General features: G+C 65.3%; 100 protein-coding genes and 3 tRNA genes (2 of these 103 running past the window's edge). 58 read left to right on the top strand and 45 right to left on the bottom strand.

Features of this window, described 5'->3' with window-relative positions:
• The 3 genes from ASD75_RS14520 to ASD75_RS14510 form a co-directional block, all read left to right on the top strand.
• On the top strand, window positions 1–1326 hold the 3' portion of the coding sequence (locus ASD75_RS14520; RefSeq protein WP_056746623.1) for a SurA N-terminal domain-containing protein. Its footprint begins 603 nt before the window's first position; 1326 of the gene's 1929 nt are visible here — the last part of the coding sequence; its start codon lies off the left edge, out of view; its stop codon occupies window positions 1324–1326.
• A 49-nt stretch (window positions 1327–1375) separates the two neighbouring features.
• Window positions 1376–1451 (top strand) — tRNA-His (locus ASD75_RS14515).
• 191 nt (window positions 1452–1642) lie between these two features.
• Window positions 1643–1846: a hypothetical protein gene (locus tag ASD75_RS14510; RefSeq protein ID WP_056064167.1), complete on the top strand. Its 204-nt coding sequence runs from the start codon at window positions 1643–1645 to the stop codon at window positions 1844–1846.
• A 137-nt stretch (window positions 1847–1983) separates the two neighbouring features.
• Here ASD75_RS14510 and ASD75_RS14505 read toward each other — a convergent pair.
• Window positions 1984–2060: transfer RNA gene (locus tag ASD75_RS14505), tRNA-Arg, on the bottom strand.
• 192 nt (window positions 2061–2252) lie between these two features.
• On the opposite strand from ASD75_RS14505, the gene ybaL reads away from it, so the two are divergent.
• Window positions 2253–3992 (top strand): YbaL family putative K(+) efflux transporter, encoded by a 1740-nt coding sequence (gene ybaL, locus ASD75_RS14500; RefSeq protein ID WP_056746621.1) that lies wholly within the window; start codon window positions 2253–2255, stop codon window positions 3990–3992.
• 191 nt (window positions 3993–4183) lie between these two features.
• On the opposite strand, the gene ASD75_RS14495 is transcribed toward ybaL, so the two are convergent.
• The 4 genes from ASD75_RS14495 to ASD75_RS14480 form a co-directional block, all read right to left on the bottom strand.
• Complete coding sequence (locus ASD75_RS14495) at window positions 4184–6058, bottom strand: M14 family metallopeptidase (protein ID WP_056746618.1); 1875 nt, start codon at window positions 6056–6058, stop codon at window positions 4184–4186.
• Window positions 6059–6196: 138 nt separating this feature from the next.
• A complete protein-coding gene (locus tag ASD75_RS14490; RefSeq protein ID WP_056746616.1) occupies window positions 6197–7285 on the bottom strand; it encodes an endonuclease/exonuclease/phosphatase family protein in 1089 nt (362 codons plus the stop codon).
• Between the two features lie 24 nt (window positions 7286–7309).
• Complete coding sequence (locus tag ASD75_RS14485; protein ID WP_369817493.1) at window positions 7310–7891, bottom strand: nucleoside-diphosphate sugar epimerase; 582 nt, start codon at window positions 7889–7891, stop codon at window positions 7310–7312.
• Between the two features lie 55 nt (window positions 7892–7946).
• Entirely contained in the window at window positions 7947–9737 is a 1791-nt protein-coding gene (locus ASD75_RS14480) for a DEAD/DEAH box helicase (RefSeq protein ID WP_056746613.1), read from the bottom strand.
• 298 nt (window positions 9738–10035) lie between these two features.
• Here ASD75_RS14480 and ettA point away from each other — a divergent pair, with 298 nt between their 5' ends.
• Together ettA and ASD75_RS14470 are read left to right on the top strand one after the other, a co-directional pair.
• Window positions 10036–11697 carry an energy-dependent translational throttle protein EttA gene (gene ettA / locus ASD75_RS14475; protein WP_056064117.1) on the top strand — a complete coding sequence of 554 codons (1662 nt, stop codon included), beginning with the start codon at window positions 10036–10038 and terminating at the stop codon, window positions 11695–11697.
• A 59-nt stretch (window positions 11698–11756) separates the two neighbouring features.
• Complete coding sequence (locus ASD75_RS14470) at window positions 11757–14285, top strand: DUF1631 family protein (protein WP_056746610.1); 2529 nt, start codon at window positions 11757–11759, stop codon at window positions 14283–14285.
• Window positions 14286–14352: 67 nt separating this feature from the next.
• Here the strand turns inward: ASD75_RS14470 and ASD75_RS14465 are convergent, their stop codons facing one another.
• The 3 genes from ASD75_RS14465 to ASD75_RS14455 all read right to left on the bottom strand — a co-directional run bounded on the left by ASD75_RS14465 (window position 14353) and on the right by ASD75_RS14455 (window position 17295).
• On the bottom strand, window positions 14353–15774 hold the full coding sequence (locus ASD75_RS14465; protein ID WP_056746608.1) for a TAXI family TRAP transporter solute-binding subunit: 1422 nt from the start codon (window positions 15772–15774) through the stop codon (window positions 14353–14355).
• A 216-nt stretch (window positions 15775–15990) separates the two neighbouring features.
• On the bottom strand, window positions 15991–16488 hold the full coding sequence (locus ASD75_RS14460; protein WP_056746606.1) for an EF-hand domain-containing protein: 498 nt from the start codon (window positions 16486–16488) through the stop codon (window positions 15991–15993).
• 9 nt (window positions 16489–16497) lie between these two features.
• Window positions 16498–17295: a lectin gene (locus ASD75_RS14455; RefSeq protein ID WP_056746603.1), complete on the bottom strand. Its 798-nt coding sequence runs from the start codon at window positions 17293–17295 to the stop codon at window positions 16498–16500.
• A 237-nt stretch (window positions 17296–17532) separates the two neighbouring features.
• On the opposite strand from ASD75_RS14455, the gene ASD75_RS14450 reads away from it, so the two are divergent.
• The gene (locus ASD75_RS14450; protein ID WP_056064104.1) at window positions 17533–19116 is read left to right on the top strand and encodes an EAL domain-containing protein; all 1584 of its coding nucleotides are present in this window, start codon (window positions 17533–17535) and stop codon (window positions 19114–19116) included.
• Window positions 19117–19157: 41 nt separating this feature from the next.
• Here the strand turns inward: ASD75_RS14450 and ASD75_RS24190 are convergent, their stop codons facing one another.
• From ASD75_RS24190 to ASD75_RS14400, 10 genes are all read right to left on the bottom strand, one after another.
• A complete protein-coding gene (locus ASD75_RS24190; protein ID WP_056064101.1) occupies window positions 19158–20747 on the bottom strand; it encodes a methyl-accepting chemotaxis protein in 1590 nt (529 codons plus the stop codon).
• Between the two features lie 370 nt (window positions 20748–21117).
• Window positions 21118–22668: a methyl-accepting chemotaxis protein gene (locus ASD75_RS14440; protein WP_082522468.1), complete on the bottom strand. Its 1551-nt coding sequence runs from the start codon at window positions 22666–22668 to the stop codon at window positions 21118–21120.
• 382 nt (window positions 22669–23050) lie between these two features.
• On the bottom strand, window positions 23051–24058 hold the full coding sequence (locus ASD75_RS14435; RefSeq protein ID WP_056064097.1) for a P1 family peptidase: 1008 nt from the start codon (window positions 24056–24058) through the stop codon (window positions 23051–23053).
• Window positions 24059–24135: 77 nt separating this feature from the next.
• Window positions 24136–24507 carry a copper-binding protein gene (locus ASD75_RS14430; protein WP_056064094.1) on the bottom strand — a complete coding sequence of 124 codons (372 nt, stop codon included), beginning with the start codon at window positions 24505–24507 and terminating at the stop codon, window positions 24136–24138.
• Window positions 24504–25052 carry a DUF411 domain-containing protein gene (locus ASD75_RS14425; RefSeq protein ID WP_233250591.1) on the bottom strand — a complete coding sequence of 183 codons (549 nt, stop codon included), beginning with the start codon at window positions 25050–25052 and terminating at the stop codon, window positions 24504–24506. Before ASD75_RS14425 ends, ASD75_RS14430 begins: the two co-directional genes overlap by 4 nt.
• Window positions 25053–25068: 16 nt before the next feature.
• On the bottom strand, window positions 25069–25575 hold the full coding sequence (locus tag ASD75_RS14420) for a plastocyanin/azurin family copper-binding protein (RefSeq protein ID WP_056746743.1): 507 nt from the start codon (window positions 25573–25575) through the stop codon (window positions 25069–25071).
• Between the two features lie 14 nt (window positions 25576–25589).
• Window positions 25590–26972: a multicopper oxidase family protein gene (locus tag ASD75_RS14415; RefSeq protein WP_056746602.1), complete on the bottom strand. Its 1383-nt coding sequence runs from the start codon at window positions 26970–26972 to the stop codon at window positions 25590–25592.
• A 1-nt stretch (window position 26973) separates the two neighbouring features.
• Window positions 26974–28401, bottom strand: coding sequence for a TolC family protein (locus tag ASD75_RS14410; protein ID WP_056746600.1), 1428 nt, complete (start codon window positions 28399–28401; stop codon window positions 26974–26976).
• Complete coding sequence (locus ASD75_RS14405) at window positions 28398–28868, bottom strand: hypothetical protein (protein WP_146871845.1); 471 nt, start codon at window positions 28866–28868, stop codon at window positions 28398–28400. The genes ASD75_RS14410 and ASD75_RS14405 overlap by 4 nt, the downstream gene beginning before the upstream one ends.
• A 104-nt stretch (window positions 28869–28972) precedes the next feature.
• Complete coding sequence (locus ASD75_RS14400; protein WP_056746598.1) at window positions 28973–29476, bottom strand: hypothetical protein; 504 nt, start codon at window positions 29474–29476, stop codon at window positions 28973–28975.
• 195 nt (window positions 29477–29671) lie between these two features.
• Here ASD75_RS14400 and ASD75_RS14395 point away from each other — a divergent pair, with 195 nt between their 5' ends.
• Window positions 29672–33229 (top strand): EAL domain-containing protein, encoded by a 3558-nt coding sequence (locus tag ASD75_RS14395; protein ID WP_235511625.1) that lies wholly within the window; start codon window positions 29672–29674, stop codon window positions 33227–33229.
• 43 nt (window positions 33230–33272) lie between these two features.
• On the opposite strand, the gene ASD75_RS14390 is transcribed toward ASD75_RS14395, so the two are convergent.
• From ASD75_RS14390 to ASD75_RS14380, 3 genes are all read right to left on the bottom strand, one after another.
• Complete coding sequence (locus ASD75_RS14390) at window positions 33273–33911, bottom strand: YitT family protein (protein ID WP_056746596.1); 639 nt, start codon at window positions 33909–33911, stop codon at window positions 33273–33275.
• Between the two features lie 184 nt (window positions 33912–34095).
• On the bottom strand, window positions 34096–34977 hold the full coding sequence (locus tag ASD75_RS23930) for a DUF3703 domain-containing protein (protein WP_200947602.1): 882 nt from the start codon (window positions 34975–34977) through the stop codon (window positions 34096–34098).
• Between the two features lie 3 nt (window positions 34978–34980).
• On the bottom strand, window positions 34981–35652 hold the full coding sequence (locus ASD75_RS14380) for a cation transporter (RefSeq protein WP_056746595.1): 672 nt from the start codon (window positions 35650–35652) through the stop codon (window positions 34981–34983).
• Between the two features lie 73 nt (window positions 35653–35725).
• On the opposite strand from ASD75_RS14380, the gene ASD75_RS14375 reads away from it, so the two are divergent.
• The 4 genes from ASD75_RS14375 to ASD75_RS14360 all read left to right on the top strand — a co-directional run bounded on the left by ASD75_RS14375 (window position 35726) and on the right by ASD75_RS14360 (window position 38888).
• Window positions 35726–36190, top strand: coding sequence for a Cd(II)/Pb(II)-responsive transcriptional regulator (locus tag ASD75_RS14375; protein WP_056746741.1), 465 nt, complete (start codon window positions 35726–35728; stop codon window positions 36188–36190).
• A 157-nt stretch (window positions 36191–36347) separates the two neighbouring features.
• Window positions 36348–37148: an ABC transporter permease gene (locus ASD75_RS14370; RefSeq protein WP_015014693.1), complete on the top strand. Its 801-nt coding sequence runs from the start codon at window positions 36348–36350 to the stop codon at window positions 37146–37148.
• 40 nt (window positions 37149–37188) lie between these two features.
• Window positions 37189–38202 carry an MlaD family protein gene (locus ASD75_RS14365; protein ID WP_056746593.1) on the top strand — a complete coding sequence of 338 codons (1014 nt, stop codon included), beginning with the start codon at window positions 37189–37191 and terminating at the stop codon, window positions 38200–38202.
• The gene (locus tag ASD75_RS14360; RefSeq protein WP_056746591.1) at window positions 38199–38888 is read left to right on the top strand and encodes a hypothetical protein; all 690 of its coding nucleotides are present in this window, start codon (window positions 38199–38201) and stop codon (window positions 38886–38888) included. Before ASD75_RS14365 ends, ASD75_RS14360 begins: the two co-directional genes overlap by 4 nt.
• Window positions 38889–39023: 135 nt before the next feature.
• Here the strand turns inward: ASD75_RS14360 and ASD75_RS14355 are convergent, their stop codons facing one another.
• From ASD75_RS14355 to ASD75_RS14330, 5 genes are all read right to left on the bottom strand, one after another.
• On the bottom strand, window positions 39024–39401 hold the full coding sequence (locus ASD75_RS14355; protein ID WP_082565025.1) for a hypothetical protein: 378 nt from the start codon (window positions 39399–39401) through the stop codon (window positions 39024–39026).
• A gap of 147 nt (window positions 39402–39548) precedes the next feature.
• Window positions 39549–39734 carry a hypothetical protein gene (locus ASD75_RS14350; RefSeq protein WP_056064060.1) on the bottom strand — a complete coding sequence of 62 codons (186 nt, stop codon included), beginning with the start codon at window positions 39732–39734 and terminating at the stop codon, window positions 39549–39551.
• Window positions 39735–40522: 788 nt separating this feature from the next.
• Window positions 40523–40612, bottom strand: a tRNA-Ser gene (locus tag ASD75_RS14340).
• An 85-nt stretch (window positions 40613–40697) separates the two neighbouring features.
• Window positions 40698–41615 (bottom strand): SPFH domain-containing protein, encoded by a 918-nt coding sequence (locus ASD75_RS14335; RefSeq protein ID WP_056746586.1) that lies wholly within the window; start codon window positions 41613–41615, stop codon window positions 40698–40700.
• A 40-nt stretch (window positions 41616–41655) separates the two neighbouring features.
• Window positions 41656–42081, bottom strand: coding sequence for an NfeD family protein (locus ASD75_RS14330; protein WP_056746584.1), 426 nt, complete (start codon window positions 42079–42081; stop codon window positions 41656–41658).
• A 146-nt stretch (window positions 42082–42227) separates the two neighbouring features.
• Between ASD75_RS14330 and ASD75_RS14325 the strand changes: the two genes are divergently transcribed.
• Both ASD75_RS14325 and ASD75_RS14320 read left to right on the top strand, forming a co-directional pair.
• Window positions 42228–44594: an arginine/lysine/ornithine decarboxylase gene (locus tag ASD75_RS14325; RefSeq protein WP_056064046.1), complete on the top strand. Its 2367-nt coding sequence runs from the start codon at window positions 42228–42230 to the stop codon at window positions 44592–44594.
• A gap of 180 nt (window positions 44595–44774) precedes the next feature.
• A complete protein-coding gene (locus tag ASD75_RS14320) occupies window positions 44775–45335 on the top strand; it encodes a fasciclin domain-containing protein (RefSeq protein ID WP_056746581.1) in 561 nt (186 codons plus the stop codon).
• 89 nt (window positions 45336–45424) lie between these two features.
• Here the strand turns inward: ASD75_RS14320 and ASD75_RS14315 are convergent, their stop codons facing one another.
• Both ASD75_RS14315 and fabI read right to left on the bottom strand, forming a co-directional pair.
• Window positions 45425–46288 carry a DNA ligase gene (locus ASD75_RS14315; protein ID WP_056746579.1) on the bottom strand — a complete coding sequence of 288 codons (864 nt, stop codon included), beginning with the start codon at window positions 46286–46288 and terminating at the stop codon, window positions 45425–45427.
• A gap of 95 nt (window positions 46289–46383) precedes the next feature.
• Window positions 46384–47184, bottom strand: a complete 801-nt coding sequence (gene fabI, locus ASD75_RS14310) for an enoyl-ACP reductase FabI (protein WP_056064037.1) — start codon at window positions 47182–47184, stop codon at window positions 46384–46386.
• Window positions 47185–47288: 104 nt separating this feature from the next.
• Here fabI and ASD75_RS14305 point away from each other — a divergent pair, with 104 nt between their 5' ends.
• The 4 genes from ASD75_RS14305 to ASD75_RS14290 are packed head-to-tail and all read left to right on the top strand — an operon-like array spanning window position 47289 to window position 52948.
• Window positions 47289–49118, top strand: coding sequence for an extracellular solute-binding protein (locus ASD75_RS14305; protein ID WP_082565033.1), 1830 nt, complete (start codon window positions 47289–47291; stop codon window positions 49116–49118).
• 11 nt (window positions 49119–49129) lie between these two features.
• Complete coding sequence (locus ASD75_RS14300; RefSeq protein WP_056746577.1) at window positions 49130–50173, top strand: microcin C ABC transporter permease YejB; 1044 nt, start codon at window positions 49130–49132, stop codon at window positions 50171–50173.
• Window positions 50174–50195: 22 nt separating this feature from the next.
• Window positions 50196–51242, top strand: a complete 1047-nt coding sequence (locus ASD75_RS14295) for an ABC transporter permease (RefSeq protein ID WP_056746739.1) — start codon at window positions 50196–50198, stop codon at window positions 51240–51242.
• On the top strand, window positions 51239–52948 hold the full coding sequence (locus tag ASD75_RS14290; RefSeq protein WP_369817492.1) for an ABC transporter ATP-binding protein: 1710 nt from the start codon (window positions 51239–51241) through the stop codon (window positions 52946–52948). The genes ASD75_RS14295 and ASD75_RS14290 overlap by 4 nt, the downstream gene beginning before the upstream one ends.
• Window positions 52949–53078: 130 nt before the next feature.
• Here the strand turns inward: ASD75_RS14290 and ASD75_RS14285 are convergent, their stop codons facing one another.
• Window positions 53079–53678, bottom strand: coding sequence for a lipocalin family protein (locus ASD75_RS14285; protein ID WP_056746575.1), 600 nt, complete (start codon window positions 53676–53678; stop codon window positions 53079–53081).
• Between the two features lie 329 nt (window positions 53679–54007).
• On the opposite strand from ASD75_RS14285, the gene ASD75_RS23385 reads away from it, so the two are divergent.
• Window positions 54008–54631, top strand: a complete 624-nt coding sequence (locus ASD75_RS23385) for a hypothetical protein (RefSeq protein ID WP_082565024.1) — start codon at window positions 54008–54010, stop codon at window positions 54629–54631.
• A 63-nt stretch (window positions 54632–54694) separates the two neighbouring features.
• Here ASD75_RS23385 and ASD75_RS14275 read toward each other — a convergent pair whose 3' ends face one another.
• Window positions 54695–55045, bottom strand: coding sequence for a FlxA-like family protein (locus tag ASD75_RS14275; protein WP_056746573.1), 351 nt, complete (start codon window positions 55043–55045; stop codon window positions 54695–54697).
• Between the two features lie 75 nt (window positions 55046–55120).
• Window positions 55121–56020, bottom strand: coding sequence for a LysR substrate-binding domain-containing protein (locus tag ASD75_RS14270; RefSeq protein ID WP_056746571.1), 900 nt, complete (start codon window positions 56018–56020; stop codon window positions 55121–55123).
• A 125-nt stretch (window positions 56021–56145) separates the two neighbouring features.
• Between ASD75_RS14270 and ASD75_RS14265 the strand changes: the two genes are divergently transcribed.
• The 8 genes from ASD75_RS14265 to ASD75_RS14230 all read left to right on the top strand — a co-directional run bounded on the left by ASD75_RS14265 (window position 56146) and on the right by ASD75_RS14230 (window position 65271).
• The gene (locus tag ASD75_RS14265; RefSeq protein WP_056746569.1) at window positions 56146–57135 is read left to right on the top strand and encodes a tripartite tricarboxylate transporter substrate binding protein; all 990 of its coding nucleotides are present in this window, start codon (window positions 56146–56148) and stop codon (window positions 57133–57135) included.
• A 32-nt stretch (window positions 57136–57167) separates the two neighbouring features.
• The gene (locus ASD75_RS14260) at window positions 57168–58079 is read left to right on the top strand and encodes an alpha/beta fold hydrolase (protein WP_056746567.1); all 912 of its coding nucleotides are present in this window, start codon (window positions 57168–57170) and stop codon (window positions 58077–58079) included.
• A gap of 33 nt (window positions 58080–58112) precedes the next feature.
• The gene (leuC, locus tag ASD75_RS14255) at window positions 58113–59531 is read left to right on the top strand and encodes a 3-isopropylmalate dehydratase large subunit (protein ID WP_056746565.1); all 1419 of its coding nucleotides are present in this window, start codon (window positions 58113–58115) and stop codon (window positions 59529–59531) included.
• Complete coding sequence (leuD, locus tag ASD75_RS14250; protein ID WP_056746563.1) at window positions 59528–60193, top strand: 3-isopropylmalate dehydratase small subunit; 666 nt, start codon at window positions 59528–59530, stop codon at window positions 60191–60193. Before leuC ends, leuD begins: the two co-directional genes overlap by 4 nt.
• 174 nt (window positions 60194–60367) lie before the next feature.
• Window positions 60368–61222: a hypothetical protein gene (locus ASD75_RS14245; protein ID WP_056746561.1), complete on the top strand. Its 855-nt coding sequence runs from the start codon at window positions 60368–60370 to the stop codon at window positions 61220–61222.
• A 23-nt stretch (window positions 61223–61245) separates the two neighbouring features.
• Entirely contained in the window at window positions 61246–61707 is a 462-nt protein-coding gene (locus ASD75_RS14240) for a hypothetical protein (protein WP_056746559.1), read from the top strand.
• Window positions 61708–61834: 127 nt separating this feature from the next.
• Window positions 61835–63070 (top strand): hypothetical protein, encoded by a 1236-nt coding sequence (locus ASD75_RS14235; protein WP_156401022.1) that lies wholly within the window; start codon window positions 61835–61837, stop codon window positions 63068–63070.
• The gene (locus ASD75_RS14230) at window positions 63055–65271 is read left to right on the top strand and encodes an ATP-binding protein (protein WP_056746555.1); all 2217 of its coding nucleotides are present in this window, start codon (window positions 63055–63057) and stop codon (window positions 65269–65271) included. The genes ASD75_RS14235 and ASD75_RS14230 overlap by 16 nt, the downstream gene beginning before the upstream one ends.
• 115 nt (window positions 65272–65386) lie before the next feature.
• Here ASD75_RS14230 and ASD75_RS14225 read toward each other — a convergent pair whose 3' ends face one another.
• On the bottom strand, window positions 65387–66280 hold the full coding sequence (locus ASD75_RS14225) for a LysR family transcriptional regulator (protein ID WP_056746553.1): 894 nt from the start codon (window positions 66278–66280) through the stop codon (window positions 65387–65389).
• A gap of 106 nt (window positions 66281–66386) precedes the next feature.
• Between ASD75_RS14225 and ASD75_RS14220 the strand changes: the two genes are divergently transcribed.
• From ASD75_RS14220 to ASD75_RS14205, 4 genes are all read left to right on the top strand, one after another.
• Window positions 66387–67751, top strand: a complete 1365-nt coding sequence (locus tag ASD75_RS14220) for an acyclic terpene utilization AtuA family protein (RefSeq protein WP_056746550.1) — start codon at window positions 66387–66389, stop codon at window positions 67749–67751.
• Between the two features lie 11 nt (window positions 67752–67762).
• Window positions 67763–68134 (top strand): hypothetical protein, encoded by a 372-nt coding sequence (locus ASD75_RS14215; protein ID WP_056746549.1) that lies wholly within the window; start codon window positions 67763–67765, stop codon window positions 68132–68134.
• A gap of 42 nt (window positions 68135–68176) precedes the next feature.
• Window positions 68177–69169 (top strand): tripartite tricarboxylate transporter substrate binding protein, encoded by a 993-nt coding sequence (locus tag ASD75_RS14210; RefSeq protein WP_056746547.1) that lies wholly within the window; start codon window positions 68177–68179, stop codon window positions 69167–69169.
• A gap of 198 nt (window positions 69170–69367) precedes the next feature.
• Window positions 69368–71488 (top strand): alpha/beta hydrolase domain-containing protein, encoded by a 2121-nt coding sequence (locus tag ASD75_RS14205; protein WP_056746545.1) that lies wholly within the window; start codon window positions 69368–69370, stop codon window positions 71486–71488.
• Between the two features lie 169 nt (window positions 71489–71657).
• Here the strand turns inward: ASD75_RS14205 and ASD75_RS14200 are convergent, their stop codons facing one another.
• Entirely contained in the window at window positions 71658–72551 is an 894-nt protein-coding gene (locus tag ASD75_RS14200; RefSeq protein ID WP_056746543.1) for a LysR family transcriptional regulator, read from the bottom strand.
• A gap of 124 nt (window positions 72552–72675) precedes the next feature.
• Here ASD75_RS14200 and ASD75_RS14195 point away from each other — a divergent pair, with 124 nt between their 5' ends.
• Genes ASD75_RS14195 through ASD75_RS14185 form a run of 3 tightly spaced genes read left to right on the top strand, consistent with a single transcriptional unit; the run spans window position 72676 to window position 74584 of the window.
• The gene (locus ASD75_RS14195; RefSeq protein WP_056746539.1) at window positions 72676–73542 is read left to right on the top strand and encodes an MBL fold metallo-hydrolase; all 867 of its coding nucleotides are present in this window, start codon (window positions 72676–72678) and stop codon (window positions 73540–73542) included.
• Window positions 73543–73588: 46 nt separating this feature from the next.
• Window positions 73589–73924 (top strand): hypothetical protein, encoded by a 336-nt coding sequence (locus ASD75_RS14190; protein ID WP_235511632.1) that lies wholly within the window; start codon window positions 73589–73591, stop codon window positions 73922–73924.
• Between the two features lie 3 nt (window positions 73925–73927).
• Window positions 73928–74584: a DsbA family protein gene (locus tag ASD75_RS14185; protein WP_056746537.1), complete on the top strand. Its 657-nt coding sequence runs from the start codon at window positions 73928–73930 to the stop codon at window positions 74582–74584.
• A 78-nt stretch (window positions 74585–74662) separates the two neighbouring features.
• Here the strand turns inward: ASD75_RS14185 and ASD75_RS14180 are convergent, their stop codons facing one another.
• From ASD75_RS14180 to ASD75_RS14170, 3 genes are all read right to left on the bottom strand, one after another.
• Window positions 74663–75229: an ATP-binding protein gene (locus ASD75_RS14180; protein ID WP_056746535.1), complete on the bottom strand. Its 567-nt coding sequence runs from the start codon at window positions 75227–75229 to the stop codon at window positions 74663–74665.
• Between the two features lie 237 nt (window positions 75230–75466).
• Window positions 75467–76426, bottom strand: coding sequence for an NAD(P)/FAD-dependent oxidoreductase (locus ASD75_RS14175; protein WP_056746525.1), 960 nt, complete (start codon window positions 76424–76426; stop codon window positions 75467–75469).
• Window positions 76389–76877, bottom strand: coding sequence for an Rrf2 family transcriptional regulator (locus tag ASD75_RS14170; protein ID WP_056746524.1), 489 nt, complete (start codon window positions 76875–76877; stop codon window positions 76389–76391). The genes ASD75_RS14175 and ASD75_RS14170 overlap by 38 nt, the downstream gene beginning before the upstream one ends.
• A gap of 193 nt (window positions 76878–77070) precedes the next feature.
• Here ASD75_RS14170 and ASD75_RS14165 point away from each other — a divergent pair, with 193 nt between their 5' ends.
• Window positions 77071–77793, top strand: a complete 723-nt coding sequence (locus ASD75_RS14165; protein WP_056746521.1) for a class I SAM-dependent methyltransferase — start codon at window positions 77071–77073, stop codon at window positions 77791–77793.
• 121 nt (window positions 77794–77914) lie between these two features.
• Here the strand turns inward: ASD75_RS14165 and ASD75_RS23740 are convergent, their stop codons facing one another.
• Window positions 77915–78838, bottom strand: a complete 924-nt coding sequence (locus ASD75_RS23740) for a nucleotidyltransferase domain-containing protein (RefSeq protein ID WP_156401021.1) — start codon at window positions 78836–78838, stop codon at window positions 77915–77917.
• Entirely contained in the window at window positions 78835–79725 is an 891-nt protein-coding gene (locus ASD75_RS14155; protein ID WP_156401020.1) for a pentapeptide repeat-containing protein, read from the bottom strand. Before ASD75_RS14155 ends, ASD75_RS23740 begins: the two co-directional genes overlap by 4 nt.
• Window positions 79726–80274: 549 nt before the next feature.
• On the opposite strand from ASD75_RS14155, the gene ASD75_RS14150 reads away from it, so the two are divergent.
• The 6 genes from ASD75_RS14150 to ASD75_RS14125 all read left to right on the top strand — a co-directional run bounded on the left by ASD75_RS14150 (window position 80275) and on the right by ASD75_RS14125 (window position 87629).
• Window positions 80275–81513: an ROK family transcriptional regulator gene (locus tag ASD75_RS14150; RefSeq protein WP_369817491.1), complete on the top strand. Its 1239-nt coding sequence runs from the start codon at window positions 80275–80277 to the stop codon at window positions 81511–81513.
• Window positions 81510–83087, top strand: coding sequence for a sugar ABC transporter ATP-binding protein (locus ASD75_RS14145; protein WP_056746515.1), 1578 nt, complete (start codon window positions 81510–81512; stop codon window positions 83085–83087). Before ASD75_RS14150 ends, ASD75_RS14145 begins: the two co-directional genes overlap by 4 nt.
• Complete coding sequence (locus ASD75_RS14140; protein ID WP_200947601.1) at window positions 83068–84114, top strand: ABC transporter permease; 1047 nt, start codon at window positions 83068–83070, stop codon at window positions 84112–84114. The genes ASD75_RS14145 and ASD75_RS14140 overlap by 20 nt, the downstream gene beginning before the upstream one ends.
• Before the next feature lie 193 nt (window positions 84115–84307).
• The gene (locus ASD75_RS14135; RefSeq protein WP_056746514.1) at window positions 84308–85288 is read left to right on the top strand and encodes a substrate-binding domain-containing protein; all 981 of its coding nucleotides are present in this window, start codon (window positions 84308–84310) and stop codon (window positions 85286–85288) included.
• 113 nt (window positions 85289–85401) lie between these two features.
• Window positions 85402–86412 (top strand): sugar phosphate isomerase/epimerase, encoded by a 1011-nt coding sequence (locus ASD75_RS14130; protein WP_056746513.1) that lies wholly within the window; start codon window positions 85402–85404, stop codon window positions 86410–86412.
• Window positions 86413–86465: 53 nt separating this feature from the next.
• The gene (locus ASD75_RS14125) at window positions 86466–87629 is read left to right on the top strand and encodes a Gfo/Idh/MocA family protein (protein ID WP_056746511.1); all 1164 of its coding nucleotides are present in this window, start codon (window positions 86466–86468) and stop codon (window positions 87627–87629) included.
• A 41-nt stretch (window positions 87630–87670) separates the two neighbouring features.
• On the opposite strand, the gene ASD75_RS14120 is transcribed toward ASD75_RS14125, so the two are convergent.
• Both ASD75_RS14120 and ASD75_RS14115 read right to left on the bottom strand, forming a co-directional pair.
• On the bottom strand, window positions 87671–88027 hold the full coding sequence (locus tag ASD75_RS14120) for a hypothetical protein (RefSeq protein WP_056746509.1): 357 nt from the start codon (window positions 88025–88027) through the stop codon (window positions 87671–87673).
• A gap of 287 nt (window positions 88028–88314) precedes the next feature.
• The gene (locus tag ASD75_RS14115) at window positions 88315–89799 is read right to left on the bottom strand and encodes a PLP-dependent aminotransferase family protein (RefSeq protein WP_056746734.1); all 1485 of its coding nucleotides are present in this window, start codon (window positions 89797–89799) and stop codon (window positions 88315–88317) included.
• A 170-nt stretch (window positions 89800–89969) separates the two neighbouring features.
• Between ASD75_RS14115 and ASD75_RS14110 the strand changes: the two genes are divergently transcribed.
• The 12 genes from ASD75_RS14110 (at window position 89970) to ASD75_RS14055 (ending at window position 106777) form a co-directional block, all read left to right on the top strand.
• Window positions 89970–90782 carry a c-type cytochrome gene (locus tag ASD75_RS14110; protein ID WP_056746507.1) on the top strand — a complete coding sequence of 271 codons (813 nt, stop codon included), beginning with the start codon at window positions 89970–89972 and terminating at the stop codon, window positions 90780–90782.
• A gap of 14 nt (window positions 90783–90796) precedes the next feature.
• Entirely contained in the window at window positions 90797–92077 is a 1281-nt protein-coding gene (locus ASD75_RS14105) for a cytochrome c (protein WP_056746505.1), read from the top strand.
• A 59-nt stretch (window positions 92078–92136) separates the two neighbouring features.
• Window positions 92137–92538, top strand: a complete 402-nt coding sequence (locus ASD75_RS14100) for a thioredoxin family protein (RefSeq protein WP_056746498.1) — start codon at window positions 92137–92139, stop codon at window positions 92536–92538.
• Window positions 92539–92739: 201 nt separating this feature from the next.
• Window positions 92740–96090 carry a DEAD/DEAH box helicase gene (locus tag ASD75_RS14095; RefSeq protein ID WP_056746733.1) on the top strand — a complete coding sequence of 1117 codons (3351 nt, stop codon included), beginning with the start codon at window positions 92740–92742 and terminating at the stop codon, window positions 96088–96090.
• Between the two features lie 375 nt (window positions 96091–96465).
• Window positions 96466–97062, top strand: coding sequence for a ribosome maturation factor RimP (gene rimP / locus ASD75_RS14090; protein ID WP_056746496.1), 597 nt, complete (start codon window positions 96466–96468; stop codon window positions 97060–97062).
• A gap of 80 nt (window positions 97063–97142) precedes the next feature.
• A complete protein-coding gene (gene nusA, locus ASD75_RS14085; protein WP_056063891.1) occupies window positions 97143–98627 on the top strand; it encodes a transcription termination factor NusA in 1485 nt (494 codons plus the stop codon).
• 24 nt (window positions 98628–98651) lie between these two features.
• Window positions 98652–101525, top strand: coding sequence for a translation initiation factor IF-2 (infB, locus tag ASD75_RS14080; RefSeq protein WP_056746494.1), 2874 nt, complete (start codon window positions 98652–98654; stop codon window positions 101523–101525).
• Window positions 101526–101543: 18 nt separating this feature from the next.
• Window positions 101544–101915 carry a 30S ribosome-binding factor RbfA gene (gene rbfA, locus ASD75_RS14075; RefSeq protein ID WP_008904004.1) on the top strand — a complete coding sequence of 124 codons (372 nt, stop codon included), beginning with the start codon at window positions 101544–101546 and terminating at the stop codon, window positions 101913–101915.
• Between the two features lie 3 nt (window positions 101916–101918).
• Entirely contained in the window at window positions 101919–102920 is a 1002-nt protein-coding gene (truB, locus tag ASD75_RS14070; protein ID WP_056746492.1) for a tRNA pseudouridine(55) synthase TruB, read from the top strand.
• Complete coding sequence (typA, locus tag ASD75_RS14065; protein ID WP_056063883.1) at window positions 102917–104740, top strand: translational GTPase TypA; 1824 nt, start codon at window positions 102917–102919, stop codon at window positions 104738–104740. The genes truB and typA overlap by 4 nt, the downstream gene beginning before the upstream one ends.
• Window positions 104741–104810: 70 nt before the next feature.
• Complete coding sequence (locus tag ASD75_RS14060) at window positions 104811–105686, top strand: DMT family transporter (protein ID WP_056746491.1); 876 nt, start codon at window positions 104811–104813, stop codon at window positions 105684–105686.
• The gene (locus tag ASD75_RS14055; RefSeq protein ID WP_056746490.1) at window positions 105683–106777 is read left to right on the top strand and encodes an enoyl-CoA hydratase/isomerase family protein; all 1095 of its coding nucleotides are present in this window, start codon (window positions 105683–105685) and stop codon (window positions 106775–106777) included. The genes ASD75_RS14060 and ASD75_RS14055 overlap by 4 nt, the downstream gene beginning before the upstream one ends.
• Window positions 106778–106817: 40 nt before the next feature.
• Here the strand turns inward: ASD75_RS14055 and ASD75_RS14050 are convergent, their stop codons facing one another.
• From ASD75_RS14050 to smpB, 4 genes are all read right to left on the bottom strand, one after another.
• Window positions 106818–107723, bottom strand: coding sequence for an anti-sigma factor (locus ASD75_RS14050; protein ID WP_056746489.1), 906 nt, complete (start codon window positions 107721–107723; stop codon window positions 106818–106820).
• Between the two features lie 23 nt (window positions 107724–107746).
• Window positions 107747–108304: an RNA polymerase sigma factor gene (locus ASD75_RS14045; RefSeq protein ID WP_056746488.1), complete on the bottom strand. Its 558-nt coding sequence runs from the start codon at window positions 108302–108304 to the stop codon at window positions 107747–107749.
• Between the two features lie 34 nt (window positions 108305–108338).
• Window positions 108339–108710, bottom strand: a complete 372-nt coding sequence (locus tag ASD75_RS14040; RefSeq protein WP_056746732.1) for a hypothetical protein — start codon at window positions 108708–108710, stop codon at window positions 108339–108341.
• 220 nt (window positions 108711–108930) lie between these two features.
• The gene (gene smpB, locus ASD75_RS14035; RefSeq protein ID WP_056746487.1) at window positions 108931–109404 is read right to left on the bottom strand and encodes an SsrA-binding protein SmpB; all 474 of its coding nucleotides are present in this window, start codon (window positions 109402–109404) and stop codon (window positions 108931–108933) included.
• 130 nt (window positions 109405–109534) lie between these two features.
• Between smpB and ASD75_RS14030 the strand changes: the two genes are divergently transcribed.
• Window positions 109535–109975 (top strand): type II toxin-antitoxin system RatA family toxin, encoded by a 441-nt coding sequence (locus tag ASD75_RS14030; RefSeq protein ID WP_056746485.1) that lies wholly within the window; start codon window positions 109535–109537, stop codon window positions 109973–109975.
• Entirely contained in the window at window positions 109968–110333 is a 366-nt protein-coding gene (locus ASD75_RS14025) for an RnfH family protein (protein WP_056746483.1), read from the top strand. Before ASD75_RS14030 ends, ASD75_RS14025 begins: the two co-directional genes overlap by 8 nt.
• A 42-nt stretch (window positions 110334–110375) precedes the next feature.
• On the opposite strand, the gene ASD75_RS14020 is transcribed toward ASD75_RS14025, so the two are convergent.
• Complete coding sequence (locus ASD75_RS14020; RefSeq protein ID WP_056746481.1) at window positions 110376–110903, bottom strand: DUF4124 domain-containing protein; 528 nt, start codon at window positions 110901–110903, stop codon at window positions 110376–110378.
• A gap of 108 nt (window positions 110904–111011) precedes the next feature.
• On the opposite strand from ASD75_RS14020, the gene guaB reads away from it, so the two are divergent.
• From guaB to ASD75_RS14005, 3 genes are all read left to right on the top strand, one after another.
• Window positions 111012–112487 (top strand): IMP dehydrogenase, encoded by a 1476-nt coding sequence (guaB, locus tag ASD75_RS14015; RefSeq protein WP_055398151.1) that lies wholly within the window; start codon window positions 111012–111014, stop codon window positions 112485–112487.
• 93 nt (window positions 112488–112580) lie between these two features.
• Window positions 112581–112838, top strand: coding sequence for a type II toxin-antitoxin system Phd/YefM family antitoxin (locus tag ASD75_RS14010; RefSeq protein ID WP_056746479.1), 258 nt, complete (start codon window positions 112581–112583; stop codon window positions 112836–112838).
• A protein-coding gene (locus ASD75_RS14005) for a type II toxin-antitoxin system VapC family toxin (protein ID WP_056063857.1) crosses the window boundary here: on the top strand, window positions 112835–113048 show its start. 221 nt of this gene lie beyond the right edge of the window; the window shows 214 of its 435 coding nt (coding positions 1–214); the start codon lies at window positions 112835–112837; its stop codon lies beyond the right edge, outside the window. The genes ASD75_RS14010 and ASD75_RS14005 overlap by 4 nt, the downstream gene beginning before the upstream one ends.

Below are 113048 nucleotides of genomic sequence, written 5' to 3'. Positions count from 1 at the left end.
TTCGCCAGCAAAGTCACCCCGACAGATGCAGACCTGGAGGCCTACTACAAGGCCCATCCCGCCCTGTTCCAGCAACTGGAACAGGCAGCCATCGAATACGTGGTGCTGGATCTCGACAGCGTGCGGGCGTCCATCACCCTGGGTGAAGACGACCTGCGTACTTACTACAAAGAGAATGTGGCTCGCATGACGGCGAAGGAAGAGCGCCGCGCCAGCCACATCCTGGTAAACGCTCCCAAGGATGCATCCGCCGCGGACCGCGAGAAGGCCAAGGCCCGTGCCACTGAACTGCTGGCCCAGGTGCGCAAGGCTCCCGGCAGCTTTGCTGATGTGGCCAAGAAATCCTCTGACGACAAGGGCTCGGCCGTTGCGGGCGGAGACCTGAACTTCTTTGCCCGGGGTGCGATGGTCAAGCCCTTTGAAGAAGCTGCGTTTGCGCTGAAAAAGGGCGAAATCAGTGATCTGGTGGAAACCGAGTTTGGTTATCACATCATCCAGCTCACCGACATCAAGACACCCCGCCAGCCCAGCTTCGAAGAACTGCGCCCCACCATGGAAGCAGAGCTCAAGCAGCAGCAGGCGCAGCGCAAGTTTGCCGAGGTGGCAGAGTCCTTCACCAATGGTGTGTATGAGCAGGCAGACAGCCTCCAGCCCGTGGCCGACAAGCTCAAGCTGAAGATCCAGACTGCCAAGGGCGTGACCCGGACCCCTGCCGCAGGTGCTAAGGGCCCTCTGGCCAACGCCAAGTTCCTCGAAGCACTTTTTGCTACCGACTCGCTGCAGAACAAGCGCAACACCGAGGCGGTGGAAGTGGGCCCCAGCCAGATGGCTGCCGGTCGTGTGACCACCTACACCCCTGCATTGACACTGCCCTACGACGAAGTGAAGGCCCGTGTTCGCACCTTGTATGTGGCTGAGAAATCTGCCGAACTCGCACGCAAGGAGGGCGAGGCCAAGCTCAATGCATGGAAGGCTGCCCCATCTTCTGCCACAGGCTTGGCCGCAGCGACCGAAGTCTCCCGCGAACAGACCCAGAACCTGCCGCGTGCCCTGATCGACGCCGCACTGCGGGCTCCCTCCGAAACGCTGCCAGGCTGGACGGGGGTGGATTTGGGCGCTGCGGGTTATGCCGTGGTCAAGGTCAACCGCGTCGTGCCGCGCCAGGCACCGGATGCGCAGCGTGCGCAGCAGGAGCGCCAACAATACGTGCAGTGGTTGGCCACGGCCGAAGGGCTGGCGTACTATGAACTGCTCAAGCAGCGCTTCAAGGTGCAGATCAAGGCACCACGTCCTGAGGCAGCGGCAACAGTGACTGCAGAAAATTAAGCGATTTGATGTCCGGGGCCAAAATCCCGGGCTATAATACAAAGCTACGGTGGCTGTAGCTCAGTTGGTAGAGTCCAGGATTGTGATTCCTGTTGTCGTGGGTTCGAGCCCCATCAGCCACCCCAAAATAGCAAAGCGCTGCAGCAGAAATGTTGCAGCGCTTTTTGCTTTGGGGCTGTATGGAATCTCGCCTTGCGCATGCCCCCCTGTGCAGCGTTGTGCGTCAAGGGGGTTTTCTCACCATCAAAGCCCCGCCTCTCGCTCACCACAGCCCCACACGGCGCATACTGCATGCTCCACTTTTTGGGAGTTTCTGATGAGCCTTGTGATTCGCGACGCGTCGCCCAGTGAAAAGCGCGGCAACGCCATGTCTGCGGCCTTGGCCAAAGAGCAACTTCAATACGCGGTCCAGATCGTGCGCGACGTGTTGCCGCAGAGCGCTGGCGATGCGGCATTGATCGGCGCCGTGGTGCAGGCCATTGCCATGAATTACGCCGCTGTGCCGCAGCCCAATCGTTAGGGTTGGGGCTGTACGCAACGAGGTGCTTGATCCACATCCGTCATCCAGCCCGCGCGCGCATTGCTTGGCTGTTCCGCACTCGTCAGCATGGATCGATTGGTATGAGTGGGGAGATTGAAAGCTACCAGCTGGGCGGCTGGCCTGCCCGGAGGGACTCGAACCCCCGACCTATAGCTTAGAAGGCTATTGCTCTATCCAGTTGAGCTACGGGCAGATGGATGTTGGCCGGCTGTGTGGCCGGACGGGCTTGCGGAGTGTCCGCATCTGCGTAACGCAGGACGCTAATCATACCCGCCCTGGCCCGTGCTCTTGGCGCTGCTGCAGGGGCGATTTTGCTGCCGGGATGGTGATGCGGTTATAACCGGGCTATCCCCCTTGACAGCCCGCCTCACTGGAGCATTTGCCCATGCCACACAGCGTCACGCTGATCCACACCATTGCTGCCGCCTTGGGCCTGGCGTTGGTGCTGGGCTTTCTGGCCGCCCGTCTGCGGCTGCCAGCATTGGTGGGGTACTTGCTGGCTGGGGTGGCAATCGGCCCGTTCACTCCCGGTTTTGTCGCAGATGCGGCCCTGGCCAGCCAGCTGGCGGAGATCGGTGTGATGCTGCTGATGTTTGGCGTGGGCCTGCATTTTTCGTGGGGCGACCTGCTGGCCGTGCGCAAGATTGCCGTGCCGGGTGCTGTGGTGCAGATGATCGTGGCGACGTCGCTGGGTATGGCGTTGGCCCTGTGGTGGGGCTGGGGCATGGGTGGTGCCCTGGTTTTTGGTCTGGCACTGTCGGTGGCCAGCACGGTGGTGCTGTTGCGTGCGCTGGAGACCCTGGGGATTCTGGACAGCTACACCGGACGCATCGCAGTGGGCTGGCTGGTGGTGGAGGATCTCGCCATGGTGCTGGTACTGGTGCTGCTACCCCCGCTGGGGGGATGGCTGGGAGGCGGCACCGGGGCCGACCTGGATGCTGCGCAGCTCTGGCGCACGCTGGGTTGGACCCTGCTGCAGGTCGGTGCGTTTGTAGTGCTGATGCTGCTGGTCGGGCGCCGGCTGTTTCCTTGGCTGTTGTGGCAGGTGGCTCGCACAGGCTCGCGTGAGTTGTTCACGCTGTGCGTGGTGGCCGCAGCGGTGGGCATTGCGTACGGGTCGGCTGCGCTGTTTGGCGTGTCGTTTGCGCTCGGGGCCTTCTTTGCCGGCATGGTCATGCGCGAGTCCGAGTTCAGCCACCGCGCTGCGCATGAGTCGCTGCCTTTGCGCGATGCCTTTGCCGTACTCTTTTTCGTGTCGGTCGGCATGCTCTTCAACCCTGCCGTCTTGTGGGAGCGCCCACTGCAAGTGTTGGCAGTGGTCGCCATCATCATGCTGGGCAAGACGGTGGCCGCTGCGGGCCTGGTGCTGGCGTTCCGTTACCCGCTCAACACAGCGCTCACCGTATCGGCCAGCCTGGCGCAGATTGGTGAGTTCTCGTTCATTCTGGTCGCACTGGGTTCTTCGTTGGGGCTGCTGCCGCCAGAGGGGGCCAGCTTGGTATTGGCGGGGGCCCTGTTCTCCATGGCGCTCAACCCGCTGTTGTTCCGTGCCATTGCGCCGTTGCAGGGCTGGCTGCGCGCCCGATCGGCGCTTGCGCGGCGGCTGGAGCAGCGGGATGACCCTTTGGCCGAACTGCCCACCAGCACCGATTCGCGTTACCTCGCGAGGCAGGTGGTTCTGGTGGGGTACGGCCGGGTAGGGCGGCGTGTGGCGGCAACGCTGGCGGCCAACGATATTCCGTTTGTGGTGGCGGAGCAGAACCGGGAGCTGGTGGAAGCCTTGCGGGCCGATGGCGTGGCCGCCGTGTTTGGTGACGCGGTGGAGCCTGCCGTGCTGATCCAGGCCCACATTGCGCGGGCCGCCATGCTGGTGGTAGCCACCCCGGACGCGCTGCAGGTGCGCCAGATGATCGAGACGGCGCAGACTCTGAACCCGGGCATCGACATCGTGGTGCGCAGCCACAACGAGGACGAGGCCCAGCGGCTGGTGCTGGAATGCAGCCATGCCCAGGTGTTCCTGGCAGAAGATGCCTTGGCACAGGCCATGGCACGCCATGTGCTGGAGCGTGCCCGGGACCGCCAGGCCCGCGCCACGCGGCCTGCGCCACTGCATGGATCGGCATGATTTGAAAGAAATCTGCCTGTAGCGCTAGAAGAATATGCCTAAATAGCTATTTAATTGATAGCAAAATTGCGACCGCAGCCACAGTCGCAGCGCAGCATCCGGGCAGCGTCCTCACGGAGCGTCCCACCTGACCCCGCCAAGAACGCAGACCTCAGCCTCGCGCCATGCAGCGACCTGCCGCAAGGCACGGATCAATCTGTTTCTTCAAACACCAGCGATGGCACGGCCATCACGCGGGCGCTTTGGCCCAGGTCCTGGATCAGGTGGTTGGCAAAGTAGCTGTTCTGCGTGTCGGGCTCCAGCGCTGCCACGGCCAGATGGGCACGCGGCTGGTTCAGGGGCACATAGAAGCTGCCAGCGGGTGCATCAATGGCGCTGCGTACGGCAGACACTTGCACACGCACGATGTCACCACCACCGGCAATGGTGCCGATCACGTCCTGGCGGTTGCCGGTTTCGCGTGCGGTTTCGCGGTAGCTCTCGGCCAGGACAGAACCGGGCTCTGCCACCCGCATGACCTGGATGCCCAGCTGGCGCAGGCGTTCCACTGCACCACTGGCTTCTGCCGACAGCCAATAGCCGCAGGGCCGCGCACGCACCTTGGTGTTGCGCAGCGTCAGCGATGAGTTCCAGTCCACCCGAATGCTGCGATCGGCGCCGGTCTCGGGGTCCAGAAAATCCAGGTCGCGCTGGGTGGGCGTGGCCTCCGCTTCAATGACCACCTGGTCGCGGCAGGCCAGGGCGCTGACGTCGCGGGCCACGAACGAGCGTACCTGCTCCAGGTTGGCCGCCCGCTCGGCGGTGGTCCGCAGCGCGCTGGTGATGGCTGTGACCTGGGCATGCACGCGGCGCTGGATGTGCATGCGACCAATGCCCACCCCGCGGGTCTCGATCAGCAGGCTGACCGTGTTCTTGAGGCCATGGACGTTGCGCCCCGTGTCGGGCTGGGTGCCCCCCATGGAGATGCGCTTGTCCTGCAGGTTGGTCGAGGTGGTGTAGTACCAGTCACTTGTCAGGCCCTGGGCCTTGAGGGCTGCCACCATGGGCTGGTGAAACCATTCCTGCGATGCCTTGGTGAGGAACTCCGGATAGTTGGCAGTGGTGGTGTATTGCAGCAGTGCGTCGTAGCGCTGGATGGCGTTGAACTTCTGCAGGTAGCGGCCCACCACGGTGTATTCATGGGCATCCACGACCAGGATGGGGCGGTAGTCGTTGATGACCTGCGCAATGGCGCGGGCCTCGGGCGTGTTGAGCAACAGGTGGTCGCGGTTCAGGTCCACGCCATTGGCGGTGACGCGGGTGCCCACCTCGGCGCCATCGGGGTTGGCGCGGGGCACCACCACCACGTTGATGCGGTCCAGCAACGGCTCGAGCAGGCCCTGGGCCAGCTCACGGCTGATGACCAGCAGTGCCTCACTGCCTGCGGGTTCGTCGCCATGCTGCTGGCCGATCAGCACAACGGTGGGGCGGCCGCTCTTGTCCAGGCTGGCAGGGTCTGTGCCTGGGGCACGGGTAAGCAGCAGGCCCTGGATGGGCTCGCCGCGTTGCGAGGTGCCAATCTGCAGCAACTGCGCGCGTGTGCCGCCACGGGGCACGCCTTCGCTCAGCCCGCGCAGCCATTGGCCCAGCTCGGTATTGGTGGTGAAGGCCCTGCGGTCGGCACCCAGGCCGGGTGTGCTGTAGACCACAGAAGGGTTGGGGAACCGCGCGGCCACCGCATCGCCATAGGGCGGCGCCATGGGCGCCTCGTCGCGCACCAAGAGCGGCGCGGACGGGGGCAGGGGGCTGGCCACCACGGCAGCCCGTTGTGGCGGCAGCTGCGAGGGCGTCTGCTGTCCCAGCGGTGCGGGTACCACCGTACCTTGTTGTACGCGCGGCAGTGGCGCGGGGGCGCTGCGCTGCTGGGCAGTGGGGGTGGATGGCCAAGGGGGCAGCGGGGTGCTGCCGCAGGCTGTCAGCAGCAGTGCTGCCAGCGTGGCCGGGGCGGCCCAACGCGCAATCCGTGGTTCAGGACGGGAAAGCGGGGCGGTATCGGCGCTGCGGCGCAGGAAATTGTGCTGGGTCATGGTGTGGGCTGCCAGAGAGAGCCCCTGGTGTGGGGCGAGTGGGGCGCTTTGTACGTGGATGTTACCTGCGCGCACCCGCCTCTCCCTGTCAGCGTACATCCCGTTGCAAACCCGTGGCGCCGTGGGCTGCCGCAGTGATCAGCGAGGGGCGTCGCTGGGTGCGCTCACGTCGGTCGGCGGCGGCGAGATGCTCTGGGCCAGAGGAGAACTGGGCAGTTTCAGGCGCAGCAAGGCGCGCACAAAGCCGTGGTCCGAGCGCGTGCGGTCGCGTCCCTCATGCAGGTGGTCGTTGAAATAGTCCACCCGGCGCACATCGCCCACGCTGTTGCGCCCATTGGGCAGGAACTCCTCGCTGACCAGGATCTGGTCCAGCACATAGGGCGCACCCTGGTGGATATGGGAGTAGGCCACGTCCTTTTTCAAGGCGAAATCTCCCTGCAGGTCGTACGCATTGAACAGGGCCACATCACGGGCTGACCGGTCGTAGGCAATATCGGTGGTGGCGCAGATCAATTGCGTGGTCACGCTGTCGGGGGTGTCGTTGAAGTCGCCCAGCACCACCAGGGGCACGCTGGTGCGGTGCAGCAGGTCGATCACCAGGCACCGCAGCGCCATGGCCTCGGCGCCGCGCATGATCAGCGAGCGCAGCGATGCCAGTGCGACCACCTTGCGGTCGTCCCGGTCCTCGGTGGGCTGGCCTTGGGCATCCTGCAGAAACTTGGGACGTTTGGATTTGAGGTGGGCAGTGAGGACGTTGAGGGTTTGGCCATGCTTCATCCGCAACGTGGCCACGAGGGGTGGGCGCTCGAAGCGCGTGTGTTCGCCAATGCCAGGCACATTCACCTGAAAGCCCGGTGGGAAGTCGGCAAAGGACTGCAATGCCTCGACCTTGAGCCGCGTGGCCAGGCCCACACGGGGCGTTCCCTGTGCGCCCTGTTGGGTGTCGTTGTTCTCGGCCCCTGGTGCGGCTACAAAGTCGTAGCGCAAGCCACCCCGACCCAGTGCCCCTTTGAAGGCCGCGTCGTCCCAGACCTCCTGCACCGCCAGTACATCGGCGTTCAGTACCCGAAAGCGCTCGCCCAGCCAGGTGATCTTGCGTTCAAACTCGGTCTGGCTGTAGGGGTCCTGGTTCTCGTAGAACAGGCGTCCCGGATTGGCCAGGTTGAGCACATTGCAAGTGGCCACCATGAGGGTGTCCAGCGGTTGGGGGAGTTCGTTGGGGCGCATGAAGGGCGTACAGCGTAGGCGGGGTCACGACGGCTGCTCCCTGTACCAACTGGCCTGCAGCGCGCGGCCGGACAGCACTTGCAGCCCGGGTCGGCCCAACTGTACGGCACGGACGAGCGCACGGGCCACCTCCGCCCCGGAGCGGGCACGGTAGTTGGCGGGCAGGACCGGGTTCAGCCACTGAAACAGTTTGAGGGACAGGGACTCTGCGGGCCGGTGGGCTTGTTGCAGCGCCCGGCGTTCGCCCATCAGCAGGGATGGGCGTGCAATGACCAGCGTCTCAAAACCCAGCTGCTGAAGGTCGCGCTCGACCTCGCCTTTGACGCGGTTGTAAAAGATGCGCGATTGCGCATTGGCCCCCATGGCGGTGACCACGCCACAGCGGGTGGCGCCCGCCGCGCGCGCTGCGCGGGCCGTGGCCATCACGGCGTCATAGTCCACCGCACGGAACGCGCTCTGGCTGCCGGCTGCAGCCATGGTGGTGCCCAGGGTGATGTAAACATCATCGACGTGCGGCAAGGCGGGCATCGCCGCAAAATCCACCGCGTGCAGTTGCAGGCGGGGATGGTTCAGCGCTGGCGCACGCCGCCCTTTGGCGTGCAGCACATGGATGCTGGCGCCCGCTGCGTCCGTGGCGTTGGCAGGGGGCGCTTTGCGCGTCTCAGCGGTTAAAAGAGCCGCGAGGACCGCCTGGCCCACGAGGCCCGTTGCCCCGGCCACCACCGCCACCCGTGCCTGATCCGCCACCATAGCCGCCACCTCCAGAGTTGCGATACCCACCACCGCCGCCGCCGCGGCGGCCGCGTTCAGCCATGCTGTCCACGCTGGTGCGCATGGGGTCGGGCTGACCGCCCGCACCGTGGCCCGAGCTGCGATGGCCTGGGTTGCTGTGACCCAGGTGTGTGCCCAGGTGCGCATTGGCGCGGGGGGGTTGTGCGTCATCGTAGCGATGACCACCGCCGCCTTCGGGGCGTGGGCCTCGGCCGCGCGCAGGTGCCTGGGCGGCGCCGTCACGGGCACCACCCCGGCCACCACCCTGGCCTCCGCGGCCGCCGCCGGCTGGACCCTGGGCGTTGCGTGGAGCTCCGCCACCGGAACGGCCACCACCGCCACCACCGTTGCCTGCACGGGGGCCGCGCTCCCCACCTTGGCCGCCGCCCTGGCCTGCCTTGTTGGTGCGGATGCGCTCCATCATTTCGCTGCGGGCGGCCTTGGCGGCTGCCTGCATCACATCACGGCTCGGGGGCTTGCCTGCGCCGCCCCAGATGGTCTGGCGGCCCATGGCGATGGGTTCCGCCTTCTCGCCGGGTTCTGGGCCAAAACCTTCGATCACCTGGACAGGAATCTGCTGCTTGGTAAAGCGCTCGATGTCCATCATGAAACCTTCTTCGTCCATGCAGACCAGGCTCACGGCTTCGCCCGTAGCGCCTGCGCGGCCCGTGCGGCCGATGCGGTGCACATAGTCTTCGGAGACGTTGGGGATTTCGTAGTTGACGACGTGCGGCAGGTCATCGATGTCGATGCCACGTGCGGCGATGTCTGTGGCCACCAGGGCACGGATCTCGCCACTCTTGAAGCCCGCCAAGGCCTGCGTACGGGCACTCTGGCTCTTGTTGCCGTGCAAGGCCATGGCCTGCACACCGTTCTTGGTCAGGAACTCGGCCACGTTGTTGGCGCCGAATTTGGTGCGCGTGAACACCAGCACCTGGCTCCAGTTGTGTTGCTGGATGATGTGCAGCAGCACCTGCTTTTTCTTGCCGCGGCCCACAGGATGGATCACTTGCGAAATACGCTGCACCGTGGTGTTGCGCGGGGTGACCTGGATGCTTTGCGGGTTCTTGAGCAGGGTGTTGGCCAGCTCGCGGATCTCGTCGCTGAAGGTGGCCGAGAACAGCAGGCTTTGCTTGTCCTTGGGCACCAGGGCCAGCACCTTCTTCACGTCGTGGATGAAGCCCATGTCGAGCATGCGGTCGGCTTCGTCAAGCACCAGCACCTGCACGGTGGACAGGTCCAGGAAGCCCTGTTGCTGCAGGTCCAGCAGACGGCCAGGGGTGGCCACCAGGATGTCCACGCCGCGCTTGATGCGGTCGATCTGCGGGTTCATGCCCACACCACCGAAGACCACGGTGGAGTTGATGTCCAGGTACTTTCCGTATTCGCGCACCGATTCTTCGACCTGGGCCGCGAGCTCACGGGTAGGGGTCAGCACCAGGGCGCGGATGCCCTTGCCGCCAAACTTGTTCTTGGGTGCCGTGCCTTGCGAGAGGCGGTGCAGCATGGGCAGGGTGAACGCAGCGGTCTTGCCGGTGCCAGTCTGCGCGCCGGCCAGAAGGTCGTGGCCTTCCAGAACGGCGGGAATGGCCTGGGCCTGAATGGGCGTGGGGGTTTCATAGCCCGTTTCGTGCACGGCCTTCAGGATGGCAGGAGCCAGGTTCAGTTCGTCAAATGTCATGTCGTTGGATGCGCCCGTCCGGGGCGCTGGGTATCCGCCTGTCGTGCAACCGGGAGGTTGCTGAGCCAGTCTCAGGCTGATGAGGTTCAGGATTGGGAGCCCGGAAGCGTGGCTTCCTTCGTCCCCAGCAGTGTGCTGATGTGGCGGGCAACTGGAGCCCACAACGGGGGTATTGTCGCATGGACCGATAATCTAGGGTTTGAGAGCGCGTTCGGCGTCTTTTTGGAATGCTCCAAATGGCCCTCTGAACCTGCTCGGATGCAGACTTCCTGCCCACTTTCGCAAGCTAGAACCCTCCATGGCCCAATACGTTTATTCGATGAATCGCGTCTCCAAGACCGTGCCGCCCAAGCGGCAGATCTTGAAGGACATCTCCCTGAGCTTTTTCCCGGGCGCCAAGATTGGTGTGCTGGGTCTGAACGGCTCGGGCAAATCCACGCTGCTCAAGATCATGGCCGGCGTGGACAAGGAAATCGAAGGCGAAGCCATTCCGATGCCGGGCATCAAGATCGGCTATCTGCCCCAGGAGCCTCAGCTCAACTCGGAGCACACAGTCCGCGAAAGCGTGGAAGAGGCCATGGGCGAGGTGTTTGCCGCCAAGGCCAAGCTGGAAGAGGTGTACGCCGCCTACGCCGAGGCCGATGCAGACTTTGACGCACTGGCCGCTGAACAGGCTCGCCTGGAAGCCATCATTGCGACAGCGGGGACTGACTCCGAGCACCAGCTCGAAATCGCTGCCGATGCCCTGCGCCTGCCTCCTTGGGACGCCAAGGTTGGGCTGCTGTCTGGTGGCGAAAAGCGCCGCATTGCGCTGTGCCGCCTGCTGTTGTCCAAGCCCGACATGCTGCTGCTTGACGAACCCACCAACCACTTGGACGCTGAGTCGGTGGACTGGCTGGAGCAGTTCCTGCACCGCTTTCCGGGCACCGTGGTGGCCATCACCCACGATCGCTACTTCCTCGATAACGCCGCGGAGTGGATTTTGGAACTGGACCGCGGCTACGGTCACCCCTACAAGGGCAACTACAGCACCTGGCTGGACCAGAAGCAGGCCCGTCTGGAATCTGAAAACAAGGGTGAGGAGGCACGCGCCAAGGCCCTGAAGAAGGAACTGGAATGGGTGCGCCAGAACGCCAAGGGCCGTCAGGCCAAGAGCAAGGCGCGTATCGCCCGTTTCGAGGAACTGAGCGACTACGAATACCAAAAGCGCAACGAAACCCAGGAAATCTTCATTCCTGTTGCCGAGCGCCTGGGCACCCAGGTCATTGAGTTCCACAACGTGACCAAGTCTTTCGGCGACCGTGTGCTCATCGACAACCTGTCCATGACCATCCCAGCGGGTGCCATCGTGGGCATCATCGGTCCGAACGGTGCCGGTAAATCGACCCTGTTCAAGCTCATCGCGGGCCGCGAGCAGCCGGACAGCGGTGAGGTGGTGATCGGCTCGACCGTGAAGATGGCCTTTGTGGACCAGCACCGCGATGCCCTGTCGGACGACAAGACCGTGTGGGAAGACATCTCCGGCGGCCTGGACATGATCAACATCGGCAAGTTCACCATGGCCAGCCGTGCTTACGCAGGGCGTTTCAACTTCAACGGTGGCGACCAGCAAAAGAAGGTGGGCATGCTGTCGGGCGGTGAGCGTGGCCGTCTGCACTTGGCCAAGACACTGATTGCTGGCGGCAACGTGCTGCTGCTGGACGAGCCTTCGAACGACCTGGACGTGGAAACCCTGCGCGCGCTGGAAGACGCTTTGCTCGAATACGCGGGCACAGTGTTGGTTATCAGCCACGATCGCTGGTTCCTGGACCGGATCGCCACGCACATTCTGGCCGCCGAAGGTGACAGCCAGTGGACGTTCTTTGACGGCAATTACCAGGAGTACGAGGCCGACAAGAAGAAGCGGCTGGGTGAAGAAGGTGCAAAGCCCAAGCGGATGCGTTTCAAGGCCCTCAAATAAAGGCCGAGGTCAAGTAGGATTGCATCTGGAAACCTCTTGTCCGATTCCTCCCTCCCACCATGTCCCTGCCCGCATCGCGTCTGAGAGCCGTTTTCCGCGCCTGCGTTGTCAACGCCGTTCGCGGTGGCGAGGCCCTGATGGGGCAGCTCGTCAAGGTCACCCAAAGTGCCTTGACCAGCGAGGAGTCGGCCAGCCGCAACATCCAGCAGCGCAATTTGTTCAGCGATGCACTGCGGCTGCTCAACGAGCACGAGGCTGCGCTGGTCAAGGGCTATCCCATGGCCTTGCTGGAAATATTTGCCGAAGGCCCTGCGGTCGCCAAGGGGCGCAGTTCGGCCGACGACACCGGCATGGACTTTGGCGAGCTTTCGCTCATGGACGAAAGCGAGATGCAGGCCCAGGTGGAACTGTCCAAGGCCCAGCAGTCTGCGCTGCATGCTACCGACGCCGTACTGGCCGAACTCAACACCCTGGTGAGCGCTGCGCAAGGTTTGCGCAGCGTGCAACCCGAGCGCAACCCGCTGCGGCCCGAGAGCTACATCCGTGCGTTGCAGCAGGTGGTGGGTGAGACCGGCGTCTCGGCCGAGGTGCGGCAGCTGTGGATGCAGCACATGCGCGACCTGCTCGGGAAGCTGCTGGCCGAAGAATACAAAAAAACCGCCCAGAGCTTGCGTGAGCATGGTGTCCAGCCGGTGGGCTACGCAGTGCTGGGCACGCCTGCGGGCGGCGGTCGCGGCCAAGGCACCGGTTACGGTGGGTCTGGCTATGGCGGGCCCGGTACGGGTTACGGGGGCGGTTATTCCGGGTACGGCCCCTCAATGAACGCGCCCATGGGCGACTATGGCAACACAGGTTATGGGCGTGGTATGGGGCCCAGCACAGGCTCGAGCGGCGACTCCCAGCAGGGTGCCATGGTGCCCGTGCCCGTGGACGCTGCCGAAGAGGCATTGCTCACGGTCGGCATCCTGCGCCAGATGTTGGCGGGCGGTGATCCATTTGCCCCTCCTCCGGTCTACGGCGCCGTTCCCGCACAGGCGGTGGTCATGCCCAGCGGCGCGGGTCAGCCGGTCTGGGTAGACCCCCGCGCGGGAGCCGCCAGCGCTCAGTCGTCGTTGGCCGGGGGCTACTACCCGTCGGGTGCGGCCGCTGAAGCGATTGAAGACATGGCGCAGCTGGAGCGCCTGGTGGGCCGTCTTGCCGGGGGGGCCACTGTCAGCCAGGCGGGCTCGTTGCCCGTGCCTCTCGCAGGCTGGCGTGGGCCTGGCGTTGCGCCGGTGGTCTATGCAGCCATGCCCATGGAGGCTGCTACCCAGTCCACGGCCATGGCGGTGGAGGTGGTGGGGCGCATGATGGCCAACATCTCTCAGGACGCCCGTTTGCTGCCCCCTGTGCAGCAGGCCGTCAAGAGCCTGGAGCCTGCGCTCAAGCAACTGGTGCACCACGACGGCCGGTTTTTTACCGACAGCAGCCACCCTGCGCGCCGCCTGCTTGATGAGCTTACGCAGCGCAGCTTGGCATTCACCGCCGAGACAGAGCCTGGCTTCAGCCGCTTCATGCGACTGGTGACCGAGGCTGTGGGCCACCTGTCTGCCCATGAGGTCAAGGACGCGGGGCCGTTCGACACCGTGCTCAAGGCACTGCAGTCTGCCTGGGACACCCAGGAGCAAAAGATCAAGGCCCAGCAGGAGGCCGAGCAGAAAGCCAAATTGCAGGCGGAGCAGCGCGAACTGCTGGCCGAGAAGATCGCAGCCGATATCCGCAAGCTGCCGGATGTGGACAAGGTGCCGTCGGACGTACTGGATTTTGCGGCGGGCCCCTGGGCTGACGTGGTGGCGCTGGCGCAGGTGATGCGCAGTGACGATAGCCAGGAAGATGACCCCAGCGGTTACCTGGCGCTGGTTCCTGTGTTGCTGTGGACTGCTCAGCCTGACCTCACGCGCCAGGAGACGGACCGGCTCAACGACGCCATCCCCGGCCTGCTGGCCAAGCTGCGCAAGGGCCTCAAGACCATCAACTACCCGGCGGTGCAGACCAGCGCATTCTTGCAGCGGCTCGTGGCGTTGCACCAGGCCGCTTTTGAAAAACCGGCTCCTGCCCCAGTGTCCGCCCCTGCGGGAGAGCCCGAAGTGGCCCCGGGGGCGACAGAGCTGTCCGAATCGGCAGAGGCGTCCGCTCCTGCACCGCAGGACAGTGCCCAGGCGCCGCTGGACACCCCGGACCCTTACGCTGATTTTGTCATCGGGGCCTGGGTGGAGCTGGTGACCAATGGCCGGGTGGTGCGGACCCAGCTGACTTGGGCCAGCCCGCATGGCACCCTGTTTTTGTTCACTGCGCCGGACGCCAGCACCCAATCCATGACCCGCCGCATGCGCGACAAGCTGGCGGCCGAAGGCTCGCTGCGCGTGGTGCCGGCCCAGCCGCCCAAGCCCGCCAAGCCTGCGGTCCGCGCTTCGGGCTCTACGGAAACGGGCGGGGCAGATCGCAAGTCGTCCGAGGTCCGTACGGGCTTCGGCTCCAAAATGGCGCCGCTGTCCAAATCCGCCCCCCTGGCCCCGGCTTCGGGTGCCAAGTCACCCAAGAATCGCTGATCGCACAGACACGCGCTGCGGGTGCCACCTTGAGGCCGCGAGCAGCCTTGTGCAGCTGTAGAGCTGGTCAACGCCCAGTTCCTGCTGCACTCCCTGTTTCCGTCACGCTGTTGTTCGTCATCCCTTCGCCCGGCCTGCTGTGGTCAGCAGATCCACCAGCCCCTTCCGACGCGCGCAGCAGTTTTTTGCGCACCAGGTGGATGTGGTTGCGCAGGGCATACAGCTCGTCCGCATACGACAGAGGCACGCTCACCTTTTCGGCCTGGGCTTCCAGTCCGTCGAGGGTGCGCAGCAGGGTTGAGGGGTCGCTTTTGCCCATTTCCAGGTCGTTTTCGATCTCGCGCAGGCGGCCATACCAGCGAAACACCCGCGACCGCACGCGGAACTGGTAGAGCGGCGGCACGATGCGCGACAGCGGCAGCATGATGGCCAGCAAGATGCCCAGCACCAGCCACATGCGCTCAATCAGGTTGGCCATCCAGAACGGCAGGTAGCGTTGCAGCATGGGCACCGGCTCGTTCATGGCGCGGTCGCCCTCCTTGGCAATCGGCAGCTCGCTGCCGCGCGTGTTGGGAAACTCACGCGCCCGGTTGAACCAGCCTGCGCCGCTGTGCAGCTTTTGTGCGTTCTGGGCAAACAGGGTCAGCAGGGCGGGGTGCGTGCCGTCGCGCGCCAGCAGGGACGTGGTGGTGGCCACGAGCCGAACATCGCGCTGGGGCACGTTGGCCGCGAGGTCCACCACCCCGCGTGGCAAGGTCACGGGGGTGAGAAACGGAAACCGCCGTGCGTAGGCCTCGTGCTGCGCAAAATCCAGCAGCTGCACGCCAGGCGTTTGCAGCAGCATCTGCACCATCAGGGATTCAGGCGCCGAGGCAAATACCAAGGCGTCGAGCCTCCCCGCCAAAAACTCCACCGTCGCGGGCGTCTGTTCCAGGCGCGATAGCTTGACTGCGCCGGGCTCCACCTTGTTGGCCTGCAGCAGCCGCTCGATCAGCGTGGGCACGCCGCTGCCCTCCGACCCCACATTGACCCGCCAGCCGCGTAGCTGCCGCAGGCCATCGAGCCGGGGTGCGTTGTGCATGCGCTCTGCTGTATCGGTGCGGTAGAACAGCCACAGCGGCTCTACAAACAGGCTGCCCAGCGATACCAGGTTGTCCGGATCATCGGGTTGCAGTTCGGCTGTGCCGCCCTGTACAAAAGCGACATTGGCCTGGCCGTCGCGCAGAAGCTGCAGGTTGTGCGATGAGCCCTCGCTGGGCAGCAAAACCACATCAATGCCGTCGGCCGCCAGCGCCTTCTGGTAGCGTTTGCCAAACTCCTCATAGGCACTTTGGGCAGGGCCTGTGGCCAGGGTCACCGTCTTGGGGGGATTGGGGTTGAGCCACCAATAGGCCAGCACCAGCAGGCCGACCGCCAAGAAGGCGAGGGGGCCTGCCGACACAAACAGATCGCGCAGGGTGAGGAAAGTGTTGCGAAAGGCCTTGGGCATGGGGGATGGACAAACAGAGCGAAACGGGGCGGTGGTATGCCTGGATGGGGTGACGGGGCCCCTGGGTGGTCCCGGAACCATATCTCGCTATCAGCGAGCCGGTGGATTATCCAGGCAGGCGTGGCGGCGACGCGCACCAGCTCCGGGCATCCCGCACCGGGAGTCGCCCAGGTCTCAGATAGCTGGAGGACTGAAACCGCCGGCCAGCGAGGGCTCCTACTGCGGCAGGCGCCTGCGTTGGCGCTCATAGGCCATGCATTCCTGCAACGAGAGCATGTCGTTCTGGTCCACATCCGCTGCCTCAAAGTAGGCCATGCGTGCCTGCACCACCTCCTTGAACGACAGCTTTCCGTCCCCGTCCTTGTCGGCTGCCGCCAGCCGCCTCAGCTGGCCTTTACCGATGCGGGGCAATTGGCCCAGCTGGGAGAGATGGACGTAGCCCTCTGCATCGGGCCCCAGGCTGTGCCAGCTCTGCACGATGTCCTGGTGGAACTCGTCCAGCGACACGTTGCCGTCATGATTGAGATCGGCTGCCGAGCAGATGGCCTGCAGCCGGTGGGTGAGGGTTGGCGCCACCGGTTTGTGCGCCTTGGCAGGGCGTGGTGGCGTGGTGGGCGACGATATGGAGGTGTCGGCCGCATAGGCCGCGTGCGTCGTTGTTGCCAGCACCAGGGCGCAGGCGCCTGCACAGATCCAGTGAAGAGTTGTTTGCATGGGACCTCCTTACCACCACCAGCGTTGGCTGGGGCTGCGGTTGCAGGGCCAGACCATGGTGTGTGCCCCAGGGCGGACCTGGCCTGCGTCTACATCCAGGCATTTGCCGTTGAGCTGGCTCACGATCTGCCCGCCCAGGGTCGACCAGCTCTGGCTGCGCGAGCCCGAGCAGGACCACAGCACCACCCGCGCGCCGTCCCGTGGGTCGCCTCGGTCCACGTCCACGCACAGGTCGCGCACCCGGATCTCGCCGCCTCGCCCCACCGCAAAACGCTGGGACGCCGTCCCGTTGCATTCGTACACCTGCAGGGTGGTGCCGGGCTGGAATTTGCCACCCCTCACGTCGAGGCACAGACGGCCGTCCACCCGGATCTCGCGCCCCCAGTCCCCGCCCTGGCCGGGGTAGTCCGGGTACTCGGGGCGACGGTCGTTGTCGTGCCGGTTGTGGTTGGCCAGCAACGCGATGCCGGCAATGGCCGCCACGGCCGCCACAGCTGCTCCGGCATTGGAGCCGCTGCTGCTACCGGATGCATAGGTGCGTGTGATCTTGAAACGTCCCCCGCAACCACCGTTGGTCCACAGCTCGCGATTGGTCAGGTCGTAGCCCCAGGTGCGGTTGAAGCGGCAGGCCCCCTGGGTTTGTTCCACCAGATCCACCTGGGTCACGTCGTCCGCGAGGCGGTAGGAGGTGTAGCCGCCGCTGGACTGCAAATCCACCAACTGGTCCTGCGCCTGTGCCGCCGGGGTGCTCACGAGCAATGGCAGGCATAGCAGCCATGCATGTTTCCGAAAGGCCTGGTCTCTCATGGGTTCACTCTCCTTGTTCCGATCAGGGTCCATGGGGATGGGTGTAGCGCAGTGGGCCCCGGCCCAGGGCACCAACCGTCACCGGCATCATAGGACGGTCTGATGCTTGTGCGCCCGGCGACAGGGGCGCCATCGGTTGAAATCTTGCTGGAGCAGCGAGGACTGTTCGTGCATGATGGCGTCGCGCTGGGGCAGCCCCTTGTCTGCCTTTGTACTACCCATCCACTGCCGTGTCCGATGAAACGCTTCTATGTCGTTGCCTCCATCCCACTGCTGCTGGCGGCGCTCATCCCCATTGCTGCATCCCTGTGGGTGGCCCACCGCCAGGCCAAGGAAGACCAGGTCGCCTATCTGACCTCGTTGGCGGACGAGGTGCTGCGACGCGGCGTGGCCTCGCGCCAGCAGCTGGTGGCGGCGCTCAACGATCTGGACGGAGATCCGCACCCCGCTTGCAGCCAGGCCAGCCTCACACGCATGCAGCAGCTGGTGGGCACCTCGTTCTATCTGCAGGGCATGGGGGCGGTGAGGGATGGAGCGCTAGTCTGCAGCACGCTCACCACGGGCAATGAGGTGGTACCGCTCACCGGCAACCACATGGTCACCTCGACGGGTATTTCCACCTGGATTGGCGCCCGCCTGCCCTTTGCCCCGGAGCAGCCTTTCAACATCTACGCCCGCAACGGCCATGCGGTGATCATTCACCCGGGCATCGTGATTGACATGCCTGTGCTTCATGCGGATGTCGCGCTGGGGCTTCTGATCAGCACGCCCCGGGCGCTGATCCGGTCCAAAGGTCCGCTGGATACCCAGTGGCTGAACCTCTACACGCCCCATGTGAACAACGTGGCTGAAAGCGAGACCCACTACATCGTCTTCCGGGTGTCGAAGGAAAACAATGTGGCGGCGGTCGCGGCAGCTCCCAAGGCGCTGGCCCACGAAGGGCTCAAGGCCCAGGCGCTGATCCTGGCACCCCTGGGGCTGGTGGCCAGTGCCCTGTTTGCGCTGGGCGTCGCGATGCTCACCCGGTGGCAGTTGTCGCCCCGCGTCAGACTGCGGGCGGCCCTGCGCCGGCGCGAGTTCTTCGTGCTCTATCAGCCCATCGTGGATCTGGAAACCGGCCAGTGGGTGGGGGCGGAGGCTCTGCTGCGCTGGCGTCGCCGCAACGGCACCCTGGTGCCCCCGGATGAATTCATTGCAGAAGCGGAGAAGGCCGGGGTGATCGTGCACATCACGCGGTACGTGATGGATGTGGTGCTCGCCGACTTGCCCGAGATGCTCAAGGCACGCCCGGGCTTTCATGTGAGCCTGAACCTCTCGCCCCAGGACCTGGTGGCCGACGGACCCGTGCAGTACCTGCAGCGGCGCTTCAGCGCCATGGAGATGCCGCCGGGCGCGCTCATGCTGGAGGTTACCGAGCGCGGGCTGGTGGACATCGAGGCTGCACGGCCCGCGCTGCAGGCTGCGCGGCAGATCGGTGCATCGATTGCGCTGGATGACTTCGGTACGGGTTACTCCAGCCTGTCCATGTTGGAGTCCATCGACATCGACACCCTCAAGATTGATCGGATCTTCATCGCCAGCATCGGCGCGCAAGCCGCCATCAGCCCGGTGACTACCCACATCATCGAAATGGCCCACATGCTCAAGCTGGCACTGATTGCCGAGGGCGTCGAGACTCAGGACCAGGTGGACTTCCTGATTGCCCGGGGTGTGCGCCAAGCCCAGGGTTGGAAGTTTGCCCGTGCCATGCCGCTGAATGATCTGCTGGCCGGCATGCGCCCGCAGCCAGCCGTTTCACCACGTGGCTCGGCGCAAGATTGATCCCGCCCTGTTGGATGGCGCGGCAGGACGGGACGAGGGCGCTACTTGAGCAGCAGTGACGACCCGCTACCGTGAATCCGGAAGACCGCCACGGCATTCACGAGGTCGTCGGCCTGCCCGCGCAGGCTCGAAGCGGCGGCCGCCATTTCCTCCACCAGCGCGGCATTCTGCTGGGTCGCCTGGTCCATCAACGTGACCGCTTCACCCACCTGCGTGACGCCCGCGCTCTGTTCAGAGCTGGCAGCGCTGATCTCGCCCATGATGTGCGTCACGTTGCGGATGCTGGCCACTACCTCGGTCATGGTCTGGCCTGCCTTGTCCACCAGGGCGGTGCCGTGCTCCACGCGGCCCACACTTTCGGTGATCAGTTGTTTGATCTCCTTGGCGGCGGCGGCGCTGCGCTGGGCCAGGTTACGCACCTCGTTGGCCACCACAGCAAAGCCCCGGCCCTGATCGCCTGCGCGTGCGGCCTCCACGGCGGCATTCAGCGCGAGGATGTTGGTCTGAAACGCAATGCCATCGATCACGCTGATGATGTCGTTGATCTTGCGGCTGGAGTCGTTGATGTCCTTCATGGTGGCCACCACCATGGCCACCACTTCGCCCCCCTGCTGCGCGACAGTCGAGGCTGATTGCGCAAGCCGATTCGCATTGATAGCGTTGTCCGCGTTCTGCTTCACGGTCGAGCCCAGTTGCTCCATCGACGCTGCGGTTTGCTGCAGCGCACTGGCCTGTTGCTCGGTGCGCATCGACAGGTTCTGGTTGCCCTGCGCGATCTCGGCGCTGGCGGTAGAGACGCTTTCCGACCCCTGGCGGACCCCCGCCACCAGGTTCGACAGGTTTTGGCGCATGGCCTCCATCGAGGCAACCACCGTGGCGATTTCGTCCTTGCCCTGCGCCACCAGCGGCGTGGCCAGATTGCCCCGCGCAAACTCCTGCGTGGCCCGACTGGCCTCACTCAGGGGTCTGACGATGGAGCGCATGGTGGCGATGCCCAGCACGCAGGCAAACGCCACCATTGCCACACTCAGCACAACCAGTTGCAAGCGAAGCGATTCAAACTGGCGCATCGACTGCTCGCTGGCCCGTTTGCTGATGGCGTCACTCTCGGCCAGGAAGACGCCGATGTTGCTCACCAGCTTGGTCAGCAGGGGGCGGCATTCCGTGTTGATCTTCTGGATCGCTGCGTCCTTCTCGCCCTGGCTGCCAAGCCGCGTGATCTCCAGCGCCACCGGTCCATAGGCGGCTTCCGTCTCCTTGATCTGGGCCAGCAGGCTGCGCAACGGGGCCGTCTCAGGTGGAGCTGCCTGGAGGGCTTCCTCCACGCTCTTGAGCGCCCGCCCCATGCGGTCGTGCGCCGCGCCGATGAGCCGGAGTTCAGCAGCGGCATCTTCCTTCGACCCGGCAATCATCAGATTGCGGGCCGAGATGGCCCGCGCATTCGCAGCATCCAACACCTGGTTACCCAGGCTTTTGACCACATTCAGGTGATTGACCTGGTTGTCCAGGCTCTCCTGCGTCTTGGCTTCTCCGTGCAGGCCCATGATGGCCACCAGGATCAAGGCACTGGTGATAACTACATAACCAATGCCAAGACGCGTCTTGATGCTCAGGTTTTGCAGGACGTTCATACAAAAGGCCCTCCAGCTGGTGATGACGATGATGCGCTTTGTGCGGGAAAAAGCGCCATGTTTTTAGGCTTGTGAGCCAGCAGCCACATGTGCTCTGGTAGTGCGGGGCGCCACAGTGCACCCCCGCCGGGGCCTGTGGCGTGTTGTGGTCATTGATGTTGGGCGACTTTCCGGCCCAGTCAAAGTTTTTTTTGACCGCGCGCAGCAGGCTCTGCAAGCCTTGCGCCGCGCTCCTGAATGTCTCTAGTGCATCGCCGCGCCAAACCGGTGGCGGGGCTGCAGGCCGGGTCGTCGTGCGGGTCAGCAGGCTGAAGGGCATGCCCCCCATCACCCATTCATTGGCAGGATGACTAAAGGGTGTCCTCCTGGTTCAACCGGCCTTGAGTCGGAAACGCGCCACCACCTCGATCAACCGCCCGGCCTGGTCGCGCAGCGACTCTGACGCAGCAGCAGATTGCTCCACCAGTGCGGCATTCTGTTGGGTCATGCTGTCCAGTTGAGAGATGGCGGTGTTGACCTCGACCACGCTCTGGGTCTGTTCCTTGATGGCGCTGGCGATTTCGCCAATCAAATGGCTTACCTGCTGTACCGAGCCCACCACTTCATCCATTGTTCGGCCAGCTTCCCCGACCAACTGCGCCCCGCCTTCCACCTGGTCAACCGAGCTTGATATCAGCTCTTTAATCTCCCGTGCTGCCTGCGCGCTGCGCTGCGCGAGCGTTCGCACCTCGGTGGCCACCACCGCAAACCCGCGCCCTTGCTCCCCGGCCCGTGCCGCTTCCACGGCTGCATTCAAGGCCAGGATGTTGGTCTGAAACGCAATGCCATCAATCACACCAATGATGTCTCCAATCTTGCGCGATGAGGATTGAATGCCATCCATGGTGTTCACCACGCGTGCCACCACCTCACCGCCCCGGACGGCCACGGTCGAAGCTGCCGACGCCAACTGGTGAGCCTGCTGCGCAGACGTTGAGCTGTGGCGCACTGTTTCGGTGACTTGCTGCAGCGCTGCGGATGTCTCCTCGATGCTGGCGGCCGCCGCCTCGGTGCGTACTGACAAGTCCTGCCCGCCGTTGCTCACCTCTTCACTGGCAGTCGCGATGCTGTCGGCGCTGCGACGCACGTTCGTGACGGATTCGTTCAGGGCCTGTTGCATGCGGGCAAGGGCGCGCAGCAAGTCACCCAACTCATCGCCGCGCGACGAATGCACTTCGCCCGTCAGGTCGCCATCAGCGATGCGATCGGCGGTGCCCGCCGCAAAACTCAGAGGAATGGTGAGCGAACGTGTCAGCACCCAGCCAATGGCGGCACCGAGGGCCAAGGCCACTGCAACCATCAGCCAGATGCCCCAAAGCACCGCGCGGTAACTCTCGGTGCCTTTTTGCTGTGCCTTTTCCACCCCTTCGTCGTTACGCTGGTTGAGCTTGCCAATGGCGTCGGTGGTTGCACGAAATGCCTGCCGTGAATCGCCCCGCAGGTACGCCAGGGCCTCATCGCCCTTGCCGTCCCGCACCAGGGCCAGCAGTTGGCTCTGGGTGCCTTTGTAGCGTTCGACCGCAGCTTTGAAGGTGTCAAAAAGCTTGCGCTCTGCGTCGTCGTCCAGTGTGTTTGCGTAGGCCTGCAGCAGATTGGGTACCAGGGTCCACTGCTTGTCTATGCGCGCACTTTCTTCTTGCAGGGCTTTGTCACCGCCACCCAGCAGCACCTGCAGCTCGGCACGGCGCATTTGATTGAGCGCTTCGTTGAGGCCTGCCAACTGCTGGGTGCTGGGCAACCAATTGGTGGCAAGGTCCTCCACGCTGCCTTGCACCCGATTGACGCGGTTCACGGCAAACAGCCCCATGGCCAGCACCAATGTCAGCAAAAGGCCAAAACCCAGGCCCATGCGCAAACCGACTCGCAGATTCGACAGTCGCATGCTTTTCTCCTCAAAAAATTGGCTAGATTCAGATCGAGAACATGTTCCTAACAGGTAAGTAGCAAGTAGCGCAAGCACCGGGGGCCTCGGTGCTTGCCGCGCAGGGAATGCGCGCTCGGTGCATGAAAAGGCCTGCGAGGAAAAACGGCCACAGTCGCAGCTATTGCAAGCATCGGCAGCGCCGCAGATCACCCCATGCTCCGATTGAACTCGGAACAGCGACATGCGCAAAGGTTGTTTTGCGCACAGTATCCGCCGGCCAGATGGTTTTGGATAGGTGTGGAGGAGTGGGCGCTAAATGGCAGCCCATGGCCCCGGCTGGATCCGAGGCTGGATAGGGGGGAGGTGGCGCTCAGCGCGAAGGCGACGCCGTAGTCCCGGCCTACCGCAGGTCGGCGGCAGCGGGCAGGTACAGGCCTTCGGCGGTGGTGATCGCCCGTGCCGCCCGTGCCGCCCGTGCTGTGGCGATGGCCGTGGCCTCGGCCGCCATGGTGGCCAGCACCATCATGCCCGGGCTCTTACCGCTGCGGCCCGTGCCCAAGCTGAACAGGGTGTCGCCGTCCGACATGGTGTGCACGGGGTTGATGCTGCGGGCCAGCCCGTCGTGAGCGGCCACGGCCAGGCGGTGGGCCTGCACCTTGGTGATGACCGCGTCAGTGGCGACCACCCCGATGGTGGTGTTGGTGCCCGCCAGCAGGGGCTGGGGCGGGTCGCCGCGCAGCAGGGCGCGGCGCGTGTCGCGCAAACGCAGGCCGTCGTCGGTGCGGGCACCGGCAATCACTTGCGCGGTGTCGGGGTCGATCACGTCGCCCAGCGCATTGCAGGCGATGAGGGCACCTACCGTGACGCCGTCCACGGTGACGGAGGCGGTACCGATGCCACCCTTCATCGCACGCTGAATGCCGAAGATCTTGCCCAGCGCCGCACCGGTGCCCGCGCCCACGTTACCTTCGGCCGGGTCTGCGGTGGAGGCGGCCTCGCACGCCGCGTAGCCTGCCGCGGCATCGGGGCGCACGCGCATGTCGCCCACCAGCAGGTCGAACAGCACGGCGGCGGGCACGATGGGCAGGCGGCCCACGGCCACGTCGAAACCCACGCCGCGCTCTTCCAGCCAGCGCACGGCGCCGGTGGCGGCATCCAGCCCCCAGGCGCTGCCGCCCGCGAGCATGATGGCGTGCACCTTGTCCACCAGGTTGGAGGGGTGGAGCAAATCCGTCTCGCGCGTGCCGGGTGCGGCACCGCGCACATCCACCCCGGCCACGGCGCCCTCGCGGGTGATGATGACGGTGCAGCCCGTGGGGCGGCGGGTTTCGGTGAAGTGGCCGACCTCGATGCCGGCCACGCGGGTGATGCTGCCAGCGTCGCCAGCCATTGCGTGTGGAGAACTCATGGCTGGTGATTATGGTGCCCTGGGGCAGGGCGACAGTTGCGCAGCATCAGGGCCCTGGCGCTGCACGTGGAGTCGCGTCAGGGCGCTTTCTCGATCCGTTGGACGTGGTAGGCGCCGCTGACCTGTTCGGCCCGAAAGCGCACCTTGTCGCCGGGTTTCAGGTCGCCCACCACACCCGCGTCAGCCACGCGGAACACCATGGTCATGGGCGGCATCTCCAGGTTCTTGATCTCGCCGTGTTTGAGGGTCAGGCGCAGGGTGCGCGGGTCCCAGCGGGTGATTTCGCCTTCGCTCAACTCCGCCTGTGGCGCGGACGGTGCGGTGGCGGCGGGGTGGTGGCTGCTGTGGCTGTCTGCGGCAGCCCCTGCGGGCGCCTGCGCCAGGGCGGGCCCTGCAACCAGGACAAAAAGGGCGGCAGCCAGCGGGATGGAGAAGAAGTGCTGGGTCATGTGGATGCCTTTTTGTTGTAGCTGTTGAAGATGCGCGTGCTGCCGTCGTGGGCCACCAGCAGCACGTCGTACGGGTCGCGCCGGTCGCCATACACGGCGCCGTCCATGCCTGGCGATCCCACGGGCATGCCCGGCACGGCCAGGCCCAGGGCCTTCGGCTTTTGCTGCAGCAGCTTGCGCACATCGCTGGCGGGCACGTGGCCTTCCACCAGGTAGCCGCCCACCAGCGCGGTGTGGCACGAACCCAGTTTTGGCGGCAGTCCCAGGCGGGCACGCACGGCGTTGTTGCCGGTGGCATGCACCTTCACGGCAAAGCCGTTGGCTTGCATGTGGTCCACCCAGTCCTGGCAGCAGCCGCAGTTGGGGTCTTTCCACACTTCCAGCGGTGTGGGCGTGTTGGTGGCGGCGCGGGACCCAACCGGCAGCAAAGCGACGGCCAACCCCGCGCCCAGCAGAGGCAGAGTGGTGGCCAGCCATTGGCGGCGGGCAGGGCTGGGGAGCGCGGTCATGGATGCGGATGCAGCCCGAGGGCGTTGGAGGGTCATGGTGTTTCTCCTGGCGTTATGGATGGCGGGGCAGCACGGTGATGGTGCCGGTCATGCCGGCCTGGTAATGGCCGGGGATGAGGCAGGCAAAGTCAAAGCTGCCTGCACGGTTGAAGTGCCACACGATGTCGCCGGCCTTGCCTGCCGCCACATGGGTCATGTAAGGCTCGTCGTGTTCCATGCCCGGGTGCTTTTTCATCATTTCGGCGTGCTGGTCCAGCTCCGCCTTGGTGCCGATCACGATCTCGTGCAGCACCTGGCCTTTGTTCTGTGCGCGCAGCCGCACAGTGTCGCCCTCGCGCACTTCGATGTGGCGGGGGCTGAACCGCATGTCGTCGCCCATGCGCACGGTGATCGTGCGGCGCACCTGCTGGGCATCGCCTGCAATGCCCCAGTCTTTTTGCTCTTTGACCACGGGGCCTGTGGAGGTGCGGTGGGGCATGTTTTCATGCCCATAGGCAGGAAAAGTGCCGAATGCGCTAGTGCATATTGCCCAGGCAGCTATGAATTTAATAGTGTTCATGGTGATCGTTGGCATCAATGTTGGTGGCCGCTGGCAGCCGGCTTGCGTGCATTGGCCGCGCCCGGGGCCGTGCCCGGGGTGTCGGTGCGTGCAGGGCGTGGTGTGGCGGCCGGGGCGCCTTGCCATTCAAAGGCCTGGGTGCCACGTGGCTGCCTGAAGTCGCCGGGGTCGGCATAGCTGCCTGCGGGTTGGTCAGCGCGCACCTTGAGCGTGGTGAACATGCCGCCCATCTCCAGCGGGCCGAAGGGGCCGGTGCCTGTCATCATCGGGAAGGTGTTGTCGGGCAGCGGCATCTCCATGGAGCCCATGTCGGCCATGCCGCGCTCGCCCATCACCATGTAGTCGGGCACGATCTTCTGGATCTTGCCGACCAGGCCCCGGTGGTCCACGCCGATCATGGTGGGCACGGCGTGCCCCATGGCGCCCATGGTGTGGTGGCTCTTGTGGCAGTGCAGGGCCCAGTCGCCGGGTTCGTCGGCGATGAACTCCACCTGCCGCATCTGGCCCACGGCCACGTCGGTGGTCACCTCCGGCCAGCGCGCGCTCTTGGGCACGGGGCCGCCGTCGGTGCCGGTCACTTCAAACTCGTGCCCATGCAGGTGGATAGGGTGGTTGGTCATGGTGAGGTTGCCCACGCGGATGCGCACGCGCTCGCCCTGGCGCGCCACCAGCGGGCTGATGGCAGGGAACACGCGGCTGTTCCAGCACCAGATGTTGTGGTCCAGCATGGTGTTGACCTTGGGGGTCATGCTGCCGGGCTCCACGTCAAAGGCGTTGAGCAAAAAAGCGTAGTCGCGCTGCACCTTGGCGATCTGCGGGTGGCTGCCCTTGGGGTGGGTGATCCACAGGCCCATCATGCCCATGGCCATCTGCACCATCTCGTCGGCATGCGGGTGGTACATGAAGGTGCCGGGGCGGCGCGCCACAAACTCGTACACGAAGGTCTTGCCGGGCTGGATGGCGGGCTGGGTGAGGCCACCGACGCCGTCCATGCCGTTGGGCAGGCGCTGGCCGTGCCAGTGGATGGTGGTGTGCTCGGGCAGGCGGTTGGTGACGAAGATGCGCACGCGGTCGCCCTCGACCACCTCGATGGTGGGGCCGGGGCTCTGGCCGTTGTAGCCCCACATGTTGACCATGAAGCCGGGCGCCACCTCGCGCACCACGGGCTCGGCCACCAGGTGGAACTCCTTGACGCCCGCGTTCATGCGCCAGGGGGCGGTCCAGCCGTTCAGGGTGACCACGGGGTTGTAGGGGCGGCCGGTGGGCGGGTGCAGCGGTGGCGCGGTGCCGGCGCTGGACTGTGTGGCGGGCTCGGGCAGCGCGGCCAGGGCCACGCGGCTGACGGAGGCTGCGGCCACGGCCGTGGCGGCGCCAGAAAAGAAATTGCGGCGGTTCATGTCAGTGGCCTTGTGGGGTGGTGGAGGCTGCGGCGCCGGAGGTGAGGCCCTGCAGTGCGCCGGGCGAGGTGCCGGTCAGCGCCAGTTGCAGGTCGGTCTCGGCCAGCCAGAAGTCGCGCTGCGCTTCGATGGCGTTGGCCACGGCCTGCATGCTGTTGCGCGCTTCGGCCAGCATGTCCCACACGCTGGCCAGCATGCCGTTGTAGCGCAGCGTGGTCTCGTCGGCGATGAGCTGGCGCAGGGGCACCACTTCAGCCTGCTGCTGGCGCGCCAGGTCGAGGGCCGTGCGGTAGGTGAGCCAGGCGGCGCGTACCTCGCTGCGGGCGCGCACGGCGGTGTCTTGCAGTTGGGCGGCGCTTTGCTCCACCTCGGCCTGGGCGCGGGTGCGGGCTGCACCACCCCAGCCGAACAGGGGCAGGGGCAGCTCGATCTCCCAGCCGCGCTTGATGTCGCTGCGGCCGGTGTCGCGTTCGGTCGCGGTGTTGCGGCTGTATGCCAGCCCAATGTCGCCAAACACGGCGCCCGCACGGCTCCAGCCCTGGCGCGTGGCCTGGGTGTCCAGCTGGCGGCGGGCAGCTTGCACGTCCAGCCGCTCGCGCAGCGCGGTGGCTTCGATGCCATCGGCGGGTAAGGCGGTGGCGGGCAGGGGCGGCAGCTGCTGGGTCAGCTGGTATTGGGTTTGCTGCCCCCACAGGCCCATGCGGCGGTTGAGCTGCTCACGCTCGGTGGCGGCGGCCAGGCGGGCGCGGGCACGCTGGCGGGTGGCCTCGTGCAGCACGGCCTGTTCGCGGGCTTGTTGCAGGCGGCTCCAGTTGCCCACCTGCGCCATGCGGTGCGCCAGCTCGGCCCCTGCCTCGGCGGCTTCCACCATGCGGTCGTGCGTGGCGGCCACCTGCTCAGCGGCCACCGTCCGCAGCCAGGCGCGGCGGGTGTCTGCGGCCAGTTGCACCACGTCCTGCGCGGCCAGCAGCGTGGCAATCTGCAGGCGCTCGGCCTCGCGCTGGGTGCGCCAGGGCAGGGTGATGAGGTCCATCAGGCCAAAGGCCAGGGTGCGTTCGATCTCGCGTTCCTGGCTGTTGGTGAAACGCCCCAGAGTCAGGTGCGGGTTGGGCAGCGTGATGGCCTGCACCCGCTCGGCATCGGCCACGCCCAGCGCGGCCAGCCGGGCTTGCAGGCCGGGGTTGTTGAGCAGGGCAATGCGTACGGCGGCGTCTTGTGTCAGGGGTTGTGCGAGCCAGCCGTCGACGGACTGCTGGGCCTTTGCGCGAGCGCTCGGGTCCGTGGCGGGCAAGGCCGCCTGGGGCACACCGGCGGTACGGCCCGCAGTGAGGGCCGCGACATCACTGCGCAGGCCGTCGGGCGACACGCTGGCGCAGCCTGCCAGCAGGGCGGCGGCAGCCAGTATGGAGAGGCGATGGGTGCTGATCATGGCTTGCCCTTCTGCTCGGGGTGGTGGGCGGGGTGGGCACTCCCCGGGCTTCCGTGATGCATTTCATGGCGTGTGCCGTGCTGCTTCCCATGCGGCATGCCGTGCTGCATGCCCTGGGGATGGTGTGGCATGGAGGTATCGGTGGAGGCTGCGGGCGTGGGAGTAGGTGCCGAGCCTTTTTGCGCCTCCCAGGCCACGATGTCCGCATGGCCGCGCGGGAACGCGCCCACGGCCTCGTGCGCCTGGCGCCAGGCCTGGGGTGTGGGCAAGGCGTCCACCAGCGGGGGTTGCGGCGGCATGGCCGTGTACGGCAGGGGGGGCGTGGGCGCATCGGCGCGGGTAGCGTCGGGTGCAGATGGGCCCTGGGCTTGCGCCAGCAAGGGCGACAACAGGGCAAGACAAGCCAGTCGCATCGGCCACGATGGCCGGGGCGACGGCGAGGAGAGAAAAATGGCAGGGGCGCGCATGGCGATCTCCAGACAACGAACGAAAAAACAGTGCGCTGCCGCCCAACGAACCCCGTTGTTCAGGGGCCATCAGGCTATGGCAGACGCACTTCGGGCGTCGGAGATCAGGCGATGGGTGGTTTGATGGCCAGCGCCGCAGGGGCGCTGTCAAACTGCGCGGAGGCCAGGGGCAGCAGGGCTCCGGCGGGCAGGGGGGCGGGGGTCAGCGATGCGGGCAGGCCCAGCATGGCCGAGTGGCAGATTTCGCAGGCCGAGCAGCTGGCGCTGTGGTGGTCGTGGTCGTCGCCCGATTTGCAGCCCGCATCGGGGTTCTGGCAGGCCGCAGAGTGGCTGGCGGTGTGGTCGATGCCGGGCTCAGCGGCCGGGGCGCCATGGTGGGCGTGGGCGTCGGCGGGTGCCACGCCCTCGGCCTGCGCCAGGGTTGCGGAATGATCGTGGGGATGGCCCTGGTCGTGGGCCATGCCTTCCGCCGTAAGCTGATGGGTCTCGGTATGCTGCGCGGCGCCTGCAGGCAGCAGCGGAGCCACAATGCCCGCCGCCATGGCCGTGCCCGTCAGGCCCCGAAGGACCAGCACCACCATCAGCAGGAAGAAAAAGCCGCGACGCATGCTTCAATGATACGGCGGAGCCGCTCAAGGTTCCGCAGGTAACCACTTTCTGGCGCTGCGGGCAACCCTGCGCAAATCGTGAATGCCTTTTCCGACCATGGGCAGTAACATGTGACGAAACATGTCTGCCCGTTGGTCAGCGGCTGTCGGCAGATATGTGCTCAAGCGTTCTTTCTCTTGCACAGAAAGGTCGGTATGCCCTCATGGGTCGCTGGAATGTGGAGCACCTTGTCTGCGCGGATTCGCTGGCTGGTGCTGTGGGCCACGCTGCCAGCGGTGCTGCTGGTGGTGTACCAGGCACGGGCCCACCGCACAGATGCGATTGCTGCGGCCGAAGAGCGCGCGCTGCAGACCCTGCAGTCGGTGGCTGCCACCCAGCAGCGGCTGATCCAGAACACCCGCCAGTTTCTGCAGCAGCTGGCCGCCATGCCGCAGGTGCACGACCCTTCAGTGCCCCAGTGCGGGCGCTACCTGGCCGAAGTGCTGTCGCTTAATGCCACCTACGTCAACATTGGCGTGCCACGGGCGGACGGCGAACTGCTGTGCAATGCGCGTCCGCTCAAGGCGCCTGTCAACGTCGCCAACCGCCCATATTTTCAGCAGACGATTTCGGGGCGGGACTTTGCGGTGGGGAGCTTCCAGGTGGACCGTGCCGCCCAGGTGGCCAGTGTCAACTTTGCCTACCCGGTGATACCGCCCGGCACGCAGGAGGTGGTGGCGGCCGCCGTGGCGGTGGTGTCGCTGGAGTGGTGGAGCCGGCGGCTCACCGACCTGGGGCTGCCGGACGGCGCGGTGGCCCGGGTGTCCGACCCTGAGGGGCGCGTGCTGGCGCGCTATCCCCCCGACGCCAGCGAGCTGGGGGCGCCGTTTGCCGATGCCGAGTTCCGCGCCCTGGTGCTGCAAACGCCCCAGGGGCAGCGCCAGCGGTACCGCCCTGATGGTGTGCCAGAGCTGGTGGTGTTCCAGCCGCTGATCGAGGCGGGCGGCAAACCGGTGGCCACCATGAGCCTGGCCGTGCCGCTGGACGACCTGTACGCCGCGGCCAACAGCCGCATGTGGACCGAGATGGCGTTCTTGCTGGGCGGCCTGGTGCTGTCATTTGCCGTGGCGCAGGTGGGCGTGCGGCGCGGCGTGATGCGGCCCCTGAGGCGCCTGATGCACGCCACGGACGAGCTGGCCGAGGGGCGCTATGTATCGCGAGTTCCCGCCACGGGCCTGCAGGAGCTGACCGAGCTGGGCCGCCGGTTTGACCGCATGGCCCTGACGCGACAGAAAGCCGAGGCCGAACTGCGCCAAAGCGAAGAAAACCTGGCCATCACGCTGCTTTCCATCGGCGATGGCGTGATCGCCACCGATGCGCAGGGCCGCATCACCCGCATGAACGTGGTGGCCGAGCGCCTGACAGGCTGGCCGTTGGCACAGGCCATGGGCCAGCCGTTGCCCGAGGTGTTCCGCATCATCAACACCGGTACCCGCGAGCCGCAGGTGGACCCGGTACAGCTGGTGATGGACCGGGGCCAGGTGGTGGCATTGAGCAACCACACCACGCTGCAGGCCCGGCATGGCGCCGAGTACCACATTGCCGATAGCGCCGCTCCCATTCGCAACTCCCAGGGGCAGATCGTGGGGGTGGTGCTGGTGTTCAGCGACGTGAGCGAGTCTTACCGCGTGCGCCGCAAGCTGGAGGACAACGAGGCGCGTTTTCGCACCCTCACCGCGTTGTCGTCCGACTGGTACTGGGAGCAGGACGCGCAGTTTCGCCTCACGCATGTGGAAGGCCGGGCCGATGACCGACTGGTGCAGGAGGCCGCGCTGCACATGGGCAAGACGCGCTGGGAGCTGGCCGCACCGGGCATGAGCGACGCGCTGTGGGAAGAGCACCGCGCGCTGCTGGAGCGCCACCAGGAGTTCCGCGACTTCGAGTTCGAGCGCCGCGACCAGCAGGGCTGCTCGTACTGGGTGTCCATCAGCGGCACGCCCGTGTTTGATGACGACGGTGTGTTTTGTGGCTATCGGGGCGTGGGCAAGGACATCTCCGCCCGCAAGCGCGACGAGAACGAGCTGCGCATTGCCGCCATTGCGTTCGAGTCGCAGGAGGGCATGATCGTCACCGGCGCGGACACCCTCATCCTGCGCACCAACCGCGCGTTCAGCCGCATCACCGGCTACAGCGCCGACGAGGTGGTGGGCCGCCGCACCAGCCTGCTGGCCTCGGGCCACCATGACAAGGCATTTTTTGATGCCATGTGGGCCAGCCTGGCCAGCACTGGCGAGTGGAAGGGCGAGCTGTGGAACCGCTGCAAGAGCGGCGAGGTGAACCTGCACTTCATGGCCATCACCGCCGTCACGGACCAGCACGGGGTGCTCACGCACTATGTCGCCACCCTCAATGACATCACCCAGCGCGCGGCTGCGGCGCGGGAGATCGAGCACCTGGCGTTCTACGACCCGCTCACCCACCTGCCCAACCGCCGCCTGATGATGGACCGGCTGCAGCAGGCGTTTGCCACCAGTGCGCGCTCAGGCCTGCAAGGGGCGCTGCTGTGCCTGGACCTGGACCACTTCAAGACCCTGAACGACACCCTGGGCCACGACATGGGCGATGTGCTGCTGCAGCAGGTGGCCCAGCGGTTGACGGCCTGTGTGCGTGAAGGTGACACCGTCGCGCGGCTGGGTGGTGACGAGTTTCTGGTGCTGCTGGAAGACCTGGGCGCACTCGCCACGGACGCTGCCGAGCAGGCGCAGATGGTGGGCGAAAAGATTCTGGCCGCGCTCAACCAGCCCTACCAGCTCGCATCACACCATGTGCACAGCACCACCAGTGTGGGCGCAGTGCTGTTCAGCGGCCAGGCGCAGACGGTGGAAGATGTGGTCAAGCACGCCGACCTGGCCATGTATGCTGCCAAGACCGCCGGGCGCAATGGCATCCGCTTTTTTGACCCGCGCATGCAGGCCGCCGTCACTGCCCGCGCGGCGCTGGAGAATGATCTGCGCACGGCCCTGGAACAGGGCCAGTTCACACTGCACTACCAGGTGCAGGTGGGCTGCGGCAAGCATGTGGTGGGGGCCGAGGTACTGATCCGCTGGAACCACCCGGCGCGCGGCATGGTGCCGCCGTTCGAGTTCATCCCGCTGGCCGAAGAGACCGGGCTGATCCTGCCCATCGGCCTGTGGGTGCTGCAGACCGCCTGCAGCCAGCTGCGCCGCTGGCAGGACCACCCTGCCACGGCCGACCTGCAACTGGCGGTGAATGTGAGCGCGCGCCAGTTCCGCCAGGCCGACTTCATGGAGCAGGTGGTGGCCGTGCTGCGGCAGACCGGCGCGCGGCCCGACCGCCTGAAGCTGGAGCTGACCGAGAGTCTGGCGCTGGACAACGTGGACGACACCATCGCCAAGATGAATGCACTGCGCGCGCTGGGCCTGCGCTTTTCGATGGACGACTTCGGCACCGGCCAGTCGTCGCTGTCGTACCTCACGCGGCTGCCGCTGGACCAGCTCAAGATCGACCAGAGCTTTGTGCGCAACATTGGCATCCAGCACACCGACGCGCTCATCGTGCAGACCATCATCGGCATGGCGCAGAGCCTGGGCATCGACGTGATTGCCGAGGGGGTGGAGACCGAGGCGCAGCGCGCGTTTCTGGAGCGCCACGGCTGCACACTGTGGCAGGGCTACCTGTTCAGCCGCCCGGTGCCCATCGAGGTGCTGGAGCACCGGCTGCACAGTGGGCTGGGCTGGCAGGTGTCCACGTAGAAGGTGTGTCTCTGCAGGGCGCTCAACCGCCCTTGGCCGGGGCCTACACCGCCATGTAGCGGCCCGGCCGGTGGTTCATGGCCAGCACCAGGTTGAGCGCCACGGCGCCCGCAATGGACCAAGCCACGCGCACGGGCTCCACCGTCCACAGGGCCAGCAGCACGATGCAGCAGTCCACCGCCATCTGCACCTTGCCTGCGCGCCAGCCGTAGCGGTCCTGCAGGTACAGCGCCGCAATGCCCACGCCGCCCAGGCTGCAGCGGTGGCGGAACAGCACCAGAAACCCCGTGCCCGTGATCAGCCCGCCCGCAATGGCGGCATACAGCGGCTGCAACTGCGCGAACTGCAGCAGTTGCGACTGCAGCTCGGTCAGCAGCGACAACAGCAGCACCGCGATGAAAGTCTTGACGGTGAAGGCCCGGCCCAGCTTGCGCAGCGCCAGCCAGTAAAACGGCAGGTTGAGCACAAAGAAGATCTTGCCAAAGCCGATGCCCGTGGCGTAGTGCAACAAGAACGCCAGCCCCGCCGTGCCACCCGTGAGCAACCCCGCGCTGGTGAAAAACGCCACCCCCACCGAGATGAGCAGCACCCCGGTGAAGATGGCCACGGCGTCTTCCGTCAGGCTGTGGGGCACGACCAGCGGGGCGGGGGCTGTGGGGGCGGCAGGGGAGCGGGATGGCATGGGCAAAGGGCAAAGGGATGAAGGCTGTGCTCGCGGCCCCCGGGGCAGAGGGCGGCGCACAGGCATGGGATTGGACCATGCAAGCCCCATGCCGGGCTTGTCGTGCGTCAACTTCCGGGTGCCAGCTTGCCATCGCGCCGGTCAACCGCTTACTCCTGATTTGATAGCTACCAGCGCATATGATTCAAGCGCCAGCATCGGTTTTTGGCTGAAATTGGGTGGCCGATAGGCTGGCAGCCGCCAAAGCACCGTCGATCAGCCGCGTGATGTGCGGCTGCGGCGCCATAGGCGCCAGCGCACTGACCTGCGCCCGGCCCGTGTTGCCGATGGGCAGCCGCGCCAGCGCGTGGCCCAGGGGCACCAGTGCCAGCCGCAGTACCTGTCCGCCGGCCTCGCGCAGGTCGCGCAACTGCAGGGCGTAGCGCAGCATGGCGCTGTGTGACCGCCAATGCAGGGACAGCGTGGTCTGCCCCAGCACGTGCGCGGCCTCCAGCCAGTGCCAGCGGGCGGCAGGCGGTGCGCCGGCATCGCGCGCAAACGCTGCCAGCAGGTGGTCGAATGCGCGCCCCCTCTGCAAGGGGTCAGCCATGGGTGCTGCAGCGTGGCGTGCCGCCAGCTGGCGCCAGCGCCGTTGTCGGTGCCGGTAGAACACCTGGGCAAACGCCGCGCTCAGGGGCGTCATCAGCCAGGGCAGGTGGCGCGCGACCACGTCGATGTCGTCGGTATAGAGCGTGCGGCCGCCCCGCAGCGGCTGCAGCGTGATGCGGTGGTCCCAGCGCCGCATCAGCGTGCCCTCGCCGTTGTCGCGCAGCGTGGGCCAGGCACCGGCCTGGGCAGATGGCTCGATGGAGATGCGCACGGTTTGCGAGCCCATGGGCAGTAGCCCCAGCAGCCGCATCTGCAACGGCAGATCACCGGGAGACCAGTGGGTGGGCCAGGGCGCGCCGCCAGGGCGCTTGAACCGCACCAGAGGCGCCGTGATGTGGCGGAACACTGATGTGCTTTGCAGTTGCGCAGCCACCCATTCGGGCGGTGCATGGAGCGGAGTGGACAGGCGTACGCGCATGGATCAGTGCCCGTGTGCTGCGGGGACGCCGGCGGTGCTGGCCAGCTCCTGCCGCGCGTGGCGGATCACGCTCCAGCCGCCGCTGATGGCCAGGCCCGCCATGACGGCCGCCACCGCCAGGTCGGGCCAGGCCGTGCCCGTGCCCAGCACCCCCAGCGCGGCCGCCATCACGGCCAGGTTGCCTAGCGCGTCGTTGCGCGTGCACAGCCACACGCCGCGCATGTTGGCGTCACCCTCGCGCCAGGCGTAGAGCAGGGCGGCCACACCCAGGTTGGCCGCCAGCGCCAGCAGGCCCACACCACCCATGGTGAAGGGCTCGGGCGGAACCCCTTGCCACACCCCCCAGGCCACCCGGCCGATCACGAACACGCCAAACGCCAGCATGCTGGCGCCTTTGAGCAGCGCGGCGCGCGCGCGCCAGGTCAGCGCCATGGCCAGCACCCACAGCGACAGGCCATAGTTGGCCGCATCGCCCAGAAAGTCGATGGCGTCGGCCAGCAGCGACGCCGAGCCCGAGTGGGTGCCCGCGCCCAGTTCCACCACAAACATGGCGGCGTTGACGACGAGCGCAATCCACAGGATGCGGCGGTAGCGCGGGTCTGCGCTGGCGGGGGCATCGTGGCTGTGGCCGGGAGCGCTGTGGTCGTGATGGCCGTGATGGCAGTGGGCGGACATGGTGTTTTCTCCTGGCGGTTTTGGAAAGCGATGGCATCATTGGAAACCTTAAAGTCACTTGAAGGTCAAGCCCATGGATCCCCACGCTGCACAGTTCCGGATTGGCGAGGCCGCCCAGCAGTCCGGCGTGTCGGCCGCCAACATCCGGTACTACGAAAAAGAGGGGCTGCTGCCGCCCGGTGCGCGCGGCGACAACAGCTACCGCCTGTACAGCAGCGCCGACGTACACCAGCTGCGGTTTATCCGCCTGTGCCGCGCCATGGACATGTCGCTGGACGAGGTCAGGACCTTGCTGGCGCTGGACTGGGACAGCAAGACCGACTGCCATGCCGCCTGCGACACGCTGGATGCCCACCTGGTGCATGTGCGCACCCGCCTGGCCGAGCTGCAGGCGCTGGAGGCCGACCTGCAGGCGCTGCGCAGCCGCTGTGATGGCGCGGACGCCACCTGCCGCATCATCGAAGCGCTGCATGCGCGGGCTGACGCGCAGCCCGTGGGCGTCAACGCCCTTCCCGGCCAGGGCAAGCGCCATGTGTGAGCAGTTGTTGTACGGCGTGGCTGCGTGTGCGCTATTTGCTATTTAATTGATAGCTGCTTGGGCATATGTTTGTAACGCTACCGCCCGAAAATGGCCCAAATATCTCCAGAGGCCTGCCATGGGCTGCCCTGGCGCATGCCCCCGCTATGATCCGCCCATGATCTCGCGCCTTCCCGGCCTCTCCCTGCCCGAACGTGTGTGGAACACGGCGCGGCGCTGGGCGGTGGCCTGGTGGCGCATCCTGTACCTGGGCGCGGTGGTGCTGGTGCTGGTGTTGTCGCCGTCCAGCTACGGCAAGGGCACCCGCCGCGCGCTGGCCCGGCACCTGTACCTGGACACGGCGCCTGTGCTGCTGGGCTTCACGGTGCTGGCGGCGCTCATCAGCCTGGTGCTCACGCGCATTGTGGTGGTCACGGCGCTGAGCTACGGGCTGTCGCGCTATGCGCTGGAGATGGTGATCCGCGTGCTGGTGCTGGAGCTCATCCCGCTCACAGCCGCCTTGTTTGTGGCCATGCGCTGCACCATTCCCAACGGCTCGCAACTGGCGCACCTGCGGCTCACGGGCCGGTTCGAGGCGCTGCGCCGCCAGGGCTCTGACCCGGTGCGCATCGAACTGCTGCCCCGCGTGATTGCCGGGGTGTTTGCCTGCGTCACGCTGGCTGCGCTCAGTTGCGTGGTGGCGCTGGTGCTGGCGTACCTGGGGGTGTACGGCTTCAACATGGCGGGGCTGCCGAGCTACACGCGCATGTTCGGCCAGGTGTTTTCGCCCAGCGTGACCATGGTGTTTGTGCTCAAGACCCTGTTCTTCAGCCTGGCCGTGGCGCTGATCCCCATGGCTGCCGGGCTGTATGACAGCGGCGAACGCACCCAGCCCGACTCGGAACTGGGCGGCCTGGCCCGCATGTTTGCGGTGCTGCTGCTGATCGAGGTGGCCTCGCTCATGGGCAACTACTACTGACGGCCCGCGCCGGTCGCACCCACCCGCATAAACCCACGACATGAACGACCATCCTCCTCCCCCATCGCATAGCCCCGCCGGGGCCGACGCGCCTCCGGTCGAGACCCTGCGCCCGGTGGCCTATCTGGAACTCAAGGCTGCGGCGCTGCTGTTGTTCACCCTGGCCCTCATCGTGGGTTCGGGCCTGTACCTGCTGTATGCGCGGGGCGCTTTTGAGCCCACGCAGACGCTGGTGCTGACGGCCGATGACTCCGAAGGCGTGGTGGTGGGCATGGACATGACCTTCTCGGGCTTTCCCATTGGCCGCGTGCGGCGCATCGAGCTGGCCGAATCGGGCAATGCCCGCATCCTGGTGGACGTGCCCCGCAAGGACGCGCACTGGCTGCGCGAGTCCAGCGTGTTCACGCTGGTACGCGGTCTGGTGGGGGGCACCAACATCCGGGCGTACTCTGGCATCCTGACCGACCCCGCACTGCCCGATGGTGCCGTGCGGCCGGTGTTGCGCGGAGATGCCACGGCGGAGATCCCGCAGCTCATGGCCACCGCGCGCGAGCTGCTGACCAACCTGAACGCCCTGACGTCGCCCGACGCCGCGCTGGGCAACACCCTGACCAACGTCAAGGCCCTCACGGAGCGCCTGAACGGGCCCGGCGGCGCCCTGGGCGTGTTGATGGGCAACGAAGCCGATGCGAAGAAGATTGTGGCCACGCTGGAGCGCACCAACGCGCTGCTGGCGCGCCTGGACGGCATGGCCGCCCGCGCCGACAAACAGGTGTTTGGCAGCGAGGGCAACAAGGACGCGCTGGTGCCTGAGGTGCGTGCCACCGTGGCCCAGCTCAATGGTTTGTTGTCCGACACCCGCACCAGCCTCAAGAAGGTGGATGCCGTGCTGGTGGAGGCCCAGGCCATTGGCGCCAATGCCCGCGAAGCCACGACGGACCTGGGCGCGTTGCGCGCCGAGGTGGAAAGCAATCTGCGCAAGGTGGAAAGCCTGGTCAACGAGATCAACCGCAAATGGCCCTTTGCACGCGACACGGAGCTGAAGCTGCCATGAACCCCTCTGCTGCACCTCGTTTGCGGGCTGCATTGCGGCTCCTGTCCATCGGCTGTGCCTTCGCATTGGCTGCGTGTTCCAGCCAACCCCCGGTGCCTGACTGGCAGATGAACGCCCAGGGCGCGTCCCAGAAGGCCATCGAGGCCTACCTGTCCGGCAACGCGCGCGTGGAGAAGCTCGAATGGGACCGGGCCCGCGCCGAAGTGGCGCGCACGGGTCGCCCCGATCTGCTGGCGCGCGTGGAGCTGATGCGCTGCGCGGCCCAGATGGCGAGTCTGGTCACCGAACCGTGCGAGCGTTTTGAGGCCTTGCGCGCCGATGCCGCCGCACCCGAGCAGGCCTACGCAGACTATCTGGCGGGCCGCGTGCAGGCCGGCCAGGTGGCTCTCTTGCCACCGGCGCAGCGTGCGGTCGCCACGGCAGGCAACGCTGCCAGCTTGGCGGGCATTGCCGACCCCCTTTCGCGCCTGGTGGCGGCGGGCGTGTTGTTGCAGACGGGGCACGCCAGCCCGGCAGTCATCGCCACAGCCACCGATACCGCGTCGGCACAGGGCTGGCGCAGGCCGCTGATGGCATGGTTGCTGCTGCAGGTGCAAAGGGCAGAGGCTACCGGGGACACTGCGGCAGCCGATGCGTTGCGCCGTCGCGTGGGGGTGGTGGAGCAGTCGGGGTCTACGTCTCGATAGCGTTGGCCGCCATGCTAGGGAGTCGGCAGGTAACGAGCCGGGGCGGGGCAAAAAAGCCGCCCCAGTTGCTTCAGCAACCGCCTCAAGCCATTGACCAGGCCGCCAGAAGCTGCATTGCCGCTGCTGGTGGCTTCGTCAGCGCAGGCGAGCCTGCAACTGGGTCTCGATGTCGTCTCGCTCCATGGCGAACTGCTGGGGGCTGATCTCGTTGGACTCCAGCTTGCGGGCCACAGACAGCAGCAGCACCGTGTTTTCGAGACGTGTGTCTTGTTGCAGGGAGGGGGGCAGGGCGGTCAGGCGGTCAAAGCTTTGCTTGTAAAGCTCGCTCCAGCTCATGGCCCCTGCCTGGGCCTGGGCCCTGGCACCGTCGTACCAGCGCGAGAACTCGTCCAAGGCGTTGTCGCGGGGACTGGAACAGCCCGCCACAGCGGCCAGCAACACCATCGAACCCCAGAATTTCGGGGAGTGAATCAAGGAAAAACGGTTTGCAGAGATGCGAAAACGTGTGGTCACGATCGTCCTCCATTCCAGAATGCCACCGAAAAGTCCCGGTGTGCAGCGCCGAATGGTACCCCGATGCTATGCTTTTTGCTACTGTGTTGCTGTTTGGACCCACACGCGCTGCAGCGCAGCGCCAGCCACTCCTGCACGCATCACAACTCAGTGGTCCAGAAAGCTGGTGGACAAAATCTGGTCGAGCCCGGTAAGCCCGTGCGACATCGAATCCACAGACTGCACGGCCACGTCCGGCATCAGCAATGACACCGCCGCCAGCACTGCCAGCACCACGGTTCCGATGAACGCTATCAACGCGCGCGCTCCCGGCGGTAAGGAATGGCGTTTCATGGTGAAGTCCTTTTGAAAAAGGGGTGGGGGCCGCAATGACCTCCCGGTGCAACCTCAATGGCTGCTGGCTAGGATTTCAGCAAAGTGCCGCAGTTCCGCGTGTAAGACAAGTGCCATAACAGGGCTCCATGGGCAACTGTTACGGCCTGTTGCCTTTACAAACCTGCCAGAAACGTTCCGCGCCCTGCCAGCGTCCGGAGGTCCGGTTCAGGGCCTTGAGTGGGAGGCGGATGGAGTGCCAAGCGGACGGACTGCAGAGGGCTCCTGTAGAGCCGTCCAGCGGTCATCGCGGCATGCATAGATCAGGGCGCGGGCGTCTGAATCCACGCGGTGATCTGGGCAATGGCTTCCTGCTCGATGCCAATGAAGCCGGGCCAATGTTGGCCTGCACACTCATCACCGATGGGGGTTGGCGCCGCCATGGACCACCATGAGCTTTTTGACCGGCGCCCGCGCCAGCCCTCTCAGAATGGCGGGCGTATCGCTGGCCTGGCAGTGTTCGCAGCCATCCCTGGCATGGTGGTAGACCAGCCTGGGACCTGTATGGCCTGCAGGTCCAGTGTGGGCACTGCACCCGGCGTGCTCCTGCGCACCACGCTGGAGGTCAGCCCCAGCCCCGCAATCGCTGGGTCGTTGACATGAATGGCCATGGCTGTCGCGGACACTGTCATGCGCCGAGCGGGGCGCACAGTCGTTGATGTTCAGCCCAAAGCGCCGGGGTCCTGTGCGCAAAAAGCCAGCCCCCACAACAAAAAACCCAGGTGACCGGAATCACCTGGGTTGATATGTGGCGGAGAGGGCGGGATTCGAACCCGCGGTGGGGATTAGCCCACACACGCTTTCCAGGCGTGCGACTTAAACCGCTCATCCACCTCTCCGAAGCCCTCTATTATAGCCACAGGATTGGGTGCATTCCGGTCACTGATCGGTATCGCCTGAAAATTTCAGTGGGCCGCCGCTTTGTCAGCCTGCCTTGTTGGATGTCTGCACCATCTTCATCGCCGAGCCGATCAGCGCCGACACCTCGGTCATGTTGCTGGGCACGATGAGGGTGGTGGTGGCGTCTGACGCGACTTGGCTGTAGGCATCCACGGCTTTTTCAGCCACCTTGAGCTGCACGGCCTGCTCGCCGCCGGGCTGGCGGATTGCTGCGGCCACGCGTTCGATGGCCTGGGCGTTGGCTTCGGCCACGGCCTTGATGGATTCGGCTTCGCCCTGGGCCTTGTTGATGACGGCCTGTTTTTCGCCCTCGGAGCGGGCGATGAAGGCCTCGCGTTCGCCCGTGGCGATGTTGATCTGCTCCTGGCGGCGCCCCTCAGACGCAGCGATCAGTGCGCGCTTCTCCCGCTCCGCAGTGATCTGGGCCTGCATGGCGTGCAGGATTTCCTTGGGCGGGGTCAGGTCCTTGATTTCATAACGCAGCACCTTCACACCCCAGTTCAGAGCGGCTTCGTCGATGGCCTGCACCACCTGCGCGTTGATGATGTCGCGCTCTTCGAAGGTCTTGTCGAGTTCGAGCTTGCCGATGACCGAGCGCAGCGAGGTCTGCGCCAGCTGGGTCACGGCCATGATGTAGTTGCTCGACCCATAGCTGGCGCGCATCGGGTCGGTGACCTGAAAGTACAGGATGCCGTCCACCTGCAGCTGCGTGTTGTCGCGCGTGATGCAGACCTGGCTGGGCACATCGAGCGGAATTTCCTTCAGGCTGTGTTTGTAGGCGACCTTGTCCACAAAGGGGATCAGAAAGTTCAGCCCGGGGGTCAGCGTGCCCGCATATTTGCCCAGGCGTTCCTTGACCCAGGCGTTTTGCTGGGGCACGACCTTGACCGAGCGGGCGATGAAGATCACAGCAATGATCAGGATGACGATGGCAATTTCCATGGGAAGCCTTTCTTGGGTATCGACAGGGAGTCTGCGGTGTTTACAGCGGGTCCACCAGCAAGCGGTTGCCCACCAGCTCGGCGACGCGATGCATGCCAGTAGACGGGGTGACGCCGGGGCGGTGCATAGCCGTCCATTGGGCGCCCCGGTACTTCACGGTGGTGGTGCCGTCGGGGCTCCAGCTTTCGATGAGGATGGTTTCGCCTACATCCATGTTCACGCTGCGGTCCGCACGTGCAGACGGATCGCCGGGGCGCTTTCTCCGCAGCAGGTAGCAGGCCACGACAGCCCCGCCGCCCACAATGGCGGCAGACACCATCTGCATTGCGGACGCCAGCCCCAGGTGGGCGGCCACGGCGGCGGCTACCAGCCCCAAGGCCACCATTAGCAAATAGAACGTGCCGGTGAGCAGTTCTGCGACGACCACGGCCCCTGCTGCCAGCCACCAGATGGTGGATGCCTCCATGTAGAACCTCCTTGTGTGGTTGTGTTTAGTGCACCACATTCTGGGTCAAAAGGATGGCAGTTCAAAGGCGCGTCAACGTTATTCCTTACACTTCGCGCCTATTTCGTTTTTTGGCCGGGCAGGCCACGGCTCCTTGGAGGCTGCGCATGAAGTTTCGCTTTCCCATCATCATCATCGATGAAGACTATCGTTCCGAGAACACCTCGGGGCTTGGCATTCGTGCGCTTGCACAGGCCATTGAGGCCGAGGGCTTTGAAGTGGTCGGGGTCACCAGCTATGGCGATCTCTCGCAGTTTGCGCAGCAGCAAAGCCGCGCCAGTGCCTTCATCTTGTCCATCGACGATGAAGAATTCTCCGAGGGCGAAGGGCTGGACCCCATCGTGCTGAGCCTGCGCAACTTCATTGGCGAGGTGCGCCGCAAGAACGCCGAAGTGCCCATTTATGTGCACGGTGAGACCAAGACCAGCCGCCACCTGCCCAACGACATCCTGCGCGAGCTGCACGGCTTTATCCACATGTTCGAGGACACCCCCGAATTCGTGGCGCGCCACATCATCCGCGAGGCCAAGAGCTACCTGGAGAGCGTGCAGCCACCGTTCTTCAAGGCGCTGCTGGACTACGCCGAAGACGGCTCGTACAGCTGGCACTGCCCCGGTCACTCCGGCGGCGTTGCGTTCCTGAAGAGCCCCGTGGGCCAGATGTACCACCAGTTCTACGGCGAAAACATGCTGCGCGCCGACGTTTGCAACGCGGTGGAAGAGCTGGGCCAGCTGCTGGACCACAACGGCGCCATTGGCGAGAGCGAGCGCAACGCCGCGCGCATCTTCAATGCCGACCACTGCTTCTTTGTGACCAACGGCACGTCCACATCCAACAAGATGGTGTGGCACCACACTGTGGCGCCCGGGGATGTGGTGGTGGTGGACCGCAACTGCCACAAGTCCATCCTGCACAGCATCATCATGACCGGGGCCGTCCCGGTGTTCATGAAGCCCACGCGCAACCACTTCGGCATCATCGGCCCCATCCCGCAAAGCGAGTTCGAGCCCAAGGCCATCGAGGCCAAAATCAAGGCAAACCCGCTGCTCAAAGGCGTGGATGCCAAGAAGGTCAAGCCCCGCGTGCTGACGCTCACGCAGTCCACCTACGACGGCGTGCTGTACAACACTGAGACCATCAAGGGCATGCTCGATGGCTATGTGGACAACCTGCACTTTGACGAGGCCTGGCTGCCGCACGCAGCGTTCCACCCGTTCTATGGCAGCTACCACGCCATGGGCAAAAAGCGCACGCGCCCCAAACATTCGGTGACGTACGCCACACAGTCCATCCACAAGCTGCTCGCCGGTATCAGCCAGGCATCGCATGTGCTGGTGCAGGACTCGCAGACCACCAAGCTCGACCGCCACCTGTTCAACGAGGCGTACCTGATGCACACCAGCACCAGCCCTCAGTACAGCATCATCGCCAGCTGCGATGTGGCCGCCGCGATGATGGAGCCGCCCGGCGGTACCGCGCTGGTGGAAGAAAGCATTCTGGAGGCACTGGACTTCCGCCGCGCCATGCGCCAGGTGGAAGAAGAGTTCGGCAAGAACGATTGGTGGTTCAAGGTCTGGGGCCCTGAAAAGCTCACCGACGAGGGCATTGGTCGCGCAGAAGACTGGATCATCCGCAGCGACAGCAAGAGCAAGAAGGGCAGCAAGTGGCACGGCTTCGGCCAGCTGGCTGACGGCTTCAACATGCTGGACCCGATCAAGTCCACCATCGTCACGCCGGGCCTGAGCCTGGACGGCAAGTTCGACAAGACTGGCATCCCCGCGTCCATCGTGACCAAGTACTTGGCCGAGCACGGCGTGGTGGTGGAGAAGACGGGCCTGTACAGCTTCTTCATCATGTTCACCATCGGCATCACCAAGGGCCGCTGGAACACGCTGCTGACTGCGCTGCAGCAGTTCAAGGACGACTACGAGAAGAACCAGCCCATGTGGCGCATCCTTCCCGAGTTCTGCCAGCAGCACAAGCGCTACGAACGCATGGGCCTCAAGGACCTGTGCCAGCATGTGCACGAGATGTACGCCAAGTACGACATCGCGCGCCTGACCACCGAGATGTACCTGTCGGACCTCACGCCCGCCATGAAGCCCTCGGATGCGTACGCGCACATTGCGCACCGCACCACCGAGCGCGTGGAGATCGACCACCTGGAAGGCCGCATCACTGTGGGCCTGGTCACACCGTACCCCCCAGGCATTCCGCTGCTGATCCCGGGCGAGGTGTTCAACAAGAAGATCGTGGACTACCTCAAGTTCGCGCGCGAATTCGCCAAGCTGTGTCCGGGCTTTGAGACCGATATCCACGGCCTGGTGGAAGTGGAAGACGAGAACGGCCAGGTGCGCTACTACGCGGACTGCGTGGCAGAGCAAGGCAAGACCGGCAAGAACCCCAAGCCACTGGCGACCGCCAAGAACCTGGTGCAGGTGGGCGACGACGGCCCGTACGGGCGCAACGTGTAAGAACGTCTTCGCGCTGGTGTGTGGGTGCACCAGCGTCTCGAAAATCGCTCCCCCGGCATGGCTGGCGGAGCGATTTTTTTGTGCATTTGAATCCGCTGTTGTGGTGCTGCCGTATTGACTGTCAGCCGCGTGGTTTTCATGCGGTGACGACTGTCTTCACACACCTCTCAGGAGATTCCCATGACCCTTCGATTCAACGCCCGCCTTGCCACCATCGCCCTCACCGCAGCCATGGCCGCTGCCGCAGTGCCTGCCGCGGCACAGGTCATGGTGGGCGGTGCGCCCATGCTGGCCAGCAAGGACATCATCGACAACGCCGTGAACTCCAAGGACCACACCACCCTGGTGGCTGCGGTCAAGGCGGCTGGCCTGGTGGAGACGCTGAAAGGCCCTGGTCCGTTCACCGTGTTTGCGCCCACCAATGCGGCGTTTGCCGCATTGCCCGCCGGCACGGTGGACACGCTGCTCAAGCCCGAGAGCAAGCCCACTCTGACCAAGGTGCTCACCTACCACGTGGTAGCGGGCAAGTACGACGCTGTTGCGTTGTCCAAGATGATTGCTGACGGCAAAGGCATGGCCAGTCTCAAGACGGTGGCGGGCGGTACGCTCACCGCCAAGGCCAGCGGCAATGCCGTCATGGTGACGGACGAAAAGGGCGGTACGGCGACGGTGAGGATTGCCGACGTGTACCAGTCCAACGGCGTGATCCACGTGGTGGACAAGGTCCTGTTGCCGAACTGACTGCGCAGCTGATGGGAACTGCAGCCTGCCTGCCGTGCATGGCCGGTGCATCGCCGGGCCGAGCTAAGTCAGGGGTTGCTGTGGCCCCGTCAGCGAACCGGCGGCATGTCCTCTCGCACCCGCACAAAACTCGCGAAGCGCGGCACTCCGCTGTCGTGGGCGCCCCGAAAGCGGTAGGTCACCCAGCTGCCCACGGGCGGCGGGTGATCGCGCTCGGCGTCGGTCAACCCTGCGCCCAGCCGGAACCGCTGGCCCGAAGGCATCTCCACCACCAGGGCACCCAGCCGCCCCGCGTGGCGGCCTTGGCCGGGCAGATGGGCCACCACACGGGCCTCGGTGTCTTCGTGGGTCTTGACCTTGATGAGATCGTCACTGCGACCTGCGCGGTACATCGATGCGCCACGGTGCAGCATCAGTCCTTCGCCACCCGCACGCACGGTGCGCAGTAGCAACTTCTGGAGTGCGGCGTCACTCGCCACACGCTGTTGTGGCACCGCCTGCACCCAAGCCTGGTCCAGCGCTTCGACCAGCTTGTTCAGTGCAGGAAGGCGCTGGTCAAACGTGCCGCCATGGGCGGGCAGGTCAAACACCATAAAGCGCATCTCGCGCCATGCGGCATCGTCCGGCTGCTGCTGGCGTACGGTGGACTGGGCGTGGCTGAACCGGCCGCGTCCTGCCCACAGCTCGCCGTCCATGGGAGTTTCAGGCCAGCCGGCAGTGAACCATGCCGGGGCCGCCACGGTCTCACCACCCCGCGTGCGCAGCGTGTGGCCGTCCCAAAAGCCGCGCACGCCATCGTATTTTTCGCTCACCCAGTAGTCCGCCAGCCGCATGCCGGGGCGGTACACATTGGCCAGCAACAGGGCGGGTGCATCGGCGGCCCAGGCCTGGGGTATTGCAAGTGCCGCCAGGGGTGCAAGGCCCATACAGGCCAGCCAGTGTCTGCGGAGCATAGATTGGGTGGTGCTATCAAAAAAATAGCTTCTAGCGCATGATTTATGTGCGCTAGAAGCCAATTACGTAGTGAGCGTGTAGCCCTGGTGAGGATTTACACCTGGTCGGCGCTCAGGCCCGCTGTCTGGCTGAAGCCGCCATCCACATAGGTGATCTCGGCGGTCATGCCCGAGGCCAGGTCCGACAGCAGGAAGGCCGCCACATTGCCCACGTCCTCAATCGTGACGTTGCGACGCAGGGGCGAGGCATCGGCCACGCGGCTGAGCAGCTTGCCAAAGTCCTTGATGCCGCTGGCAGCCAGCGTCTTGATGGGGCCTGCGCTGATGCCGTTGGCGCGGATGCTGCGGCCGTCTTCGGTGCGGCCCACGGCCTCTGCCAGGTAGCGCACGCTGGCTTCCAGGCTGGCTTTGGCCAGACCCATGGTGTTGTAGTTGGGGATGGAGCGCAGCGCGCCCAGGTAGCTCAGTGTCAGCAGCGACGACTTGTCGTTCAGATAGGGCAGGGCCGCCTTGGCCATGGCCGGGAAGCTGTAGGCGCTGATGTCGTGTGCAATGCGGAAGCCTTCGCGGCTCAGGCCGTCCAGAAAGTTGCCCGCAATCGCTTCGCGCGGTGCAAAGCCGATGCTGTGCACAAAGCCGTCAAACTTCGGCCAGGTCTGCGACAGATCCGCGAACATCCGCGCGATCTGCTCGTCGCTGGCCACGTCGCAGTCAAACACCAGCTGGGAGTTGAACTCGGCCGCAAAGTCGGTGATGCGGTCCTTGAAGCGCTCGCCCACGTAGCTGAACGCCAGTTCGGCGCCTTGCTCGTGGCAGGCCTTGGCAATGCCGTAGGCGATGGAGCGGTTGGACAGCACGCCCGTGATGAGCAGCTTCTTGCCGGTCAGAAAACCCATGTGAAATCTCCTTGTGGAATAGCGGAATGCAGGCTTGGCGCCCGGTGCATGTGGATATGCGGCTTTGGCTGCAAGCCCCTGCGAACGTAGTGCAGAATTGTCGCATGCGCCTTGTAGCAGTCTGTTCTCGCTGGGCCCGCACGGTGCTGTGTGCTGTGTGTGGCATTGTTGTTGGCCCAACCTCTTGGGCCGCACATGCTTATTCACAGTTTGGCGACGTGAAGTACCCGCCTGACTTTACCCATTTTGACTATGTCAATCCCGACGCTCCGAAGGGAGGCGAGATACGCTTGGTCCCGCCCATCGCGGTCACCAACTTCGACAAATTCAATCCGTTCACTTTGAAAGGAACCCCGCCTGCAGGGATGTTGGATTTGGTTTTCGAGTCCTTATTGACCGGTAATTCGGAGGAGCCATCTACAGGGTATGGCTTGCTCGCAGAAGATGTGGAGGTGCCGTCGGATGGCCTGTCAGCAACCTTCCGCATTCGCAAGGAAGCGCGATTCAGCGATGGGTCCGCAGTGATGGCCGCCGATGTGGTCCATTCTTTCAACACCCTGATGAGCAAGCAGGCATCGCCGCAGTTCAAGACGATCTTTGGGGATATCAAGATGGTCCGAGCGTTGGATGAGCGCTTGGTCAAATTTGAATTCGCAAGTTCCAATCGAGAACTCCCGCTGCTGGCGGGAAGTGTGCCGGTCTTCAGTCGGAAGTGGGGGGCTGGAAAACCTTTTGATGCTGTCATCACAGAATTACCGATTGCATCGGGACCTTATCGGCCATCCAGTGCTCAATTGGGGCGCGATATTACTTATGTTCGTGACAAAAGTTATTGGGGTGCTGCTTTGCCGGTGCGTAAAGGGCAATATAACTTCGACCGAATTACCTACAAGCTTTACCTCGATGACACCAGCCGCTTTGAAGGGCTCAAAGCGGGCGAATATGACTTGAAGCGGGAATTCATTTCTAAAAACTGGGCGCGTCAATACAAAGGCAAAGCGTTCGACTCTGGAGCAGTCAAGAAGCAGGTTTTCGAGCACCGCAACCCTGGTGACTTTCAGGGCTACACATTCAACCTGCGAGATCCCAAGTTCAAGGACATTCGAGTTCGCAAGGCCATTGCTTTAACGATGGATTTCGAATGGCTCAATCGACAGATGTTTTATGGCTTGTACAAGCGGGTGGAGGGGTATTTTCCGAACAGTGACTTCCACGCGTCTGGGTTGCCGGGGCCTGCGGAAATGGCTTTGCTAGAGCCGTTGCGCGACAAGTTAACCCCCGATGTTTTTGGCCCAGCTTTGCGATCACCCAGCACTCTGCCTCCATCTAGCTTGCGGGACAACCTGCGCCAAGCCAAACAGTTGCTTGCGGAGGCCGGGTGGGTCTACCGTGATGGAGCCTTGAGAAACGCGCAAGGTGAGGCGTTCGAGATGGAGTACCTGAACGCACAGCCATCCTCGGTGCGGCTGGTCAGTCCCATGCAGATTGCATTGAAAAAGCTGGGTATCAATCTAAAGATACGCAATGTCGATGGGGCTCTCTATCAGCAGCGAATGGATGAGTTTGAATTCGAGCTGGGCAGCCTTCGCATTCCTGGGCGAAATTCTCCAGGCAGCGATCTTTTTGAGTACTTTGGCTCCAAAGCCGCCGTGACGCCTGGCTCAGCCAATATGTGGGGGATTGCAGATCCTGCGGTGGACAGCCTGATTCGCTCAGTGCTCTCAGCCAAGACCAAAGCTGACGTGTCTGCCGCGATGCGCGCGCTTGATCGCGTTTTGTCGCACGGCTACTACTCGATCCCGCAGTGGTATAGCGATGAGTTTTTTGTAGGCTATCGGCCCGCAGGTTTTGTACTGCCCCCGACAATTCCCCCCTATTACCAGCCGGACTCTTGGGCTGCCGCCACGTGGTGGGCTTCGCCAACCAACCGCTAGGGTCTCACAGCATGTTCAGCTACATACTCAAACGCATCTTGTTGATGGTGCCCACGTTGCTGGGGGTGCTGCTGCTGACGTTTGTGGTCATCCAGTTTGTGCCAGGCGGGCCGGTGGAGCAACTGGTGTCGCAGTTGCAGGGGCGCTCTTCTGGTGGGGAGGGCGCTTCGCCGAGTTCAGGGGCGGGAGGGGATTACCGTGGCCGCCAAGGGTTGAGCCCTAAGCAACTTGAGGAAATTAAGGCGCTGTACGGGTTCGACAAGCCCGCGCATGAGCGCTTCGCGCAAATGCTGTGGTCGTTTGCACGGTTTGACCTGGGGCAGAGTTTCTATCAACGAAAAGCCGTCTGGGACCTTGTCCGTGAAAAGCTCCCCGTCTCCATCAGCCTGGGCCTCTGGACCTTCTTCATCAGCTACCTCGTCGCCGTGCCGTTGGGCGTGGCCAAGGCGGTGCGGGCCGGGTCGCGGTTTGACCTGGTGACCACGCTGCTCATCCTGCTGGGCTACGCCATTCCGGGCTTTGTGCTGGGTGTGGCGTTGCTGGTCATCTTTGGCGGGCAGCTGCAGTGGTTTCCGCTGCGGGGGCTCACTTCGGCCAACTGGGACGAGCTGTCCTGGGGTGCGCGCATCGTGGACTATCTGTGGCACATCACGCTGCCGGTGATCGCCATGGTGCTGGGCAGCTTTGCCGTGACGGCCATGCTGACCAAGAACGCGTTCCTCGAAGAGATCCGCAAGCAGTACGTGCTGACGGCCCGTGCCAAGGGCCTGAGCGAGCGGCAGGTGCTGTGGAAGCATGTGTTCCGCAACGCGCTCATCCCCATCATCACCGGGTTTCCCGCTGCCTTCATCGGTGCGTTCTTTGCGGGCTCGCTGCTCATCGAAACCCTGTTCTCGCTCGATGGCCTGGGCCTGCTCAGCTATGAGAGCGTGATCCGCCGCGACTACCCCGTGGTGCTGGGCACGCTGTATTTGTTCACGCTGATCGGGCTGGTCACCAAGCTTGTCAGCGACCTTTGTTATGTGTGGGTGGACCCGCGCGTGAAGTTTGACTAGCCCGAACGAACCCATGGCCCTGATGAGTTCTGCTCCCGCATCGCCTTCGCTCTCGCCCTCCCGCCGCGCGTGGCTGCGTTTCAAGCGCAATCGCCTGGGGTACTGGAGCCTGCTGATCTTCTGCGCCCTGGTGCTGGTGAGCCTGTGTGCCGAGCTGGTCAGCAACGACAAGCCTCTTATCGTGCGCTACGAGGGGCAAACCTACTTCCCCATGCTCAAGGACTACCCCGAAAAGACCTTCGGCGGAGACTTCGAGACACCAACCGATTACCTGGACCCCTTCATCAAGGAGCGCCTCTCCGCTGGCAGCAACTGGGCGCTTTACACCTTGAACCCCTACGGCCCCAACACGCTCAATTACTTCGCAAAGGCACCCAACCCCTCGGCGCCCACAGCGGACAACTGGCTGGGGACGGACGACCGCGGACGTGATCTGCTGGCGCAGCTGCTGTACGGATTCCGCGTGAGTGTGCTGTTTGGTCTGGCGCTCACCATCACAGGCGTGTTGCTGGGCATGCTCACCGGCGCCATCCAGGGCTTTTTTGGCGGCAAGACCGACCTGGCGTTTCAGCGCTTCATCGAAATCTGGGGCTCCATGCCCGAGCTGTATCTGCTCATCATCTTCAGCGCGGTATTCGCGCCCAGCATTGCGCTGCTGCTCATCTTGCTGAGCCTGTTTGGCTGGATGGGGCTGTCGGACTATGTGCGGGCCGAGTTCTTGCGCAACCGCCAGCTTGACTATGTGAAGGCGGCGCGCGCCCTGGGGGTGAGCAATATCCAGATCATCTGGCGCCACATCCTTCCCAACAGCTTGACGCCCGTGGTCACGTTTTTGCCCTTCCGCATGAGCGGGGCCATCCTGGCGCTCACATCGCTGGATTTTCTGGGCCTGGGTGTGCCGCCTGGCACGCCCTCGCTGGGCGAGTTGCTCAGCCAGGGCAAGAACAGCATTGATGCGTGGTGGATATCGTTGTCCACCTTCGGCGTGCTGGTGGTCACCTTGTTGTTGCTGACCTTCATGGGGGACGCGCTGCGCGATGCCCTCGACCCGCGAAAGGCAGACCAATGACGGCCCCCACGCTCGGCACTGGCGTGTCCTCGCTGCCCTCCGAGGGGGCGCTCGCCGCCTTGGGGCGGCCCGGCGGCGGCTCGGCTGCGGGTCTGCCGCTGTTGAGCGTCCACGACTTGCATGTGCGTTTCGGCTCCAAAGAGGTCGTGCGCGGCGTCAACTTCACGTTGGCTGCGGGCGAAAAGCTGGCACTGGTGGGCGAGTCCGGCTCGGGCAAGACCATCACGGCGTTGAGCCTGCTGCGATTGGCGGGCAATGCCGCCATCACCGGCCAGGCCCTGCTGCAAGGGCGGGGCGACCTGCTGGCGATGACCGAGCGCGAGATGCGCGGCGTGCGCGGCGGCGACATCGCCATGGTGTTCCAGGAGCCCATGACCGCGCTCAACCCGCTGATGACGATAGGCCAGCAGATCGCCGAAATCCTGTTGCTCAAGAAGGGGCTCACCGGCGCCCAGTGCGCGCAAGCCGCCATCGAGCTGCTGGCGCAAACCGGCATTCCCGAGCCCGCGCGCCGCGCCAACAGCTTTCCACACCAGCTCTCGGGCGGCCAGCGCCAGCGCGCCATGATCGCCATGGCCCTGGCCAGCGCGCCGAAGCTCTTGCTGGCCGACGAGCCCACCACCGCACTGGACGTGACCTTGCGGGGCCAGATCCTGGACCTGCTGAGCGACTTGCAGCGCCAGACGGGCATGGCGGTGCTGCTGATCACGCACGACCTGAATCTGGTGCGCCGCTTTGCCGACCGTGTGGCCGTGATGGAGCAGGGGGGGCTGGTAGAGCAGGGGCCAGTGGCCGAGGTGTTCGGCGCGCCCCAGCATGCCTACACCCGTCGCCTGATCGCCAGCCAGCCGCGCCGCGATGTGGTCGAGGCCGACCCACCCGCAGGCACTGCGCTGGTGGTGCAGACACAGGATCTGCGCGTGGTTTACCCCACGCCATTGCCGGGCATCAGGGGCTGGTTCAAGAAGGGCGAGTTTGTGGCCGTGCAAGGTGCCACGCTGCAACTGCTGCCCGGCCAGACGCTGGGCGTAGTGGGCGAATCCGGCTCGGGCAAGTCCACGCTGGCACAGGCCATCCTGGGGCTGCTGCCATACGCAGGTGAGTTGCAGGTGGGAGGGCAGGCGTGGCAACAGCCTGCCACGCGCAACACCCCCGCCAACCAGCAGCTGCGTCGCCGGGTGCAGGTGGTGTTCCAGGACCCGTTCTCATCGCTGTCACCGCGTCTCACAGTCGAAGAGATCGTGGGCGAGGGCCTGAAGGTGCATGAGCCCACACTGACCCTGGCCCAGCGCCGCGTGCGCGTCGAGGCCGCGCTGAACGAGGTGGGCCTGGCCGAGGCCCAGTACCCGCGTCTGCTCGAGCGATACCCGCATGAATTCTCCGGTGGCCAGCGCCAGCGGCTGGCCATTGCGCGTGCCCTGATCGTGCAGCCCCAGGTGCTGGTGCTGGACGAGCCCACCAGCGCGCTCGATGTGACCATCCAGCAGCAGGTGCTGGGCCTGCTGCAGCGCCTGCAAAAAGAAAAGGGCCTGAGCTACCTGCTCATCACCCACGACGTGGACGTGATCCGCGCCATGGCGCACGATGTGGTGGTGATGAAGGACGGCGCGGTGCTAGAAAGTGGCAGCGTGGCCGATGTGCTGGATGCCCCCCAGCACCCGTACACCCAGCGGCTGGTAGCTGCCGCCACAGTGCCTGGTGGGTGAGTTTCAGGCCAAATCTGCCGCAGGCGCTAGTGCAACATGTACTGGTTGCTATCATTTTTGATGATCTGATGCCGTCGGCGCCGAGCTGTTGACTGGGCGCCGCAAGCCTTCAGGCCCCGCCGCGCTGTCATCAGGTCCTGACCGCCACCCGGCGCGCATGTTGCTCTGCACCGGGCTGCGCCCAGACGATCTTGCTCACATCCACCCCCAGGGCCTTCGCGCGCTCCATCAGGTGTTCGCGCACATGCCAGGGCAGGGTGGGTGTGCGTGACAGTACCCAAAGGTAGTCGGTGCTGGAGCCCACCACCATCGCCCACTGGTAGTTTTCGTCCAGCGCCACCACGTTGTAGCCGCCATAAAACGGTCCGAAGAACGACACCTTGAGTGCGGCCCGGTCGGGGCTGTCCACAAACTCTGCCCGGCCTTCAGCCTCTCTCCACTGCTTGCGCACCGGGTCGTACCCTCGGTTCACCACCTTGATGGTGTTGTCCGCGTTGCGGCTGTACGTGGCGCTGGCCTGGGTCAGCCCCCGCTCAAATGAGTTTTCAATGCGCGCCAGCTCGTGCCAGTGCCCTGCATACCGGTCCACGTCAAAGCCCGTGACGGGTTGCACGCCATCCGGTGTGCGTGGCGTCGAGCACGCTGACAGCACCAGCACACCCATCAACGCAGCCGCGCCCACGATGAGTGGCCAGGGGGAGCGGCGAGGTGCGGTGCGGATGGCTTGCATGGCGGGTTCTCCTGTGTGTGGGTTCTGGTGTTGGGGCCAGCGCGTTGGCTGTGTCCCTCTTCTCGCAACCGACTGTAGGGACCGTAGAATGCGCCCGGTGTAGGAAGGCGCTGGCGCCCGGTGTCGGCGGTGTGGCGGGTCTGGTGTCCCTGTCGGGTCGTTGTCGCCGTAGCGTGGGGGTTGAGCAGCCCGCGTGCCGCATGTCCTGTGCGTTGTCACCGATGTATGCATGCAGCCTGCACCGTGCGGGGTTAGAGTGCTGCAGGGCAACGGCAGTGGGGCCTCTCCACCCCTCCTGCGTTCGGCCGTCATGTTGTCAAGGAGGTCCCGTGAACCATCCCAGCTCTCCATCCCTTTCTGCGCTCCCTGCCGCCTCGGCACAGGCGCAGCAACACAGTCTTGCTGCCGACGACCCGGCCACACGCAGCTACCAGCAGGCGCGGCGCAACGGCCTGCCGGGTGCATGGAGCTGTGGCTTGCACCTGGGGCCTCACCAGGTGCTCTGGGCTGCGGGGGCAGATACCCCCATGCCGTCCGTGCGGCTGAGTCTGCCGCTGGGTGGCGAGCGCACGGCGCGCCAGTTTTTCCGCCATGCCGTGCCCACACCTCTGGAACTGGAGAACGCCATTGCCGCAGTGGAGGATGAGGTCCATGTGGGACACCAGCAACTGCAAGGCCTGTTGCCCGGCGAGCAGGTGTGGGCCCCATGGTCTGCAGATGCGGCGTTGCATGACCTGGCCACCTTGGCGGGCGTACCGCCGGGGGCCCAGCGCGTGCTGACGCTGGAGGCCATGGAGCGTCTTTTCAACCGCCTGGCCGCTGTGGCCGAAGGGCGCCCCGCCGCACACGAAGGCCTGCTGGAGGATCCTGTCTTTGCGGGCACGCTGCTGGTGTTGCGCGAGCTGATGCACCACCTGCCGTTTGCCACGCTGACCTTGATGAACAGGCCCTAGCCGTTCTCCAAAACTGCGTGAGACTGCACGCTCCGCAGCATGTCTTCGCGCAGTGCCATAGCACTAAGCAAAGGTATCGACCGACTCTCCCAACCCCGGCAGGCTCTGCGGCTTGTTCACCGGGGTGGATCGTGGCTGCTGGCTGGCCTTGGCTTGTTGCTGTGCCTGGGCTCGGTCCATCTGCTCTTGCTGCATCTGGCGCTGGATGGCTGCTATCTGTTGCTGCACCATCTGGATCTGGGCCTGCAGCAGTTTGACCTTCTCCTGCTTGGCCTTGGGCTCCATGTCCTGTCCGGCGACGTTGCGCAGTTCGTCGGTCAGTTCGCGCATCCGCTTTTGCAGCTTGTTGATGTTGCTGGCTGCACTGGCGCTGGACGCTGTGCCCGTCGAAGGGGTTGCACTTGAGATCTGCATGCTGTGTTATCGGCACAGCCGCAGAAATCTCAAGCCGTGGCCCTGGCCCGCGCGATGACTTCGGCCTGCGGGCCTTCATGCATGCGGCGGTGCCGAGAACCACTCCCGCAGGAAGTCCGTCAGCGCGCGCATCTTGGCCGACAGATCGCTGCGTGTGGGGTAGACCAGCGTCACATCGGCCGCCGGCAGCGACCATGTTGGCAGCACGCGCAGCAAGCGGCCTGCAGAAAGGTGGATCGCCACGTCCCATTCGGATCGCATCAGCACGCCGTGGCCCTCCAGCGCCCAGGTGGTGGCAGCTGCGCCATCGTTGGTGCTCAGCATGCCGCGCACCTTCACCGTCTCCTGGCGCTCGCCCTGGCGCAGATGCCAGGTGCCGTAGGTCTCGTCGCTTTCGCGAATCACGATGCACTGGTGGGCCAGCAGGTCTGCCGGTTGCACGGGCTCGCCTGCCTGGGCAAGGTAGGTGGGAGATGCGCACAGCACACGCCGGTTGGCGAGCAGTTTGCGGGCCGTGAGGCGTGAGTCCGGCAGGTCACCAAATCGGACGGCGGCGTCAAAGCCTTGTTCCACCAGATTCACGGGCCGGTCGGTCAGGTGCAACTGCACCTCCACCTCGGGGTAGGCGCGTGCAAACGCCGACAGGGCGGGGGCAATGTGCATTCGGCCAAAACCCAGCGTGGCTGCCAGCTTGATGAGCCCGCGTGGCGAACTGCGCGCGCCAGCCACGGTGCGCTCCAGCGCATCCAGGTCACCGAGGATGCGCGCGCCGTCGAGCAGGTAGGTCTCACCCTCGGGCGTCAGGCTCATGCGTCGGGTGGTGCGGCGCAGCAGCCGCACGCCCAGCCGCCGTTCCAGCTGCGCAAGGCGCCTGCTGGCGGCCGGCGGAGTGATGCCCATCTGCTGGGCGGCAGCCGCGAGGCTGCCTTCCTTCATCAGCAGTGCAAAGAACCGCAAGTCGGAAAAAGCGTCCATGGGCTTGTGGTTGATTAGTGTGTTTGATTTACGAATGAAGTAATTTTGAATGACTTTATGTGAATCCTGCTCACTCATAAGATGCCACTGCAACACAACACAAGAACCTTGCAGGAGACAAACCCATGAACACATCCCATCCCCGGCGGTTACGAACATGGCGCGTCGTGGCCACGGCCGCATTGGCCTTGTCTGCCGCCGCTGGCGCATGGGCCCAGGCATACCCCGCCAAGGCCATCAAGCTCGTGGTGCCCTATGCACCCGGCGGTAGCGCGGACATTGCGGCCCGCCTGATCACCGACGAATGGGGCAAGGCCCTGGGCGGCTCGCTGTTCATCGAGAACAAGGGCGGCGCGGGCGGCAACATCGGCGTGGACATGGTGGCCAAGTCCGCACCGGACGGTTACACCATCGGCCTGCAGACCGTGTCCCTGGCCATCAACCCCAGCCTGACGGCCAAGATGCCCTACGACACCCTGAAGGACCTGGCGCCCATCGGCATGGTGGCCAGTTCGCAGCATGTGCTGGTGGTCAACAACGCGTTGCCAGCCAAGAACGTCAAGGAACTGGTGGCCCTGCTCAAGGCCAAGCCGGGGCAATACTCCTATGGTTCAGCGGGGGCGGGCAGCACCTTCCACATGTCAGCCGAGCTGTTCAAGGCCGTGGCAGGCACGCCCATCGTGCACATCCCCTACCGTGGTGGCGGCCCGGCCATGATCGACACCATGTCCGGCCAGGTGGCCATGAGCTTCCCGGTGCTGTCTGCAGCGCAGCCGCATGTGCAGGCGGGCAAGCTGCGCGCATTGGGCGTCACGGGCACGAAGCGTTCACCACTGATGCCCGATGTGCCCACCATTGCCGAGGCTGGCCTGCCGGGCTACACGTTTGAAACCTGGTTCATCGTGTTTGCGCCGGCCGGCACACCCAAGCCAGTCATCCATAAGCTCAACACCAGCCTGAACCAGGCACTCAACACCCCGGCTTTGAGAGAGCGCATGGCCAAGGATGGATTCGACCCGACGCCTTCGACGCCAGAGCAGGCCCGCGCCCGGCTGGAGCAGGAAATGCCGCAATGGGCCAAGCTCATCAAGGAGCGGGGCATCACGGCAGAGTGAACACGCCTGCGCTGCAATACCCACCGACACCCATGACCACGACTACGACGACCCCGCTTTTCCCCGGCTTCACTGCCCGCCGCGTGCCTACGCCCGACGGCCAGCACATCCACACGCTGGTGGGCGGCACAGGCCCTGCCTTGCTGCTGCTGCACGGGCACCCGCAGACCTCGGCCATCTGGCACAAGGTGGCGCCAAAGCTGGCGCAGCACTTCACCCTGGTGCTGGCGGACCTGCGCGGGTATGGCGATTCGGCGAAGCCCGAGGGCGACGCGGAGCACCTGCTCTACAGCAAACGCACCATGGCCGCCGACATGCTGGCTGTGATGCACCACCTGGGCCACCCGCGCTTCACCGTGCTGGCCCACGACAGGGGCGCCCGCGTGGCGCACCGCCTGGCGGCCGACCACCCGGCGGCCGTGCAGCGCATGGTGCTGCTGGACATAGCGCCCACCTTGGCCATGTACGAGCAAACCAGCAATGCCTTCGCCCGCGCCTACTGGCACTGGTTCTTCCTGATCCAGCCCGCGCCGCTGCCCGAACGCCTGATCGAGGCCGACCCCGCAGCCTATGTGCGCGACGTGATGGGTCGGCGCAGTGCGGGCCTGGCCCCGTTCGATCCACGCGCCCTGGCCGAGTACGTGCGCTGCCTGGCATTGCCCGGCACGGCCCATGGCATCTGCGAGGACTACCGCGCCTCTGCGGGCATCGACCTGGTGCACGACCGTGCCGACCGCGATGCGGGCCGCCAGTTGCCCATGCCCTTGCTGGCGCTGTGGGGCGAGCAGGGCGTGGTGCACCAGTGCTTCCAGCCCCTGGCCGAGTGGCAGCGCGTGGCGGCCGACGTGCGCGGCCATGCACTGCCTTGCGGCCACTACATCGCCGAGGAGGCCCCTGATGCGCTGCTCGACGCGGCGCTGCCCTTCCTGCTGGCCGACCGGTAAGGCCGCACCCAACGACAACCCCCGACGCTGACCATGACCACTCCCTCAACGCTCTACCAGAAGCTGGTGGCATCGCACACCGTGGCCGTTCTGGACGAACAGAACGTTCTGCTGTTCTGCGACCTGCACCTGATGAACGAATACACCAGCCCCCAGGCCTTCGCCGGCCTGCACGAGGCCGGGCGCGGCGTGCCCGTGCCGGGGCAGAACGTGGCGGTGGTGAGCCACATCATCCCCACGCACCCGGTGCGATGGCGCACCATCCAGGACCCGCCCTCGGCCCTGCAGGCCACCAACCTCAAGGCCAACTGCGACCGCCACGGCATCCCACTGTTCGACACCAACGACCCGTTGCAGGGCATCGAGCACGTGATCGCGCCCGAACACGGCATGGTGCGCCCGGGCATGGTCATCATCTGCGGCGACAGCCACACCACCACCTACGGGGCACTGGGTGCCTTGGGTTTTGGCATCGGAACCTCGGAGGTCGAGCATGTGCTGGCCACCCAGACGCTGGTCTACCGCCTGGCCAAAGACATGCGCATCCGCGTGGACGGCGTGCTGCCCACTGGCACCACGGCCAAGGACCTGATCCTCATGGTCATCAACCGCATCGGTGCGCAGGGCGCACGCGGCTATGTGGTGGAGTTCTGCGGCAGCGCCATTGGCGCGCTGTCGGTGGAGGCGCGCTTCACGCTGTGCAACATGGCCGTGGAGGCGGGCGCCCGAGGCGCACTGATCGCACCCGACGCCACCGCCATTGACTACGTGCTGGCCAAGGCCCCCGACATTGCGCGCGACGTGCGCGCGCAGGCACTGGCGCACTGGGCCACCCTGCACAGTGACGAGGGCGCGGCATTTGATGCGGAACATGTGTTTGACGCGGCTGACGTCGCCCCGTTCGTCACCTGGGGCACCAGCCCCGACCAGGCCATGGCCATCAACGCCACGGTTCCCCGTCCCGAAGAACTGGCCGATGCCGTGCAGCGCAGCAGCGCCGAGCAAGCGCTGCGCTACACCGGGCTCGTCGCCGGACAGTCCTTGCAGGGTGTGCCCGTGCAGCATGTTTTCATCGGCTCCTGCACCAATGCGCGCATCGAAGACCTGCGCGAGGTGGACCGCATTGTGGGCAGCCGCCACGTGGCCCACGGCGTGCGCGCCATGGTGGTGCCCGGCTCCGGCGCAGTGAAGGCCCAGGCCGAGGCGGAGGGCATTGCCGAGCGCCTGGTGGCTGCAGGCTTTGAGTGGCGCCAGCCCGGCTGCTCCATGTGCCTGGCCATGAACGACGACGTGCTCGCCCCCGGCCAGCGCTGCGCATCCACCACCAACCGCAATTTCGAAGGCCGCCAGGGCCGGGGCGCCATCACCCACCTGGTGAGCCCGGCCATGGCTGCAGCAGCCGCCGTCACCGGTTGCATCACCGACGTCCGTACCCTGGAGGTGCCAGCATGAGCGCCGATCACCACACTATCGTGCACGGCCAGGCGGCCCTGCTCGACATTGCCAACCTCGACACCGACCAGATCATGCCCAAGCAGTTCTTGCGCGGCATCGACAAGTCGGGCCTGGCTCCCGGTCTGTTTTACGACCTGCGGTTTGACGGGGAAGGATTGCCACGCCCGGATTTCGTCCTCAACCAGGCGGCTTTCCAGGGTGTGGATGTGCTCATCGCGGGCTCCAACTATGGCTGCGGCTCCAGCCGCGAGCACGCGGTGTGGGGCATGCAGCAGTACGGCTTCAGGGCCGTGGTGGCGTCGAGCTTTGGCGAAATCTTCTACTCCAATGCGCTCAACAACCGCCTGCTGCTGGCCATGGTTTCCGAGGCGGATGTGCAGGCCTTCAAGGCGCAGGCTGCGCAGGTGCAGGGCCCCCTGGCAATCACCATCGATGTACAGCAGCGCATGGTGCGCAGCGCGGGGCACAGCGCGCAGTTTGTGCTGTCCGACCGGCACCAGAGCATGTTCCTGCAGGGACAAGATGTGATCGGCGCATCGCTGGCGTATGCCGATCAGATACAGGCCTTTGCCCAGCGCCACTGGGCTGCCCAACCCTGGGTGAAGGACGTGGCGCTGCGCACGCGGGCGCGCCTACAGGCCCAGCGCACACAGGGCTGAGCGCGCCCGGTGCGCCGCACCTGCGGGCGGCGTGGGCGGCTTGGGTGGTGTGGGCGGTTGACATCCTGTCCAGTGCACAGGGTGTGGGGGGTGGACAACGTCGCGAGGGACAGGTCCTGATCGGGCGGTAACAATTCGTGCACTTTCACACGGACCCACCCCATCCCCAGAGCCATGTCGCAAAACACCCATACCCTGCACCTCTTCTTCGAAGATCCGATCAAGCTCAAGATGGGCCAGTTGGTCTACCAGTACCTTGCCACGGGCAACACCGAGCAGGCACGGCGCTGGGCCGACAAGCTCGGCGGCGCCGATCTCGATGCGCTGTGGGATGCCCAATGGTTCAACCAGGAGGCGGTCGCCGAACCCGGTCACCTCACGCTGCGGTTCGACACCGGCACGCACGACGACCTGCCGCTGCGCGCGTTGGAGACCCTGTTTGCCCACGGCCTGCGGGCTTCGGTGCTGGAGGTGTTCTACGACCAGGTCGGTGAAACCGAACGCATGCACTTTGACCGGGGCCAGTGGGTGTCCCGCCGGGTGTTCATGGACGCCAACCCGCAGTGGCGCGCTGTGGTGGAGCCCGCGCAGCAGGACGGCGAAGGGCAGGACGGGGAGGCCGAAGACCGCTACGCCTGTTCCAAAGACCCGGCCAAGCCGCTGGCCGTGGCCAAGCTGCGCCAGCAGGAAGAAAAGCGCAAGCTCGAGGCCCAGGAGGCGGCCGAAGCGTTTGTCGAGATGGCGAAGGCGATGGGCAAAGGCGGCAAGTCGCCCGTGCAGGGCCTGATGGCCGTGCTGCTGTTGCGCGCCGGGCTCAAGGGGCTGGTGCACGCAGTGGTCTTCACGGTGGTCACCGTGCTGCTGTTCAAGGGCTTCTGGCTGTGGATGTGCCTGGGGCTGGTGCTGGCCGTGGCGCTGCCGCTGTACTACATGGCCACCGAACACAAGGCGCTGCGCGGGGACGACGGAGACGATGACGCCGCCCCGCCTGGCGACGATGGCCCCGCCACGGTGGTGGCAGCGCAGTAAAAGCATCTCAGGAGAACAACAACATGCTGACGCAAATTGAATGGTGGGGTGGGGTGATCTTTGTGCTGGGGGCGCTGACCTACCGCATGGTCATGGGGGCGCTGGAAAGGCCGACGGACGGCATTCCCTGGTACCGGCTCATGATGCACGTGTTCTTTCTGGCCCCGGCCGCTCTGCTGGCGGGCTACTTCTACCCGCTCACGCAGCCCGCGCTGCAATACGGCTACCTGGCGCTGCTGGCCGTCTCGCTGCTGGTGGTGGCCGTGATGCTGGTGCAGGAGATGACCGGCGATTCGGGCGAGGGCCAAGAAGAGGGGCGCAGCAAGGAGCCCTTGAAGGAGGGCGCGACAGCCGAGGCTGAAGAGTACGAGGAGCCCGGCTGGCTGATGTCGGTGGTCGGCGCCATTGTGCTGTACAGCCCGGTACTCACGGCCTGTGGCCTCGCCAGCTACAAGGCCTGGCCCATGGTGCAGCGCCTGGCGTAGTGCATCCGCAGTGCGCAGTGGGATGGCGGTGGTCTGGCAAGGCTGACAATGCCTGCCCACCATCCCCATGTTTTTCGCAGCCCTTGGTTTTGGCTCGGTGTACCCGCCTTCGTTAGTCCACAACTCCATGTCCCCCGATTCCTTTGCCGATCTTCTGTCGGTCTACATGCGCCGCATCCGCGCCAGCGCCTCCGGCGTGGCCACCGAAATTGGCCTGAGCCGTGAGGCCGTCAACAACTGGCGCAACGGCATCTCGGTGCCCAACCCGCGCTCGCGCGACAAGCTGGTGGCCTGCACCCGGTACCTGCGCCTGACGGAGAGTGAGGCCAACCGCCTGCTCAGCGCCGCAGGGTTTGCGCCAGAATTTCCCCTGCAGGCCGAATCCACCGGTGCGCAGCCGTTTGCCGCGTTCCAGGACAAGGTGTTTGCGCAACTGGCCCAGGCGGTGCCATACCCCATCTCGCTGCTGTTGTCGCCCGCGCACTGGGGGCAGCCGCCGTTCCGGCACGAGCTGCTGCAGCGCGCCCGCGCGCAATACGGCGAAGGCTCGGTGCTGCACATCCAGCCGCCCTACAGCGTGAGCACGGTGCCTGCCGAATACTTCGCGGCCATCGGCCGCCAATGCGGGCTGGGCGATGTGGCGTCGGACTACGAGTTTGAATCCGCGCTGGAGCGCCGCCTGCTGGCGGGCGAGCGCATCTTCTGCCTGGTCAGCCGATTCGAGCAGGGCACGCCCGCGCTGCGCGAAACCCTGGCGGGCATTTTGCGCAGCCTGAGCGAAATGCACAGCGGCCGCCTGCACCTGCTGCTGTGCGGCGGCCAGGCGCTGGCCGACCTCAAGTACCGCAGTGGCGACCTGTCGCTGCTCAACATCGCCCAGGTCCACCACTGGCCCGACCCGTCGCTTGCCGACCTGCTGCAACTGGCCCGCCACCGCTGGCCCGAGCAGCCCTGGTCCGAGCCGGTGGCGGCTGCGCTGCAGGCCCTGAGCGGCGGCCACCCCGCGCTGTTTGAAGAAAGCCTGCAATGGCTGGTGGACCACCCCGGCGCGGGTGCCAGCCTGCACGAAGGCCAGCCCGCCTTCAGCGCCTTGCGCACCCACCTGGCCAGCAGCCCGCGCCTGTGGCAAACGTTTCTGCCGCTGGCGCAGGTGCCAGCCAGCCGGGCGCGCCTGCAGCAGTTGCTGGGCGCGGACGACCTCGGCCGCGCACGGCCCTACCTGCAGGACGACGACCTGCGCAGCCTGTTCTGGGGCAACCTCATCCTTGCGCGCGGCGTGGGGGACGCAGCGCGGCTGCACTGGCGCAGCCCCACGGTGCGCGAGGCCGGCTGGATGGTGCTGGATTCATGCTCGGCCGACTGACGCCCTGGCTGTCCCGGCCCGTGGTGCGCGCCGTGGTCATTGCGCTGGTCACGCTGTTTGTGGCCAGCGCCGTGTTCACGCCCCAGCACAACCCGGCCACGCGGGGCAGGTTCATGGCGGCGATGAATGTGGGGCCGCTGTGGGGCGAGCTTGTGCAGTGGCGTGTGGCGATGGTCAACGCCCGCAACGAGCTGGATGCCTGGCCCACGGACATTCAGAAGTACGCGCCGCCCATTGCCAACCCGCAGCTGCGCGTTACTTCCCCGCGCCCCAATGTGCTGCAGGCCGACATTGCCCACAACCCCGAATTTGGCAAGCTGGCGGGCACGCAGGTGGTGGTGGAGCTGCAGCCCGGCACCCACACCTGGACCTGCCGCCCCGGCAACCCGCCCATCCCGCAGGGCTACCTGCCCATCAACTGCCAGCAAGGCAGCACCGACGATTTCGAGCCCGCCAAGCCGGTGCCGGACGCCGACCCCTTCGGCTGGATGCGCTCGCTGATTGCATGGTGCGCAGTGATCTTTGGGGTGGGGGCCGTGCTGTGGGTGGTGCGCCACCCGCTCATCGGTGCGGGCCAGCTGCGCCCTGCGCGCCTGCGCCGCACGCCGCTGGCGCGACTGCCGCACATCGACCGGCTGCTGCGCTGGCTGCGGCGGCTGGAACCCACGCTGCAGGCCGCCGACATTCGCCTGGTGGACTGGCGCCGCGCGGTGGCCTGCGCCCAGGCCACGGGCAGCGAGCGCCCCCCGGCCCTGGCCCGCGCGCTGGCCGAACGCGTGTCCGCCCGCTGCCAGCCCAGCACCGACTGGGCGCTGCCCGGTGCGGTGTTTGAGTGGTCGTTCCCGCCCGACCTGCCCGTGTCGCTGGACCGTTGCCTGGTCTTTGTGCCCACGCACGGCATCGACGAAGCCACCGTGCTGCGCCAGCTGCGCGCCGTGCAGACCGGCAGCGATGTGCTGTTGATCCTGAGCGAGCACAGCGTGGACACCCCCTGGCCGCTGCTGCACGCCCACGCACAAGACCGCGCCAACCTGCATGTGATGGCCGACAGCGCCAGCCAGACCGAATGGCTGATTGGTGGCGACGCCCTGCAAGTGCTGCTGCGCCTGCTGGCCGCGCAGCTGCGCATCACCCGCATCTCGCCCTACCAGACGCGCGGCGGTGTCACGCGCGAAGGCGCCTTCTTCGGCCGTGCGCAACTGCTGGCCCGCGTCATCAACCGCGAGCCCGCCAACTACCTGGTGGTGGGTGGGCGCCAGCTGGGCAAAAGCAGCCTGCTCAAGGCCGTGCAGCGCCGCATGGCGGGCCACCCGCACACTGTGTGTCACTACGTCTCGCTGCGCGACCACCGCCTGGCGCCACGCATGGCGTTGCAGTTTGGCCTGCCCGCCGACACACCGCTCGAAGCCATCGTGGACCACCTGCAGGCGCAGTACCAGGGCAAGCGCCTGGTGCTGCTCATCGACGAGGCCGACCTGTTCTTCCGTGACGAATCGGCCAACGGCTACGTGCAACTGTCCACCCTGCGCGCGCTCAGCGAAGAGGGCCGCTGCTGGTTCATGCTCGCGGGCTTCTGGGACCTGTACGCCACCGCCGTGCTGGACTACCAGAGCCCGCTGCGCAACTTTGGCGAGGTGCTGACCATCGGCGGCCTGGAGCGCGATGCCTGCCGCGAACTGGCCACCGAGCCACTGCGCAAGCTGCGGCTGGGTTTTGACAACGAGCACCTGGTGAACCGCCTGGTAGACGCCAGCGGCCAGCGCGCCAACCTGGTCGCCATCCTGTGCCAGGAATGCCTGGAGGCGCTGTTGCCCGGCGAACGCGTGATCGAAAAGCGCCATCTCGACCAGGCCCTGGCCTCGCAGGCCGTGCAGGACGCACTGGCCGGCTGGGGCCGCCTGAGCCACGACGAAGCCGCCTGCCGCCTGGACCGCATCGTGGTCTACCACACGGCCCAGGCGGGCCAGTCCAGCCTGGTCACCCTGGCCCAGCTGCTGCAAAGCCACGGCATCGCAGGCGACGCGCAGGCCCTGCGCCAGTCACTGGCACGCCTGCAGCTGGCCTATGTGCTGCGCAAACACGAGGGCGGCGAATACCGCTTTGCCATCCCGCTGCTGCAGGACCAGTTTGAACCGGCGGAGGTGGAACTGCTGCTGCACCAGGAGCTGGCGGTGCTGGCGCGCGACCGTGATCCGGATTGAGCAGCGCATGGAGTGCTGCGGCGCCATCGCTGCAAAAATTTGAGCCGGATGACCGCTAAGCGCTTATTCAATATGCCCTGGCAGCTATTGAATAGATAGCAGATGGCAGGCCGCCTCAAGGCCGCTGCGCCATCACCAGCGCATACAGCGCCTGCGCCGCCACCGACAGGCTCTCGTCCCGTCGCCGCACCAGGTAGATCTGCCGCGTCAGCCCCGGCAGCGACAGCGGCCGCGTGACCAGCCCCGGCTGGTCAAAGTGGAACAGCGTGAGCGCCGGCACCACGCTGATGCCCAGCCCCGCGCGCACCATGCCCATCACGGTGGCGAGCTGCTCCACCTCCATCAGCGTGTGCATGGCCTGCGGGTGCAGGGCGGCCTCCAGGTACTGGCGCACGCTGCTGGTGCGCGCCAGGTGGATGAAGGGCCAGGCGGCCAGGTCCTGCGCGGTGATGGCCTTGCGCCTGCGCGCCAGCGGGTGGTCGGCTGGGCACACCAGATAGAAGTTGTCGCTGCAAAACGGCTCGGCTTGCAGCGCGGGCGTGTCGGCGCGGATGGCGGCCAGTGCAAAGTCGGCATGGCCGCTGGCCACGCGGTCGATGCAGGGCTCGGACAGCACATCGGCAATGTCGATCTCGATGCCTGGGTGAGCGGTGCGGTACTGCGCCAGCACGCCCGGCAGCCAGCCTGCGGCCAGTGACGGCAGCAGCGCCACGGCCACACGCCCGCGCTGCAGTGTGGCGGCACTGCGCACGGCGGCCAGGGCGCTGGTGATTTCGGTGCGGATGCGGCGGGCCGACTCCAGAAAGTTCTGCCCCTCGGGCGTGAGGTCCACATGCCGCGTGCTGCGGTCGAACAGCCGCAGGCCCAGGTCGTCCTCCAGCGCGCGGATGAGGGCGCTGAACGCGGGCTGCGACAGGTGGCACAACGTGGCGGCGCGCGTGAAGCTGCGCTGCTCGGCCAGCGCGAGGAACGCATCGAGCTGGCGGCTGGAGAGATGGGGGGCGCTCATGCGGGGTGGGTGTGATTCATCTGGTTTTCAGATGGATTCATCGTAACAATCGATTTTACAGAATACAGCCATGTTCCTACATTCACGGTCAGGAGACAACGGATTCATGCCGAACGACCATAAAACCAACCTGCTGGTGGGCTGCGCCGCCGGCTTCTCGGGCGACCGCACCGACGCGGCCCTGCCCGTGGTGCAGGCGCTCATCGCCAGCGGCCAGCCTGCGGTGCTCATCTTCGAGACGCTGGCCGAGCGCACGCTGGCGCTGGCCCAGCTCGCGCGCCGCACTGACCCCGATGCAGGTTATGAACCCCTGCTGGTGGACCTGCTGCGCCCCGTGCTGGCGCAGTGCCTGGCGCACGGCGTGCGCATCGTCAGCAACTTTGGCGCGGCCAACCCGCACGGTGCCGCGCGTCGCATCCACGCGCTGGCGGCCGAGCTGGGCCTGGCCCGCCCGCGCATTGCCGTGCTGCAGGGCGACGACCTGAGCGGCCCCGAACACCGCGCGCTGCTGCAGGGGGCGCTGGGCAGCGCGATGCCCACCGAGCCCATCGTCAGCGCCAACGCCTACATCGGCGCGCAGGCCATTGCCGATGCGCTGCGCGCAGGCGCCGACATCGTGGTCTGCGGCCGTGTGGCCGACCCGTCGCTGGTGCTGGGCCCCGCGCTGGCGCACTACGGATGGGCATTGGACGACTGGGACCGGCTGGCGCGTGCCACCATGGCCGGGCATCTGCTGGAATGCGGCGCGCAGGTTACAGGCGGCTACTTTGCCGACCCTGGCTACAAGGATGTGGCGGGCCTGGCGCACCTGGGCTACCCCATTGCCGAGATCGACGCCGACGGCCACTGCACCATCACCAAGCCCCCGGGCACGGGCGGCTGCATCACCGACCGCACGGTGAAGGAACAGCTGCTGTACGAGCTGCACGACCCGGCGGCGTACCTCACGCCCGATGTGGTGGCCGACATCACCACCGCCCGCGTGACCACGGTGGGCGCTGACGCGGTGCGGCTGGAGGGCGTGCAGGGCCACGCGCGGCCCGCCACGCTCAAGGTCAACGTGTGTTTTGAATCGGGCTGGTTTGCTGAGGGCGAAATCTCCTACGCCGGCCCGCGCGCAGAGGCCCGTGCCCGCCTGGCGGGCGAGGTGCTGCGCGAGCGCCTGCATGGCCTGGGCCCGCTGCGCATCGACCTGATTGGCGTGACCAGCATCTTTGGCGACGACACCAGCCGCTGGCTGGATGCACCCGCCTGCAGCAACGATGAAGCCCGCGATGTGCGCCTGCGCGTGGCCCTGCAGCACCGCGACCACGCCATCGCCCAGCGCCTGGTGCGCGAAGTGACCGCGCTCTACACCTGCGGCCCCGCAGGCGGTGGCGGCGTGCGCACGGCGATGCGGCCGCGCCTGGGTACCGTCTCGTGCCTGGTGCCGCGTGAGGCCGTGTCCGTTTATTTCGAGATGGTGGATTGAGGACTCAAGCCATGACCACTACAAACCTTACCGTCACTGTTCCCTTGTATCGCCTAGCCCACAGCCGCACCGGCGACAAAGGCAACCGCTCCAACATCAGCGTCATCGCCTGGCATCCCACGCTGTGGGATGTGCTGGTCGATAAGGTCACCGAGGCCGCCGTGGCACAGCAGTTTGCGCAGCGCCGCCCGCGCCAGGTCACGCGCTACCTGCTGCCCCAGCTGCAGGCCATGAACCTCGTGCTGGACGACGTGCTCGACGGCGGCGTGAACGACTCGCTCAACCTCGACAGCCACGGCAAGGCACTGAGCTACCTGCTGCTCGATATGCCCGTCACCGTGCCCGCGCACCTGGCAACGCACTTTGGCGGCCCTTCCGTGTAGCACCGTTTTTCTTTTCTATCCATACCAACACCAGGAGACAACATGACCCATTCATCCCCCCGCCGCGCTCTGCTCGCCACTGCCGCCTTGCTGGCGCTCGGTGCATTGCACGCCCCCGCTGCGCTCGCCCAGGCGGCCGGTGCCTACCCGGCCAAGGCCATCACCTTTGTCGTGCCCTTTGCCGCAGGCAGCGCCACCGACCAGCTGGCGCGCGCGCTGGGCCAGTCCATCACCAACGACACCAAGCAGCCCGTGGTCATCGACAACAAGGCGGGCGCCAGCGGCATGATCGCCGCGTCGGCCGTGGCCAAGTCGGCGGCCGATGGCTACAGCGTGCTCATCACCACCAACACCACACACGCCGCCAACGAGCACCTGTACAAAAAGCTCTCCTACGACCCGGTGAAGGACTTCGCCCCCGTCACCGGCCTGGGCAAGGGCGGGCAGGTGCTGGTGGTCAACGCCAGCGCACCGTACAAAAACGTGGGCGAGCTGCTGGCCTTTGCCAAGAAGAACCCCGGCAAGCTCAGCTTTGGCAGCGGCAGCTCATCGAGCCGCATGGCGGGCGAAATGCTCAAGCAGCTGGCGGCCGTGGACATCCTGCACGTGCCCTACAAGAGCAACCCGCTGGCCATCACCGACCTGCTGGGCGGGCAGATCGATCTGATGATCACCGACACCTCCACCGGCGTGCCACAGGTCAAGGCGGGCAAGCTGCGTGCGCTGGGCTACTCCACGCAAAAGCGCAGCACCCAGCTGCCCGACGTGCCCACCATCGACGAAGCCGGTGTGAAGGGCTACGACATGGGCTACTGGTTTGCGGCCTACGTGCCAGCGGGCACGCCCGCGCCGGTGGTGGCGCGCCTGAACGAGCTGCTCACGGCCGCCACCAAGAGCGCAGCGGCCAAGAGCTTCTTCGAGAACGCGGGCTCCGAAGCCTGGACCACCACCCCCGATGAACTCGCCAAGTTCCAGGCCGCCGAAACCCAGAAGTGGGGCAAGGTGATCAAGGCCGCAGGTATCGAGGCCGAATAAGCCACCGGCCCATCCACCGGCTCACCAGCCAGGCCCATCCACCGGGCCGTTTCATTCCCGTTTTAGCTTCTCTCAGCCTGCCTTTGCTGGCAGGTCTGGGCGAAGCCTTGCCCGCGCGCGGCGCAACAGACGCTGCCGTTTTTGTTCCAGAGCCGCCCAAGCGGCCCGCACCACCATCCATCCAAGGAGACAGACACCATGAAACCTCTTCGTGCATTCGGAAAACTCGCGCTCACGGCCGCCGCTGCAGCCGCCATCACGGCCTGCGGGGGCTCCAGCAACGATGCGCCCAAGGGCCCCGCGCTCAAGCTGGCCATCACCGCCACCGAAGCCTTCCCCGGCACCTATGGCGACGTGGGTGAGTACGAGCGCGTGACCGGCACCATCAGCGGCGAGGTGGACCCCAAGGACCCCAAGAACGCCGTCATCCAGGACCTGGCCCTGGCGCCCACCAACGCCAACGGCATGGTCGAGTACCAGGCCGACTTCGTCATGCTCAAGCCCAAGAACATGGCCAAGGCCAGCGGCGTGCTGCGCTACGACGCGCCCAATCGCGGCAACATCCTCACCATGCTCAACCCCACGGCCACGCCCAGCGATGCGGTGTACCTGGAGCGCGGCTATGTGATGCTGTATTCGGCCTGGCAGGGCGATGTGCCCAAGAGCACCGCCGCGCGCCTGACGGTGACGGTGCCCGTGGCCAAAAACAAGGACGGCAGCAGCATCACCGGCCCCTACCGCGCCGAGTTGGTGCCCACGGCCGCCAGCCCCGCAATGACGCTGCCCGGCGGCGTGTTCAACGGCACCATGATTCCGTACGAACCCGCCAGCCTGGACAACACCCAGTCCGGCTACTCGCTCACCCGCCGTGCCAACGAGACGGATGCGCGCGTGCCTGTGCCCGCCAGCGACTGGAAGTTCGCCACCTGTGACACGGGCACCAACGCCTTCCCCGGCACGCCCAGCCCCACCAGCGTGTGCCTCAAGGGCGGGTTTGACCCGGCCTATCTGTACGAGCTGGTCTATGTCGCCAAAGACCCCAAGGTGATGGGCGTGGGCCTGGCTGCGCTGCGCGACACGGTGAGCTTCTTCCGCAGCAAGGCGGCCGATTCCACCGGCACCCCCAACCCGCTCGCAGGCCGCATCACACACACGCTGGGGCAGGGCACCTCGCAGTCGGGCAACGCCATGAAGACCTTTCTGCACCTGGGCTTCAACCAGGCGCTGGATGGTGGCAAGGTTTTCGACGGCATGTACGCCCACGTGGCGGCGCGCCAGACCCACATCAACACCCGCTTTGCCGTGCCCGGCGGCGGCGGCGGCTTGCGCACCGACCACACCGCCTTCGGCCAGACCGCACCGCGCGGGCTGGACAAGGACTACCAGGACGACATCAGCGGCCGCCAGGGCGGCGTGATGAAGCGCTGCGCCGCCACCAACACCTGCCCCAAGTTCTTCCTGGGCCTGTCGGGCACGGAGTTCTGGCAGCTGCAGGGCTCTCCCGTGCTGACCGACGCCAACGGCACCAAGGACCTGGCGCAGCCCGACAACGCCCGCATCTACTACTACTCCAGCACCCAGCACGGCGGGGCAGGGGGCACCGCCAGCATTGCCTATGCACCCACGCGCGCCACGTACCCCACGGGCACGGTGGTGCAGTTCAACGACACCTTCCGCGCGCTGTTCCTGAACCTCGAAGACTGGGTGGTGCGCGGCACGTTGCCACCCGCCAGCCAGGTGCCCAAGCTGGCCGACGGCACGCTGGTGCGGCCCGACGCGCTGGCCTTCCCGGCCATGAAGGGGCTGACCTGGGCGGTGGGCGGCGTGCAGACACCCATCCCGGACTTCATCTACCGGGGCCTGTACAACAACTTCCCGCTGTTCGACTTTGGCCCGCAGTACATCCCGCAGGACGAGGCTGGCATTGCCACCGTGCTGCCACCGCGCAACCTGGGCCGCGACTACGCGATCCTGGTGCCGCAGGTCGATGCCTCCACGGGCCTGACGCGTGCGGGCATTCGCAGCGTGGAGGCGCGTGCGCCGCTGGGCACCAGCATCGAGTTCAACTACGTGGCCACGCCCGGCATCACCGACGTGGCCAACCTCACGGGCAGCTTCATCCCCTTCCACAAGACGCGCGCCGCGCGGCTGGCGGCGGGCGATGCACGGCCGTCGCTGGAGGAGCTGTATGGCACGCAGGAGGGCTACGTTGCTGCGGTGACGCAGGCCGCCAACGACCTGGTGGCACAGCGCCTGCTGCTGCCGCGCGATGCGGACCTGCAGATTGCGCGCGCCAAGGCCGCTGCCGTGCTGCCCTGAGGTGACGTGACGACCCGCACGGCCCCGTGCCGTGCTGTCCCCTGCAGGCCCCCCAACCCTCTCGCACGAGGGTTGGGGGCGTTTTTTTAGCCAAAGTGACCGGATGCGCTAGAGGAATATGCCTGAGCAGCTATCAAAAGCGTAGCGTTTTCTGGCCGTTCTGCCGCCCTCACCACGGTACCCCCGCAAACCGGGCCACCAAAAAATCCAGCAACGCGCGCACCGCAGGCGACAAGTGACGGCGCGACGGGTACAGCGCATAGATCGTCATCACCGGCAAGTCCCAGCCCGGCAACACGGCCTGCAGCTCGCCGCTGTGCAGATACGGGTTGACCAGATACGTCGGCTGCATCGCAATGCCGCCGCCCGCCAGCGCGGCGCGCATCAGCGTGGTGGCCTCGTTGGCGCTGAAATGGCCGCTCACGCCTACACGCTCCACCACCTCGCCGCGCGTCAGCTGCCACACGCTTTTGCCAAAGTTGGCGTAGCTCAGGCACCGGTGCTGCCCCAGGTCGGCAGGTTGCTGCGGCACACCGTGCGCGGCCAGGTAGGCGGGCGATGCCACCAGGGCTGAATCGCAGCGGGCCAGTGGCCGGCCGATGAGCAACGGGTCGGGCTCGGCGCTGATGCGGATGGCCAGGTCGATGCGCTTTTCCACCAGGTTGAGCGAGCCTTCGCTCGCGTCCAGGTCGATCTTGAGCTGCGGGTGTTGTGCCAGAAAGTCCGCAATCGCCGCGCCCATCTGCGCAAACGCAAACGACACGCTGCAGGTCAGCCGCAGCTGTCCGCGCAATGCGCCCTCGGTGGTGGTGGCGGTTTCTTCTTCCAGGTCTTGCGACAGCGCCAGCATCTGCTGGCAGCGGCGCAGCGCGTGTTCGCCCGCATCGGTCAGCGTCACGCTGCGGGTGGTGCGCTGCAGCAGGCGGGCCTGCAGCCACTGCTCCATCTCGCCCACATAGCGCGTGACCATGGCCCGCGACATCTCCAGTTTGTCGGCCGTGGCGCTGAAGCTGCCGCTGGTGGCGACTTCGGCAAACACATGCATGGCGGTCAGGCGGTCCATAAGGGGTTATTTGATCGATTGGTGAAACAAATATGCGCGAATTATCGGGTTTATTGGATCGATTGGTGCAAATAAACTTCATTCCGTCATCTGCACCACCGCTCAACACACCGGAGAAACCACCATGTTCCGCACCACCCTCATCGCCGCCACCCTCGCCGTTGCCTTCACCGGCGCCCACGCCGCCCAGCCGCTGCAGGTCAAGGTCTACAACGCCGACGGCAACAGCTTCAACGTCAACTCCACGCTGGTCTATGGCGAGAAGGAAGCCATGGTCATCGACGCCGGCTTTACCCGTGCCGACGCGCTGCGCATTGCCGCCAACGTGCTCGACACGGGCAAAGAGCTGAAGACCATCTACGTGAGCCAGGCCGACCCCGACTATTACTTTGGCGTCGAGACGCTGAAAGAAATCTTCCCCAAGGCCGACGTGGTGACCACGCCCGCCGTGCTGGAGAAGATCAACGCCAAGCTGGCTGGCAAGCTCGCCTTCTGGGGCCCCAAGATGGGCGCCAACGCACCGCGCACGCCCGTGCTGCCCAAGGCGATTGCTGGCAACACGCTGAGCGTGGACGGCCAGACCGTGGAGATCCGCGGCACCACCGGCCTGCTGGCGCACCGCCCTTATGCGTGGATTCCGTCCATCAAGACCGTGGTGGGCACCATCGGTGTGTTTGGCACCAACACCCATGTGTGGACGGCCGACACGCAAACGGTGGCCGAGCGCAGCGCCTGGGTGGCCCAGCTCGACGAAATGGCCGCCCTGCAGCCCACCGTGGTGGTGCCCGGCCACATGCCCGCCGGTGGCGCGCTGGATGCCGCCAACATCAGCTACACCAAGGGCTACCTGCAAGCGTTTGAGAAGAACGCCGCCGCCACCAAGACCAGCGCCGAACTCATCGACGCGATGAAGAAGGCCTACCCCGCAGCGCCCATGGGCCTGTCGCTGGACATCGGCGCCAAGGTGAACAAGGGCGAGATGAAGTGGTGAGATGACGTGCTGAAAGCTGTCAAAGCAGTTTGTTGAAAGGAACCAGATCGTGACCGCCACACACCCGCTCCAACAAGTCCTGCAGCACCTGCACGCCGGGCGCTGGAACGCGGCGCACGATCTGGTGCAACACGACGGCTCCATGCTCGGCGCGTGGCTTCACGGCATCCTGCACCTGCAAGAGGGCGACCTGGAAGACGCCGAAAACTGGTACGACCGCGCCGCCCGCCATTTCCGCAGCCGGGGCACGCTGGCCGAAGAAATCGCAGCGTTTGAGGCCGCACTGGCCGCACACCTTACCCAGCTTGCCCAGGCTGCACCCGCAGCGGCACCGGCCGCCGCCACACCGCCTGATCCTGAAGATTCTGAAGAGAGACCCTGATCCATGCCCTCCACGCCCACCGTCACCGTGACGTACCTGTTCGACCCCCTGTGCGGCTGGTGCTACGCCGCCGCACCCGTGCTGGCCCGCTTGCAAGCCACGCCCGGCGTGCAGGTGGTGCTGGCACCCACGGGCTTGTTTGCAGGCGCAGGCGCCCGGCCCATGGACGCGCAATTTGCCGCCTACGCCTGGTCCAACGACCAGCGCATCGCGCAGCTCACCGGCCAGCCGTTCAGCCAGGCCTATCGCGAGCAGGTGCTGGGCCAGCCGGCCAGACGTTTTGACTCGGGCCCTGCCACGCTGGCCCTCACCGCCGTGGCGCAGACCGAGCCCGCGCGCGAGCTGGAGGCACTGCACGCCTTGCAGCACGCACGGTATGTGGACGGGCGCGACACCACGGCGCCCACCGTGCTGGCCGACGTGCTGAGCGCCCTGGGCCTGCATGCAGCCGCAGAGTTGGTGCACGAGCCCACCGATGCCCTGCGCGCCGCCATGCTGCAGCGCGTGGCCGCCGCCCGGGCCGACATGCAAGCCCTGGGTGCGCAAGGCGTGCCGCAACTGGCAGTGGGCGACGCCGCCACCGGCCGCCGCCGTGTGCTGGGCAGCCAGACCCTGCACGGCAACTTCGACACATTGCTGCAGCAGGTGGCCCAGGCCTGAGCGCTGCGGTTAGGACGGTGCGGCCTGGGCTGCACCGTTGCCCACAGTGCAAATTGCAGCCAGGCCTGCGCCATGTCTTCAAGCCCCGTGGTCCGCCACGGGCACCCACACCACGGTGTGGTTCGCGCACTCCACTTCGTCCGGCGGCTGCCATAGGTCGCTGGCCAGCTCAAAGATGTGCGGCGGCACCACCATCGAAAACGTGGCGCCCTGTTCGGCGTTGCGCCGCAACACACGCGCGCGCCGCACCTCGCGCGGGGCGTCCAGCACATACACCACCATGGCATCGGCCCATGGCCCCATGCGGGCGTAAAACGCATCGCGCTGGTGCTGCTGGATCAGGCCCACCTCCAGCACCACATCGCCACCTGCGTTCAGCACGGCCTCGGCCGTCTTCCAGATCTGCGCCAAGCAACGCAGCGTGCGGGGCACATACCAGGCCATGACGTCCGCCGCATCGGGCCGGTCTGGCGAGAACAGCGTGGCCATCCAGTCGTCCAGGTTCAGCGGCACGGCGCGGTGCAGCTGCACCAGCTGGCGCACAAAGGTGGACTTGCCCGCACCCACGGGCCCGATGACCAGATGGATGCGCGGGGAGGGGGCGGCGGCACCTGCGGGGGCCGTGTGTGTGGAAGTGGCGTGCATTGATAAGGGCTCCAGAAATGCAAAAAAGCCCTCTCTGCAAGCAGGGAGAGCCTTCAATGCGATGGACCAAAAAGAAAAGCCCTCAACGGTGGTGGAGGGCTTTGCGGCTCGCTCAGGCCTAAGGGGCCGGACGCGATAGGGTAGTGTAGGTGCCCGCTGCGGGCTGCGTCAACCGTTGGTCCGTGTGCCGTGTGTTGAGTCCCCCAATCACACCCTGCGCGCCCCCGGCAAGCTGGGTCACGCCCCAAACACGAGCGCCTGGTGCGCCCCCACACCCGCCAGCACGCCTTCTGCAGACGCCAGCGTGGCGTTGTGCCGCATCAGCGTCAGGTCGCCAGCGGCATACACGCCGGGCACGGTGGTCATCTTGTTGGCATCGGTGCGGAGGTAAGGGCCCATGGGCCCATCATCGAACGCGCAGCCCAGTTGCTCGGCCAGCGGGCTGGCAGGGCGGGTGGTGGCTGCCACATACAGCGCATCCAGCGGTACCACGCGCGCATCACCGCTGCCGGTGGCTAGCAGGCGCACACCCTGCAGCGCCTGGCCCGGGTCTTCCAGCGCGGCGATGGGCGCGGGCTCGATGGTTATGCCCAGCGCCAGCAGCCGTTCGCGCTCGGCGCTCTCCAGCGTGGTGTCGCCGTTCAGGAAGAGGGTGGTCGGGCCCCAGTCGGCAATCAGCTGCGCGTGCATGGCCGAGCCTGACGAGTGGTACAGCACGCCCAGCCGCTGGCCCGCAAACTCGTAGCCGTGGCAGTAGGGGCAATGCAAAACCGTGGCGCCCCAGCGCTCGCGCAGGCCTGCAATCTCAGGCAAACCATCCTGCACGCCAAACGCCAGCACCAGCTTGTGGGCTTCCAGGGTTGCGCCATCGTCCAGCACCACTTCAAACCCGTTCTCTGGTGACCCGGCGCGTTGCTGCGCCGTGGCCGACACCACCGCGCCCTGCACAAAACCCACCGTGGGGTAGGCTGCCAGCTTGCGCCGCGCCCGCTCGATCATCGCCAGCGGCGGCTCGCCATCTTGCCCAAAGAAGCCGTGCGACGCTGCCGCAAACCGGTTGCGCGGCTGGCCTGCATCCACCACACACACTCGCCGCCGGGCACGCGCCAGTTGCATTGCGGCCGACAGGCCGGCAAAGCTGCCGCCTATCACGATCACCTCATACGCCTGGGTTGTCGTCACTGCTGCTGTCGCCATGCTCAATCTCCTTGTGACCGTGGCACCCGGCCACCATGCGTTCATGAAACTCGGCCGACAGCTGTGCCAGCGTCACCGCGCCCAGCCGCGCCAGCAGGGCTTCTTCGGCCGCCTGGTAGGCATCGGTCAGCGCGCGGTTCACCGCTTGTTCGACGATGCAGCCGGGGCTCTCCACCCTGTTACCCACCGCCAGCAGCGTGGGCGCGCCCAGCGCCTCGTAGATGTCGCGCAGCGTGATGTCGGTGAGCGGGCACGACAGTACCCACCCGCCGCCATGGCCCTTGGCCGACGAAACAAACCCCGCATACCGCAGTCCCGCCATCAGGCGGCGCACCACCACGGGGTTGGTCTGCATGGCCTGCGCCATGGCCTCAGACGTGGCGGGCCCCTCCATCTCTGCCATGTGCAGCAGCGCGTGGAGAACGTTGGAAAGTCGGCTATCTCGTTTCATGCAACATTAAAAGTTGCGTGATGGTAGCATGCACTGAAAAGCCGCGCTTGGCGCGTAGGATGCTATCAATAGCGTAGCTGCTGGCGCATATTGCACTAGCGCTTGCGGCCTGTTTGACTCAAAAAATGCGTCCATGGGTCGCCACGCCCCAGTGAGGCCCGTCTGCAGGCACCACCATCACACCGCCCACCCCATGACCCACCCCCACCCCCCATCCGCCTTCACCGACCCCGCCGCCGTCGCCCGCTACGCCGAAGGCCCCCGCCGCAACGTGCCCGGCTACGACAGCCTGCTGCCCATGGTTCGCATCCTGCTGGCCGAGCGCGTGCCCGACCACGGCCGCGTGCTGGTGGTGGGCGCAGGCGGCGGGCTGGAGCTGGAAGACATGGCGCTGGCGCACCCCGGCTGGCGGTTTGACGGCGTGGACCCGAGCCAGCCCATGCTGGACCTGGCCGCCCAGCGGCTGCAAAGCGCAGGCGTGCCCGGCGGCCGCGTGGCGCTGCACCACAGCTATGTGCAGAGCGCACCAGCCGGGCCATTCGATGGTGCGACGTGCCTGCTGACTTTTCACTTTGTGCCACGCGAGGAGCGCGTGCCCATGGCGGCAGAGATTCGGCAGCGGCTCAAGCCCGGGGCGCCGCTGGTGGTGGCGCATCTGAGCGTGGCGGATGGTGCAGGCCCCAGTGGCGATGGCGGGGCGGGGGAGCGCGATGTATGGCTGTCACGCTATGCCGCGTTTCAGGTGCTGTCCGGCGTGCCGCCGGAGCATGCGGCCAGGGCGCGGGACAAAGTGGCGGCAGAGCTGGCCGTGCTGACGCCGCAGGAAGACGAGGCGATTCTGCGCGAAGCTGGGTTCAGCGATGTGCGGATGTTTTATGTGGGGTTCGCGTTCAGGGGGTGGGTGACGAGGGCGTGAATGGCATGAGAGGCTGTACCCGGCCAGAAGCGGACTACGGCGGCAGACGACATCAGACTGTCAACGTCTGACATGAGAGGCATGACCCGGCTTGCCGGGGCATGTCCTCTTGATGGACGGGTCAGTGCTCACTCGCCGAAGATGTACCCCTAAGCCAAACAGCAAAGGTCGCTTCAACATTGGTTCGAATCCAATCCACAGAATCAATTGCAGTGCCACCATAAGGCGATGGCTTTGAAAAGATTGCTTCAATTTGATGCGACGTTTCTGAACTCGCGTTAGCTGGCGTGTACCCCATCGCGCGGTATGCACCCTCAAGCCGCCGCAAGGGGTAGTACCAATGCCGATAAGCAGAGGTTGACTTGATCTGATGTAAGACAAAGTCCTCTATCGAGTGGCGATTGGCAAGGCAGTGAGCGCCGGTAACGCGTTCGATTACCGCCTGTGTCTGTGTCAGCTTCTCGGCGATTCCACCAACGCTGAATCCAGCGCGATAGTCCCTCTTGCGACGCCTAAGTGCAGCTAGCAGTTCTGCTTCCTCCACTGATAGACCGTGCGCTCTGGTGGTTTCTGCGACGAGGGCTGGATAGGAGAAGACGTAGCGGCCGGTGTTCGCCAGTTGCAAGATTGCGTGATTGCGAAACGCAACGGCGAGAACATCGAAGGACCATCCCATCGCGCTTACGCATGCAGGAGTGCCTCTCGTCATCTCAAAGAGCTCAAGGTTTTCTTCGATTCGGTGACGATAGTCAACCAGCGGTCGGTAACGTTCGAGCAGGCTGTTCAGTCTTCCGTGGCGGTCACGCAGAACGTGTCCTTCCTGTTTAATGTGCTGCAGAAAAAGCGATCCGTCGCGTGACAAAGCCTCCATCTGAGGCCAGGTATACACGCTGGGTGAGTATCCAGCATTGGCTAGATTGCTCCTCATAATTTGGTCTTCACATGCGCCAGCAAGCAGGACGTCCCGGTCGCTGAATTGATCGGCATCGCCTCTGGGGACGGAGCCAAAGAGGGCCAGGCTCTCAACGTTTGGGGATAAGTTCATCGCACGAACCTCTTAACGATCATCGCAGTCGAGAGCGCGATCCATGCGATGCCGAGAAGAACTTGACATGAAACGGCGATCAAGCCGGTTGGCGTGGATGGCGTAAGGTCTGCAGTGCCGAATGTGGACATATTGCCGAGCGTAAAGAACGCAGTCTTTACGGGTAGTGGAACCGCGCTTAGCTTGGCTGGATCGATACCAAACTCAGACCAGTGAGCGTGGTTGTACGCCCACACGGCAGAGTAGAGTACAGGCGTCCATAGCAAGATATTTCGGGCTCGCACACCGTAGCCGAAAAGCACTTGAAATGCCGCATTCCAAAACCAAAAAGCAAAGAAGCGAAAGTTCAACCACTTTGCAGTTCCCTTCTTGGCGCGCCAATACGAAAAGCGGTTATAGCGCTGCCAAAGTCGAAAGTGATACTCCGCGGCATCTCGAAACTCAGGCTGACTCTCATCGATAGAGTTCTTCATGAGTGTGTGAAAGAGATCCACCCCAACGTTGGGGTACTTTTTTCGGTCAAAGATGTGAGAGAGAAATGATCTAGGGTCGAGGTAGGTTCTTGAAAGCCTGAACTTGTTCGTGTTGCATCGAACGAAAACGCACTCGTGAAAGGCGCAGTCTTCGAAGTGCGCGCCAAGAAACAGGCATTCGTCGAACGTGCATCTTGTAAATACCACGCGGACGAAATGTGTTTCATAGAACCGCATCCGTTTGAAGACCTTGTCTTTGAACGGCAGCGTGTCGCCTACTGTCGACGCTTGGAGCGTCGAGGTCGGAAGAAAGGCCTGCTCGAAGATCTCAGTTTCAGTCGCAAGGTGAGACTGCAAACCAAGTGCGTCAATCTTCGGCAAACCTTTGCCAAGATCAAAGAATGAATCCGCCATGGTTCCCCTGACTTGTCGTTGTATCCGCTGGGATGATTATGCGATCTCGCGCTTTTTGAGAAGACGCTCCTAGAGATGTGTCTCCCAATCTGCTCTTGTGAGGCCTAACGTTTGAATTCAGCCGACCGGCGGACTTAGTCGGCCTGGCTCGGCTGCAATGAGAGGTTATGCATCACTGTGCCCTCTAATAATTTGATGACTGCTTACTTGCCCCCTCTTTGAACAGCGCCCATGAAGAGCATGGTTCCATTTGCGCTCGTTCGCTTGAAGCAAGATCACAGCTTCCACAAACGCTTGCGGCTCGAACGAATTGTGCACGTCAGAATCGGGAAGCTGCCGGTTAATGAACTTCGATGAACTTGGCTCCCTCACCAGCTCTGGCCAACTCTTGCTGCCTCTCCCACAGCTTTAGACTTTCTGCATTGATTGGTTCTTTGATCATTTTTTGGTCAAAGTTCAGTCTTGCCCGGCCAAAGTAGACCGCATAGCATCCCTGTCAAGCACCCACCCCCATGAGGTGCTGCACAAAAACATGACAGGAGACAAGCCTTGCCATCCACCCGCTGGAGTCACTGCGGCACTGAAGACCTGAGCGTCTTGCAGACCATCTTCTGGTCCGCAGGCGCGTCGCGCAATGCGCTGGCGCAGCGCCTCGCCTATTCCAAGAGCAAGGCCAACGCCATGGTCGCGGCGCTGCTCGATGAAGGCCTGCTTGACGAGGTGGGCCTGCAGGAATCCTCTGGCGGCCGGCGTGCCGAAACCCTGCGTTTGAGCGAAACCCTGGGCGTGGTAATTGGCGCCGACCTGGGTGCGACCAGCATGCAGATTGCGGTGATGCGCCCCGACATGACGGTGCTGGCGCGGCACCGCGAGCCCATTGATGTGCGCCAGGGGCCAGGCGTGATCCTGGCGCGGGTGCGGGGGCTGATGCGCGAGCTGCTGGCGCGCTGCGGGCTGGCCCCGAATCAGGTGATTGCCATCGGCATGGGCGTGCCGGGGCCGGTGGATTTTGAAAGCGGGCAACTCGTCAACCCGCCGCTGATGCCTGACTGGGACGGCTTTTCCATCCGCGACTACCTGCGCGAGGCGTTTGCCGCGCCGGTGTTTGTGGACAACGACGTGAACCTGATGGCGCTGGGCGAGATGTACCGGCTGCAGCGCAATCTGCCCAACTTCCTGGTCATCAAGGTGGGCACGGGCATTGGCTGCGGCATCGTGTGCCACGGGCAGGTGTACCGGGGTGCCAATGGCTCGGCGGGCGATGTGGGCCATATCTGTGTGGACCAGCACGGCCCGCGCTGCCACTGCGGCAACCAGGGCTGTGTGGAGGCGATGGCCGCAGCGCCCGCCATGGCGCGCATGGCGATGGAGGCCGCGCAGCGCGGCGAAAGCGCCATGCTGGCCGAGCGACTGCAAAGCACGGGCACGCTGACGATTGAAGACGTGGCCCAGGCCAGCCGCACGGGGGATGTGGCGGCCAACGCCATCATCCAGCGCGCTGGCAGCCTGGTGGGGCAGATGCTGGCGTCCATCGTCAACTTCTTCAACCCGTCGCATGTGTTCATTGCCGGGCGGGTGACGGACATGGGGCCGCTGTTCCTCGCGTCGGTGCGGCAGAGCGTATACCACCGGTCGCTGGCGCTGTCCACGCGGCACCTGGAGATTCAATACGCGCCGCTGGCCGACGATGCCGGTGTGGTGGGCGCGGGCGTGCTGGCGATGCAGGAGAGCCTGTCGCGCGCGGGCTCGGCAACGAGCGCGGGCGTTGGTGTGGGGGCTGTGCGATGAGCGTAGCCGTCGAGTTTCGCAATGTGACCAAGGAGTTTGGCCCGGTGCGCGTGCTGCACGGCGTGGGCTTTGCACTGCAGCCGGGCCGCGTGTATGGCCTGCTGGGCGAGAACGGCGCGGGCAAGTCCACGCTGATGAAGATTCTGGCGGGGTACGAGAGCCCGACCACCGGCGAGGTGGTGGTGGACGGCGCGGTGCGTGCACTCGGCGGTGGCTCGCGCGCGGCCGAGGCGCAGGGCATTGTGCTGATCCACCAGGAGTTCAACCTGGCGGACGACCTGACGATTGCGCAGAACATCTTTCTGGGCCACGAGATCAAGAAGGGCTTCTTTCTGCCGCCGGGCCGCCCCAAGGCAGAAAGCGGCCCCCTCGGGGGGCAGGGAGCGACACGCAGTGCGCGACCGTGGGGGTCATGGTTTCTCGACGACAAGGCGATGCGCGAGAAAACGCGTGCTGCCCTTGCACAGGTGGGTTTGCCGCTGGACCCGGACACGCGGGTGCGCAAGCTCATCGTGGCCGAGAAGCAGCTGGTGGAGATTGCCCGGGCGCTGGCCCGCAATGCGCGCCTGCTGATCATGGACGAGCCCACCGCCACGCTGACCCCGGGCGAGACGGAGCGCCTGTTCACGCTGATGGCCGGGCTCAAGGCTGCGGGCGTGACCATCATCTACATATCGCACAAGCTCGACGAGGTGGAGCGCACCACCGACGAGGTGGTGGTGATGCGCGACGGCCTGCTGGTGGCGCGCGAGGCCACGGCCAGCGTGACGCGGCGGCAGATGGCCAACCTGATGGTGGGCCGCGAGCTGGCGGATTTGTTCCCGCCCAAGCTGCCCGCGCCGGAGGGGGGAGCGCCCGCCATGAAGGTGCGCGGTCTCTCGGTGCCGGGCTGGGCAGAGGAGGTGAGCTTTGACGTGCGGCGTGGCGAGATTCTGGGCTTTGCCGGGCTGGTGGGGGCCGGGCGCACCGAGCTGTTTGAAGGTCTGCTGGGCCTGCGCCCGCGCTCGGCCGGCACGGTGGAGCTGGCGGGCAAGCCGGTGAATTTGAAAAGCCCGCGCGATGCGGCGCGCCATGGCCTGACGTATTTGAGCGAAGACCGCAAGGGCAAGGGCCTGCACGTGCACTTCAGCCTGCGGCCCAACCTGACGCTGATGGCGCTGGAGCGCTATGCCAAGCCCTGGCTCGACCCGGCGGCCGAGCAAGCTGCGCTGCGCGATGCGGTGCACGAGTTCGGCATCCGCACGGGCTCGCTAGACGTGCGCGCCTCATCGCTGTCGGGCGGCAACCAGCAAAAGCTGGCGCTGGCCAAGGTGCTGCACCCCGGCCCCAGCGTGGTGGTGCTGGACGAGCCCACGCGCGGCGTGGACGTGGGCGCCAAGCGTGAGATCTACCACCTGGTGCAGCGCCTGGCAGAGCAGGGGCTGGCGGTGGTGGTGATTTCTTCCGAACTGATGGAGCTGATCGGCTTGTGCCACCGCGTGGCGGTGATGCGCGCCGGGCGGCTGCAGACCACGCTGCAAGAGCCAGATTTGACCGAAGAGGAGTTGATCGCCCATGCCACAGGTACCCGCTGAAAACGCACCCACCGCAGCGGCTGCCGCAGCACCCGCTGTACCCGGTGCAGGCCGCCACGGCGACGCCACGGCCTGGTGGGGCAAGCTGCACGGGCTGGGCCCTGTCATCGGTCTCGTGCTGCTGTGCATTGCCGGCACGCTGCTCAACAGCAACTTTGCTACTTACGACAACGTGATGAACGTGCTCACGCGCACGGCCTTCATCGGCATCATCGCGGTGGGCATGTGCTTTGTGATCATCTCGGGCGGCATCGACCTGTCGGTGGGGTCGATGGCGGCGCTGATCGCGGGCTCGGTCATCCTGTTCATGAACGCGATGGCGCCCGTGCTGGGCTCACCCCTGGCGGCCGTGGTGGTGGGCATGCTGCTGGCGGTGGTGCTGGGTGCGGTGTTCGGGCTGGTGCATGGCCTGCTCATTACCAAGGGGCGCATCGAGCCTTTCATCGTGACGCTGGGCACGCTGGGCATCTTCCGTGCGTACCTCACGTACTTCTCCAACGGCGGTGCCATCACGCTGGAGAACGATCTGTCGGACATCTACAGCCCGGTGTACTACGCCAACCTGCTGGGTGTGCCCATCCCCGTGTGGATCTTCTTGCTGGTGGCGGTCATCGGCGGCGTCATCCTGAACCGCACGGCCTATGGCCGCTATGTGCAGGCCATCGGCTCCAACGAGCAGGTGGCGCAGTACGCGGCGGTGGATGTGCACAAGATCAAGATCCTGACGTACATGCTGCTCGGGGTGTGCGTGGGCATTGCCACGCTGCTGTATGTGCCGCGCCTGGGGTCTGCATCGCCCACCACGGGCCTGCTGTGGGAGCTGGAGGCGATTGCCGCCGTCATCGTGGGCGGCACGGTGTTGAAGGGCGGGGCGGGCAGCATCACCGGCACGGTGGTGGGTGCCATCCTGCTCTCGGTCATCAGCAACATCCTCAACCTCACCAGCATCATCAGTGTGTACCTGAATGCGGCGGTGCAGGGCTTCGTGATCATCGCGGTCGCCTTCATGCAAAGGGGCAAGCGGTGATGGAGTGGATGGAACAACTCTCCTGGCGTTGTTGCTGTGTCTTGCCGTGCTACTCGCACTGTCTGCGACACAGCGCCTAGCCAGGACCGCTGCGCTGAGTTTTCCAGCCACTCTTTGCGTGCATTTGTTTTTCAAGGTGTTCCCCAGCCGGCCAGCTTTCTTGGCCATATTCCAAAGCAACAGGAGACAACGCATGAACAGCCAACTTTCTTCTTTCACCCGCCGCTTGGCCCTCACGGCCGTGGGCGCCGCTGCCTTCGCATTGGCCGCACCCGCCATGGCGCAGGCCAACAAAACGGTGGTGGGCGTGGCCATTCCGTCGGCCACGCACGGCTTTACCGGCGGCATCGTGTACTGGGCCAACCAGGCCAAGAAGGACCTGGAGAAGGCCCACCCCGGCCTGCAGGTCATCGTGAAGACCGCTGGTGGCGCGCCCGAGCAGGCCAACCAGCTGCAGGATCTGGTGACGGTCAACAAGATCAACGCGTTGGTCATCTTCCCCTTCGAATCCGCAGCGCTGACCAAGCCCGTGGCCCAGGTCAAGGCCAAGGGCGTGTACGTGACGGTGGTGGACCGGGGCCTGACCGACACCAGCGCGCAGGACGCGTATGTGGCGGGTGACAACACGGCGTTTGGCAAGATTCCGGCCGAGTACATCGCCAAGGCGCTGGGCGGCAAGGGCAACGTGGTGGCCATGCGCGGCATTGCGACCACGCTGGACAACGAGCGCATGGACGCGTTCAACAGCGTGCTGAAGAACCACCCCGGCATCAAGCTTCTGGATGCCAAATACGCCAACTGGAACCGCGATGACGCCTTCAAGGTGATGCAGGACTACCTCACCCGCTTCCCGCAGATCGACGCCGTGTGGGCCGCCGACGACGACATGGCCGTAGGCGTGCTCAAGGCCATCGAGCAGGCCAAGCGCAAGGACATCAAGCTGGTGTTTGGCGGCGCGGGTGCCAAGGGCATGATCAAGACGCTGATGGATGGCAGCAACCCGCTGATCCAGGCCAACGTGTCGTACAGCCCCAAGTTCATCTACGACTCGATCAAGCTCACGGCCGAGGCGCGCATCAAGGGCGAGAAGCTGCCCGCCAACACCATCATTCCGTCGGTGCTGATCACCAAGGAAACGGCGAAGGACTTCTACTTCCCTGATTCGCCTTTCTGATGGCGTTTTGAATCAAATAGGCCTGTAGCGCCTATTCATCATGCGCTGGCAGCTATCAAAAACATAGCTGCTGGCTGCAATGTATCTGCAACCCCACGCCCCTTGGAGTAGCCATGCCAAGACCCGTCACCCTCTTCACCGGCCAGTGGGCCGACCTGCCTTTGGCGCAACTCGCGCCCCTGGCCAAAAGCATGGGCTACGACGGCCTGGAGCTGGCCTGCTGGGGCGACCATTTCAACGTGCAGGAGGCGCTGTCGTCGCCTCAGTACGTCAAGGACAAACATGCGCTGCTGGCCCAGCACGGCCTGCAGTGTTTTGCCATCGGCAACCACCTGGTGGGCCAGGCCGTGTGCGACCTGATCGACGAGCGCCACCAATCCATCTTGCCGCTCCATGTGTGGGGCGATGGCGAGCCCGAGGGCGTGCGCCAGCGGGCAGCGGCCGAGCTGGCAGACACCGCGCGTGCAGCGGCCAAGTTCGGTGTGAAGACGGTCACCGGTTTTACGGGTTCGTCGGTGTGGCATTCGATCTATGCGTTCCCTCCCACCACGCAGGCGTATTGGGACAAGGGCTTTGCTGATTTCGCCAAGCGCTTCGGCCCCATCCTCGATGTGTTTGAAGAGCACGACATCAACTTTGCGCTCGAAGTGCACCCCACCGAGATCGCGTTCGACATTGCCTCGGCCGAGCGCGCGATTGCAGCCGTGGGCGGCAACAAGCGCTTCGGCTTCAACTACGACCCGAGCCATCTGGCCTACCAGGGCGTGGACTACGTGAAGTTCATCCGCCAGTTTGCCGACCGCATCTACAACGCCCACATGAAGGACGTGTGGTGGGGCAAGGGCGACGGCACGGTGGGCACCTTCGGCGGGCACACCAGCTTTGGCGATGCGCGGCGGAACTGGGACTTTCGCAGTGTGGGACGCGGGATGATCGATTTCGAATCCATCATCGTCGCGCTCAACGACATCGGTTACCAGGGCCCGCTCTCGGTGGAGTGGGAAGACAGCCGCATGGACCGCGTACACGGCGCCACAGAGAGCGCGGCGTTCTGCAAGCGGCTGGATTTCAAGCCCGCCGCCGGTGCATTCGACGCCGTGTTTGCGCGCGACAAGCAGGCCTAGCCGCTGCCCATTTCCAAAACCATAACAACACACAGCGAGCAAAGGCGTTTCGTATGTCCAGTCCCCAAAAGCTCCGCTACGCCATGGTCGGTGGCGGCCACGGCGCCTTCATCGGCGCGGTGCACCGCATGGCGATGGCGCTCGACGGCCAGTTCGAGCTGGTGGCCGGTGCGCTCTCGTCATCGCCCGAACGGGCGCGCGCATCCGGCGCCGAACTGGGCCTGGCGGACGAGCGCAACCACGGCAGCTGGCAGGACCTGCTGGCCGACGAACTGCGCCGCCCCGCACATGAGCGCATCGACCTGGTGAGCATCGTCACCCCCAACCACATGCACCACCCGGTGGCGCTGGCGTTTGTTCAGGCAGGCTTTCATGTGGTGTGCGACAAGCCGCTGGTGCACACCAGCGCACAGGCCGACGAGCTGGTGGCTGCCGTGAAGAAGGCGGGCACCGTGTTCGGCGTGACCTACAACTACACCGGCTACCCCATGGTGCGCGAGGCGCGGCACCTGGTGCACAGCGGTGCTCTGGGCCTGCTCCGCAAGATCACCGTCGAATACAACCAGGGCTGGCTGGCCACCGCAGTGGAAGAGGGCGGCGCCAACAAGCAGGCCGACTGGCGGCTGGACCCGGCGCGCAGCGGCAGCGCAGGCACGCTGGGCGACATCGGATCACACGCCGAAAATCTGGCCGCCACCGTCACCGGCCAGCACCCGGCCTGGGTGTGTGCCGACCTCACCACCTTTGGCGCCGGGCGCAGACTGGACGACGACGCCCAGCTGCTGCTGCGCTACGACAGCGGCGCACGCGGCTTCATCGTGGCGTCGCAAGTGGCAGCGGGGCTGGACAACGACCTGCGCCTGCAGGTGTCGGGCACGCTGGGCACCATCACCTGGCGGCAGGAAGACCCCAACCAACTCGTCCACTCCCCGGTGGACGGCCCGCGCCGCATCCTCACCCGCGGCTCGCCCTGGCTCAGCCCGGCGGCGCTGCAGGCCGGGCGCATTCCTGCGGGCCACCCCGAGGCCTTCATCGAAGCGTTCGCCAACGTCTACCTGGGTGTTGCTGCCGACATCCGCGCGCGGCAGGCAGGCACGGCGGCCGACCCCCTGCACGCCGACTACCCGCGCGTGGAAGACGGGGCGCGTGGCGTGCACTTTATCGAGCGGGTGTTGGCCTCTGCTGCCGGTGAGCAGAAGTGGACGGCGGTGGGTTGACCTGGCTCCAGGTCGGCTGAGAACCTGAACAGGCTCTGAAATCAGGGGTAGCCGTCTGCCAGCTGAAACCGCTGGTCAAAGTTCATCTTGCCCAGCACGCGCAGCGCCGCGTTGCGGGTGGCGTTGTCCACCTTGCTGATGTCCAGGCTGTAGCGCTTGGCGGTGGACACTACGTCCACACATTTGTGGCCCCATTGCACCGCGACCAGCAGGGCGGGGCGCTGGCCTGCCTCGGCACCCACCGACACGCCGCGTTGCTCGGGCCGCAGCATGAATTCGAGGTGGGGGGTGCGCACCAGGGTGAGGCGGTCGGCGCCCCGGGGGCCCAGGGCAAACGAGATAACCCAGTCGTCTTCGTCTTCCACCGTCACAAACGGAACATGCTGGGGTGCGGCCATGGTGCTGGGCGTTGGGTTGGAGGGCGGGGCGGGTGGTCCGCCGTGGTGCACTGCCCAGGGTATGGGCGGGCGCCAGTATGCCGCTGCAAGCGCCGTGCCTGCTGCGGGAGAACCCGAGGTTGGGCTTTTCCAACGCGGTGCGTGGGATGTCAGCCTGGTGCAAGGCAGGCGCAGCGTGTGTTGGGTGGTGCGATGCAGTGTGGTCGGGCGAGGGGGTTGCACGCCGGGTTCGGGGCCAGGGTTTTGATGAAAATCGGCCTGTGCGCTAGGTCGGTATGTCTTTGTAGCTATTGTTTTGATAGTCTTTTTGGCCGCGCCGGTCTCTCTGTCGCGGCGGTCGCCAAGCCCGTGGCCAGTTGGCCCACGGTGCGCAGTGCTGGTTCCAGCCGCCCCTGCGCTGGATGCCCGTAGTTGATGCGTACGCAGTGCGCAAACCGCTGGTCGGCCGAGAAGATCTGCCCGGGCGCGAGGCTGATGCCCTGCTGCAGTGCCAGTCGGTGCAGTTCCAGCGCGTTCACTTCAGTCGGCAGCTCCACCCACAAGAAGTACCCACCCTCAGGCCGCGATACGCGGGTGCCGGGTGGGAAGTGCTGCGCTACGGCCGCCAGGGCCAGCGCCTGCTGCTCGGCCAGGCTGCGGCGCAGCTGGCGCAGGTGCCGGTCGTAGCCGCCCTGGGCCAGGTATTCCGACAGCGCCTGCTGTGACGGCGTGGCAGCCGATAGTGTGGTCATCAGCTTGAGCCGCTGCACCGCCTTGGCCTGGCGGCCCGCCGCCACCCAGCCCACCCGGTAGCCGGGCGCTAGGCTTTTGCTGAATGAGCTGCAGTGCATCACCAGCCCCTCGGTATCAAACGCCTTGGCTGGGGGCGGGCGCTGGGGGCCAAAGTGCAGCTCGCCATACACGTCATCCTCGATCAGCGGCACGCCGTGGCGCGCCAGCAGGGCGACCAGCTCGCGCTTCTTGTCCTCGGGCATCAGGCTGCCCAGCGGGTTCTGAAAACTGGGCATGAGCCAGCAGGCCTTGATGGGCTGGTGGGGTGTTTGCCGCTCCAGTGCTTGCGCCAACGCTGCCAGGTCGATGCCATCGCGCGGGTGGGTGGCGACTTCCAGCGCCTGCAGGTTCAGCCGCTCCAGGGCCTGCAACGCGGCGTAAAAGGTGGGCGATTCGACCACCACCACGTCGCCGGGCTGGGTGACGGCCTCCAGGCAGAGGTTGAGCGCCTCCATGGCGCCGTTGGTGATGATGATTTCTTCCACATCCACCGCCATGCCGTGCACGCCGTAGCGCAGTGCAATCTGCTGGCGCAGGCGTTCGTCGCCGGGCGGCAGGCTTTGCACGATGGTCCACGGGTCGAGCTTGCGCATGCCGCTGCCCAGGCAGCGCGCCAGGCGCTCCAGTGGAAACAGCTCCAGCCCTGGAAAGGCCGAGCCCAGCGGCACCAGGTCGCGGTCGCGCGCCAGGCCCAGCACCTCGAACACCAGGTCGCTGATGGCCACGCCGGTGGAGGTGGCGGCGGGCTGCGAGGGCTGGGGCTCCGCGGGTCGAACCTCGGCCGTACCCGGTAGCCGGGCGCTGACGTAGTAGCCCGAGCGCGGGCGCGCATGGATCAGGCCCTGGGCCTCCAGCAGGTAATACGCCTCGAACACGGTGGACGGGCTGATGCCCCGTGTGCGGCTGGCCTCGCGCACCGAGGGCACGCGGTCGCCGGGACGCAGGGCGCCGCTGTGGATGAGCTGGGCAATGGCGTCGGCGTGGCGTTCGTAGCGCTTCATGGGCAGGGCCGGGTTGATGCAGGGCAAACTGATCTGTATTTTTAACTCGAAACTGAATCTGTACTGTTCTTGGGGGCGGGCGTAGAGTGGCGGACTGTGTGGGCGCACGCCTTGCGTGTTTGGCCGCTGTGTGCCACCCAACCGTTTCTTTCCCGGACAAAAAGATCCCCATGACCGATTGCCTGCGCAGCTTGCTGCGCCCTGTTCTCAGCCTGCCTGCGGCCACTGCCCTGTTGGCGCTGGCCTTGAGCGCTGGCGCTGTGGCCCAGACGGTGCCTGCCAGCACCACCCCTGCTACCCCGGTGGCCACTGCATCCACTGCGGCCGCGGTACCCGCGTCTTCCATGTCTTCACGCGTGCTGGCCTGCACCGCCTGCCACGGCAAGGAAGGCCGTGCCACGCCCGACGGCTACTTTCCGCGCATTGCGGGCAAGCCGGCGGGCTATCTGGCCAACCAGCTGCTCAACTTTCGGGACGGACGCCGCAGCTACCCGCAGATGGGCTACCTCATCGAGCACCTGACGGACGATTACCTGCGCGAGATGGCCGAGCACTTTGCCGCGCTCGACTTGCCGTACGCACCGCCGCCTGCACCACAAGCGCCTGCCGCCGCGCTGGAGCAGGGCCGTCAGCTGGTGCAGCAGGGCGACGCGGCGCGCCGCATTCCGGCCTGTGTGGCCTGCCACGGTGCGGCCATGACGGGCGTGACACCGTCCATCCCCGGCCTGCTGGGCCTGCCGCGTGACTACCTCAACAGCCAGCTGGGCGCCTGGAAGACCGGCCAGCGCCGCGCGCACGTGCCCGACTGCATGGCCGATATTGCCCGCCAGCTCACGCCCGATGACGTGAGCGCGGTCTCGGCCTGGCTGGCTGCCCAGCCCGTGGCGGCGGGTGGCAAGCCGGCCCGCACGCTGCCCGCCGCCATGCCGGCGCGCTGCGGCGGTGTGGCGGAGGTTCCCGTCGCTGCTGCGGCGGCACGCTGAGAAGGGATGCACCGATGAAACGCATCCTCTGGACCCTCTCTTCCGTGCTGGCGGCGCTCGGCATTGCCGCCGCCGTGCTGATCACCCTGAACCTGCGTGGCGAAGAGCCGCTGCCGGCCGCCGAGACGCTGCAATCCACGCCCGTGCTGGTGCAGCGCGGCGAATACCTGGCCCGCGTCGGCAACTGCTTGGCCTGCCACACCACCCAGGGCGGCGCGCCGTTTGCCGGTGGTCGCGGCATCGAGACGCCCTTTGGCGTGGTGCACAGCTCCAACCTCACGCCCGACAGGGTGCAAGGCATTGGCAGCTGGACCTCGGCCGAGTTCTGGCGCGCCATGCACCACGGCCGCAGCAAGGACGGACGGCTGCTGTACCCGGCCTTCCCGTACCCCAACTACACGCAGGTGACGCGCGATGATTCGGACGCCATCTTTGCCTATCTGCAAAGCGTGCCCGCTGCGCCAGATGCCAACCGCGCCCATGCGCTGCGTTTTCCGTACAACACGCAGGCGGCATTGGCCGTGTGGCGTGCGCTGTTCTTCGCACCCGGAGCGCCCAGCGCCGAACCCACACAGACGGCGGAATACAACCGGGGCGCCTATCTGGTCAACGGCCTGGGCCATTGCACCGCCTGCCACACGCCCCGCAATGCACTGGGCGCCACGTCGGACGCCAAGGCCTTCACCGGCGGGTTGATCCCGGTGCAGAACTGGTATGCCCCCGCACTCAATGCGGCGCACGAGGCGGGCGTGAAGGAGTGGCGCACCGACGACGTGGTGGCACTGCTCAAGACCGGCGTGGCCCCGCAGGGCTCGGTGCTGGGCCCCATGGCCGAGGTGGTGTTTCGCAGCACGCAGTACCTGAGCGACGCCGATGCGCGCGCCATGGCCGTGTACCTGCAGGGCCTGCCGCAGCAGGATCGCAAGGCGCCTGCCACCGTGGCCGCCCCCCCGGCCAGCGCGATGGCGCGGGGCGGCAAGGTGTACGAGCAGCAGTGCGCGCAGTGCCACGGCGACCGGGGGCAGGGCGAACCCGGCGCGTTTCCGGCACTGGCGGGCAACCGCGCCATCACGCTGGCCGATCCCACCAACCTGGTGCGCGTGGTGCTGCAGGGCGGCTACCTGCCCGCCACCGCAGGCAACCCGCGTCCGCACGGCATGCCGCCGTTTCAGCAGACCTTGTCGGACGAGGAGGTGGCGGCGGTCACCACGTTTGTGCGCAACAGCTGGGGCAACCAGGCGCCAGGTGTGGGTACCATCGAGGTCTATCGCGCGCGTGAGCGCCGCGGCATGTAGCGCCAGGCCCGGGGCCCGCGCCCGCCGCCCCGCAGCGCGGCCCTCCAGGAGCCCTTTTGATGTCCAGTCCCGCCGCACTGCCCCAACCCACCCCCACGAGCCCTGGTGCCGCCACGCCCAGCGGCTGGTGGGCCGTGTGCCTGTGTGCAGCGTGGTGTGGCACCTGCGGCATTTATCGCCCCTTGTTCGACGAATTGGCCCGTGCACACCCGGACGTGCGGTTTGAATGGGTGGACATCGAAGACGAATCCGATCTGGTCGGGGACCTGGATGTGGAGACCTTTCCCACCCTGCTGATTGCCGACGGCGAGCGAGCCCTGTTCCTGGGCCCGTTGTTGCCGCAGGCGCCAGTGCTCACGCGGTTGTTGACCAGCCTGCAGGCGGCAGCGCCCGGCAGTGCCGGGGCGGGGGGCGAGGCCCAGAGCGTTTTCGAGCGGGTGCGCGCAGCACGCCGCGCCTAGCGGGCGGGCTTGCGGGCTGGCAGCGGTGGCTACCGTACCATCGCCCACATCTTGAATGCTCTTTTTTTGATAGCTGACGGCGCATGATCCACTAGCGCTACAGCCACTTTTTTCTCGAAATCTGTGTCCACACCCCCTCCACCCTGGTTCCCGCTCAACTCGCTGCAGGCCCAGTGCGACAAGGGCACCTGGGAGCGGGGCATGGAGCTGTACCGCCAGGCAGATGTGGTGCGCGTGGGGCTCCAGCAACAGGCCGAGGGCCGCTGGGCCTTGGCGGGTGAAGTGCAGGGCAGCTCGCCCGACCCGTACGAAGTGTCCGTGCAACTGGTGCTTGCGCCCAATGGCCAGGTCAAGCAATGGTCGGGCGATTGCAGTTGCCCCGTGGGGGCAGATTGCAAGCACGCCGTGGCCCTGGCCCTGGAGGCCGCGCACCGCGACCCGGCGCAGGGCCCATCGTCCACGCGGGCCGCCGATGCGCTCAAGACCATGCAGGAGCGCAAAGAGGCCCTGGCGCGCGCCGAGGCCGAGGCGCGGCTGGTGCACTGGCTGCAGGAGTGGGACCGCGCTTTGGGCGGTGCGGTGCCGCAGGAGCCAGTCGCACGGCCGGGGCGGCCCGAGTGTTATCTCTATCTCGTCTCTACCGTAGGGCGGGCGCGCACCAGCGTGCCGCAGTTGCAGCTGGAAGCCGTGGTGTCGTACCCCAAGCTCACGGGGGGCTGGGCCAAGCCGCAACAGATCCGCACCCAGCCCGCGCCCGGCCAGGCGGTGTACGACCGCGCCAGCGATGCCGACCGCCAGGTGCTGCAGCTGCTGCGTGCCATGCCCCGCAGCGTGGGGTACTACTCGGCCTACAGCGTCGCGCCCATTGGGGTGCTGGAGGGGGCGGTGGGCTTGCTGGCGCTGGAGCAGGCTGCGGCCACGGGTCGTCTGTTCGTCGATGCGGGTGGGTCCACCGTGGGCGAGCCTTTGCGATGGGGCGATCCGCTGCCCATCGCGTGGGCATGGCAGGCGTCCACGCCCGCGCAAGGCGGCGAGGCCGTCTGGGGCCTGCGGGCCAGTCTGCCAGGCGACACCGCCATCCTGTGCGATAACCATCCGCCCTTGTACCTGGACGCCGGCCGGGGCGTCTGCGGCCCGGTGCACGCCGAGGGCCTGAGCCCGGCCCAGGTGGCCATGCTGCTCAAGGCCCCCGCGCTCAGTGCTGCGGCGCTGCAAAAACACCATGCCGAGGTGGTGCGCCGCATTGGCGGGGTGTTGCCGTTGCCGCCGGCGCTAGGTCCGCTCACGCAGGTGCGGGGGGTGAAGCCCGTGGCGCGCCTGCATCTGGCGCCGTCATCTCCGAACCAGGTGGCTGAAATGGGGCTGATCACCGCGCACTTGCGTTTTGACTACCAGGGCCATGTGGGCTGGTGGGCTGGGCAGGAGCTGGCGGTACTGGTGCCCGGTGCCGACGGCGGCCAGGTGCTGCTGCAGCGCGATGCGGTGGCTGAGCGGCATGCCGTTGAGCGTCTGGAAGGTCTGGGTCTCCTGGCTACCGACGACGGCCTGTTCGGCATCCCTGGTGAGCGTGCGCAGGATGACTGGATGCATTGGGCAGACAACGGCTTTGCAGGGCTGCGCGACGAGGGTTTTGATGTCACGCTGGACGCGGCGCTGCATGGCTGGGTGCAACACGCCGACCGACTGGATGTGGTGCTGCAGCCTGAGGGGGATGACGCGACCACATCGCCCTGGTTTGCGCTGTCGCTGGGCATGGAGATCAATGGTGTGCGCCACAACATCCTGCCCTGGCTGCCCGATCTGATTGCCGCCGCGGCGGCGCAGCCGCTGGACCCTGCGACGGGCTTGCCCCAGCTGCCGGGACATGTCTACATGCCCTCGTTGACCGGTGCCGGGTTTGTGCGCCTGCCGACAGATACCCTGCGGCCCTGGATGGCAGCGCTGCTCGATCTCGCGGGCGACCGCGCGCGTGACTTCAACGCCGACCGCCTGAAGCTCTCGCGCCTGGACGCCCTGCGCACCAGTGCTGCGCTGGGCGAGGGCGCGGTGTGGCAAGGCGCAGCTGCCTTGCGCGACATGTTGGCCCAGCTGCGGGGCGCCACTGCCTTGCCCGAGGTGCCGCTGCCCGCCAGCGTGTGTGCCACGCTGCGCCCGTACCAGCAGCAAGGCCTGAACTGGCTGCAGTTTTTGCGGGCCCACGGCCTGGCCGGTGTGCTGGCCGACGACATGGGCCTGGGCAAGACCCTGCAGACCCTGGCGCATATCCAGGTCGAAAAGGACGCTGGGCGGCTGACGTGCCCTGCGCTGGTCATTGCGCCCGTGAGCCTGATGGGCAACTGGCAGCGCGAGGCCGCTCGCTTTTGCCCGGGCCTGCGGTGCCTGGTGCTGCATGGCGCGGATCGCCATGAAGTGGCCGATGAAGTCACCGAGTACGACCTGGTCATCGCGCCGTATTCGCTGCTGCAACGCGACCGAGACCGCTGGCTGGCGCACCAGTGGCACCTAGTGGTGCTGGACGAGGCCCAGAACATCAAGAACGCCAGCAGCCAGGCCGCACAGGTGGTCAGCGAACTGCAGGCGCGCAACCGGCTGTGCTTGTCGGGTACGCCCATGGAAAACCACCTGGGCGAGGTCTGGAGCCTGTTCCACTTCTTGATGCCGGGCTTTTTGGGCAGTCAAACGCGCTTCAAGGAGGTGTTTCGTACGCCCATCGAAAAGCAGGGCGACGGTGCGCGCATGGCCCAGTTGCGCGCCCGCATCACCCCCTTCATGCTGCGGCGGACCAAGGCGCTGGTGGCAGGGGAGCTGCCGCCCAAGGTCGAATCGGTCATGCCTGTGGAGCTGACCGGCGCGCAGGCGGACCTGTACGAAACCATCCGCCTGGGCATGGAGAAGACCGTGCGCGAAGCACTGCAGTCCAAGGGGCTGGCGCCATCGCAGATCACCATCCTGGATGCGCTGCTCAAGCTGCGGCAGGTGTGCTGCCACCCGCAGCTGGTGCCGCTGGACGCAGCCAAGGCCGTGGAGACATCGGCCAAGCTGGACCATTTGATGACGCTGCTGCCCGAAATGTTGGCCGAGGGGCGGCGCATTTTGCTGTTCTCGCAGTTCACCAGCATGCTCAGGCTGATTGAGACCGAGCTGAAAAAGCGCGAACTGCCCTGGGTCAAGCTCACGGGGCAGAGCCAAAAGCGCGACGCGATCATCGAGCAGTTCACCAGCGGGCAGGTGCCTTTGTTTCTCATCAGCCTCAAGGCGGGCGGGGTGGGGCTGAACCTGCCGCAGGCCGACACGGTGATCCATTTCGACCCTTGGTGGAACCCGGCGGTGGAAAACCAGGCCACCGACCGCGCCCACCGCATGGGTCAGACGCAAAGCGTGTGGGTGATCAAGCTGGTGGCGCAGGGGACGATCGAGGAGCGCATCCTGGCCCTGCAGGAGCGCAAGGCGCAGCTGGCGGGCAGCTTGTACAGCGGAGCTGCTGCCCGCAAGGAGCCGCTCTTCACCGAAAGCGATCTGGCAGAACTGCTGCAGCCGCTATCACTGTCATAGCTGCTGGTGCAGGTTGGACAAGCGTGTGGTGCCATTGAGGCAGGGCACCGCCCGGAAGGCCGCATGGACACTGGCTTGGGCGTCCTGCCTGAGCGTGTTGACAACAGTTTTCCCTGCCTGCGCCTTTGCAAATCAACACTTTGCACGCTACAATACGAATCTCACGACCAAACGGGCGGGTACTAACCGCCCGTTTTTTTTGGTCGAACGCTTTTGGAGCTCGAAGCTGTCGGGGAAGAGTCTCCGGGGGTTATCGGGTTTTTTGTTTTGGATTTGCGCAAATGAGGGGCACAAACAGTGCTTCTGGTGGGCGGGCTGGTTGCCTGGTCCTGATTGGCGCAAGTTGTGTGGTTTATCCGGGATTGAACTGAACACGTGGCATTGCAGCAAGTCGTTGAACAAATTGTGACGGGACTGGGATATGACCTGGTGGAGATCGAGCGCTCTGCCGGCGGCCTGTTGCGCGTCACCATCGACTTGCCTTGGGTGCAGCCGGCCGCTGATGCACTCCAGCCCGTGGTCGAGCAGTTCGTGACGGTCGAGGATTGCGAGAAGGTCACCCGCCAACTGCAGTTTGCGCTGGAGGTTGACGGCGTCGAGTACAAGCGCCTCGAAGTGTCATCCCCTGGTATCGACCGGCCCTTGCGTCACGAGCAAGACTTCGTGCGCTTTGAAGGCTCTGTCATCGACATCACCCTGAAGGCGCCCATCGGCGCCGCAGCAGCGGGAGGCCAGGTCAACGCCACCCGCAAGAAATTTCGCGGCACGCTGGAGCGGGCCGAGGCCGGAGGCTGGCAGATCGTCTGGAGCGACGAGCCGCCGGTCAAGCCAGGACAAAGAGTCAGCAAGAAACGCGTGCCCGCCCCGTTGCAGGCGATGGGCTTCACCTTGGACGAATGCCGGGATGTGCGCCTTGCGCCCATCGTGGACTTCAAGGGGCGCGCAGGCAAGGCCGGGGCTGCACCTGCCTGATTTGCTGCTGAAAATTGTGGGGTGGGTGGCTGCAGTGCGTTGCCTTGCCCTCGGGTGATTGAAAACAGGAGAGTCGTCGCATGAATCGCGAATTGTTGATGTTGGTTGAGGCCATTTCGCGCGAAAAGAACGTGGAGCGTGATGTGGTCTTGGGCGCCGTGGAGTCGGCCCTGGCCCAGGCTACCAAGAAGCTGTACCAGGGCGAGGTGGACATTCGCGTGTCCGTGGATCGCGACAGCGGCAACTACGAGACTTTCCGTCGCTGGCTGGTGGTGCCCGACGATGCGGGCCTGCAAAACCCCGAAGCCGAAGAGCTGCTGATGGATGCGAAGGATCGCATCCCAGACATCGAAGTCGGCGAGTACATCGAAGAGGGTGTCGAGTCGGTGCCCATCGGTCGCATCGGCGCCATGGCTGCCAAGCAGGTCATCCTGCAGAAGATCCGCGACGCTGAGCGCGAAATGTTGCTCAACGACTTCATGTCGCGCGGCGAGAAGATCTTCACCGGCACCGTCAAGCGCATGGACAAGGGCGACATCATTGTCGAGTCCGGCCGCGTGGAAGGCCGTCTGCGCCGCAGCGAAATGATCCCCAAGGAAAACCTGCGCAGCGGCGACCGCGTGCGGGCCATGATCATGGAAGTGGACCTGACGCTGCGCGGCGCTCCCATCATCCTGTCGCGTTCGGCGCCTGAGTTCATGATCGAACTCTTCCGCCAGGAAGTGCCCGAGATCGAGCAAGGCCTGCTGGAGATCAAATCCTGCGCCCGTGACCCCGGCTCGCGTGCCAAGATCGCCGTGCTGTCCCATGACAAGCGCGTGGACCCCATCGGCACCTGCGTCGGCGTGCGTGGCACCCGTGTGAACGCGGTGACCAACGAGCTTGCTGGCGAGCGCGTGGACATCGTGCTGTGGTCCGAAGACCCCGCACAGTTCGTGATTGGCGCACTGGCTCCGGCCAACGTGTCCTCCATCGTGGTCGATGAAGAAAAGCACGCTATGGATGTGGTCGTGGACGAGGAAAACCTCGCCATCGCCATCGGCCGTGGTGGTCAGAACGTGCGCCTGGCGTCCGACCTGACCGGCTGGAAGATCAACATCATGGACGCCGCTGAAAGCGCGCAAAAGCAGGCCAACGAGACCGATACGGCCCGTAAGCTGTTCATGGAAAAGCTCGATGTGGACGAGGAAATCGCCGACATCCTGATCTCCGAAGGCTTCAACAGCCTCGAAGAAGTGGCCTACGTTCCCCTGCAGGAAATGCTGGAGATCGAAAGCTTCGATGAAGACACCGTCAACGAGCTGCGGGCCCGTGCCAAGGACGCGCTGCTCACCATGGAAATTGCCCGTGAGGAAAGCGTGGAAGAGGTCTCCCAGGACCTGCGCGACCTCGAAGGCCTCACCCCTGAGCTGATTGCCAAATTGGCCGAAGGCGGTGTGCACACACGTGACGACCTGGCCGATCTGGCCATTGATGAACTGACCGACCTGACCGGACAGTCTGAAGAGGAAGCCAAAGCCTTGATCATGAAGGCGCGCGAACACTGGTTCGCGGGGCAAGAGTAAAGGTCAGGGAGGCACGAACCACATATGTCCAGTAACACTGTCGCCGAGTTCGCTACCGAACTCAAAAAATCGCCTGAAACCCTGCTCGACCAGCTCAAGGCTGCCGGCGTGGGCAAGGCTGCTCCCTCTGACGCGTTGACCGAGTCGGACAAGCAAAAGCTGCTTGCTTACCTGCAGGCCAGCCACGGCACGGCCTCGGCCGATCGCAAGAAGATCACGCTGGTCAAGAAGTCCACCAGCGAAATCAAGCAGGCGGACGCTACGGGCAAGGCCCGTACCATCCAGGTGGAAGTGCGCAAGAAGCGCACGTTCATTCAGCGCGACGAAGGTGCAGAGGCTGCTGCAGAGTCGCACGCCCCCGCTGCGGTGGAAGAACCCGCTGTGTCGAGTGAAGACCTTGAGCTGTCCCGCCGCGAGGAAGAGGCCCGCCGCCAGGCCGAGCTGATCCGCCGCCAGGAGGCGGAATTGGCCGAAAAGCGCGCCGAGCGCGAAGCCCGCGAGAAGCGCGAGCGCGAAGCCGAAGAGCGTGCTGCCGCCTACGCGGCTCAGGAAGCCGAGAAGAAGGCCCAAGCTTCTGCCGTCAAGCAGGAAGCCACCCGCGAGCAGGCTGCCGAAGCCGCTGCGCGCACGGCAGCACAGAACGAAGCCCGCGAAAAGGCTGCTGCCGAATCCAAGGCCCGCTCTGACGAAGAAGCCGCCCGTGCGGCCGACCTGGATGCACGTCGCCGCAAGGCCGAGGCAGAAGCTGCCGCCATTCGCTCCATGATGGCTACGCCCAAGAAGGCGGTCATGGTCGCCAAGAAGCCCGAGGAACCCAAGCCAGTGGCCAAGCCTGCTGCCGTGGGCGACGCCAAGAAGGGCACGCTGCACAAGCCGGCAGTCGGTACTGGCGTGGCGCGCGCCGGTGCTCCCGCTGCTGCTGGAGCGGGCGCGGGTGCGCCTGGCGCTGGCAAGGAAGTGAAGTCAGCCAAGCTGTCCTCCAGCTGGGCCAATGACACGGCCAAGAAAAAAGAAATCAAGACCCGCGGAGACAGCAGCGGCGGTGTCGGTCGCAACAACTGGCGTGGTGGCCCGCGTGGCCGCCGTGGCGACAACCGCGACCACCGTGATGATCACCAGCAGGCCGCACCGGTCGAAGCACGCATCATCGAAGTGCATGTGCCCGAGACCATTACCGTGGCTGAACTGGCGCACAAGATGTCCATCAAGGCCAACGAGGTCATCAAGGCGCTGATGAAGATGGGCCAGATGGTCACCATCAACCAGCCGCTGGACCAGGACACGGCCATGATTGTGGTGGAAGAGCTGGGCCACAAGGCCGTCGTGGCTGCGCTGGACGACCCGGAAGCCTTCACCGACGAAGATGCAGGCCAGCAGAACGCAGAACTGTTGCCGCGCGCTCCGGTCGTGACCGTAATGGGTCACGTGGACCATGGCAAGACCTCGCTGCTGGATTACATCCGCCGCGCCAAGGTGGCTGCGGGTGAAGCCGGTGGCATTACCCAGCACATCGGTGCCTACCACGTGGAAACGCCACGCGGCATGGTGTCGTTCCTCGACACCCCGGGGCACGAGGCTTTCACGGCCATGCGTGCCCGTGGTGCCCAGGCCACCGACATCGTGATTCTGGTGGTGGCCGCCGACGACGGCGTCATGCCCCAGACCAAGGAAGCCATCAAGCACGCCAAGGCTGCTGGTGTACCGATCGTGGTGGCCATCACCAAGGCTGACAAGCCCGATGCCAACCCCGACCGCGTCAAGCAGGAGCTGGTGGTCGAAGAGGTGGTGCCTGAAGAATACGGTGGCGATTCGCCGTTTGTGCCCGTGTCCTCCAAGACCGGCATGGGCATCGACACCCTGCTGGAGCAAGTGCTGCTGCAGGCCGAAGTGCTGGAACTCAAGGCGCCGGTGGATTCGCTGGCCAAGGGTCTCGTGATCGAAGCCCAGCTGGACAAGGGCCGCGGCCCTGTGGCCACGGTGCTGGTGCAGTCCGGTACGCTGAAGGTGGGCGATGTGGTGCTGGCTGGCCAGACCTATGGCCGCGTGCGCGCCATGCTGGACGAAAACGGCAAGGTCGCCAAGACGGCTGGTCCATCGATTCCTGTCGAAATCCAGGGTCTGACGGAAGTGCCGCAGGCGGGTGACGAATTCATGGTGTTGACGGACGAGCGCCGTGCCCGTGAGATCGCGACGTACCGTGCAGGCAAGTTCCGCAACACCAAGCTGGCCAAGCAGCAAGCTGCCAAGCTGGAAAACATGTTCGCCGACATGACGGCGGGTGAGGTCAAGACCCTGCCCATCATCGTCAAGGCCGACGTGCAAGGCTCGCAGGAAGCGCTGGCCCAGTCGCTGCTCAAGCTCTCGACCGACGAGGTCAAGGTGCAACTGGTGTACGCCGCTGTGGGCGCCATCAGCGAGTCCGACATCAACCTGGCGATCGCCTCCAAGGCCATCGTGATCGGCTTCAACGTGCGTGCCGATGCCGGTGCGCGCAAGCTGGCCGAAGGCAATGGCGTGGACCTGCATTACTACAGCATCATTTACGACGCTGTGGACGAGTTGCGTGTGGCGATGTCCGGCATGCTGGCTCCCGAGCAGCGCGAAGAAGTCATTGGTACGGCCGAGATCCGCACCGTGTTCGTGGCCTCCAAGATCGGTACTGTGGCGGGTTCGTACATCACGTCCGGCATGGTCCATCGCAACGCCAAGTTCCGTCTGCTGCGCGACAACGTGGTGGTCTACACCGGCGAAGTCGACTCGATCAAGCGCCTCAAGGACGATGTCAAGGATGTCAAGGAAGGCTTTGAGTGCGGTATCAAGCTCAAGAACTACAACGACATCAAGGAAGGCGATCAACTCGAGTTCTTTGACATCAAGGAAATCGCCCGGACGCTGTAAAGCCTCGGTGACGACGATATGGCTGCGAAGAAATCTTCCACTCCCAACCGCGCCTTCAAGGTGGCCGACCAGATCCAGCGTGATCTGACGGAGCTGATCGCGCGCGAGTTGAAAGACCCGCGCGTGGGCATGGTGACGCTGCAGGGCGTGGAGGTGACTCCCGACTACGCCCATGCCAAGGTGTTCTTCAGTCTGTTGACGGGCGACCCTGTGGAAACGCAGGCGGCGCTCAACCAGGCGGCTGGATTCCTGCGCAATGGCTTGTTCAAGCGCCTGCACATCCACACCGTGCCTACGCTGCACTTCGTGTTCGACCGCACCTCCGAGCGTGCGGCCGACATGAACGCCTTGATCGCCAAGGCGGTGTCTTCGCGCGCCAAAGAGGATTAGTCCATGCACGCGCCACGCACCAGGGTGCAGCGGCGCCCTGTGCATGGGGTGTTGCTGCTCGACAAACCGCTCGGCCTTTCGAGCAATGACGCCTTGCAAAAGGCGAAATGGCTGCTGCGCGCCGAGAAAGCGGGCCATACGGGCACGCTGGATCCGCTCGCCACGGGCGTGTTGCCTCTGTGTTTCGGCGCCGCCACCAAGTTCAGCCAGCTGCAGCTGGATGCCGCCAAGACCTACGAGGCGATTGCGCTGCTCGGCGCCACCACGACCACCGGCGATGCCGAAGGGGACCTGGTGCAACGCTGCGACGTAGATGCTGCCCAACTCACGCCAGAGCGCCTGGCGGCTGTGCAGCAACAGTTCACGGGTCCCATCCGCCAGGTGCCGCCGATGCACAGCGCGCTCAAGAAGGACGGCAAGGCGCTGTACGAATATGCACGCGCCGGTGTCACGGTGGAGCGCGAAGCACGGGACGTGATCATTCATGCCCTCAAGCTAACGCTGGTGCAGACGGATCAAGCGCAGGCAGCTATTAAAATGATAGTGACCTGCAGCAAGGGCACCTACATCCGTACGTTGGGTGAAGACATTGGTGCGGCATTGGGCTGCGGAGCTCACCTGACCTTCTTGCGCCGCATCGACACTGGGGGCATTGGTGTGGAGCGCTGTGTCACGCTGGCCCAGCTGGAGGCCATGCCCGAGGCAGAACGCCTGGCCAGTCTGGAAGCGCCCGAGTCACTGCTGGCACAACACATGCGTGTCACGCTGGACGGTGAGAATGCAGCCCGATTCCTGTCGGGCGTGCGTCGCCGTGGCAACTGGCCCGATGCCAGTGCCGTGGCGGTGTTTGGCGAGAATCCCCCGGCGCTGCTGGGGGTGGGCCACATCGTGGGCGGGGAGCTGGTGCCGGACAGGCTCCTGAGTCCGCTGGAAATTCAACAAATTTTGGAAAGCACGCCGCATTCCGCGTCCATGGCGCACAGCGGCATATTGGAAAAACTATGACTAAACAAATCCGCAATATCGCCATCATTGCCCACGTTGACCATGGCAAAACCACCATGGTGGACCAGCTGCTGCGCCAGTCCGGCACCTTCGCCGACCACGAAAAGGTCGTCGATACCGTCATGGACAACAACGCGATCGAAAAGGAACGCGGCATCACCATCCTGGCCAAGAACTGCGCCGTGAGCTGGAAGGGCACGCACATCAACATCGTGGACACCCCCGGCCACGCGGACTTCGGTGGCGAAGTGGAACGTGCGCTGTCCATGGTGGACAGCGTGGTGCTGCTGATCGATGCGCAAGAAGGCCCCATGCCCCAGACGCGTTTCGTGACCAAGAAGGCCCTGGCGCTGGGCCTGCGCCCCATCCTGGTGGTGAACAAGGTGGACAAGCCCGGTGCCAACCCCGACAAGGTGGTGAACGCCGCGTTCGACCTGTTCGACAAGCTCGGTGCTACCGATGAACAGCTCGACTTCCCCGTGGTGTACGCCTCGGGCATCAACGGCTGGTCGTCGCTGGAAGAAGGCGCGCCCGGTGAGCAGTGGGGCCCCGACATGTCGGCCCTGTTCGACACCATCCTCTCGCACGTTCCGCCCAACACGGGCGATGCCAATGCGCCGCTGCAGCTGCAGATCTCTGCGCTGGACTTCTCCAGCTTCGTGGGCCGCATCGGCGTTGGCCGCATCAGCCAGGGTACCCTGAAGCCCATGCAGGACGTGATCGTCATGGAAGGCCCTGATGGCAAGGCCGTGAAGGGCCGTGTGAACCAGGTGCTGACATTCCAGGGCCTCGATCGCATGCAGACCCCCTTGGCGGGCCCTGGCGACATCGTGCTGATCAACGGCATTGAAGACATCGGTATCGGCGTGACCGTGACCGACCCCGCCAACCCTGCGCCGCTGCCCATGCTGAAGGTTGATGAGCCCACGCTGACCATGAACTTCTGCGTGAACACCAGCCCGCTGGCCGGCCGCGAAGGCAAGTTCGTGACCAGCCGCCAGATCTGGGACCGCCTGCAAAAAGAACTGCAGCACAACGTGGCCCTGCGCGTGAACGAAACCGACGAAGAAGGCATCTTCGAAGTGATGGGCCGTGGTGAACTGCACCTGACCATCCTTTTGGAAAACATGCGCCGCGAAGGTTACGAGCTGGCCGTGTCCAAGCCCCGCGTGGTGTTCAAGGACATCGACGGTGTCAAGCACGAGCCTATCGAGCTGGTGACGGCCGACATCGAAGAAGGCCACCAGGGCGGCGTGATGCAGGCCCTGGGCGAGCGCAAGGGCGAACTGGTGAACATGGAGTCCGACGGCCGTGGCCGCGTTCGCCTGGAGTACCGCATCCCGGCCCGTGGCCTGATCGGTTTCACCAACGAATTCCTGAACCTGACGCGCGGCTCCGGCCTTATCAGCAACATCTTCGACAGCTACGAGCCGCACAAGGGCGACATCGGCGGCCGCAAGAACGGCGTGCTGATCTCCATGGACGACGGTGAAATCTTCACCTACGCGTTGGGCAAGCTGGACGACCGTGGTCGCATGTTCGTGAAGGCCAACGACCCTGTGTATGAAGGCATGATCGTCGGCATCCACAGCCGTGATAACGACCTGGTGGTGAACGCCACACGTACCAAGCAGCTGACCAACTTCCGCGTGTCCGGCAAGGAAGACGCGATCAAGATCACGCCTCCGATCGACCTCACGCTCGAATACGGCGTGGAGTTCATCGAGGACGACGAACTGGTCGAAATCACGCCCAAGTCCGTGCGCCTGCGCAAGCGCTATTTGACCGAAAACGAGCGCAAGCGCGCCTCCCGTTCTTGATAAGCTCAGCGTTTCCGAAAGGGCCACTGCCACGCAGTGGCCTTTTTTCCGTCTGAACCCTGAACAAACCATGTTGAAACTCACCCATACCCGGGCGGTGCTGCTGATGGTGGCGGTGACCCTGATGTGGTCCATTGCCGGCGTGGTCACGCGCCACCTGGAGCATGCGGCAAGTTTTGAAGTGACCTTCTGGCGCAGCTTTTTCACGTTGCTGTCGCTGCTGGTCATCTTGCCCGCGCTGCAGGGCGGGGCGGTGTTTGCCTCCATGCGCCACAGTGGCCGTGCGTTGTGGATCTCTGGCGTGTGCTGGAGCGTGATGTTCACGGCGTTCATGGTGGCGCTGGTTCTCATGCCGGTGGCCAATGTGCTGGTCACGATGGCCGTGGGGCCGCTGCTCACAGCGCTGTTTGCAAGGGTGTTCATCGGCCATCACATCGCCCCGCGCACCTGGGCTGCGATTGCCGTGGCGGGGCTGGGTATTGCGTGGATGTATGGTTCGCAGATGGCGGGCCTCCCTCTGGCGGGAACGCTGGTGGCGCTGTGCGTGCCTGTGGCCGCTGCCATCAATTGGACGGTGGTACAACATTCGCAGCGCCATGGCCATGCGGTGGACCTGGTGCCTGCGGTGTTGGTCGGCGCAGTGATTTCGGTGGTGGCCACGTTGCCACTGGCGCTGCCTTTTCAGGCGTCGGCCCACGACCTGGGCCTGTTGGCCTTGCTGGGCGTGGTGCAATTGGCCATCCCTTGTGTGCTGGCCGTGCGCTGCGGGCGCGTGCTCAAGGCGCCCGAGATGGCGCTGCTCGGGCTGCTTGAAGTGATCTTTGGCATCTTGCTGGCATGGCTGGGCGCGGGCGAAAAGCCTGGCACGGCGGTGCTGACGGGGGGCGCACTGGTGATTGGTGCGCTGGTTTTCAATGAACTGTTGGGTTGGAAGGAACAAAAATGACGGAGACGGTCGTGTCTGAAGTATTGAGCGAAGTGCGTGGCCAGGTGGGCTTCGTTACCCTGAACCGCCCGCGTGCGCTCAATGCCTTGTCGCTGGGTATGGTGCGTGACCTGATGGGCATCCTGCTGGCATGGCAGAACGATGCGCGGGTGCTGGCCGTGGCCATCCGTGGCAGCAACAAGGAAGGCCCGTTTGGTGCTTTCTGCGCAGGTGGCGATATCCGCTTTCTGCACCAGGCGGGTAGCCAGGGCAACCCGCTGATCGAGGACTTCTTCACCGAGGAATATGCGCTCAATCACCTGATCCACAACTACGCCAAGCCCTACATCGCCTTCATGGATGGCATCGTGATGGGGGGCGGCATGGGCATCAGCCAGGGCGCCGCCCTGCGCGTAGTGACCGAGCGCACCAAGATGGCCATGCCCGAGACGGCGATTGGCCTGTTCCCGGACGTGGGCGGGGGTTACTTCCTGAGCCGTTGCCCGGGCCGCGTGGGCGAGTGGCTGGCACTGACCGGCGACACCATCGGCGCGGGAGATGCCATCGCCTACCAGCTGGCCGATGGCTGCCTGCCGTCAGACCGACAGGCCGAGGTGTGGGATGCGCTGGCCACCCAAAGCTTTGCAGATGGCGCGGCCATCAAGGCCTATGTTGCTTCTCAATTTGTAGCATCTCAGGCAAGCGGTACTAGCGCTCTGGCCGATATTGACCAATATTTTGCGCTGCCGACCGTTGGCGAGATCGTGCGGGCACTCGAGGCCGCCGACAGCGACTGGGCACGCACCACGGCCGCCACGCTGCGCAAGCGTTCACCACTCATGCTGCATGTGGTGCTGGAGCAGATTCGCCGCGCCCGTGCGATGGGCCTGGCCGACGACCTGCGCATGGAGCGCGATATGGTGCGTCACTGCTTTTTCCTGCGCCCAGGACAGAGTGAGACCGTGGAAGGCATCCGCGCCCTGGCCGTGGACAAGGACCATGCGCCTCAGTGGAATCCAGCCCGCATTGAAGATGTGACGCCGGAGATGGTGGCGCCGTTCTTTGTCAGCCCCTGGCCCGCACACGCCCATCCGCTGGCCCATTTGTCCTGACCGCATACGGACATGGTCGGATAGGGCCCCCGGCGGCGCGTCAGGGGTTCAGCTGTTGATACACCGCTGTGGCCAGGCTCAATAACTCGGGGCGCGACAACTGTCCGCTCAGGGCGTAGCCAAAGCCGGTATCCGTCCAGTAAAAGCCCGGCACCGGGCCTTCGTGTGTGAACTGGAACGCGGTGGTGGGTGCTGCCGCCGGTGCTTCCGTGCGCGCTTTGGTGCCGCCTTGGTTGTCACTGGCAGGGCGGGACGGGGTGGGGGCGAGAGCGCCCAGGTACAGCGTGATTCGCTGGCCTGCGCTGTTCTGGTACATGAACTGCGCGCGCACTCCGGTATCGCCGGGCAACAACCGGCCTCCCACCAGTTCATAGCCCTGGGCGCCCAGCACAGGGACTTTCAGCGGTCGGTCCAGCCGTTTGGACAGCCATTGCACCAGGTGGTCTTGCTGGGCAGCCGTGACCTCTACGGGGTGACGCACTTCGGGTTGGTACACCGCATGGGCCACCGAGGCCTGCTGTGCGAAGCGCTGTGCGGGTTCGGCTGCCACCAGCGTGGCTCCTTGGCCAGTCGCCAGCTTTTTGCCGGGTAGCCCTGCGGGCCACTGGCCGCGGCCCGTCCAGCCCAGCACAAAGGCCAGCAGGACCGATGCAGCCATGCCACCCCAACGCCACCACTGCGCCTGTTGCTCCCTGCGGTCTGTGGCGCGCAATGCTGCGGCCAGCAAGGCATCGGGAACGGGGGCGTGGAGAAGGTCCTGGTGCAGGTCGTGCAGCCGCTGCCGCTGCGCCTGCCAGTGGGCCAGTGTGGCCTGTGCCTCCTCATCGTCCCGCAGTTGCTCGCGCAGCGCCTGTGCCTGGGCGGGCGGCAACTGGCCGTCCACAAGGGCATGCCAGGCGCTGCTCTCTTCTGCGCGTGCTGGGGGGGCTGGGTGTGTCGGGTCCATGGTGGAGGATCGGGTCAGGGTGGCTATTTGAGGCGGCGCAGTGCAGGCGTCGTGCCTGCGGCGGCGGCGGCGCCCGCCTGGGCGGCCGGTACAGCCGGTGCGGTGCCTGATGTGGGCTCCCGGTCCATCAGCACTCGCAGGCGCATGCGGGCCCGCGACAGGCGTGACATGACGGTACCCACCGGAATGCTCAGGATGCGTGCGGTGTCTTCGTAGCTCATGTCCTCCATGGCCACCAACAGCAGCACGGCCCGCTGGTCGGCGGGCAGGCGCTGCAGGCAGCGCTCCAGGTCCAGGGCGTCATCCGAGGGCGCACGGGCGCCTTGCAGCTGGTCTTGAACCTCATCGATGTCCAGAGGGGGCAGCGCGGGCAACGCGCGGCGTTGGTTGAGATACAGGTTGTGCATCAGGGTGAACAACCATGCGCGCAGGTCGCTGCCGGTGCGCCACAGCAGCCATTTGCTGCAGGCCCGCTCCAGCGTGTCCTGCACGAGGTCATCAGCCGCCCAGGCATCGCCCGTCAGCACCCGCGCGTAGCGGCGCAGGCCCGGCAGCTGTTCGATGACCTGGGAGCGATTCATGCCGTGCGGAGCCTGTGTTGCGTTGCGCGGGCTCTTACGGCCGTGCGGTGCGCCACACCTGGTTCACGCCTTCGCCCGTCTTGTCTCCGGGCTTGGTGTCCTTGATCCAGTAGTACAGCGGCTTGCCCTTGTAGGCCAGCTGGGTCTTGCCATCGTCGCGGGTGATGACGCTGTAGTCGCCGCCAGGGGCCTTGCTGGCCATCAGCGGCGGCCAGTTGGTGGCGCAGGGGCCGTTGCACACTGACTTGCCACTGCCTGCAGCATCGCGGTCAAACGTATAGAGCGTCATGCCGCCCGCGCCGACCAGTACGCCGTCCATGGTCTTCACGGGCGAGTCGTCCATGGTGGCGCAGCCAGCCAGTGCAGCGGCTGCGACGAATGCGGCCATCGAGATCAGTTTCTTCATGGGTTTCTCCAGAGGGTGGTGCAGGCGGAGGCGAATGCTGCCTTGCACCGGGATGAACACCCGGACGTGGTGATTTATTCCATCACAACTGAAAAAATAGTGACCAGCAGCGCGCAGGACCTTCGAAACTGGCACGGCCCGGGCCGGCGCACACGTTCAAGGCTGCTCCGCCTCCCCGTATACGGTCCTCTTGGGGGACATCGCTCAGCGACTTTGGGGACTATTTGTTCCTGCTCTTCATGGCGCGCTCCACCTCGCGCTTGCCTTCGCGGTCTTTGATGGTGTCGCGCTTGTCGTGCTCGGCCTTGCCTTTGGCCAGGGCGATCTCGCACTTCACGAAGCCGTTCTTCCAGTGCAGGTTGATGGGTACCAGCGTGTAGCCCTTTTGCTCGACCTTGCCAATCAGGCGCTTGATGTCGTCTTTCTTGAGCAGCAGCTTCTTGGTGCGTGCCGATTCGGGGTTGACATGGGTGGACGCTGTCTTGAGCGGCATGATCAGGCAGCCGAGCAGATACAGCTCGCCATCGCGGATCAGCACGTAGCCATCGGTCAGCTGCACCTTGCCTTCGCGCAGCGCCTTGACCTCCCAGCCGTGCAGCACCATGCCCGCCTCGTGGCGCTCCTCGAAGAAGTAGTTGTAGGCCGCTTTCTTGTTGTCGGCAATGCGGGAGGTGGGATCGGGTTTTTTGGCCATGTAGATCAGATGCGGCGCCCTGCGGGAGATAAAAGGTCTCCCTACATACAATTGTGGCCGTTCAGAGACCCGTGATTCTAGTTTCCCCGGCCCGCCTTTCCCCTTCGAAAGCCCCGCGCCAGCTGCCTGCATGAAAACCGTCCACAAGTCCGTCCTCATTTGGTACAGCCCCGAAGAGATGTTTGCCCTGGTCACCGGGGTGGAGCACTACCCGCAGTTCCTGCCCTGGTGCGACCGCGCCGCAGTGCTGGAGCAGACCGAAGAGGGCATGACCGCCGAGGTGGGCATTGCATTCAGCGGCATTCGCCAGACCTTTGTCACACGCAACACGCACGAAGTGGGCAGGCGTGTGCAGATGCATCTGGTGAAAGGACCGTTCTCACGGCTGGACGGGGATTGGCACTTTCATCCCGTGGGGGACGGCACGCAGCGTGCGTGCAAGGTGGAGTTGATGCTGAACTATGGGTTTGACAGTGCTGCGTTGGCCACGCTGGTGGGGCCGGTGTTTGACCGCATCGCAGGGAGCATGGTCGATGCCTTCGTTAAGCGAGCGGAACAGGTCTATGGCTGAGGTGGGTGGAGGTGCCTCGGCGACCATCGCTATCACCGTCGTCGTCTGCCTGGCTCCGCGCGAGGTGCGTGAGTGGACTCTGGATTTGCCGGTGGGCGCCACGGTAGCGGATGCCCTGCACGCCAGCTGCGGTATGGCCACGCTGTCCGCGCTGGAGGAGGGGGGCGCACCGTGCGTCGGTATCTGGGGCCGTGCTGCCAATCTGGATGGGGTGTTGCAGCCCCAGGACCGCGTAGAAATCTACCGACCTTTGAAGGTGGACCCCAAGGTAGCACGGCGGGAGCGCTTTGCCCGACAAGGGGCGCGCACTACAGGACTCTTTGCGCGCCGCCGACCAGGGGGCAAGTCAGGCTACTGATACTGCTGAGTTGATCCGCGCGGTAGCGGAGCAGCATGCAGCTCAGCGTACGCAGTCGGCCGCGACAATCTCGTCGATGCGCTTGGCTTCGGCCGCGCGGGCGGGGCCATCCAGGAAGATTTTTTCACCCTGGGCGTTCGCTTGTGTGATGGGCTTGCCAGCATCGAACGCTGCTTTGGCTGCGCGTGCGCGGGTGCAGTTTTCAGCCTTGGCCTTGGCGATCTTTTCGTCCTCGGCCTTTTTCTTGGCGGCTTCTGCGGCCTCGGCCTGGGCTTTCTTCTCTTCCAGCTCCTTGTCCTTGCCTGCACCTGGGGCGCTGGCAGCGGTCTTGGGGGCTGCAGCAGCTGCTGCGGGCGCTGCGTCAGAGGCTGCTGGCGCGGCCGGCACTGCAGTCCGTACCGGGCGGTTGCCCCCAGGCTGTTTCAGGATGCTTTTTTCGGGGATATCGGGTGGTGGCGGACGATCGCTGAAGACTTTGCGCCCGTCTTTGTCTGTCCACTGCCATTGCGCCGCCGCGCCCATGGCCCAGGTGCAGGCCACGGCCAGCAGGAGAAGCTTGTGCATTTTCATGCGGACAAGTTTATCCATGTGATTCCCCCCCCGCCAGTGCGTTACAGACGGGTGGGCGCGTTTTCACCACACGCGGCGCGGGTACAATCCGTTTTTTGGAGCTTTCTCATGCGCCTTCTTGGAAAAGCGCTCACCTTCGACGATGTGTTGCTGGTGCCAGCGTACTCCCAGGTCCTGCCCAAGGACACGTCCCTCGCGACGAAACTCTCCCGCAATATCCAACTGAACCTGCCGCTCGTGTCCGCTGCCATGGACACCGTGACCGAGGCGCGTCTGGCCATTGCCATTGCCCAGGAGGGCGGCATCGGCATCGTGCACAAGAACCTCACGGCGCAAGAGCAGGCTGCTCATGTGGCCAAGGTCAAGCGCTACGAGTCTGGCGTGTTGCGTGATCCCGTGGTCATCACCCCCGAGCACACCGTGCTGCAGGTGCTCCAGCTGTCCGAACAACTGGGCATCTCTGGCTTTCCCGTGTGCGACGGCGGCAAGGTGGTGGGTATCGTCACCGGCCGCGACCTGCGCTTCGAGACCCGTTACGACGTCAAGGTCCACCAGATCATGACCCCGCGCGAGAAGCTCATCACGGTCAATGAAAAAGAGGGCACCACGCCGGCCGAAGCCAAGGCGCTGCTCAACAAGCACAAGCTCGAACGCATCCTGGTCGTGAACGACGCCTTTGAACTCAAGGGCCTGATCACGGTGAAGGACATCACCAAGCAGACCAGCTTTCCCAACGCGGCCCGCGATGCCGCAGGCCGCCTGCGCGTAGGCGCGGCGGTGGGTGTGGGCGAGGGTACCGAAGAACGCGTTGAAGCCCTGGTCAAGGCCGGTGTGGATGCCATCGTGGTGGACACGGCCCACGGCCACAGCAAGGGCGTGATCGACCGCGTGCGCTGGGTCAAGCAGAACTACCCGCAGATCGACGTGATCGGCGGCAACATCGCGACCGGCGCTGCAGCCCTGGCACTGGTTGAGGCCGGTGCGGATGCGGTCAAGGTCGGTATCGGCCCAGGTTCCATCTGTACCACCCGCATCGTGGCGGGTGTGGGCGTGCCCCAGATCATGGCCATCGACAACGTGGCCACGGCCCTCAAGGGCACCGGCGTGCCGCTGATTGCCGACGGTGGTATCCGCTACAGCGGCGACATCGCCAAGGCCCTGGCCGCTGGCGCAGGCACGGTGATGATGGGCGGCATGTTTGCAGGCACCGAAGAAGCGCCCGGCGAAGTCATTCTGTTCCAGGGCCGCAGCTACAAGAGCTACCGCGGCATGGGCTCCATTGGCGCCATGCAGCAGGGCAGTGCAGACCGCTACTTCCAGGAATCGAGCACCGGCAACCCCAACGCTGACAAGCTGGTGCCTGAAGGCATCGAAGGCCGCGTGCCCTACAAGGGCTCCATGGTCAGCATCGTCTACCAGATGGCTGGCGGCGTGCGTGCCTCCATGGGCTACTGCGGTTGCGCCACGATCGAAGAGATGAACAACAAGGCCGAGTTCGTCGAGATCACCACTGCTGGTATCCGCGAAAGCCACGTGCACGATGTGCAGATCACCAAGGAAGCGCCGAACTACCGCGCTGACTGATCGTTGTAAGCCGATCTGGCCTGATTGAAAAAATCTGGTCAGACTGATATAGTCTGGTCTGAATTCACCATTCAGGCCAGACTTTTTTTATTTATGCAGTCCGTTGGCATCTACGAAGCGAAAAGCAAGTTCTCTGCCTTGATCGAACTGGTCGAGCAGGGCGAGGAAGTGCGCATCACCCGCCACGGCAAAGAGGTGGTGCGCATGCTGCCGGTGCGCCGCCGCCCAGTGATTTCTGACGAACAGATTGCGCGCGAACTGGGCCAGATGGACGTGTTGCATGCCAGCATTCAACCCGCTGGGTCAACAACAGTGGATGGCTTGCGCCGTGCAGGGCGGAGCACTGCATGACCGCTTTCGTGCTCGATGCCTCGGTCACTGCCGCCTGGTTGTTGCCGGACGCGGCCAGCGAACACACCCGCCGCCTGTACGCCCTGATCCGCCGCGATGAGGTCGAGCCGCAGGCGCCCAACCTCTGGCACTGGGAGTGCCACAACATACTGGCCACCGGTGTGAACAGCGGGCGCATTCCAGCCGCTTCCGTCGAAGGCCTGTGGGGCG

The sequence above is a fragment of the Acidovorax sp. Root568 genome (genome assembly GCF_001427445.1).
Taxonomy (GTDB): domain Bacteria; phylum Pseudomonadota; class Gammaproteobacteria; order Burkholderiales; family Burkholderiaceae_C; genus Acidovorax; species Acidovorax delafieldii.
This window is presented reverse-complemented; position numbering and strand designations above follow the sequence as displayed.

Coding starts and splice junctions, on each gene's coding strand:
- ASD75_RS14470 (WP_056746610.1), top strand. CDS start 11,757: ATGTCCCTGCCCGCATCGCGTCTGAGAGCCGTTTTCCGCGCCTGCGTT.
- ASD75_RS14455 (WP_056746603.1), bottom strand. CDS start 17,295: ATGAGAGACCAGGCCTTTCGGAAACATGCATGGCTGCTATGCCTGCCA.
- ASD75_RS14305 (WP_082565033.1), top strand. CDS start 47,289: ATGCGCCTTGTAGCAGTCTGTTCTCGCTGGGCCCGCACGGTGCTGTGT.
- ASD75_RS14095 (WP_056746733.1), top strand. CDS start 92,740: ATGGAGCTGTACCGCCAGGCAGATGTGGTGCGCGTGGGGCTCCAGCAA.
- ASD75_RS14375 (WP_056746741.1), top strand. CDS start 35,726: ATGGATCCCCACGCTGCACAGTTCCGGATTGGCGAGGCCGCCCAGCAG.
- ASD75_RS14435 (WP_056064097.1), bottom strand. CDS start 24,058: ATGAGTTCTCCACACGCAATGGCTGGCGACGCTGGCAGCATCACCCGC.
- ASD75_RS14210 (WP_056746547.1), top strand. CDS start 68,177: ATGACCCATTCATCCCCCCGCCGCGCTCTGCTCGCCACTGCCGCCTTG.
- ASD75_RS14415 (WP_056746602.1), bottom strand. CDS start 26,972: ATGAACCGCCGCAATTTCTTTTCTGGCGCCGCCACGGCCGTGGCCGCA.
- ASD75_RS14325 (WP_056064046.1), top strand. CDS start 42,228: ATGAAGTTTCGCTTTCCCATCATCATCATCGATGAAGACTATCGTTCC.
- ASD75_RS14380 (WP_056746595.1), bottom strand. CDS start 35,652: ATGTCCGCCCACTGCCATCACGGCCATCACGACCACAGCGCTCCCGGC.
- ASD75_RS14465 (WP_056746608.1), bottom strand. CDS start 15,774: ATGCCCAAGGCCTTTCGCAACACTTTCCTCACCCTGCGCGATCTGTTT.
- ASD75_RS14215 (WP_056746549.1), top strand. CDS start 67,763: ATGACCACTACAAACCTTACCGTCACTGTTCCCTTGTATCGCCTAGCC.
- ASD75_RS14220 (WP_056746550.1), top strand. CDS start 66,387: ATGCCGAACGACCATAAAACCAACCTGCTGGTGGGCTGCGCCGCCGGC.
- ASD75_RS14440 (WP_082522468.1), bottom strand. CDS start 22,668: ATGCGACTGTCGAATCTGCGAGTCGGTTTGCGCATGGGCCTGGGTTTT.
- leuC (WP_056746565.1), top strand. CDS start 58,113: ATGACCACTCCCTCAACGCTCTACCAGAAGCTGGTGGCATCGCACACC.
- ASD75_RS14480 (WP_056746613.1), bottom strand. CDS start 9,737: ATGACATTTGACGAACTGAACCTGGCTCCTGCCATCCTGAAGGCCGTG.
- ASD75_RS14165 (WP_056746521.1), top strand. CDS start 77,071: ATGACCCACCCCCACCCCCCATCCGCCTTCACCGACCCCGCCGCCGTC.
- rbfA (WP_008904004.1), top strand. CDS start 101,544: ATGGCTGCGAAGAAATCTTCCACTCCCAACCGCGCCTTCAAGGTGGCC.
- fabI (WP_056064037.1), bottom strand. CDS start 47,184: ATGGGTTTTCTGACCGGCAAGAAGCTGCTCATCACGGGCGTGCTGTCC.
- ASD75_RS14045 (WP_056746488.1), bottom strand. CDS start 108,304: ATGAATCGCTCCCAGGTCATCGAACAGCTGCCGGGCCTGCGCCGCTAC.
- ASD75_RS14405 (WP_146871845.1), bottom strand. CDS start 28,868: ATGCGCGCCCCTGCCATTTTTCTCTCCTCGCCGTCGCCCCGGCCATCG.
- ASD75_RS14335 (WP_056746586.1), bottom strand. CDS start 41,615: ATGGAAATTGCCATCGTCATCCTGATCATTGCTGTGATCTTCATCGCC.
- ASD75_RS14390 (WP_056746596.1), bottom strand. CDS start 33,911: ATGCCATCCCGCTCCCCTGCCGCCCCCACAGCCCCCGCCCCGCTGGTC.
- ASD75_RS14270 (WP_056746571.1), bottom strand. CDS start 56,020: ATGGACGCTTTTTCCGACTTGCGGTTCTTTGCACTGCTGATGAAGGAA.
- ASD75_RS14145 (WP_056746515.1), top strand. CDS start 81,510: ATGAGCGTAGCCGTCGAGTTTCGCAATGTGACCAAGGAGTTTGGCCCG.
- ASD75_RS14330 (WP_056746584.1), bottom strand. CDS start 42,081: ATGGAGGCATCCACCATCTGGTGGCTGGCAGCAGGGGCCGTGGTCGTC.
- ASD75_RS14245 (WP_056746561.1), top strand. CDS start 60,368: ATGTCGCAAAACACCCATACCCTGCACCTCTTCTTCGAAGATCCGATC.
- ASD75_RS14490 (WP_056746616.1), bottom strand. CDS start 7,285: ATGCGCCCCAACGAACTCCCCCAACCGCTGGACACCCTCATGGTGGCC.
- ASD75_RS14140 (WP_200947601.1), top strand. CDS start 83,068: ATGCCACAGGTACCCGCTGAAAACGCACCCACCGCAGCGGCTGCCGCA.
- ASD75_RS14235 (WP_156401022.1), top strand. CDS start 61,835: ATGTCCCCCGATTCCTTTGCCGATCTTCTGTCGGTCTACATGCGCCGC.
- typA (WP_056063883.1), top strand. CDS start 102,917: ATGACTAAACAAATCCGCAATATCGCCATCATTGCCCACGTTGACCAT.
- ASD75_RS14180 (WP_056746535.1), bottom strand. CDS start 75,229: ATGCACGCCACTTCCACACACACGGCCCCCGCAGGTGCCGCCGCCCCC.
- ASD75_RS14230 (WP_056746555.1), top strand. CDS start 63,055: ATGCTCGGCCGACTGACGCCCTGGCTGTCCCGGCCCGTGGTGCGCGCC.
- ASD75_RS14110 (WP_056746507.1), top strand. CDS start 89,970: ATGACCGATTGCCTGCGCAGCTTGCTGCGCCCTGTTCTCAGCCTGCCT.
- ASD75_RS14060 (WP_056746491.1), top strand. CDS start 104,811: ATGTTGAAACTCACCCATACCCGGGCGGTGCTGCTGATGGTGGCGGTG.
- infB (WP_056746494.1), top strand. CDS start 98,652: ATGTCCAGTAACACTGTCGCCGAGTTCGCTACCGAACTCAAAAAATCG.
- ASD75_RS14185 (WP_056746537.1), top strand. CDS start 73,928: ATGCCCTCCACGCCCACCGTCACCGTGACGTACCTGTTCGACCCCCTG.
- ASD75_RS14265 (WP_056746569.1), top strand. CDS start 56,146: ATGAACACATCCCATCCCCGGCGGTTACGAACATGGCGCGTCGTGGCC.
- ASD75_RS14105 (WP_056746505.1), top strand. CDS start 90,797: ATGAAACGCATCCTCTGGACCCTCTCTTCCGTGCTGGCGGCGCTCGGC.
- ASD75_RS14025 (WP_056746483.1), top strand. CDS start 109,968: ATGGCTGAGGTGGGTGGAGGTGCCTCGGCGACCATCGCTATCACCGTC.
- ASD75_RS14260 (WP_056746567.1), top strand. CDS start 57,168: ATGACCACGACTACGACGACCCCGCTTTTCCCCGGCTTCACTGCCCGC.
- ASD75_RS14100 (WP_056746498.1), top strand. CDS start 92,137: ATGTCCAGTCCCGCCGCACTGCCCCAACCCACCCCCACGAGCCCTGGT.
- ASD75_RS14400 (WP_056746598.1), bottom strand. CDS start 29,476: ATGCGTCGCGGCTTTTTCTTCCTGCTGATGGTGGTGCTGGTCCTTCGG.
- ASD75_RS14275 (WP_056746573.1), bottom strand. CDS start 55,045: ATGCAGATCTCAAGTGCAACCCCTTCGACGGGCACAGCGTCCAGCGCC.
- ASD75_RS14285 (WP_056746575.1), bottom strand. CDS start 53,678: ATGCAAGCCATCCGCACCGCACCTCGCCGCTCCCCCTGGCCACTCATC.
- ybaL (WP_056746621.1), top strand. CDS start 2,253: ATGCCACACAGCGTCACGCTGATCCACACCATTGCTGCCGCCTTGGGC.
- ASD75_RS14040 (WP_056746732.1), bottom strand. CDS start 108,710: ATGAAGAAACTGATCTCGATGGCCGCATTCGTCGCAGCCGCTGCACTG.
- ASD75_RS14300 (WP_056746577.1), top strand. CDS start 49,130: ATGTTCAGCTACATACTCAAACGCATCTTGTTGATGGTGCCCACGTTG.
- guaB (WP_055398151.1), top strand. CDS start 111,012: ATGCGCCTTCTTGGAAAAGCGCTCACCTTCGACGATGTGTTGCTGGTG.
- leuD (WP_056746563.1), top strand. CDS start 59,528: ATGAGCGCCGATCACCACACTATCGTGCACGGCCAGGCGGCCCTGCTC.
- ASD75_RS14175 (WP_056746525.1), bottom strand. CDS start 76,426: ATGGCGACAGCAGCAGTGACGACAACCCAGGCGTATGAGGTGATCGTG.
- ASD75_RS14010 (WP_056746479.1), top strand. CDS start 112,581: ATGCAGTCCGTTGGCATCTACGAAGCGAAAAGCAAGTTCTCTGCCTTG.
- ASD75_RS14430 (WP_056064094.1), bottom strand. CDS start 24,507: ATGACCCAGCACTTCTTCTCCATCCCGCTGGCTGCCGCCCTTTTTGTC.
- ASD75_RS14395 (WP_235511625.1), top strand. CDS start 29,672: ATGCCCTCATGGGTCGCTGGAATGTGGAGCACCTTGTCTGCGCGGATT.
- ASD75_RS14370 (WP_015014693.1), top strand. CDS start 36,348: ATGATCTCGCGCCTTCCCGGCCTCTCCCTGCCCGAACGTGTGTGGAAC.
- ASD75_RS14170 (WP_056746524.1), bottom strand. CDS start 76,877: ATGAAACGAGATAGCCGACTTTCCAACGTTCTCCACGCGCTGCTGCAC.
- ASD75_RS14200 (WP_056746543.1), bottom strand. CDS start 72,551: ATGGACCGCCTGACCGCCATGCATGTGTTTGCCGAAGTCGCCACCAGC.
- ASD75_RS14350 (WP_056064060.1), bottom strand. CDS start 39,734: ATGAAACGCCATTCCTTACCGCCGGGAGCGCGCGCGTTGATAGCGTTC.
- ASD75_RS14365 (WP_056746593.1), top strand. CDS start 37,189: ATGAACGACCATCCTCCTCCCCCATCGCATAGCCCCGCCGGGGCCGAC.
- ASD75_RS14055 (WP_056746490.1), top strand. CDS start 105,683: ATGACGGAGACGGTCGTGTCTGAAGTATTGAGCGAAGTGCGTGGCCAG.
- ASD75_RS14125 (WP_056746511.1), top strand. CDS start 86,466: ATGTCCAGTCCCCAAAAGCTCCGCTACGCCATGGTCGGTGGCGGCCAC.
- ASD75_RS14410 (WP_056746600.1), bottom strand. CDS start 28,401: ATGATCAGCACCCATCGCCTCTCCATACTGGCTGCCGCCGCCCTGCTG.
- ASD75_RS14195 (WP_056746539.1), top strand. CDS start 72,676: ATGTTCCGCACCACCCTCATCGCCGCCACCCTCGCCGTTGCCTTCACC.
- ASD75_RS14120 (WP_056746509.1), bottom strand. CDS start 88,027: ATGGCCGCACCCCAGCATGTTCCGTTTGTGACGGTGGAAGACGAAGAC.
- nusA (WP_056063891.1), top strand. CDS start 97,143: ATGAATCGCGAATTGTTGATGTTGGTTGAGGCCATTTCGCGCGAAAAG.
- smpB (WP_056746487.1), bottom strand. CDS start 109,404: ATGGCCAAAAAACCCGATCCCACCTCCCGCATTGCCGACAACAAGAAA.
- ASD75_RS14205 (WP_056746545.1), top strand. CDS start 69,368: ATGAAACCTCTTCGTGCATTCGGAAAACTCGCGCTCACGGCCGCCGCT.
- ASD75_RS14315 (WP_056746579.1), bottom strand. CDS start 46,288: ATGCTCCGCAGACACTGGCTGGCCTGTATGGGCCTTGCACCCCTGGCG.
- ASD75_RS14360 (WP_056746591.1), top strand. CDS start 38,199: ATGAACCCCTCTGCTGCACCTCGTTTGCGGGCTGCATTGCGGCTCCTG.
- ASD75_RS14115 (WP_056746734.1), bottom strand. CDS start 89,799: ATGAAGCGCTACGAACGCCACGCCGACGCCATTGCCCAGCTCATCCAC.
- ettA (WP_056064117.1), top strand. CDS start 10,036: ATGGCCCAATACGTTTATTCGATGAATCGCGTCTCCAAGACCGTGCCG.
- ASD75_RS14155 (WP_156401020.1), bottom strand. CDS start 79,725: ATGGCGGATTCATTCTTTGATCTTGGCAAAGGTTTGCCGAAGATTGAC.
- ASD75_RS23740 (WP_156401021.1), bottom strand. CDS start 78,838: ATGAACTTATCCCCAAACGTTGAGAGCCTGGCCCTCTTTGGCTCCGTC.
- ASD75_RS14225 (WP_056746553.1), bottom strand. CDS start 66,280: ATGAGCGCCCCCCATCTCTCCAGCCGCCAGCTCGATGCGTTCCTCGCG.
- ASD75_RS14320 (WP_056746581.1), top strand. CDS start 44,775: ATGACCCTTCGATTCAACGCCCGCCTTGCCACCATCGCCCTCACCGCA.
- ASD75_RS14135 (WP_056746514.1), top strand. CDS start 84,308: ATGAACAGCCAACTTTCTTCTTTCACCCGCCGCTTGGCCCTCACGGCC.
- ASD75_RS14295 (WP_056746739.1), top strand. CDS start 50,196: ATGAGTTCTGCTCCCGCATCGCCTTCGCTCTCGCCCTCCCGCCGCGCG.
- ASD75_RS14425 (WP_233250591.1), bottom strand. CDS start 25,052: ATGACCCTCCAACGCCCTCGGGCTGCATCCGCATCCATGACCGCGCTC.
- ASD75_RS14495 (WP_056746618.1), bottom strand. CDS start 6,058: ATGACCCAGCACAATTTCCTGCGCCGCAGCGCCGATACCGCCCCGCTT.
- ASD75_RS14450 (WP_056064104.1), top strand. CDS start 17,533: ATGAAACGCTTCTATGTCGTTGCCTCCATCCCACTGCTGCTGGCGGCG.
- ASD75_RS14130 (WP_056746513.1), top strand. CDS start 85,402: ATGCCAAGACCCGTCACCCTCTTCACCGGCCAGTGGGCCGACCTGCCT.
- ASD75_RS14020 (WP_056746481.1), bottom strand. CDS start 110,903: ATGAAAATGCACAAGCTTCTCCTGCTGGCCGTGGCCTGCACCTGGGCC.
- ASD75_RS14050 (WP_056746489.1), bottom strand. CDS start 107,723: ATGGACCCGACACACCCAGCCCCCCCAGCACGCGCAGAAGAGAGCAGC.
- ASD75_RS23930 (WP_200947602.1), bottom strand. CDS start 34,977: ATGCGCGTACGCCTGTCCACTCCGCTCCATGCACCGCCCGAATGGGTG.
- ASD75_RS14420 (WP_056746743.1), bottom strand. CDS start 25,575: ATGAACACTATTAAATTCATAGCTGCCTGGGCAATATGCACTAGCGCA.
- ASD75_RS14240 (WP_056746559.1), top strand. CDS start 61,246: ATGCTGACGCAAATTGAATGGTGGGGTGGGGTGATCTTTGTGCTGGGG.
- ASD75_RS14290 (WP_369817492.1), top strand. CDS start 51,239: ATGACGGCCCCCACGCTCGGCACTGGCGTGTCCTCGCTGCCCTCCGAG.
- truB (WP_056746492.1), top strand. CDS start 101,919: ATGCACGCGCCACGCACCAGGGTGCAGCGGCGCCCTGTGCATGGGGTG.
- ASD75_RS14030 (WP_056746485.1), top strand. CDS start 109,535: ATGAAAACCGTCCACAAGTCCGTCCTCATTTGGTACAGCCCCGAAGAG.
- ASD75_RS14460 (WP_056746606.1), bottom strand. CDS start 16,488: ATGCAAACAACTCTTCACTGGATCTGTGCAGGCGCCTGCGCCCTGGTG.
- ASD75_RS24190 (WP_056064101.1), bottom strand. CDS start 20,747: ATGAACGTCCTGCAAAACCTGAGCATCAAGACGCGTCTTGGCATTGGT.
- ASD75_RS14510 (WP_056064167.1), top strand. CDS start 1,643: ATGAGCCTTGTGATTCGCGACGCGTCGCCCAGTGAAAAGCGCGGCAAC.